Source organism: Synechococcus sp. GFB01, from assembly GCF_001039265.1.
Classification (GTDB): domain Bacteria; phylum Cyanobacteriota; class Cyanobacteriia; order PCC-6307; family Cyanobiaceae; genus NIES-981.
Window position 1 is genome coordinate 1 of sequence record NZ_LFEK01000111.1, and the last position, 96,330, is coordinate 96,330.

Consider the following 96,330-nt stretch of genomic DNA (forward strand, 5'->3'; position numbering starts at 1 on the left):
GCCGGTACCGACCGTGTCCTCGTAGAACCGCCCGGCCTGATCGGGATCGAAGGCGCCGGGGTGCAGGGCAGCCAGATCGGCCGTGCCGGAAGGCAGGCGGCACTCCAGCTCGGCCTCGCTGATCTGCAGGAAGCGGGCCAGCTGGCCGTGAAGGTCGAAGCCGTCACGCAGGAAGCGCTCCACTCCCAGGGTCTCCGCCAACGCGCCCATCCAACCGATCGCCTGTCGACGTTCAACCTACGGGCCGGCCCTCAGTCGACCAACTCGGCACCGTCGCCCGGCACCTCCAGCCAGCGGCGCAGCCAGCCCACCAGGAGGTAGAAGGGCAGGGTGTCGGCCAGAGCGGCCAGAGCCTTGAAGAGGTAGCCACTGGCGATGAAGGCGCCCAGCTGGGGCCAGACGGGCTCGCCGCTGCGCAGGGGCAGCACATGGTTGGCGTAGTGACTGATCAGCACCACCGCTGTGGTGTCCACAAGCTGGCTCACCAGCGTGGAGCCGTTGTTGCGCAGCCACAGGGCCTTGCCGCCGCTGAACCGCTTCCAGAAGTGGAACAGGCGCACGTCGGTGAACTGGGCCGCCAGATAGGCGGCCATCGANGCTCCCACCGCACCGAACGCCAGCCGACGCATCTCGAAGAAGGTGGCCTGCGGGGNCCCCTCCAGACCGGGAAGCACCCCTCCCAGCCAGAGGATCAGCACGATCCAGCCGTTGAGCAGCAGCCCGACCCACACCAGCTGGGAAGCCCTCTGCTCACCCCAGATCTCACTGATCAGGTCGGTGCACAGGAACGTGACCGGGTAGGGCAGGGCGCCCACCGCGACCACGATCGGCCAGGAGCCGATCGAACCCAGCTGCAGAAAGCGGGTGAGGCCGAGGATGTTGAGCATTCCCATCGTGCCCAGGAAGATCCCGGCCAGCACCAGAAACACCAGTTCGCGGCGCTGCTGCAGGGTCATCGGCACCTCCCATGGCACCCTGCAAGCCTGACGGCGATGGTGATGGCTGACCAGCCCTGCGGCTTCCTGGTGCTCGACAAACCGGCCGGCCTGAGCTCCCATGCCTGCGTGGGCCGGGTGCGGCGGGCCTACGGACTGCGTCGGGTGGGCCACGGCGGCACCCTTGATCCTGCCGTGACCGGCGTTCTGCCGATCGCCCTGGGGCCCGCCACCCGCCTGCTCCCCTACCTGAGCGGCACCAAGGCCTACCGCGGCGTGGTGCAGCTGGGGCTGACCACCAGCACCGATGATCTGGAGGGGGAGGTGATCCGACGGGCAGCCCTGCCGGAGGGTCTGACCTGGGCCGACCTGGAGAGGGCGCTCGGGGGCTTCCGGGGCACCATCGAGCAGGTCCCTCCGCAGGTGTCAGCCGTGCACGTGAACGGCCAGCGCGCCTATCAGCGGGTGCGGCGAGGCGAGCAGCCGGCGCTGGAGGCACGCCCGGTGACGATCCACAACCTGGATCTGCTCGACTGGGATCCGCTCAGCGGTCAGCTGGAGCTGGCCCTGCGCTGCTCGGCCGGCACCTATGTGAGGTCTCTGGCCAGGGATCTGGGAACCGTGCTGGGCTGCGGCGGCGCCCTGGCCAGGCTTCGACGCACCGAGGCGCTGGGCTTCGGGCTCGAGCAGGCCATGCCCCTGGAAGCGCTGGAAGCCGGCTCTCCGCCGCCGCTTCTGGATCCCTTGCTGCCGTTGGCCCACCTGCCCCGGCGGCCGCTCAGCCCCGCGGAGCTGAGCGGCTGGCGCTGCGGCCGTGCGCTGAGCAGCGATCTGAACCTGCCGGCAGGCGCGGCCGTGGTGGTGCTTCAGCCGGATGGCAACCTGGCTGGCATGGCGCACTCCGATGGCGAAGGCCACCTGCAGCCCAGGCTGGTACTGCACGCCGCCGCTTGAGGAGGCCCCGCACCGTCTCTCCTGCCGTTCGTTCCGAAACCTGCGATGGCCGGCCACAGCAAGTGGGCCCAGATCAAACGCACCAAGGCGGTGGTCGACGCCAGGCGCGGTGCCGTGTTCACCAGGCTCGGCCGGGAGATCATGGTGGCGGCCCGCGGCGGTGCCGATCCGGCCGGCAACTCTCAGCTGCGCACGGCGATCGAGAAAGCCAAGGCGGCCGGTGTGCCCAACGCCAACATCGAGAGGGCCATCGCCAAGGGGTCGGGCCAGCTCAGCGGTGAAGGCGCCACCTTCGAGGAGGTGCGCTACGAGGGCTATGGCCCCGGCGGCGTGGCCGTGCTGGTGGAGGCGTTCACCGACAACCGCAACCGTACGGCCGCCGACCTGCGCCTGGCCTTCAGCAAGCATGGCGGCAATCTGGGCGAAACCGGCTGCGTGGGCTATCTGTTCGAACAGCGCAGCGTGGTGCGCCTGGTCGGTGCCGATGGCGGTCCGATCGCCGAGGAGGCCCTGCTGGAGACCCTGCTGACCCTGGAGGAGCAGGGCGGCCCCGGCGCCGTGGGCTATGAGCTGCTCGGGGATGGAGCCGAGGTGTTCGGAGCCTTCGCCGACCTGGAAGCGCTTCAGGCGGGACTGCGCAACCAGGGGATGGCCGTGGAGGCCTGGGAGCACCGCTGGATTCCCCAGACCAGCTGTCCGCTCAGTGAGCCCGAGCAGCTGCGTCGCTGCCTGAAACTCCTGGATGCCCTCGAGGAGCTTGACGACGTGCGCAGCGTGACCGCAAACCTCGAGGCCGACGAGGCGCTGCTGCATGCCCTCGCCGAGTGACGGCCAGACCGCTCATGGTCCCGCTGGCTGCATGGCCTAGGAGGCTGCTGAAATAGCGGTCCATCCGAGCCTTCCTGCACCGGATTCAGAGTCCAGAGTCCCTGACGCCTCCAATCGGAAGACGGTCTTGGCGTACTGGGCAGTGATCCCCGACGTCAGCGGCGAGGTCCAGCCGGACGATCGCTGCTGAGACCCTCGCACCTGCCCTTTCATGCCAGGACCTCCCGTGGGCTGAGCAGGTTGGCCAGGCGGATCAGGTTGTAGGCCACCACGTGCAGCCGAAACACCGCTCCCACCCGCGATCGCCCCCTGGTCTTGAGCTGCCGCAGTCCGGCGGCCTGTTTGATCCAGCCAAATACCTGCTCGATCCGTCTCCTGGCGTTGATCGAGCGGGCATAGCCCGCATGGCGAACGGTGCGGCCGTCGATGGCGGAGCGCCGGCGGGTCTGGATGTTCTGGGTGACATGGGGCGTGATGCCGGCGATGCGCAGATCGGCCACGAAATCCCTGGTGTCGTAGCCCTTGTCGGCCCCCAGTGTCTTCTGGTGGGCACCCGGCAGTGAGCGCGCCATCCGCACGGCCGCCGCACGCTCCCCGTAGCCGTCTGCTGGGGTGACCTCGCTGGCCACCACCAGACCGTGCCGGTTCTCCATCAGGCAGTGCCCCAGATAGCTGAGGAACGCCCCAGTGCTGTTCGACTTGCGGAACAGACGCGCCTCCGCGTCGCTGCTGGAGCGATGCGTCTGGTTGGAGAGCAGCAGGCCGCGGAAGTCGCCCTTGGCGCGCTTCTTCTGCTTGCCAGGAGATGATCCAAACCCATTCCCGCCACTGGACGGTGGTGGATCGTCGTCGATCCCATCGATCCGCTCCAGGGAGCCATGAGAGGCCCAGGCCCGCAGCAGGGTGCCATCCACGGAGAAGTGCTCGGAGCTCAGCAGCGGCATGACCTCCGGCGAGGCCAGCAGCAGCTCCAGGAACATCGCCATCAGCTCCTCGTTGAGCAGCCGGTCGCGGTTCTTGGTGAATGTGGTGGGATGCCAGACGGGATCGTCCGGGTTGAGGCCGACAAACCAGCGAAACAGCAGGTTGTAGTCCAGTTGCTCGATCAGCATCCGCTCCGAGCGGATGCCGTAGATCGCCTGCAGCAACAGGGCCAGCAGCAGCTGCTCCGGCGGGATCGAGGGGCGCCCACCCTCGGGGTAGAGCCTGCAGAAGGTGGGGTTGAGGCGATCCAGGGCTTGATCGGCCAGCCGCCGCACCTGCCGCAGGGGATGGCCTTGGGGATCCGCTCTTCTGTGGAGACGTAGGAGAACAGAGGACCGGTGCGTTCCTGCTGGCCGCGCATCCGCTCAGTGCCGTTGGGCCATTCTCCCGCGGCTGGACCAGTTTTTCAGCAGCCTCCTAGTGTCCCGTCCCGGAGATTTGCGAACAAAGTCGCTGGAGCTTCTCCAGGATTGAATCCGCGTTTGCGGTCCAGTTGAACGGCGCTTTGGTCTTGTTGTAGGCGGCCACGAACTGCTCGATCTTGGCGATCAGCTCCTTGACGCTGGAGAAGCTGCCGCGCCGGATCGCCCGCTGGGTGATGATCCCGAACCAGCGCTCCACCTGGTTCAGCCAGGAGGCGTATGTGGGCGTGTAGTGCACGTGGAAGCGGGGCCTCTGCGCCAGCCACGCCCTGACCTTGGCGTGCTTGTGGGTGCAGGTGTTGTCCACCACCAGATGGACGTCCAGATCTTCCGGGACGGACTTCTCGATCTGCCTGAGGAACCCCAGGAACTCCTGGTGCCGGTGGCGGGGTTTGCACTGGGTGATCACTTCTCCTGTGGCCACGTCCAAAGCCGCGAACAGGGTGGTGGTGCCGTGGCGGATGTAGTCGTGAGTGACGCCTTCCACGTAGCCCAGACCCATGGGCAGGAGCGGCTGGGTGCGGTCCAGGGCCTGGATCTGCGTCTTCTCGTCGACGCAGAGCACCATCGCCTTGTCCGGCGGGTTCAGGTACAAGCCAACGATGTCCCGGACCTTCTCAACAAAGAAGGGTCGGTCGAAAGCTTGAAATGCTTCTGGCGGTGGGGCTGCACCGAGAAGGTCTGCAGCCAGCGGTGGACCGTGGTCTTGGAGATCCCAGTCGCTGCAGCCAAGTCCGAGCGCTCCACTGGGTGCTGCCATCGGTTGGCTTGGTCTGCAGGGCCCGGTTGATGACCTCGGCCACCTTGTCGTCCTCGTAGGTGCGGGGCCGGCCAGGACGCAGTTCGTCATGAAGGCCCTCGATGCCCAGATCGAGGTAGCGCTGCCGCCATTTGCCCACCGTTGAGCCGCGGACTCCAAATTGCTTGGCAACAGCGGTGTTGGTGTCACCAGCAGCGCAGGCCAGCACGATCTGCGCCCGCTGAACGATCGAATGCGGCAAGGTCCTTGATCCAGCCAGGCTCTGGAGCTGGCTGGTCTCATCAGCCGACAGCTCCAGAGGAGCCATGGGGCGACCAGTCGGCATGAAACGACTCCCCGAGGAGACACTTCATATTCTACCGGCTATTTGCGGGACGGCACACTAGCTGTTCTGTCTCAGCAGGTTGTTCAGTGACAAGGGTGTGAGGCCGCTACGGGTTGAGGTGCGACCCACCAACCCAGACCTCACGCACCTATGCAGAGCCACCCCAATGCCTGTCTGACGCAGAAGGGGCGCCTCCGCCTGGTGACCCAGCACCTGGACCACGGTCGCAGCCTGTCGGAACTCGCCTCTGAGAACGGGATCAGCGCCTCCGCTGCGCCTACCGCTGGCTGGCCCGTTACAGCTCTGGCGGTCCAGCCTCTCTGGTGGATCGACGCAGCGTTCGCCGCACCAAGCGGCGCATGCTCGATCCACGGCAACTGCAGTACGCTGTGGATCTGCGGCACCAGCGCTTGCACCTCCGGCACATCGCCCAGCTGCTCCGGGCTCCGTTCTCCACCGTCGCCAGAGCCCTCAGCCGACTCGGACTGGGGCGACTGAGGACTCTGAACCCCAAGCCTCCCGTTCAGCGCTACGAGTGGGAGCGACCGGGCGACCTGATCCACATCGACGTCAAATCCCCCGCCCGGTTCCGCAAGGTGGGCCACCGGATCACCGGCGACCGCCAGCGCCACAGCGGTCAGGCCGAGGAAATCTGCCGCCACCGTGCCCGCGTCTACGAGCAGGCCCGTCAGCGTCAACCCCGCCGCTGGAGCCGCTCCACCCGCTGCTGGCATCAGCCGGGTGTGGTCTTGATCAATCCGCCACCACATGAAACCGAGATCAATCCAGCTACGTTGGTGATGGCCGCCTGATCAGCAGCAGGGGCGTCATCTTTCCTGACAGTCACCGCCTCACACCTCTTTGTCAGCCGGAACAACCTGGTGGCGCTACACAGCTAGTGTCCCGTCCCGGAGATTTGCGAACAAAGTCGCTGGAGCTTCTCCAGGATTGAATCCGCGTTTGCGGTCCAGTTGAACGGCGCTTTGGTCTTGTTGTAGGCGGCCACGAACTGCTCGATCTTGGCGATCAGCTCCTTGACGCTGGAGAAGCTGCCGCGCCGGATCGCCCGCTGGGTGATGATCCCGAACCAGCGCTCCACCTGGTTCAGCCAGGAGGCGTATGTGGGCGTGTAGTGCACGTGGAAGCGGGGCCTCTGCGCCAGCCACGCCCTGACCTTGGCGTGCTTGTGGGTGCAGGTGTTGTCCACCACCAGATGGACGTCCAGATCTTCCGGGACGGACTTCTCGATCTGCCTGAGGAACCCCAGGAACTCCTGGTGCCGGTGGCGGGGTTTGCACTGGGTGATCACTTCTCCTGTGGCCACGTCCAAAGCCGCGAACAGGGTGGTGGTGCCGTGGCGGATGTAGTCGTGGGTGACGCCTTCCACGTAGCCCAGGCCCATGGGCAGCAGCGGCTGGGTGCGGTCGAGAGCCTGGATCTGTGTCTTTTCGTCGACGCAGAGCACCATCGCCTTGTCGGGCGGGTTCAGGTACAGGCCAACGATGTCGCGGACCTTCTCCACAAAGAACGGATCGGTGGAGAGCTTGAACGATTTCTGCCGGTGGGGCTGGACCGAGAAGATCTGCAGCCAGCGGTGAACTGTTGTCTTTGAGATCCCAGTCGCCGCTGCCAAAGTCCGAGCGCTCCAGTGGGTGCTGCCATCGGTTGGCTTGGTCTGCAGGGCCCGGTTGATGACCTCGGCCACCTTGTCGTCCTCGTAGGTGCGGGGCCGGCCGGGACGCAGTTCGTCATGAAGGCCCTCGATGCCCAGATCGAGGTAGCGCTGCCGCCATTTGCCCACCGTTGAGCCGCGGACTCCAAATTGCTTGGCGACAGCGGTGTTGGTGTCACCAGCAGCGCAGGCCAGCACGATCTGCGCCCGCTGAACGATCGAATGCGGCAAGGTCCTTGATCCAGCCAGGCTCTGGAGCTGGCTGGTCTCATCAGCCGACAGCTCCAGAGGAGCCATGGGGCGACCAGTCGGCATGAAACGACTCCCCGAGGAGACACTTCATATTCTACCGGCTATTTGCGGGACGGCACACTAGGATTGAAAAGATCCATATGAGCAGGGTAGGCAAGCATGGGATCGTTCACAGGCATTCTGCTCATCCTGCTTATCCTTCTTGGCAGCAAGGGCATCAAACTAGATCGCGAATACCAGCGTGGCGTGATCTTTCGGCTGGGGCGGCTGAAGGGAGTGATGGGGCCGGGCCTGTACTGGATCGTGCCGTTTGTTGATCAGAAGGTGCAGCTGGATGTACGCACCAAAACCGTCAGTATCGAGCCCCAGGAAACGGTCACCGCTGACAGCGTGACCATCAAGGTCAACGCCGTTCTGTATTACTGCATTCTCAATGGCGACATGGCCGTGATCCGCGTCGAGAACTATCAGCTGGCAGTGTATCAAGTTGCCCTGACCACACTGCGCAATGTGGTGGGGCAGAATATGCTGGATGACGTCTTGCAGAACCGCGACAAAATCAATCTGAAGGTTCAGGAGATCGTCGACGAAATCACGGCACCCTGGGGAATCGAGATTGAACGTGTGGAGATCAAGGACGTCGAGATTCCGCTGGGCATGCAACGAGCCATGGCCAAGGAAGCGGAAGCACTGCGCGAGAAGCGCGCCCGTCTGATCAAGGCTGCCGCGGAGCAGGAGGCGTCCATCAAGCTCTCGGAAGCCTCCAAGACCATCCTGCAGAACCCCCTGGCCCTCGAGCTCAGGCGCATGCAGATGCTCACCGAGATCGGAGCCGAGAACAACACCACCACAGTCGTGATGATCCCGTCCGACCTGATCACGCTGGCCAGGCACTGGTCGGCTCCGGCCGACAGGCCACCCAGCAAGGAGGAGGAAAACCTGGAGAACCCGCTGAGCGAATCGAGCCCATTCGATTCCGACCAGGTCTGACGTTTCGATTGCCTCAATCATCTGGAAGGTGATCATCCTCATGAATGCAGCCACCACCGGCAACGCCGAGTCGACCCGCTGCCGTCACGCGATGGTGGAACGGCAGATCGCCCATCGCGGCATCACTTCCCCGGGTGTGCTCGACGCGATGCGCAGTGTGGAGCGCGAAGCCTTCCTGCCGGAAGAGCTGCGTGAATTCGTCTACGACGACACGCCATTGCCGATCGAGGCATGACAGACGATCACGCAGCCCTACATCGTGGCGCTGATGGCGGAGGCGTTGCTGCTCAAGGGCGACGAGACGGTGCTGGAAATCGGCACCGGATCGGGATACGGCGCGGCGGTGCTCTCCAGGCTCGCGAAAGCGGTCTACACCGTGGAGCGCTATGGCCAGCTCGCACGCCAGGCAGCCGAGACGCTGGCCTCGCAGGGGTTCGGCAACGTGCACGTGCAGCAGGGAGACGGCAGCCTGGGCTGGCCCGAGCAGGCACCGTTCGACGCGATTCTCATGGCCGCCGGTGGCCCCGACGTGCCTCGCTCGCTCAGGGAGCAGTTGAAGATCGGCGGCCGGCTCGTGATCCCGGTGGGCTCCGATCGGCGCCTGCAGGAACTGCTGCGCATCACCCGGCGCTCCCAAAGCGAGTACACAACGGAAGAACTGCTCGACGTGCGCTTCGTGCCGCTGGTCGGCGAGCAGGCATGGGAACCGGAGCCCCCGGATGAGCCGCCACGCCCGCCAGTCCGTGCCGATCGGGCGATGGCCGACGACGTCGGCAAGGGTGCCCTGGCCACCGTGCTGGTCTGCGCTGGGCCGATCGGTTGGCTCGGCCTGGCCGGTGTCTCGATCGCCTCCGCCTACGGCAAGGCCAGCCAGCAGCCCGGCAGCAGCAGCCAGGCCGCCTGAGCCAGAGTTTTCCACCCATGTCGTTATCCGAAACCATGAGCAGCGATCGCGACCCCTTCCGCATCCCCCAGGCCGGCATCGAAGTGGCGCCGCTGGCCGGCCTGGCCTCGATTGACCTCAATGCAAACGGCGGCAGCTTCAGCGGCGGTGAGTTCGTCACTGAATCCACCCTCGGCGGAGTGGTGGTCTACGCCATCTACCAGGCCCTGCTCACCGGCCTGCGCACCGAGGCCCTGCGCAAGCGCGGCGCCATCAACCGGGCGGTGCAGATCCAGATGATCGCCTTCACCGTGTGGGAATCGGTGAAGCAGGGGGCCGCCGTGAGCCTCCTGCTGGGGGTGGTGCTGCTGGTCTTCCCCTGGCTCGCCTTCCCTCTGTCCGTCCTGGGGCTGGTGGGCATGGGCAAGGCCTCGTTGGATCTGTTCCACGCCTTCTGGGATGGCCTCGATGAGCTGCAGCGCGCCGAGCTGCTGGCGGCGGCGATGGAGGCTGGTGTCAACCTGCGGCGGTTCCTCGATGGTGACCAGCCTGGGATTCAGGCGGTCTGAGGACTGATCCCTCTTTGGTAGGCGCCGCAGGACTGCAGTCACATGACCGGGGCAACGCTCCGGGCCTTGTTGAGACGCAGGCACCAAAACCGTCAGCCAAGGCCAGCCAACAGGATCAGCCCCCCCCACGAACCCGATAGCCAGGTCAGGCCGCTCAGGTTGGCGTCGCTGAGGGTGGGGATGAGCCGCAGCCGAGCAGGGACAGTAAGGGCGGTTGTCGGTGGTGGAGACGCCGGTATCTGCAGGACCAGCTCCGGGTTTCGTTCCACTTCTTGTCCCGTTTGCGGGGACTGTTGCGTGGTGACCAGGAGCGGATTCGTGCCTACGGTCTAATCGTCAGTCATCCCGAGGCATGCGGATCACGCACACGAGCCACGAGCACCTGGTGGTCCTTTCGGATCAGGAGGCATCTCTTTTGGTCGACGCCTGCGCTCTGGTGGTGCTGGCGTCACAGGCCGTTCCCACGGCGGTTCTCCCGGCTGAGATGGCTGCCGTACTCGCCCAGCTGTTTGAAGAACTGAGGTCGCCTTGTGCTGCTCACAGCGACAGGGAGAAGACTGGCTCAGAGCCATCCAGCGCCACCGATGAAGGTTTCCCGTCTTGGCGATGACCATCTGCTCTGCCTGAGTGCCGAGGAGGTTGATCTGCTCGTGGATCTCTGCCACGCCGGTGCCTTCTCGGATCACATCGCTACCACGGCTGGGCGGCGTCAGCGGCTGGATGCATTGCTGTGGGAGATGCAGCAGTCGCTGTTGCCGGCAGTTCAGAAGCGCTACGGCAGAAAGGCAGTGAGGCGATCGGCGCGCCCGTAGGCCCGGGGGGCGTCGGCAGGTGTCAGATCGCTGGCGATCAGGCCGAATCAGCAAGCCAGCGCACCGCCACATGGTCGGCATCGGCGCCGGCCTGGATCTCAATGCCACCCCAGCGGACCGGTCCAACCGGGCCGGCGTGTGCCAACACCGATCCGAGGCTCTGTGCCGCGGCTTGGGGAGTGATCCCCTGCGGCAGAGCCAGGCCGAAGAACCGATGCAGCTGCTCGAGCGTCGCCGTGGCGTTGAAGCTCAGCAGCAGGTGCGTCTTTGGTGCGAGGGGCTCGGGGTCGGGATCGAACAGCCGATCGATCAGCGGCTCGAGGCTTGTGCGCAGGGCCACGAACACATGATCGCCAGGCTCGAGGGCGGTGCTGCCGCGGGGCATGACCACCTGCCTGCCGCGCAGGATCAGCGTCACGAGCACCCCATCGGGGAGGGTGAGATCGCGCAGGTGCTGGCCGGCCACCAGGGAGCCAGGCTTGACGGTGTAGTCCACGATTTCGCCATCCACCTGCCGCAGCGCATTGATCTCCACCGAGAGGGCCGGTGTGGGATCGGCGGGGCGGCCGATCTGCAGCCAGCGGGCCACCAGCGGCAGCGACCAGCCCTGGGTGAGCGCTGAGATCAGCACCACGAAGAACACGGCATTGAAGATCTGGCCGCTCTTGGGCACCCCGGCCAGAAGCGGGAAGGTGGCCAGGGTGATCGGCACCGCGCCCTTGAGCCCCACCCAGGAGAGGAAGGTCAGATCGCGGCGGCGGAAGCGGAACGGCAGCGCCGAAACGGCGACGGCCAGGGGCCGTGCCACGGCGATCAGCACCAGGGCGATCAGCAGTCCTTCCCAGGCCACCGCCAGCAGCCGGCTGGGAAAGCTGAGCAGGCCGAGCATCACGAAGAGCACGATCTGCCCCAACCAGGCAATGGCGTCGTGAAAGGCGAAGATGCCGCGCCGGAACACGATCGAGCTGCTGCCCAGAACGATGCCGGCGATGTAGATCGCCAAAAAGCCGCTGCCACCCAGCACCGCCGCCAACCCGAAGGCCAGCAGGCCGAAGGAGAGCGCCAGCAGGGGGTAGAGCCCTGGGTAGTCGAGGTTGATGCGATTCACCGCACATGTGGCCATGCGTCCCACCAGCAGGCCAGCGATGCTGCCGACCCCGAACTGGCCGAGGAACAGCCCCAGCAGGGCTGGAGCGGAATCAACGCTGCCGGTGATCACGCCGATCAGGCCGAGGGTGAGAAAGATCGCCATCGGATCGTTGGAGCCGCTCTCCACCTCGAGGGTGGAGGTGAGGCGATCGGGGAGCTTGAGGCCACAGGCGCGCAGCACTGAGAAGACCGCCGCGGCATCGGTGGAGCCGACGATGCTTCCCACCAGCAGGCCCTGCAGGAGTGGGATCTGCAGCACCCAGCTGCCGCCAGGCCGGTGATCAGCGCGGTAAGCAGCACCCCAACGGTGGAAAGCGCCAGGGCCGGCCGCCACACCCGTTGAACGGCGGCGAGGGAAGTGCGCAGCCCGCCGTCAAAGAGGATCAGGGCGAGGGCGATGCTGCCGATGTTGTTGGCTAGGGCGTAGTCCTCGAAGGGGATCCGTCCCAGGCCTTCCGAGCCCGCCAGCATGCCGACCGAGAGGAAGAGAATCAGGACGGGCAGCCCAAGCCGGGCGGAGAACTTGCTGGAGGCGATACCCAGCAGCAGCAGCACGCCGGCCAGCAGCATCGCCGCGTTGATCGACACGCTCACCTGCCCGACAGGCCCCTACGAGATTGCAGCAGAACGGCGGCGACCGCACTCTGCGCCGACCAGCAGGGGAGGATTCAGAGGCCCGGCTCCATCGGCAGAACGGCGGCACCGGCAAGGACCGGCCTGTCGGTAGCTGTCAGGCGAGATGGCGGGAGCCGCTGGCGCCAGCTCGATGCCGCTGGCTCAACACTTCAATCCGCTGTCCAGGGCAAGCCTCACGGTCGATGGCATTCCCGCTGCACCGACACCCAGTAGGTGTACCAGCCATCGCTGTCTTCCAGGGGAGCGATGTCAATTTCAACCCAGAACGTGGAACCATTCTTGCGATAGTTCCGCACGATCTGACGCACCGGCTGCCAGTGGCGCAGAGCCTGATGAAAGGTGCGCAGAGCGGCCGGATCGGTCTGCGGTCCATGGAAGATTCTGGGGCTACGCCCCAGCACCTCCTCCAGCCGATAGCCGGTCTGCCGCAGGCGGCCGGGTTGGCGTAGATGATCACCGGACCTGGTGAATCCACCGGCTCAGCGGTGGTCACAATCACCGCATCTCGAACGTGCTGGAGGATGCGTTGGTGCATCAGCAGCTGTTGACTGAGGGCTCCATCGACGCCGGTGCGATCGGCAAGCAGCACGATGCCGACGCCGGAGTCGGAGCGAAACAGGCGCACCGTGTGCCAGTGGCCTCGGCAGGCCAGCCGGGTATCGAGGGGACCCGTTTCACAGGCGGCGATCGAGTGCTCCTCCAGAACCTCGGCAAGTTCCGGCCAGATCAGGGCCAGCGAATCGCCACAGCGGCAGCCCGTTTGCCGCGGCATCAGCTGGTGCGCCCTGTGGTCGAAGTAGCTGACCAGGCCATCGCCGTTCACGAGGATCAGCCGTCGCCGGGGAGCAGCATGAACTCCTCGCTGGAATCCCAGTGGCAGCGGGGAGCGACGGCGGAGGTCTGGGCAAGGGTCATCCGGTCTGTCTGCTCTTGCCTCGTGATAGCTCCAGGGTGGAACTGGGGGGCGGTGCCCCGACATGAAGACCTGTTTCCCCTGGTGAAGAGCGGTGTCGATCCCGATGGCTGGCTTGCTGCCGAGCCCAGGCGGAGCGATTGTGACGACAACGGGATTCGGAGGCTCCACGCATGGACGACACCCCCCCGCAGCAGCCGTCAGGAGCGCGCTGACGATCCGGCCCCTGCTCCAACACTCTCGACGGATCTCTGACGTTCCAGGCGTGGCTGTTCTGTCTGAGCAGCGCCGTCGCCGTCCATTGCACCGCTCACGGCTCTGCCTCAGGTGCCCAGGACCGAACGGAACGTCCCACTAGTCACCTGGCCCCAGGTGCCAGCGCCGGCAGCTCCGCCCCACAACTGAAGACACCCTGATCTGCCGATCAGGCAATCTCCACGCCAATCAATCGCGCAGCTGCGCCCCGATGTCCTCGAGGGCAGCGCGGCTGAGCAGGCAAACGCCCGGGGCCAACGCTCCGGGCTTTGTTGTGACGAGGGACTGCAGGCAACTTCATGCCGCCGCCAACTGCTCCTCCAGCGCCGTCACGGCCGGGAAGAGATGGTTGTTCTCCTTGTGCACATGCAGGTGGGTATCGGCCTCCAGCTCCGCCAGGCCCGTCCTCAAGGCCCCAGTGGAGGCACAGGTGCCTGCGGGCGCCTGATACCCATGGGTGAGGGCCCGCAGCTGCTCGAGCAACCCGCCCACCACGGCGTGCTCCTGCTCCATCACGGCGGTCGGATTGGCAATCGAGCCGCAGGGAAAGCTGGGCCGACCGTTGGCTGAGGCCAGGCTGCGAATCATCGGGAACAGCACCTCCTCCTCCTTGCGCAGATGCGGTTCCAGGTCGGCGCTGAGCTCGGCATAGACCTTTGCAACGCGGATCAGCTCGGGATGCTTCTCGCCATGCACCCGGCTCACCTTGGCGGCCAGTTCGCTCAGGCGCGGCAGCTCCTGCTTGAGATACCGGTGATGGGTGGCCTCCAGGTGGTCCACCAGCTGGGCGGGCGTGAGGCCGATCCACCCGGTGGGAGGCTCTGGTGCAGTGGGCAGGTTGCCCAGCTCAAGGAGCACGGTCTCGAGATCGAGCCCCTGCTGCTGGCAGGCCTGCTCGAGGCTGCGCTTGCCGCCGCAGCAGTAGTCGAGCCCGAGGCGCTCAAGCTCTCGGGGCCGCGATGGGTGGGTGGAGGCGATCTCCGCCAGGGTGGTGGTGGGGGTGAGTGCCATGCCGTCTCCGGCCTCTGCCTCCACTGTGAGAACGACTCACGCCGGTGATGCGCGCTCGCAGGGATCGACACAATGCGAGGCAGCCAGCGCGGTTGGAGCCACAACTGCAGCGTTGCAACGGGCCAGCGACGATGCCCGGATGCCGCGGCACTGCATTGGTCACCACCACCGGTTTGTTTCTGTTCACGGCCGTGGCGGAGATCCTCGGCTGTTATCTCACCGATCTGGTGGTGAAGCATCAGCGCTCCCCGTGGCTGCTGATCCCTGCCGCCCTCTCCCTGGCCCTGTTCGCCTGGCTGTTGACCCTGCACCCCACGGCATCGGGACGGGTGTATGCGGCCTACGGCGCCGTGTATGTGGCCGTGGCGTTGTTCTGGTTGCGTCTGGTGGACGGAGCACCCCTCAGCGGGCGTGATCTGCTGGGGTCGGTCGTGATTCTCACCGGCATGGGAATCCTGATGGGGAAACCACCGCCATAGAAGAGAAGGATCGGCGCGGTCTCGCTCCTGAGCCAAGTCGTGTCCCGAAGGGCTCATCAGGGCCTTGGCAGTGCTGATGGCGCAAAACCATTGGAATAAGCCTCACGGCTGCAGGGTGGCCGGAAGCAGGGCCAAGGCTGCCAGCAGCAGGAACAGCAGGGCTGTGGCACTCTCGATCGCCGCCACCCGTCCGATCGGTGCTGATCGGTAGTGCTCCAGCCGGTTCAGCAGCCAGGCGCCCTTGAGCAGGGCGACGCCGTAGGCCAGGGCCTCGAGGGGTTGCAGCAGGCCCAGCCACAAGCCGCCAGCGATCAGTGCCGTGGCAAGAGTGCCGCTCACGAGCACCATTGTGATCTCGATGGCGGGCTCGCGCCTGAACTTGAGCAGCACCACGCTGCTGCCGAAATAGAGACTGCACAGCCCCCACAACCCGAGGGCGGCGGGCTCGAGGCTGCCGCTGCCCACTGTCCATGCAAACGGCGCTGCCAGGCAGACGGCCGCAAACACAACCAGCTCATGGCTCAGTCCGCGCTGACGGCGTTGCAGCACGGCCAGGGCATCGAGGGCCAGCACCAGAAGAGCCGGCCCAGCCAGGCTGAGCAGAACAGGTGTTTGCCAGGTCAGCAGGGCACTCAGGCCCACAGCGATGGCGCCATAGAGCGACGCCCAGAGGATCAGGCGCGGCTGGAAGCTGCGGCGCCGACGGATCTGCTGCACCAGTGGATGCTCGGCCTGAAACGCCGCCAGCACCACGACCAGTGCGAGGCTGGTGCTGGCGGTCCAGGTCTGGGACCCGGCGGCGCCCAGCAGAAACGACACCACAAGGGCGACCAGGGGCCCGTGCTGATGGGAGAGGGTGGGCTGCCACCAGGGGCGCACGTGGCTGGCGGCCGGCTGGCTCACTGCCGGACTTTCGGCATGGCGTAGCCGGTGCAGACGGCACGATGCAGCGTGAACACCCCGAAGCGGTAGCCCTCAGCGGCGGCGATCTCCACCACCTCGTAGGGATCGACCCCTTTCAGGCGGGCCTGCAGCTCCGGGCTGCGGGCGGCATGGGCAAGGAACTGCTCGAGCTGCTGCTGTTCCTGCTCCTCCGCTGCGCGCTGCTCCGCTGCGGTTCTTCCGTCTGCCATCCCCGAGACCCTCAGGAGACGTTGATGCTGCTCAATCTGGCGCGAATCAACGGTGTGCTGCTCAGGCCAGCCCACCCAACCGGATCAGTGCTCCCACCACCACGAAGGCGATCGCCAGAGCGGTGATGCCGCGGATGTGCCAGGCCAGGTCACCACCCCCTGGCAATTGGGAGGCAGACCCAGCACCTCTCTGCTGCGGTAGCTCACACTGAGCGGCTCCACCCACTCGCCGCGGTGTTGCTGGGCGGCCAGGTCGGCCGTGGTGGTGGGCACACCGTCCTGACTGATCGTCTGGGCGATCGCCTCCGCCACGGGCCCTTCGTAGAAGCCAGAGCGGCCCTCCCGTGCCACGCGCTCGAGGGTGTTCGCCAGCTGCGGGAAGCGGATCAGCTGGCCGGGTTGCGGTGCGGCGCCATTGGGCAGAAGCAGCTCCCGCGCTTGCGGTGAGCTGCTGCGCTCCAGCAGGGGGGTGCCGACCATCCAGAAGCCGGCACTGGATTCACCCACCGGGTAGCCGTCGCGTGCATAGGTGATGGCCGGGTCCCAGAGCTGCTCAAGCGAGCCGGTGCCGAAGCGCTCCAGCAGCGTGCACCAGCCGTCCACGGCACCGGGAATGGTCACCGAGGCTGCGCCGTGCTCCGGCATCAGGGTGCGCGGCGCGATGTGCTCGGGGCTGGCACCGCTCGGGGCCATGCCGGAGCCATTCAGGCCCAGCGCCTGCTGATCCCCGGCCGACCACACCAGGATCATGGTGTCGCCGCCAAGGCCGCTCATCATCGGCTCGGCCACCGCCAGCATCCCGGCCATGGCCACGGCGGCGTCGGCAGCGTTGCCGCCCTCCTCCAGCACCCGCAAGCCCACCCGCGTCACCAGGGGCGAGCTGGAGCTCGCCATGGCGCGCCGAGCAAACACCGGCGAGCGGCGATCCAGGAATCCCATCGGGCTGGTCATGGCAGCACAGCGGCTTCCACAACCATGCTTCAGCCCTGCTGGCGGATCATGTCGTCAGTCCAGCCCTTGCAGCGGTTGGTGAGGTGCTCGCCCTGGGTGATCAGGCCTTGGTGGGGCCGGCAGGTGAGCAGGGAGATGCAGTGGACCCTGGCGTGGGGGCCAAACCAGCTGCCCCAGGGGTGCCGAACCCCGACCCTGGCGGCCTCACACCTGTGATCATCGGGATCGAGGCCCAGGGCACGATGAATCATCCACTCGGAACGGGTGCCGCGGCCAGGTTCGTGTGAAGCGCTCAGCGCCGAAGCAGGGCGCCGAGCGGCATCGCCAGCAGCGCCACCGCCAGGGCCGCCAGGGCCATCGCCACCGAGGCCGCCGCGCCGGTGAGTTCTCCCTCGCGCAGAGCCTGCGCGGTGCCCTGGCCGCTGGAGATCGTGCCCATGGCCAGCCCCCTGGCTAGGGGGCTGCGGATACCCATCCGGGTGAGGAGGGCCGGGCCCACCACCGTGCCCAGCAGGGCCGAAGCCACCACGATGCCGGCCACCACCGGCGGATCGGCCCCTACACCGCTGGCCAGGGCGATGGCCACCGGTGCCGTGGCGCTCTTGAGTCCGAGAGCCCCCTGCAGCGGAGCCGCGAGTCCCAGTAGCCGGGCCAACCCCACCCCGGTGAGCATCGCCACCAGCGTGCCGCCCAGCACCGCTCCCCCCACCCGGGCGCCGTGGTCGATCAGTACCTGCCGGTGGCGGTGCAGGGGCACCGCCAGCGCCACGGTGGCGGGCCCCAGCCACCAGGTGATCGCTGCGCTGGCATCCCGGTAGCCATCCAGCCCGAGGCCACTCAGGCTGATGGCCAGCATCACCAGGGGCGTGCTCATCAGCACCGGCACCGTGAGCGCAGAGGGATGGCGGCGGCCGATCCATCGGCTGAGGCCGTAGGCCGCCAGCGTCACCCCCACCCCGAACAGCAGGCGGATCACGGCGAGGCCGGCGGTCTGGCCGGCGTGGCCCGCCAGGCAGCGATCCAGCCCGCCGCCGCGATGCCCGCCGCCGTGCTCAGCCCGATCACCAGCAGCAGGGCCAGTCCGTGCTCCCGCAGCAGGGTTCCGTAGGCCAGCAGGCCCACCGCGATCGGCACGAAGAAGAAGGCCAGGTGCCGGTTGAACAGTCCGGCGCCGGTGCCGATCCACCTCTCCCGCACCAGCCCCGTGCTCAGCAACAGGCTCAGCAGCAGCATGCCCACCAGATTCGAGGGAAGGGCCAGCGGCAGGTGCGGCGTCAGCACGCGGGCGAGCTGGTCAAGCCCCACCAGAGCACCGATCTGCAGCGCCGGACGGACGGTTGCCGCCAGGGCCGTGGCCACCCCGCGGTTCACAGCACCATCACCGCCGGCCGCCCGTGGCCCTGCTCCTCGCACAGCTGCCAGTAGGTGTCGAGACGGGCCTTGCCGAACACGATGCTGGCGATGCCGCCCTCCGCGTCAAGGTTGAGGTTGGCGCCGTGGATGTGCCAGCGCACCCGGGTGTCGTTCTCCAGGATCTGCAGGGTGTGCACCGAAGAGGCCGGTTCGAACAGAAACGATCCCGCCCGATTCACGAAATCCGATTCCAGGTACTTCCACGACCCCGAGAAGGTGTGGCCCCAGACGCTGCCGGTGTGCATGTGCATCGGGCTCTCGAAACCGGCCTGAAACACGTTCTCGGTGATCCAGATGTTGTCGGAGGGGAACACCTGCAGCACCCGCAGCAGATTGCCGCCACCGATGTCCACGAAGGGAAGATCCTCAGCCCCGATGTGCACGGCCGTGGGGGCCCGATGCACCCATTCCCGCTTGATCGGGCGTTCGCCATCCGGACTGGTGAGCATGGCCGGAACTGTCCTGTGGGTTGCTTGCAGCCCTCATCCTGCACCGTGCCGGCTGCTCCCATGCCTTCCCTGGCTCCTTGCTGTCCGTCGCGCCGCCTGCTGCATGAAGGCCACTGAGGCCTGAATCACCGGCTGCGCCACCAGGTGATCACGGGTCACGTCACCACATCTCATGAAGCGGCCTGGTTGGCCATGGCTCTGATCGCCACACGATTCACCTTGCCCGTGGCGTTGAGTGGCAGCTGGTCGAGGACCACGATGGACGTCGGTGCCTTGTAGCCGATGCGGTCGCGGGCAAATGTGATCAACTCACTCTCCGTTGGTGCAGGGTCGTTGGGAAGCAGCGTCACGTACGCACGAACGTTTTCGCCATGGACCAGATCATGGATCCCGACCGCCACAGCACCACTGACGTCGGGATGTTCCTGAAGGGCATCCTCCACCTCCTGGGGGCAGATGTTCGAGCCGTCATGCACGATGATCTGCTTGGTCCTGCCAACAAACGTCAGCACCCCATCGCCGTTGGTCGACATCCGGTCACCGGTTGCCAGCCAACCGTCCACGATCACCTCGGCTGTGGCTTCAGGCTGCCCCAATAGCCCTGCATCAGGCAGGGGGTGCGTGCCCAGAGATCCCCTTCTTCACCAGCCGGGAGAGCAGTGCCATCGGCGCTGCGAATCTCCAGTTCCACTCCAGCCGCCGGAGGACCTACCGCGCCAATGCGATCGGTAGGCCCGCCGAAGTTGGCAGCCAGCATCCCGGCCTCTGTCATGGCGTACATCTCGGTGATGTGCTGGCCCGTTAGTTGGTGGTATTCGCGGTGGAGTTCTGGAGGCACATGATCACCGGCCACGCAACACTCCCGCAGGCTGCTGAAGGCCGCTGAAGACACGTGTGGGTCGCGGACGAGGCTGAAAAGGGTCGAAGGCAGCATCTTGACAACGCTGGGGCGGCAGCTGAGCAGCATGTGAGCCAGTTCACCGGCATCCGTGGTTCGGGCTACGATCACTGGGGCGCCCAAGGTGAGACTCGAGAGGCAGCCCAGCAGGCCGCCGATATGGGCCATGGACGAAGCGATCAGATAGTGATCATCTGGGGTGAGATTGAAGTTGTGCCCGTAGGCGTTTACCAACGCCTCCAGGCTGCCTCGGTTGTGGGTGACTCCTTTCGGGACGCCGGTGCTGCCTGATGTGAAAAAGATCAGTGCCGGGGAGTCAGCTGTGAGCTTGTGCTCAGAATCTGAGCACGGGATAGCGACGGAAGTTGGTGCGATCTGACTGTTGACAGCAATCTGATCGACCAGTTGGCCGTCGCATCCGTCGACAACCCTCAGGGCACCGAAGTCTAGGCGCGGCACTTCACGACAATGTTCCACATCGGGCGAGCCGCTCGCCATGGAAGAGCAACAGACGAGCGCTGCTGACTCTCAGGGCTCGATCAATCTCCAGTGCTCGGTAGCGGTAGTTCAGTGGTGTCGCTACCAGACCAGCGTGGATGCAGGCCAGAACGTGCAGCACCGCATCGATCCGGTTCGGCAGGAGAGAGGCCACACGATCTCCCGGCTGGAGTCCCATTGCCCTGTAGCAGCAGGCGAGCAGACGCGAGCGCTGGTCGAGTTCGCGCCAACTGAGCTCGGCTTCAGCGGTGCTCAGCGCTGTTGAATCTGGGGTCTCCTGGAGACCGCGCGACAGCAGATCTTCAAGAGGTGTCAGCTGCGGCAGCAGGGGCCCTACCAGTGACATCGGCGAAGCAGGCGCAACAACCCTGATCCTGCCGCCTCCACGCGCCAGGATTCACCTGTGAAGGGCTTGCTGTAACCGAACACGCCCAGGGATATGCCCATGGGTGTTCATGAACCAGCCACCCTCCGAGGTGATCGTCACCCAACTATCCGCCGTGAGCCGCCAACTCTGGCTGGAGATCGTATCGATGGTGTTCAATGCGGGGCCGCTGGAGGAAAGCGTCACAGCTAACAGCCTTACAGTGAATAGCTCAGGCAAGAGTTCATCAATCTTGGCTACTGAGCAGACGCCCCATTCAGCTTCACTGCGCCAGGACGACTGGCTCCAGGATGGAGCCCTCCCAGAGATGCCAGTCAGGATGGTGATCGCGGATCTGCGCGAGGTGCCGATCGGTGTTGCCGTCCACCTGAACCCTTCCATCGCCGCTTGCGGGAAGGTGCTCACCGACCCCAGCCTCAACATCCCGCTACACCCCATGGCACCACCACCGTGAAGATCAACACCCGCACCAACAACGAGCAGAGGCCTGAGGAGAAGGTGGCGAGCGTGCAGGCCCTTCTCTGATGAGCCAGGTGAGGAGGTTAAAGGCCTCCTAGCGTTTGGGCGATCCCCGCACCCGCCTGTCTCCATGGACTGCCGCCAGAGAGCTGTGCTGCCTCTCCGCCTGCCGCTTTTGCTGCGGTCCATGGCTCTGGGCGGCAGCGCCCTGCTGCTGGCTTCTCCCGCCACTGCAGCCCCAGCCAGCTATGAGATCCAGGCCCGCACCAGCTCTGGCATGGGAGCAGCGGCATCGGGGATGGAGATGATGCGGATGCTGATGGGTGGCGGTAAGCCGACTGCCACCCGCAGCCTCGATCTCACCTTGAGGTCATCGCAGAGCGCCCCGAGCGTTTCGCAGGCAGAACACCTCATCCCAGCAGGGCTTGGTCTAGGCAATTCCCTGCCGCTGCTGAGTCCAGCGCCTGCTGAAGCCTCCCGTGACATCACGTCGGACATACCCAAGGGGCGGCTGGTCATCTTCCGTGGCTGTGCCGGCACAGCAGCAGCGGATCGCCCTGAGGTCATCGATTTCGCCACTCTCCTGCCTGACCAGCGACGGCAGGCAGAGGCCCTGGCCAGCCGCAAGAGCTGGAGCAATCCCAAGGTCTCTGGGGCGTCATCCACCACAACCATGGGCACCTGGCCCAATCGCCAGGACAACAGACCGGTTCCGGCGAACGGCTCGCTGACGGGAGATCACCGGGTCCTGAGCAATTACGCCCCGGAGATCCGNTTTCANGTGAGCAGCATCCTTGATTTCATGGCGCCGGTGCAGCTCACAACCCGCCTGAGTGGTGAAGCGATCGATCTCAGCTGGTCTCCTGTCCCGACCGCCCTTGGCAGCCAGGCCATGGCCTTTGGCGGGGGCTGGGAGCCTGGAGATGTGGTGCTCTGGACGTCGAGTTCAGNCCCCTGGGGCGAGAGTGGCGTGCCCGCCGATCTGGATTCGGCAACGGCCCGCAATCTGATCGGCAAGGGCGTGCTGATGCCACCCGAGCAGACCCGCTGCACGATCGGCGCGGCGGCGATGAAGCAGCTGGGCGAAGGCGTCGTGCACTTCACCGCCTACGGCGACACGCTGCGGGTGGTGGATCCCGCAAGCTCCGCCGGCCGCCCACCCATCTGGACCGTGACGCTGATGCGGGATTCCAACAGCACCCTCCCTCTGATGGAGATGGGTGATGCCCAGGGCCAACCTCCGAAGGAGGAGTCGCCGAAGGAGGAGCAGCCTCAGCGCCGCGGGGGCTGGGGCCTGATTCCCGGGCTCTTCTGAGCGGCGCGTCGCGGTGGCAGGTGCGCCCAGACGCCCGCAGCCTCAGGATTGTTGGGCGTCGCTGATTCAGCCCTGGCAGGGCGAGAGGCTTGAGCTGCACGCCAAGCCCTGCTCAGGCCACCTCCGGCGCCCAGCTCCGTTGGCGCACCAGGTCGTCGGTCCAGTTGGCACAGCACTGGGTGATCTGCTCGCCCTGACCGATCAGCCCCTGCTGGAACTGATGATGCATGCGCAGCAGATGCCAGGACGTTCCCTTCACCTCGCCCGAGAGGCGGCTCCAGATCGCCGGATCACGGCGGGCATCGACGGCCATGTCCGCCACGTTGTGGGCCTTGTCGGCGGCGATCCCCAGGAGCGATCGCTACGGCAGCTCAGGGAGGCTGGGGTTCTCGGCAAGCCCGATGAGGGACTCAACGAATTTTGGAACAGCGGACTCACCAGTTCTTCTCATGAGTATTGAACGATGAAGAGGTGAAAAACGCGCAGTGAAGGAGCCGCACACTCAGGCGGATATGCAGATCAGGGGCTTTACGTTGTGCCTCGCTATAGGCCGACCTGTCCTGAGCGGCTTCACCGGAATACTGGGTGATCACGAAATTATCGGCCAAGGGCTTAGCAGGTTCCTCTCGCCTGTTGTCGGTGGAGGCTTGCGTGTGAATATCAAAGTCTATTCGAGTGATAAACGTACCTTTCCTCCCGGGGTTTGGAGCCTGCCAGTCTTTATAGACCCTGGCAATGGCTCGATAATAATCCTGAATCTTCTGCCAGCACGTATTGGTGGGATCCACAAGGTCGGGGTTCCGAAGGCGTTCAAAATCCTTCCCCAAGGTTTCCTTCGCTAAATCCCATTGTTGCTTTGCCTCCTCGTACTCACGCTTCCATCCGCGCATCCTTGGATCGGCATCCGGCTGCTCGGGAATATCGACCCCAGGTTTCTTGCCTTCCTGTCGATCAAGCTCACGATTGGTATTCTGAGCCTCCCTCAACAACCTTCGCATCCTCTCAACAGGAGTTTCTTCCGCTGGTGATGAAGCTCCATCCGCAAGGACGGTAGCGGGGAAGGAGCCCAAAAGCATGGCCAGCATGAGGGCTGCTGAAAGCACTGGATTGAGCGACATGGCAACCTCCGGTAAGGGCTACGCGTCCTCATCCTTAGCCAGGAATTGACTCCTGCCCACACCATCGTGATGCCGTTGCCGATCCCGGCAAAAGGTCCGCCTCCCCTCCCCCATCGCCATATCGATGCGGGGCCCGGTGGGCTCAGACTGCTCCCAGTGCATCGGCCAGTCCCTCCACCACCGCGCAGAAGAAGGGCAGATCGAGGGTTTCGATCGTGTCACTCATCTGGTGGACGTTGGGATTCCGCAGGAACGAGGTATCGGTCACCATCAGGCGTCGTAGCCTCATCCCAGAAGGGGCTGTGATCGCTTAGGCGCACATCGGGCAGGCTCCGGCCGCCATCGAACACCGGCAGCACCTTGGTGCGCACATGGCGGCCCATCGCCCGTAGATCCGCCGCATGGCGGGGATGGGGTAGGCCTGCTCGGCGCTGGTGTAGGCGAGCATCTCCAGGCTCACCATCAGCCGGAGCGGCTGGCCGGCGGCACGGAGTTCGCGGGCCAGGGCCCGTCTGCCGAGCATGCCCCACTCCTCCTGGTCAAAGGCCACGATCCACACCGGCCGTGTGGGGGGATCGAGCGCCCAGCGCTGCGCCAGCTCCAGCAGGGCCGCGACGCCGGAGGCGTTGTCGTCGGCGCCGATCGAGTTGAACGGCCCGTCGTAGTGGGCTGCCACCAGCAGCGGCGCGCGCTGGGGGTTCTGGCCGGGCAGCCGCAGGATCAGGTTGGTACCGGCTTCGCTGCCCTCCCGGAAGGGATGCTCCTCCACCTCACCCAGCGCGCCGAGCTGCTCGCGGATGGTGCTGCGAACGCTCATCAGGCCGAGACGATCCCACAGGGCATGGCGGGGCCGGGCCAGCTCCCGGAGGTGGGCGAGGAGGCGCTGCTGCAGCTGTGGTGTGGTCATGGCGCTGGAGTGCGTTTCAGAGTGCGGCGGCCCTGGTGAGCACTCTGCGAACGATGCCAGCGATCACCCTGCCGGATGACGCGTTCACGTCGTACCCGGGTGGAGCAGCTCCCCGTGCCGGCCGCCACCTGAGCGCCTGAGCTTCTGGGTCAGTCGTCTAGGGCCCCCAGCGCCCGCATGCTCTCCAGTGCGGCAGGAGCCAGGCCTGTCACACCGGTGATTCGGGTGCCGGCGTAGAGCCCTTCGGCGCGAAGGGTCGCCACCCTGCTGCCGCTGCTCCTCTGCCAGATCCTCACGGTCTCGTCGGCGCTGCCGCTCACCACCCTGGTGCCATCAGGACTGAAGCGCACCGAGAGAACCTGATCGCTGTGGCCGGTGCAGGACCAGAGCAGCTCCCCGCGGCTCAGATCCCACAGGTGGATTGCCCCGTCGCTGCTGCCGGATGCCAGCCACTGCCCGTCGCTGCTCACGGCGATGCTGCGGATCCAGGTGGTGTGCCCGGAAAAGCGGCGTACAGCAGTGCCCAGCCGCAGATCCCACAGGGTGAGGTGGGTGCCGGAGGCCGTGACCAGATGATTGCCATCAGGCGTGAAGGCCACCCCCCACACCCACGCCTCGAAGCGGTCCAGCACCAGCGCGCAGGCGCCACATGCCACGTCCCACAGCCGCACCGTGCGGTCGTGGCTGCCGCTGGCGATACGGCTGCCGCTGGGATCGAAGGCCAGGGAGCGCACCCAGTCGTGATGGCCGCTCAGCACAGCGGCGGCTTCGCCGCGGCCTACATCCCAGAGCCGCAGGCTGTAGTCGCTGCCGCCGCTGGCCAACAGCGGCGCCGTGGGGCTCCATTGCAGGCAGAGCACCTCGCCGCGATGGCCGTGCAGGCTCGCCAGCCGGCGGCCGCTGGCTGCCTCCCAGAGATGGATCGACTCGTCTCCTGCGCTGGCGATGCGGCTGCCGGCGGCGNCGTAGGAGGCCGAGAACACCGCCGAGAGCACCCAGGCGTGATGNCCCCGCAGGGTGCGGTGCAGACGGCCACGGTGCGCATCCCAGATCCGCACCGTGCGATCACCGCCGGCGCTGACGATCCAGCGGCCATCGGGGCTGTATTCCGCCCACCACATCCAGTTGCAGTACCCGACCCACTTGCGCAGCAGCGTTCCCTCCGGCACGGCCCAGTGGCGCATGCTGTAGTCGCTGCCTCCGCAGAGGAGCGACCGCCCGTCGGGGCTGAAGCAAATCCGGTGAAGCCAGCTGGCAGGCCCGCTGAGGGTGGCCAGGGAGCGGCCGCTGGGCATCGCCCAGAGGCGCACCGAATGGTCGGTGCTGCTGCTGGCGAGCAGTGCTCCATCTCCGCTGAAGGCCAGGCTCACCAGTTGGGACTGGTGGCCGGAGAGGGTCTGCAGAAGGCGTCGCTCGCCCATCGACCAGAGCCGGATGAGCCCTTCCCCACCGCCGGTGGCGATCCAGCGCCCGAGGGGGTCTACAGCCAGGCAGCGCAGATCGCTGCGATCGGCCGCGATCCAGCCCGTCGGCTCGCCGCTGGCCGCATCCCAGATCCGCAGGGTGCCATCAGCTCCGCCGCTGCACAGCTGCTCGCCCCGTGGGCAGAAGGCGACTGCCGTCACCGGACCCTCATGGCCCATGAGGGTCAGCAGGGGTTCGCCGTCGGCCACCCGCCAGATCCGCACGGTGCCATCGNCCCCCGCGGCAGCCAGCCGGACCCCGGCCGGATCGAAGCCGACTCCGTACACCTGGTCTGTGTGACCTGCCAGCTCGCGGACCCGCTGGCCGTGCTCGGTGTTCCACAGGGTCACGACCCGATCGCCGCCCGCAGCAGCCAGCAGCGCGCCGTCCGGACTGAAGGCGATCGTCCACAGCCACTGGGGGGCGGCGGGGCGGCTCCAGATCCAGCCATCGTCCCGCAGGTTCCAGAGGCGGAGCCTGCCGGTGATCTCTCCGGTGGCGAACCGTTCTCCGTCGGGGTGGAAGGCCACCGCGAAGACCGCCCCGAAAGTCTTGCTGAGTACCGAGCTGCTCAGGTCGGCCTCAGAGAGATCGGCTCCCGGCAGGGGGACATTGGGCAGATAGGCATGGCGTACCGCCAGACCGGCCAGATTGACGCCGCTGAGGTCGGCATCGAGGTGATGGAGCAGGTTGAGCAGATTGCCGGCGGCGTAGCTGGTCTCGACCGTTCCAGCGGGCTCTCCCCTCGCCTGCACCAGCCCATCGAGCACCAGGCGCAGACGGGCAATCACTGCCTGGCGCGACCCCAGCCGGCCGAGCAGAACCAGCACCACCTCACCCAGCAGGAGCTCCTCCTGGCTGACGCGGATGTGGTCGGTGACGGTGGTCTGGAGAAGCGCNAAGGCATGAANGGGGCCGAGCTCCCGTCCGCCGGCGATGGCTGCCGCGATCTCCTCCACCAGCCGCTCGCTGGCGAACTCCATCACCACCGGCTGCTGGGTGAAGCGATTGCCACGGCGTTCCACCAGGCAGCGCCGCTGCAGGTCCTGCATCGCCCTCAGCACCTGGCTGCGCGGCAGGGCAGGCACCAGATCGCCGAACAACTCCTCCACCGAGCTCCAGTCACGCCGGATGGCCAGCCAGCTCATCAACGTCCGTTCCAGTGGGGAGAGGCGCTCGAACTGCCGCTGCAGCAACTGGCGCAGGCCACCGAGCAGCACCGCCTCCTGGCGGAGGAAGGCTGCTATGTCACCCCCGAACAGGTCCCTCACCGCGGCGGCGACGATCTTCACCGCCANGGGGCTTTGNCCACAGCGCTGCGCCAGGGTTCGCCGTTCCTCGGCGCTGCCCTGCAGATCGCCGGCATCGAGCAGCGCCCGGGCGGCTTCCACGCTGCCGCCCAGCCGCAGGCTGCGCACGGCCTGGCCGTCGTTGTCCCATGGCTCCAGTTCGAGAGGTCTCTCGCGGCTGGTGAGAATCAACAGGCTGCGGTGCGAGGTTTCGGCGACCATCCGCACCAGCTCCCCGTAGTCGCCGTAGTCGGCTCGAAAGGAGCCGGCCACCCCGGCATCGAGCAGGCTTTCGAAGTTGTCGAGCACGAACAGGCAGCGTCGCTCGCGGATCAGTCGCAGGAAGCGATCCAGAACGGATCCCTCTGCCTGCTCCGGTGCCAGCCGTGAGAGCCATTCCCGCAGGACGGTCTCCAGACGGGGTGCGTTACGGACCGAGCGCCAGACGATGGTCTCGAAGCCGGCATCGCCTGCTCTGAAGAGTGAGGCAGCACCGCCCTGCTGCTCGACTTGAGCCTGGAGCAGCCGGGTGACCAGGGTGGTCTTGCCGATGCCCCCCAGCCCGAGCACGCAGATCAGACGGCAGCCGCTGCCCGCCTCCAGCCAGGAGGCGAGGGTGGCCAGCTCCTCCTGGCGGCCATGAAACGCGTCCACCACCGGGGCTTCCCCCCAGTCGATGGCTGGACCGGCAGCCCCAGGCGGTGAAGCGCCAGCCGCTGCGGGATCCTGCGGATGGAGGCAGTCACCCGCATCCAGGCTCAGCCCGAAGACCTCAAACAGTGCCTCCAGCGACTGGCGGTCCACCGGAGCCTGGCCCGCCAGGATCCGGGCGATCGTGCGCACCGAGAGGCCGCTGCGTTCGGCCAGCCATTCCTGGGGCGGCCGCGCGCCATGCCCTTCCTGGCTGGCCTGGATCCGACGCGCGGCGGTCAGCCTGGCGAGGCCTGAGGAGGTGAGGATCANCCCTCGTCGGCGCCTGCTGCGCACCACGGAACGGGGCAATCCAACAGCGGCAAGGAGTCTGCCACGGCTCAGGGGTGCGCTGGATGAGGATGGAGAGGCACTCAGGCGGCGTCAGCCAGATAACGGACCTCTTAACTGTCCGGCTAAGTCACCCAAACACGTCTGGACCGGCCCTGCTGCCTCGGTCAGATTGACGGGGTTCTCGATGGAGGCCCCGATGCTTCATCACATCTCGTTTCCGGCATCCGATCCCTACCGGGTGGCACGGGTTCTGGCGGAGCTGACCAATGGTCAGTACTTCGAGTTTCCCATCACTCCAGGTGCCTACATGGTGAACTTCGGTGATGATCACGGCAGTGCTCTGGAGATCATTCCGGCCGATCGGGTGTGGATCCCGGGGGCCGACGAGGTGGATGTGGGTACAGAGGAAACGGCCCTGCGCTGCAGCGGCTTTCACGTTGCCATCTCGGTATCGGTGAGCCGGGAGCACATCGAGGAGGTGGGGGTACGGGAGGGATGGCTGGTGCGCGCCTGCGATCGCGGCCCCTTCCAGCTGATCGAGCTGTGGGTGGAGAACCGTTTCATGATCGAGATGCTCACCAGGGAGATGACACCCGCCTACCTCAGCTTCATGAAGCCGGAAACCTATGGCGCCTGGCTGCATGAGATGCAAGGCAGCGATGTGGCCTTGCATGCCCATGGCTGAGCCCGCCCCAGCCGCCGCCAGAGCCAACCCTTGTGCGGAAGCAACCATGATGCGCCAGTGCGCCGGGATTGGTGGCGGTGGACGCGACAGGGCTGAGCGGGTCGATCGTGCTTGCCGCCGAGGATCCGGCCGCTCTGGCCGCCTTCTACGGCGCCCTGTTGGAGGTGAAGCCGGAGCCGGGTCTGCGTGGCAGCCACTGGCGCGTGCCGTGGCGGGCCGGTGGCTGGCTGGAGATCTACGCCCCATCGCGGAGCCGCCCCCAACACCGCCAGCAGGGACGGCTGGCCCTGTGCCTGCAACGACCGGCGGATGGGAGGGGCGCCGTTGCCGTGCTCAACGACTGGATCACCGCATCCCTGGAACTGGGCGCGTCGCTGCTGGAGCCGCCGCGACCGGAATCCTTTGGAGCGGAAGCCTGGCTGGTCGATCCTGAGGGCAACCGCCTGCTGCTGCTGGTGTTGCCCTGATGCTGGGGCCAGGCTGAGCTGAATCCGCCCCCTGGAGCGCATGCGCCGGCCACTGACCCTCATGGCGGTGGGGCTGCTCGCCCTGCCCACCGCAGCAGCCGCAACGCCGGCGTGGAAGGCACGTTCGTGCTGCTGGATGAACGCCGAGGTGAACTGCGTGGCCATAACCGCTCCCGGGCCGAACAGCGGTTCTCACCGGCCTCCACCTTCAAGATCGCCAATGCCCTGATCGGCCTCTCGCTCGGTGTCGTTGGGAGCGTGGATGAACTGATCTCCTACACCGGCGATGCCAACCCGTTCATGCGCGAGTGGCTCGAGCCGATGGGACTGCGTGGGGCCATGCGGCTGTCGAACGTGCCGCTGTATCAGGAGCTGGCCCGCCGCATCGGCCTGGCGCGCCTGCGCGAGGCGATTCAGCGCCTGCACTACGGCAACGAGCAGATCGGCCGCAACGTGACCAGCTTCTGGATGCGGGGGCCTCTGGCGATCAGCGCCGTGGAGCAGACCCGCTTCCTCTCCGGCCTGTCTCACCAGAGACTGCCGTTTCCCCGCAGCGCCCAGCAGCAGGTGGCCGAGATCACCCGGGTCGACTCGGGCCCCGGTTGGAGCCTCCATGCCAAGACCGGCTGGCAGAACGCCCCAGGGGCGGGTGTGGGCTGGTGGGCGGGCTGGGTGCAGCGTGGCGATCAGGTCACGNCCTTTGCCCTCAACCTCGTCATGGCCGGTGCGGCTGATGCCCCCAAGCGGGAGCAACTGGAGCGCGCCAGCCTGCGGAAGCTGGGGATCGTGCCTGAGCCGCCGGTACCCGTCCCGACGCCGTGAAGCCCCTTCATGAAGCCTCGTTGCCCCTGGTGAAGAGCGGTGTCGAATGTGCTGCAGCCCTTGCTGAAACCTGTGGTCGGTCCCATCGTGGTTGCAACGGGATTCGGAGGCTCCACGGATGGAAGACAGNCCCCCTGAGCACCAGAGAGGAGCGCGCTGACGATCCGGCCCCTGCTCCAACACTCTCGACGGATCTCTGACGTTCCAGGCGTGGCTGTTCTGTCTGAGCAGCGCCGTCCCCGTCCATTGCACTGCTCACGGCTCAGCCTCAGGTGCCCCGGACTCAACGGAACGTCCCACTAGTCACCTGGCCCCAGGTGCCAGCGCCGGCAGCTCCGCCCACAACTGAAAATCACCGGATCTGAAACGATCAACCGACCGCGCAGCTGCGCCCGACCCCCTTGGGAAGGCACCACGGCTGAGCAGGCAAATGCCCGGGGCCCACGCTCCGGGCTTTGTTGCGTTCAGGCCCCGCTCAGCTCCATCCACCCAACCGGATCAGAGCCCCCACCACCACGAAGGCGATCGCCAGCATCCCGATCGGGTTGGCCGGGTGGAAGAGCCCTCGGAAGCCCGGTCGATAGAGCCATGCCATCCACAGGCCGCTGATCACCTGGATGGCGAGGGCGGTGAGGCCCAGCGGCTCGACCATCTCCTCGGAACTGCGGATCGCTGCTCCCCCGATGGGAGCAATCCGGCGGGGTGGACCGTGAAGGTGATCGTGGATCTGTGCGTGGTGCCGATCGGCGTGGGCGTGCATCTGGCGGCCACCATCGCCGCCATCGAGGCCTGCCACCAGGCGGTGCATGCGATGGGCTGNCCCCGCGTGTACACCACCGTGAAGATCAACACCCGCACCGACAAGGACCAGCGCCTTGAGGAGAAGGTGGCCAGCGTGCAGGCGCTGCTCTGAGGCCGAAGACTGTGTTGTCGGGCGCCCCAATCCAGCTGCCGCAGCGTCGTTCTGGCCGAGCGCGACACGGTCCGCTGGCGACNGCGCGGATCGCGGCGAGGCGCTTCCATGACCGGATGGGTCCCGCCCTGGCCAGCGAGCCAGCGCCGTCAGGAATCGGAGGACCGGCCTCGCCCCCGGGCGGGCGTGGACAATGACCTGGTGGGCTGGAGAAGCACCATCAGTCCCGAGCCGATCACCACCAGCGTGAGCAGCCCCAGCACCACGGAGTAGTAGGGCTGCAGATTGATCGGCCCGAAGCGGCCGGTGTGGATCTTCAGCAGCCAGAAGGCGTCGATGCCCTGCTCCAGCAGCAAGGAGTAGATCGAACCGCTGGCGGCCGTGAGCAGCAGAGGCGCGGCAGCGATCGGCACCACCCAGCGATGCAGACGGCGTGGTTTCATTCCTGCCGCAGCTCCTGATGCAGGTGCGCTTCATCGCTGCAGGGCATCCAGAGGCCGTTGTTCTGATGAGTGCCCTTGCAACCCAGCTCGCGGGCTCGTTGCTCGGCCTCGGCTTGGGTCTTGAAGAGCCCCTTGCTGTGCGCCTCCACGGCGGCAGGAGCAACCGTCAGGGAAATCAGCGCGCTCGCTGCGGTGAGCAGCAGGATCTGTGACGAGGTCATGAGGCGCCTCAGAAGCGGAACAGGGGATCGAACCGGTGGTACTCANGCTTGTTCAATCCTTCGCGGCCCAGCATGGTGCGCAGTTCGATGATCTCGCGGCGCTGGGCCACGATGATCTGCCGCGCCAGCCGCCGGATGGTCGGGTTGGTCGATTTCTCGAGGGCGTCGTGGGCCATCTCGAGCGCACCGCCGTGGTGCTGGATCATGCTCTCGAGGAACCAGACAACCCGGTTGGCCCTGGTGGGCGTGGCGCCCATCATCTGCATCGCCTCGATCTGGGCCGCGCTCATGCGCACCAGCTCGGCCATGGCGTCGGGGTTGCCGCCCGGTTTCAACGTCACGGGGTAGACCGGCGCCTCGGGATACCAGGCCTTGCGCCACTGGCCCATCGCCTTGATCTCCTGGGCCTGATCGCGCCAGATCCCCTTGGCCAGGGCCCCCACCCCGGCTGAGCCGATGTCGAACACGAACTCGCTCATCCGCAGCGCTCCGGTGTGGTGCTGCACCATCGCGTCGAGGAAGCGCAGGTCGTAGGTCGCGCCGGCCGGGCCGATGTCATGGCCATGGGCGTTGTGGCTGGCCTGGCCTGCAGGGGCGGGAGCGAGCGGCTGGNCATGGTGCTCATGGTCCATGCCTGGCAGGGGGGAAGGCTGCTGAGCCATGGTCTGGCCAGGGGCCAGCAGGGCGATCGCGGCAGCGAGTGGGAGCAGCCGATGCATGGGCGCGGCAGAACGCATGCTCCTAGGATGAAGTCTCCTCCTGGTGGAGAGTCAAGCGGTGGTCATCGCGCGGGCGTCGGGCCAGCAGATCGGCGTGGTGGCGGAGCGCTCAGGCGTGCCGGTGAAGACCATCCGCTTCTACTGCGACGAGGGACTGCTCCAGCCGGTCTCCCGAACCGAAGGCCGTTATCGCCTCTTTGATGAGTCTGTCTACGAGGAGCTTTCCCTGATCCGCACGCTGCGGGCCATGGAATCCCGCTGGACACGATCCGCTCCGTGCTGGAGGCGCGGCGCAGCGGCATCTGCTCCTGCGAGAACCTGCAGGGCACCATCCGCAGCAAGGCCGGAGAGATTCAGCAGCGAATCGAGGATCTGCTGGCCCTGCAGGCTGAACTCACCGCCATGCTGAACAGCTGGGAGGCCTGCGGCGGCGAGAAGGCGTCAACCGCCTGAGGTCTCGTACCACTGGCGGTACCACTGGGCCATCTGCTCGATCTCCTGGCTCTGAACGCGCACCATCGCCTCCTCCAGTTTGCGCAGCTCCGGGTGCTGGGTGTTCCATTCGGCGTGGGACGCCATCATCACGCCCATGCGGTGATGCGGAATCATCTGCTCGATGAAGGCGCGATCGAAATCCGGAGCGCTCTTGAGCACATCCAGCTGGTGGCCATCCCCGGCATGCCCCAACCCCAGCCTGCTCCCATGCCCATCCCGGGTCCCATTCCCCTGCCGTAGCCCGCTCCGACGCTCCAGGCCGGTACATCCGTGCCATACCACTTGCGGTACCACTGCCGCATCTGGGCGATCTCGCGGCTCTGGCTGGTGATGATCCGCTGGGCCAGGGCCTTGATCTCCGGACGGCGGGCCCGCTTGAGGGCCAGTTCCGCCATGGCGATCGCCCCCTGGTGATGCGGAATCATCATCACGATGAAACGGGCATCGGCGGAGCGCTGACCCAGCGCACCTCCTCCCCAGCCCATCCCAGGGCCAGGCGTGCTGCCGGGCGTGCTCACGGGATTGGGGGCGCCCTGGACGGCTGGGTTGAGCGTCAGCAGCAGCGCCGCTGCGGTGGCGAGTCCGGCCCAGGCCTCACGGCCCCTGACAACGCGAGTGATGGGCAACACCATCGGGGAGCTCCGGAAGCGGCTGACTCCATCCTGGCCACGGCTGCCGCAGGGTGATCAGACCGGGCCGGCGCGGCAGCACGCGGCGCCCGGCGGCGTCGCGGTCGGTTCAGCCAACCACGAGCATCACAGCCCCCATCAGGGCCATGATCAGGTTTTCAGCGAAGCTCACCACCCCGAGCGGTGCCTTGGCGTTGCCCCCCACACAGGCGCAGTTCAGGGCCAGCTTGTCGATGAACACGGCCTTGCCCACCGACACCATGCCCATGGCGCCGAGGAGCACCGCCGTGGCGCCGATCAGCCGCGACGCCATGGCGACATCCGGCCGGATCAGGATGCCGAGACCCACCAGAAGCTCCACGCCGGGGTAGAGGCGCCCCCAGGCGGGCCACCGCTGGGTCAGCAGGTCGTACTTGCGGAAGCTGGCGGCGAAGGCCGCCACATCCATCAGCTTGAGCATCGCCAGCAGACAGATCGAGATCCCCATGAAGCCGCTGAGGCCACCAGCCAGCGCCAGATCCATCAGGGCGGCGGTGGCGAAGACGGCGATCACCGGCGTGTAGGAGAACTCGCTGGCTTCGGGCCGTGTCCCCAGGCGTGCCGCCAGGTCGGTGTATCCGCCGATGCGCTCCTGCCCCGCGAACACCTGGGGGGTGGTGGCCACCGCGTGGGCTGCCTTGAAGGCGGCCACCTCCTCCTCGCTGCGGAGCGGATGGTCCTGGAAGGGGATGTGGCGCTCCTCGAGAAGCCGCACCGCCTTGAGTCCCCAGGGGCAGGCGTGATCGGGCAGATCCATCCGGTAGAGGCGCACGTGATCGAGAGAGGAAGGGGTCATGGAGCCATGGGCGAAGCAGAACCACCCCAACTCTGAGATCTCCAGTTACTGGAGAGTCAAGGCGCCCGGTGGGGCGCGGAGGCTGTCGGCTCTGGGCGGCCCTATCCCCCGGGCCGGCATGGTCATGTCTGCCTGGCACACACCACCTGCGGCGTTCAGCCCCGCCGGCGGCGCAGCGGCAGAGGCGAAGACCCATGACCCTCAGACCATCCGCAATCCTCTACTGAGAGGACATGGGCAGGTGCAGCGCCGCCGCTGCTCCCCTCTCATGCCCTCCTGTCGGGGTCCGGAGCCTCGGGCTCAGGGCGCTTGGCCTGGATGGAGAAATGGACCGGAGGAGCCGCAGAACTGTGGACTTTCCCGCTGCTGCGCCTGGCTGTGAAGGGTGGACACCGGCAGAATGGCTCTCCTGCAGCCGGTGCCATGGCACGCCTGGAAGCCCTGATCGCTCACGTTGTCGATGAGGAGCACTGCGGGGTGCGATCGCCGCGCTGGCCAGGGATCTGGGCGGTACGGTCCAGTGGCTGGATCGCCGCAACGCCTCGATTGCCCTGCTGGCCGGCAGCCCGGCCCTGGCGGTGCAGGTGCTGCTGGAGCTGCGCTCGTCTTCCGAACTGGTGCTGCTGGTGCGCAGCCGTGAGGGAATGGGCAGCGGCGCGCCGCTGAGCACCGCGGTGCTGGAGCAGGTGCTCAAGCTGCTGCAGAGCGCGTTAGCTGGTGCGTCGGTGCAGTTCCGCTCCGACCGCGATGGCCCGATCCGCAAGGCCGCAGCGGCTTGAGAGGAGGGGGTTGATGGCGATGGTTCGGCCAAGGGCCGGGATTGATCAGCACGGCTATAAGAGGCTGCTGAAATAGCCGCCAATTCGAGGCCTAACGCCTCCTGCTGCGCTGTGGGAATGATTCGCAGCTCGATCCCCGAGCTTTCTCGGCTTCCACTGCCCTGCTAACAGGCATGCGAGCCACGTCGGAGACTCTGGATCGCCGCCGCCGCCACGCGTTGTCCCTTTCATGCCAGCACCTCCCGTGGGCTGAGCAGGTTGGCCAGGCGGATCAGGTTGTAGGCCACCACATGCAGCCGGAACACCGCTCCCACCCGCGATCGACCTCGGGCCTTGAGCTGCCGCAGTCCGGCGGCCTGTTTGATCCATCCAACCACCTGCTCGATGCGCTCCCTGGCGTTGATCGAGCGGGCATAGCCCGCATGGCGAACGGTGCGGCCGTCGATGGCGGAGCGCCGGCGCGGCTGGATGTTCTGGGCGACATGGGGCGTGATGCCCGCGATGCGCAGATCGGCCACGAAATCCCTGGTGTCGTAGCCCTTGTCGGCCCCCAGTGTCTTCTGGTGGGCACCCGGCAGTGAGCGCGCCATCCGCACGGCCGCCGCACGCTCCCCGTAGCCGTCTGCCGGAGTCACCTCACTGGCCACCACCAGGCCGTGCCGGTTCTCCATCAGGCAGTGCCCCAGATAACTGAGGAATGCTCCGGTGCCACCGGACTTGCGGAACAGACGCGCCTCCCCGTCGCTGCTGGAGCGATGCGTCTGGTTGGAGAGCAGCAGGCCGCGGAAGTCGCCCCTGGCGCGCTTCTTCTGCTTGCCAGGAGCCGATCCAAACCCGTTCCCGCCACTGGGCGGTGGCGGATCGTCATCGCCTCCGTCGATCCGCTCCAGGGAGCCATGAGAGGCCCAGGCCCGCAGCAGGGTGGCATCCACGGAGAAGTGCTCGGAGCTCAGCAGCGGCATGACCTCCGGCGAGGCCAGCAGCAGCTCCAGGAACATCGCCATCAGCTCCTCGTTGAGCAGCCGGTCTCGGTTCTTGGTGAATGTGGTGGGATGCCAGACGGGATCGTCCGTGTTGAGGCCGACAAACCAGCGGAACAGCAGGTTGTAGTCCAGCTGCTCGTACTGCTTCGCAGAAGCCTTTGGCTACAGCATCCGCTCCGAGCGGATGCTGTAGAACGCCTGCAGCAACAGGGTCAGCAGCAACTGCTCCGGCGGGATCGAGGGGCGACCTCCCTCGGGATAGAGCCTGCAGAAGGTGGGGTTCAGCCGATCCAGCGCCTGATCGGCCAGCCGCCGGACCTGCCGCAGGGGATGGGCCTTGGGGATCCGATCCTCAGTGGAGACGTAGGAGAACAGGGGGCCATTCTCCCGCGGCTGGGCTGCTTTTTCACCCAATTTCACCCAACCATTCAGCGCCCAGCAGCCGCTGGAGTCGTCCCGGTGGTGGGCAAGGGGGATGGCATCTCCACAAGGTCCGTGAAAGTTAGCGCAGGTTGCTCCACAGCACCTTGCCAGCTGAACAGCTGGACAACCTGTGCACTCGCCTGCAGAAGGAGTTGGTCTGAATTAGGCAGACTCAGCTCATCGATAAATCACCATAAATGTGTGATCAATAATTAGCGACTTACTCTGGTAGCACGAAGGAATCGGCTTAAAGTACCCTGCCATCTCGTTCACCCTGTTAACAGCTGACTCATCCTGGCTTGGGAGGCCTGATGATTGGACAATTTGAATATTTGAGATGCCTCCTGTTCGCATAAGCTCATACTTTAGCTTTGTCACAAACTCTCCCTTGCGCGGCGGCTTGGGCGCTTTCCAGCCAGTGTCTACGCGACCCCGCATTTCATCTCGATACGCATTGATCTCTTCGCTACAATTACTGTCAATATCGGCAGAGGTAGTGGGCCTTGCCTTCGCTTCCTGCGCTGGCTGTCTTGGAAGTCCCACTGAATCATGGACTGGAAAACTATGTCGAATAACTTTAGTTGCTGATTTTGCGCCTTCTTTGACCTCCCACTCATGAGCGCCAAATGTCAGCCCAGGTGGAGGAACGACAACCACACCCCGGGGAGACTTGGCAACAATACTGGCAGGTATTTTGTCTACCATTACTGTTGTCATCCCAACTGGCTTGTCAAATGGACCTGTAATCCGAACAGGCGTCTTGTCTGCCGTCTCCTGGGGGAATTCAAAGGTACTTGACTCCGAATAGTGGCCTTCAGGCTTTACCGGAACAGATCCACTTGTCACGATGTTTCCCTTAGGATCTTTGACGGTCACGATCACCGTTGGTCCTTCAGGCCTTCGCTGATCTATGGCGCTAGTGGGCTCTCGCTTTACCGATGTAACAGTCTTGCCTGCAACACGAGGGATGACGCTTGTGAAAAGGCCTGGGACTTTTGCCGGTTCTCCTTGAGTTCCTGCTTGGGACGTCTCTTTGCTTTCTTCATCGCTGAATGTGGCTGTGCTGGATATTTCAACTTTATAGTCTTCGGCAACCGGAGATTCGTCTTTGAAAACAGAATAACTGATAACATCTCCCTCTTCAATATCTGAAGGCAATGAAACCCGTATGCCAGTAGCAGAGTTCGTGAGAGTTGTCAGTCCGTTCGTGCTTTTGCTAACCATTCCCATCGCGCCTCCTTCCTGATCCCGGCCGTGCGGGGTCGCTCCATTCGGGACTGACGTTTGTCATGGGGTTGTTCGTCGGAGCGTTCCTCCTCCGGTGTGGAGCGCGGCAGCACTTGCTGTTGGAGTTGTCCTGTATCCTTTGCTTTCGGGATGTTAATATAGATCGTTGTGGCCTGCCCGCCGCAACAAGTCCCTGTGCTGGATACATCCCCACGCTTGTCGCCATCAAGGATAATTGTCTTGTCCGGCATTCCATCTTTGTTTCCCTGTCCATCCGGCAGATCCAGCCCGATACGGGTCTCGTTCTTTTCGGGGTCGTAATTCACGGTGATGTCCCTGCCGCTCAGGTTAACGCCATCAATGATGATCTGTTCACCCGACTCGTAGTCGCGAATGCGATCGCCATCCTCAAGCGTATTTGTGGGATCGCCCTGGCCGTGCCCAGCCCGGAACCAGAAAGTGTCGCGTCCCTTGCCGCCGGATATGTCGTCGAGCCCGGACTTTCCCAACAAGTTGTTCGCGCGGTCATCGCCGTTCTGGACGTGAGGCGCGTCCGGATCGTTCATGACCGATGGTGCGAGGCCGCGACCTGAGGCGGGAGTTTCACCAATCTCGAAGATCCTCGGAGGCAGCGTAGTGCCATCTCCGACTATGGCCTTGCGGTCGCCTCGGGAGTTAACGGCAAGCGGGCTTCCGTTTTCGCCGCTGCCGTGTATGCCGTGGTCTTCATCAAGGGTCCCAGGTTCAGCCGAATCCGGGATGCCGATCTGATACCGAGCCAGAGTAAGGCTTTCATTGACAGAGGTCAGCTTTTGATCTTCTGTGTCAATGGCACCCGTCGTGAGACTCCCACTGTCATGGTTCTGACGATCTAAGCTGGTAACGGCCACTGCGATGCGCGATCCACGAGGCATGGCGGTATCTCTGTCAAGCTGACCGGAAAGGATTTTGTTCAGGTTAATCCTATTGGTTTCTGCGGGACGCATAACAATGACGCCATTCTTGCTTGGGCGGGCCAACTGTTCGCGTGTAGTCGCCAGCAAAGTTTTGTCAATCGGTAGTCGCTCTCGGAGATGTCGAGGCTGTCATCAGCCAAGGCCGAAGGTGCCGGGAGGGTGATCAGAGCGGCTAGCAGCGTTGCAAGTTCAGGTCTCAGCGACCGATCAGGGTAACATTCTCTCATGATCAGAATAGGGTAAAATGCTCAGACGGAGAGAGTGATGCTTGATATGTTTAAGCCTAAGGTTCGGCAAGACAATCGTCTTCGGCGTAACAGATTGTCTTCTTCTGCAGAGTGTCTTATTCTCAGGATGGCTGCGCAGAGACGGCCTTCGTCTCACCTTCACGATGGACAGCGTCCTGGCTGAAGCACAGGCAAGGTCGCCTAACCTCGCAGGGCCGGTTGCTTCCGTGCCTGCGATGGTCGTCCGCTTCCGCACTCACCTGCCTCGCCATCTGCTGCTGCTTGCCTTGCTGGGGCTCCATCCGGTGGCGGGCTGGGCCCAGGCGGCGTTGCCGCGCACGCCGTACGCATCCCAGCAGAAGCCCACCGTTTCGGTGCCCGATTTCAAGAACACCGTGACTCAGCCCGCCTGGTGGTGGCAGGGTCCTGTGGCCACGGATCTCGCCGCAGCCCTGGCCAATGAGCTTCAGGGCAGTGGCGACCTGCAGGTGGTGGAGCGCAGCAACCTCAAGGAGGTGCTCTCCGAGCAGGAACTGGCCGAGCTGGGCATCGTCCGCCAGGGACCGACCGCCGCCCGACGGGGGCAGATGACCGGAGCCCGCTACCTCGTGCTCGGCACGATCACCTCCTACGAAAGCAACGTGGAGAGCCGGGGAACGGGCAACAGCTTCGGCGTGCTCGGCTTCGGCACCAGCAATCAGCAGCTGGAGACCCGCGACTACGTGGCCATTGACATCCGGGTGGTGGACAGCACCACTGGCGAGGTGGTGGGTACCCGCACCGTGGAGGGCAGGGCCAGCAGCGTGGCCGGGGCTCGCGAGACCGGCGGCAGCCTGCTGCCCCTGGCCGGGGTCGCCCTGTGGGCAGCGCCCAACATGGGGCGTGGAGCCCAGGCTGCGGTGGGTGCGGCAGGCACCCTCAACTTCAGCAACAGCAGCTCCGAGTCCCAGCGCACACCGGCCGCCAAGGCGATCCGGGCCGCCCTGATCGATGCCTCCGACTACGTGAGCTGTCTGCTCGTGCCGAAGGGCGACTGCATGGCTCGCTTCGATGCCCAGGACAGACAGCGGCGGGATCGGACCCGTGGCGTGCTCCAACTGGACTGAACGCGTCAGAGCGCCCTTGCCCCGCCAACCCTGGTTGGCTTCCGCCTGATGGCCGTATGGCCTGATGCTCGTTGAGGCATCCGTGCCAGCGCCTGACAGCGACGTGAGCGTAAGCGCACCTACGGGCCTGTAGGTGACGCGCCCATCGAGCCCGCCGCCACACCTCGGTCAGTTGGCTTCACGAGGAGTTCGGCCCCTGCCGCTCAGGTGATCGGGCCATCACGCTGATCGTGCATCGGCGGGGGTGGTGGCGGCTGGAGCAACAGCACGATGCTGCTGATGCCGATCATCAGGAACGACACAGCTCCCAGCAGGGCCAGCAGGCGCAACCCCAGGCCGCGGCCGGGATCCACCAACGGCTCGTCATCGTCCTTGCTGGTGGGGTGTCGGTGGTGGGGCGGCAGGCGAGGGTGTTGCATCAGCTGGTCTCACCCATCTCGCCGACATCCGTGAGCTGATCGATCAACAGCTCGGCAAAGCCGGTGGCTGGATCGGTCTTCCGAGCGAACCGCCACTCAGGCAGCATCGCCACCACCAGCTCGGCCGTGGTGCGCACCATGGAGCCGCTGCAGAGATGTCCGCCGATCACCGCTCCTGTGCTGTCAGCCACGGCGCTGTGCAGGTGGCCTCCATCCGGTGTGAGGCTGCCAGCCAGGCTGATGATTTCGAGATCCCCTCGGAGCGTAGTGGGCTCCTCCAGGCCAGCCAGCCGCAGCCGAGCCACCGACAGGCTGCCGATGCCACTGATAACACAGCCGGCCTGCTCGCTCCGCTGAGCCATCCAGGTCTCCAGGGTTCGGCGTAAGTCCTCTCCAGGCATCAGCCGCAGTGGCACCACCTTCATCGGCCAGAGCCCTCCACCAGACTTTGAACCATCACCAAGGCGTCGCCGTAGGCCGGCTGCAAGGGGCGAACCGCCCCGGGCAGGGCTGATGGGGACGACGTTGGCCTGCCAATCGCTGACTCCGGCATTGCTCGCCCGACCACCAGGCTGAACGGGATGGCTCGGTAGCCCTCGCCGGCGACATTCAGCCAACACGAAGTCAGCATGGGTGACGTGGGCTTCGAGGCACAGGTCGTTGGCCCTGAGGGAGAAGTTGCCTCCCACGACCTCGGTATGATCCAGAGTCACCATCACGCCCTTGCTCTTCTCCAGCCACCACAACCAGGCCTCGGCTTTCGAGATCGCCGGGTCATCTTGGGAATCTGCAGCAGCAGTGCCGGTGGAACCAGGGAACGCGATCAAGGGGATGCTGATTCTCGTGCCCCATCTGTAGAGGCATCCCCGGTTCCGGCTCAGTGCATCAGCAGCCCGATCGGCCCCATGGCCGTCACGCCACCGCCGATGGCCCCGGCCAGGGCCCAGAGCAGCAGCTGGGAGGAGATGCAGGAGGCAGCGGCCCCGACGCCGACTAACAACAGCAGGTGGTCGACGCCGCTGATCGGATGCGGAAAGCCGGTGGCCACACCGCCCTGGGCGATGCCATGGGCCTGGGCTGCTTGATCGAGCAGAAGTGCCAGAACGGTTGCTGCGCCGAACAGAGTCAGACCCCCCCCAGCAACCAGGCCAGCGGCAGCAGCAGGCCGCTCACGAGTAGTAGATCCGTGGGCTCCAGGAACAGCCGGGCCCTCCCATCTCCCCAGGGTCCCAGGCCAGTGGGCGCCAGATGGGCCAGCGGCAGTCTCATGCGAGTGCCCGCTCCAGAAACCACAGCCCCACCAGCGCCACGCAGCCACCGGCCCCTTGCACCAAGCTCCGCCCGCCGGGCCAGCGGCGCGTTTCGACCAGCAGGATCCCCACCAGGTGCAGCAGGCCTGTCGCGATCACAAAGGCCAGGCTGTAGAGGAGGGCGTGCTGCCGGCGGGCAGGTCAGCGCCGTGGGCGTGCCCGTGGAACACCGCAAAGGCGGTCACGATCAGCGGCGCCAACCAGTGGGGTGGCCTCAGCTCGAACAGCACCATCAGGCCCATCACCAGGCCCGAGACGGCGATGCCGATGTCCACCCCCGGGATCGGAACGCCGAGGAGGCCAAGCAGCCCCCTAAAGCCATCACCATCGGGAATGCCACCGGCAGCACCCACAGGGCCGGCGGGCCGAGTAGCGCACCCCAGAGGCCCACGGCCACCATCGCCACCACGTGATCGAGGCCGCTGATCGGGTGCAGAACTCCCGCCACGAAGCCGCCGCCGCCGCCGGGATGGGCATCGTTATGGGCCCAGCCGGGGCAGGCGTCAGGGCCAGACCTGCAGCGGCCAGCAACGGCCAGCGGAGACGGCGCATCGGCATCAGGCGGCTGAGGTGAAGCCTGATGCCCTCCGCCCCGGCTTCTGCGTCTTTGCGTCTGCTCACAGCAGAACAGACACCAAAAGGTTGCTGTTGGTGAACACCACCACAACAGCGCGAGGGACGCAAGCGATCGCCCGGCTCCGTCGCGCTCTACCCAGGTCCAACAGGAAGGCGCCCCAGGTGTGGGCGCCTTAGCACCGGTTGCGGATCATCGCCCTGGCATCTCGGTAGCGATCCGATCGGGTGTCTGTGGTTCACGCATCACCTGTCTTGGGCCTGGCAGGCAAGGGAGGGGATCACGTTCCCGGGAAGCGATGCTCAGGGCTTGACCTTCTCGGCTGTGATCCGGCCCGGGTTATGCAGCCCGGGATTGCAACACGCGGGAATCAGATCTGGCGTATGGCTTGCTGCGGCTACGGGATGGCGTTCGCGCCGCGCCATCGAGTTCACGGTTGGTTTGACGCATGTTGGGCGCACCTCCGCTGTGCGCACCGGCTCGGGTAATCCCTGGCCGGACTCTTTTGGAGGGTGAGGGTCGGGTTGGCTCCCGGGCCTCCCCTCAACTTCAAGGTAAACCAACCGGGAGGAGGCGGGGGCTGTGGGGCGTTCCTGTTCCCGTACCACCCTTGCGGCCTGCTCGGCACAGCGACGGCCGGGCCCGTGCAGGCAGCGGGTTTCGCTGCCGGGGGATGCCACGGAAGCCGGGGCTGTGGATGATCGAGGCCGTGATGGCCCCGCCCCCTGTCTCAAGCAGCTGCCGCAGGATCAGCAGCGTCCCAACGCCCCCGGATCAGCGGCAGTGCCAGCTCAGCCCCCTGCGCTGGGCTGATGGTGACCCTCAACTCTCCTGCGCTGTTCCCTGAGTGACATGCCGGTAACCATCCCACTTTGAAGTGCGTTCTTGCGCTGGCGGCGGCATTCAGCACACCATCAGCAGACCCCTCACCAGCCGATCGAGGCGACCATGCCCAAGCACAAGCCCCCCAATCCCTCAGCCGTGGGTCTGCCCTCCGGCACCGGTTCCCGCTGCATCTGCGGTGCCACCGGTAACAGCCCCTGCCGCGATCGAGGCCAGTCCAAGCTCGGTGGCCTCCCCGCATCCGCTCCAGCCATCCAGGTCCAGCGTCCCTGTGCGCGGTTCGGCTCATGAGCACCAGTCCAGCCATCGATCTGCTGGTGATCGCCGCCAGCTCCAGTGAAAACCTCGCTCTCGCCAAGCGCTTTGCCGCCGCCGCTCAGCAGCAGGGCCAGGTGGCCGAGGTGCTCGACCTCACCACCGTTGACCTGCCTCTGTTCACCCCCCGGGCCCAGTCAGCCGGGACCCCGCCGGAGCTGGAGAAGCTCCGAGCCCGGCTGCTCGCGGCCCCCCGCTGGGTGATCTGCACGCCGGAATACAACGGCTCAATCCCGCCGGTGCTCACCAGTGCCATCGCCTGGCTTTCGGTGCAGGGCGACGACTTCCGTGCGTTGTTCAACGGCCGCCCCGTGGCGATCGCCACCCGTTCCGGTGGTGGCGGTCATGGTGTGCTCACGGCCCTGCGCCTGCAGCTGGCTCACCTCGGCGCCCATGTGGTGGGCCGTCAGCTGGTGAGCAACAGCAGCCATCCCGCCAAAGACGAATCGATCGCGACCTGATCACGCGCCTGCAGCACCTGCGCATGCCCCGGGCATGACCATCTCCGTGCCCGATGACCCCCAACGCAGCCGCGGTGTTGCCGAGCACGATGTTCCGCCAGGGGGACATGGCTCCAGGAGCCGATCAGAGCGAGAGCTCCGATGGCCAGCAGGCCGCCCGCCCAGGAGAGCAGAACGTCATGACGTCAGCGCTCCCACGACCACGAAATCGGGTTGGCGGGGAGGAAGAGGCCTCGGAGATCTGGTCCCGCAGGGCCTGGGCAACACCCCCAGATCCAGCACCAGATGGCCTCCTGCCCACACCGTGGCGGCCAGGGCAAGTGGCTCGCCCCGATCGCACTGCCTGATCTGAGCGTTGTCCTACGCAGCTGGGCGTGTTGCGATCACCGCGAAGAACGGATCGCCTTTGGCACCGATCCAGCCCAGAGGCCCCGGGGCGCGGGTGTCCTCAGCGATCAGCTCCGGCCTGGGCCAGCCCTGGGCCATCAGCACGCGCGCCACGGTGGTCAGGTGGTCGCGGTCGCTTCCGTCGGTCCAGACCTGCGGGGCCTTCACAAAGAACATGCGGTTGCTGAAGGCAACGATCACCTGCCCTCTTGGCCGCACAACCCGCAGCAGCTCTTCTGCCACCGCCTCGGGGTACTGCAGATACTGCCAGCCGGCCACCATCAACACCGCGTCGACGCTGGCGTCCTCCAGGGGCAGGCGCTGGTCGGTGTTGAGGTTCTGCAGCCAGTGGCGATCGAGGCGGGGATTGGCCTGCAGCTCCTGCTCGTTGAGGCCGTGGCCGATCACGTCCTGGTAGTGCACGTCCTCGGGCAGGTGGCTCACCCAGCTGCTCATCAGATCCAGCACCACCGCGCAGGGTGGGATGCGCTCGCGGTAGAGCGCCGTGAGCCTGGAGCGGAAGGCCGCATCGAGGTGCTGCACGAAGCGGGGCTCGGCGTAGAAGAGCGCGTCGTCACCGTCATCGAGCTTGCGGCGCTCGGCATCGCTGAGAACGGCTACCGCCATGAAGCACAGGAACTGGGCTCATCATGCTGGCGAGAGCTCGGGCAAGGCGGGCAGGCGAGGCGCGCCTCCCGGGCTTTGCTGCGGCGCACCGGCTGCCGAGAGGCACAGGAGGCGGCCAGGGTCAACCTGCGGCGGTTTCTGGATGGAACACAGCCGGGGATTCAGGCTGTCTGAGCACTGATCCCTCCTGGATTGGCACCGCAACTCCGCGACGGACGCCCGCAGCCCTGGCTTGGGTCGTTGTTGTGTGTTCAAGCCGCCGCCGGTCGGCGCTGTTGAGCGTCGTGGAGCGCTGCTCACACGGCCAGCAGGCTGAGGCCGCCGCTCACGGAAATGAAGCGCAGCGTCTACAGCAGCAACAGGAAGAGGCCGAGCGCCGAGGAAGCTGATGCCGAACCCGGGGCCGTTCTCCCCGATCCGGAAAGTCTCGCTGCCGCTCACGCCCACACGCAGGGGGGGCAGGGGGGCATGAGCAGATGTGAACCCGCGCCGATGCGCCTGAGCGGCATGCCTACGATCCGAAAGGTTCTCAGTGGCCCCTGGATTCAGCCTTTGCGTCCCCCTCGCATCCATGTATCCAACAGTGCCCCCCGCGAACAGGCTCGCCTGGAGGCACTGAATGGCTATCGCATCCTCGATACAGATGCGGAGCAGTCCTACGACGACATCACCTTGCTGGCCGCCCAGATCTGCGACGTGCCGATCGCACTGATCAGCCTCGTGGATGCGGATCGTCAGTGGTTCAAATCCAGGCTGGGCGTCGACGTGAGGGAGACGAGCCGCGATGTGTCGTTCTGCGCCCACGCGATTCTTGGCGAGGAGACCTTCGTGGTGCGGGATGCCCGCGACGACGAACGCTTCCGGGACAACCCGCTGGTCTGCCATTCGCCCCACATCGTGTTCTATGCGGGGGTTCCGCTGACCACACCGGAAGGGGCCCGGATCGGCACTCTCTGCGTGATCGATCACCAGCCCGTGAGCTCAGCGAGGTGCAGCTCCGCTCCCTCGAAGCGCTGGCCCGGCAGGTGGTGCTCCAACTCGAACTGAAACGGGTCTCCGATCAGCTCGCCGGAGCCCTCGAGCGCATTGATGTGATGGAGGAGTTGATTCCGATCTGCTCCTACTGCAAGGGCATCCGCAACGACGAGGGCTACTGGGGGACCGTGGAAGCATTCATCAAGAGCCACGACAACGTGGAGTTCTCCCACGGGGTTTGCGAGGCCTGCATGGCGAAGTACTTTCCGGAGGTGCCGCCACTGAGTTGAGCCTCGGCGCCACAAGCCTGGCTCTGCTGCTCCAGCCACCCCTCGCTCAGGGTTGTTGGCATGGGCAGGGTTGATTGCTCGACCGACGCTGAGAGAGCCGGCTGCCGAAATGGCAGGCTTGGAACATCTGAGGTGCAGAGCTCATGAATCACCCTGTCGCGTTGGAAACCATGCGCCTTGGTCTGGCTGGGATATCGATTGAGGTGCCGAAGGAGCCCCCATCTCCGCAAGATTGCCCTGTCCAGAGCCGGATCGAATGTGCCGACGCACTTTGGGCTATCGATGTCTGGAAAGATGGGAAGTGTGCGGCTAGCTATGGGCCTGAGACATTCACATCTGCTCTTTATCGTGCTTTGATGAATGACCACCTCGGTGATGTGCAGCCCGATGAGATCGTGCTGCGCTGGATGATCTGAACGGCTCCCGCCGCAGGGCCTGCTCCGGTGTCCTGCCAGGGTCGAGGTGCTCACCGAAGAGTCCCCAACACACCTCCGCCACCTTGCCATGGCGATCGAGCAGACCCTGGCATCGCTTCTCTCCCCGGAATGCAGGGGACTTCGATACAGGTCAGGTCAGCATTGTCGCGACCAAGACATCAGCCCTGGCACGCCGATGCGCTGACACGCAGCCCCAGATCACCAACCAAGCAGGGAACCAACAGCACGCACATCGGGCAGCAGAGGTGCCTGCTGCTGCAGCCGTGCTTCATCACCAGGCCGATACTTGCCCTTTTGCACCAGGGCCGCCTCCAGACCGGATTCGATGGCCCCTCTCACATCGGCTTCCACGTCATCCCCCACCATCAGGCATTGATCAGCTGGCAGATGCAGTGACTGCACCACCTCCGCGAAGAACGCCGCTGAGGGTTTGCCCATCACGATCGCCTCGCAGTCGGCCCCATATTCGAGGGCCTTCAGAAAGGCACCGGCATCCAGCATCCAGTGCCCTCCTCCCGGAAACGGCGATTGCGGCCGATGCCGATCAGCGGGGCACCCTCCAGCAACAGCTCCAGGGCCTTGTTGAGGTTGGCGAAGTTGAGCTGCTCGCGGGCATCGCCCAGCAGCACACAGTCGGGGGGGCCGCTGCCCAGATCGTCAAACAGCGGCGCGATCGCTGGATGCACCAGTGGCATCGGCCGGCATTGATGGCGCTCCAACCAGTTCAGTGCCGCCAAGGGGGCAGTGAAGAGTTCCTCTGCATCCAGAGGAAGCCCAACTGGCGCAGATCCTCCAGCAGCTGCTCATGGTGGCGGGTGGCGGTGTTCGTCACCAGGCGAATCGCCACCCCGCGGCGCCGCAGCTCCTGCACGGTCTCCACTGCGCCGTCCAGGGCCGAGCCATCCTCCACCAGCACGCCCTGGATATCCAGCAGCAGGGCCTTTGGTCGGGCTTGCATCGATCAGATCTCTGCCGTCACCAACGCAACCCCGCTGCTCAGCTGATCGCCGCCGCCACGCGCCTCTGATCGGGCCGGCAGCTGTTGGTGGAGAGCATGGCCACAATCCGTTGGTCATCCGCAGAGACGATCCGATAGGTACGGCCATCAGAGCAGCAGCGCACCTGTGCTTCCTGATAGGCCCAGTATTCAAGCTGGGCTGTGCTTGATCGATCCAGCCCTCAGGATGGAGCGCTTGAATCACATACATGCTGACCCTCCGATTGGTGGACGTATTGCTTCACTAAGCAAGCCACCACGCACTCTGGCACGCAAAATCAACGCAGTGTCTTCGGGATCAGTGCCGCATCGAGGCTGATTGTTCATTCTGAACAGGAATGACTGTCAGGATCACATCATAATCGGGGCCATGAACTGCCGCTTTGGCTGGAGGAATCGCCCAACACAGGGTTCGCTGATCTCAAGGGAACGCCCTCGATCGGCTTCCCTGGCTGTCAGGCGCAGCCCCGCGGCGTTCCGGCCGAAGTCCCACGGCCGGCTGATGCCGCCTGGCACCTGCCAGATGCCATAGCGGCGCCGGCTGGCGCGGACCTCCGCATCCAGATACTCCTGGGCATCACAGCCGTCGAGGTGGCGGCGGTAGACAAAGGCCTGGCCGTCTTCCACCATCGCCAGGCCGATGTTGCTATCGCTGAACACTTCCGCCACCGTGCGGCCGTAGCGATCGGTGGTCTTGATGTCGAGCGTCACCTGGCGGCCCACGGCCAGGCGCTGCTGGAGATAGCGGCGGGCCTGCTGACCCCACGGGCTCTGGGCGGTTTCGGGAGCATCGATGCAGGCCAGCCTCACGGTGACGGCCCGGCCGGCCTGGCGGACGCGGAGGGTGTCGCCGTCGCCGATCGAGAGCACCACGGCCCGCAGGCTCTGGGCCGCTGCCGCAGCCGGGACCAACGCCACCAGGCCCAGAAACAGCGGGTGAAGGAGCCTGGCCATAACCTCACTCTGGCCGGCCAGGATCCGGATGCACCCTGCGCATGGATTGGCCGCGATCGAGCATGGACTCCAACCTGGGATCTGGTGATTTGTGGCGATGGCGATGCAACGGCTGGGAATCCTTATTGCCCAGCAGCCGGTGCGATCGATCCCTTGAGTGGGGAACTGCCCGCAGTTGTTGCCAGCAAGGGCAATGACTGACTCCACTGATCGCCATGAGCTTCCGCTTCCGCCGCTCCGCACGCCTGGGCCCACTGCGGTTCAGTTGCGCCAGGGGCGGCCTCAGCTCGATCTCGCTGGGCGGTACGGGGGCATCGTTCAACATCCCGGTGGCCCGCAGCGGTGGACCCCGCACCACCGTCGGGCTGCCCAACACTCGCCGCCTGCGCCCCGGCCAGCTGGATGCCCTCAAGCAGTCGCTCCTGGCTGCGCCGGCTGGCAGCTGTGGGAGCACGCCCAGGTGAGCCGTCTGCTAGCCGATGGCTCCCTGGTGGAGCGAATGGCCGGTCTGCTGGCGGTCCACGAAACGCCTGAGGCGCCGGACGGCGACCTGCAGCGGGCCCAGAGCCAGGACGATGCTGGCTTGGCTGACAGAACAAACCCCCGAGGAAGGCCCCGGGGGTGGTGGCGTTGTCACAGCAATCGTGACGTCGTGGTCGAAGCTGCTGGCATGGGCGCCTGGGGCCAAGCGATCCAGGTGTGGGGCAGATCTGGTTCCGGGGGCGCCTGTGGCGGTGCAGATGGATTGTCGTTCGACAGAACGACCCGCCCACGGTTGGGTGAAGACTGTTGGAGCAGGGGTCGGCAGTCAGCAAGCTTCTGGCTGCTAGCGAGGTGGCGTGTCGTCCATCGGGACGCCTCCTTGGTGGTTGAGCCCAGAGTCGCGCCGCCGGCGTGGCCGCACAATCGGCCTTTCCACGCATTGCCTCAGCCACCGGCTGGAAGCAACGTGAATCGTTTGCCCTCTGGCAGCTGCACACCTCTGCCCCGCAGCGCATGCGGTGCGTTCGCGCCTTGATGCCCCGATCCATGGCCGTGATGGCGTCCATTCCGCAGCCTTTGATCAGGATTCGCTGATCAGCACGAGGCTCTCTATGGCAAAAGGTCACAGCCCTTCGCGCCGCGCTGCTGATTTCGCAGGGTGGAAGCGATGCCGGCTCCGCTGTCGATGTTTGAGCTGCTGCCCCCGCTCAACGATCGCAACCTGCCGTGGATGGACACCATCCATCCGATCGTGGTGCACTTCGTGATCGCGATGGCGCTGATCAGCGTGATGTTCGACCTGATCGGCCGCTTCGCTCGTCGCCCGGCTCTCTATGAGGTGAGCTTCTGGAACCTGCTGGTGGCCACCATGGCCATCTTCGTGGCGATCATCTTCGGCCAGGTGGAGGCAGGCCTGGCCAATCCCTACGGACGGGCCAGCACGATCCTCAACCTGCACAGCACTCTCGGCTGGTCGCTGGCCGGGGTGCTGGCCCTGCTCTCCGGCTGGCGCTACGTGATCCGCAGCCGTGACCCCCTGCGCCTGCCGTCGGCCTTCCTCGCGCCGGCGCTCTGCTCAGCGTGCTGGTGGTGGTGCAGGTGCTGCTGGGCAACCAGCTGGTGTGGGTGTACGGGCTGCATACGGTGCCCGTGGTGGAAGCGGTGCGCGCGGGGCTGGTGTGACGCCTGTTGTTGCTGCGCTCAGAGCGTTCACGCCGGTGAGCGATCAGCTGGGGCCCAACCAGCTGCCCTACTCGATGCCCCTGCACCCCAACCTGGTGCATTTCACGATCGGGCTCTTCGTGATCGCGATCGTGTTCGACATCGCCGGAGCCTGTTCCCCTTGGAGAAGCGGCTGTTCCGCTTCCTGGCCCTGCCGGTCACCCGCGCCGGCTTTCATGACGTGGGCTGGTACAACCTGCTGGCCTGCGCTGTGGTGAGTTTCCTCACGGTGGCCGCCGGCTTCTACGAGATGCTGCTGGCGGTGCCGATTGCGGAAGCGCGCAGCGACTTCGGCCTCGGCAGCCTGGCCACCATGCTGTGGCACGGGGTGGGCGGTGTGCTGCTGCTGCTGCTGATCGTGGCGATGGCTGTGTGGCGGGGGCTGCAGCGTTTCCGCTGGCGCCGCGACCTGGGCCGCCAGGTGCAGTGGAGCTACCTGCTCGCCGGCCTGGGGCTGTTCGTGCTGATCGGCGTGCACGGCACCCTGGGCGCCCAGCTGGCGGGCGAGTTCGGCGTGCACGTCACCGCCGTGCAGCTGCTGACCGGCGGCGTGGATCTGCGCGAGGCCCTGCCATGACCACCTCCACCCCATCGGGCTCCCCCCGGCTCTGGGCGGTGGCGCTGCTGCTGGCCGCGGTGCTGGCCGATCTGGCCGCCAGCGTCTGGATGGCGCAGCAGTCGCACGCCTGGCTGCCGCTGCCCGCCTCGGCGGCTGCCGGCCCGGTGGACAACCTGTTCGCCCTGGAGGTGGGCATCGGCAGCTTCATCTTCTTCGGCTGCAGCGGCGTGATGCTCTGGACCCTCCTGTTCAACCGCGCCCCCAAGTACGACCTCGACAACGGCGATCCGATCGAGGGCAACCTGAAGCTGGAGATCGCGTGGACGCTGATCCCGCTGGTGATCGTGATGCTGATCGCCTGGAAGGCGATCGCCGTGAGCGACACCCTCTCCACCCTGGGCGGCAAGGTGCGCGTCAGTGGCGGCCACGCCGGCATGCACGGCGCCGAGGCCCGCATCGCCAAGGTGGTGGCGACGGACGATCCGGCGGCGGCGCATCCGATCGAGGTGATCGGCCGCCAGTGGAGCTGGGAGTTCATCTATCCCAACGGCGTGCACAGCAGCGAGCTGCACCTGCCCGAGGGCCGTCGCAGCTACCTGCGCCTGAGCGCCACCGATGTGATCCACGGCTTCTACGTGCCGGCCTTCCGGCTCAAGCAGGATCTGATCCCCGGCAGCTTGATCGACTACAGCCTCATCCCCACCCGAGCCGGCCGCTACCGGCTGCGCGATTCGATGTTCAGCGGCGGCTACTTCTCCTCCAACCAGACCGATGTGGTGGTGGAGCCGCCGGATGTGCATGAGGCCTGGCTGGAGCAGGCCCTGCGCCAGCCGCTGCGCCCGGCCGCCAATGCCGCCACCGATCTCTATGCCCAGCGCCTGGCCCGGGGTGACCGGGGCTGGGCCACGGTGCCGCCGGCGCCGCCGCCGCTGGTGCACGTGAGCGCCGATCCCACCGCCCGCCACGACGCCTGACCATGACCAGCACCACTCCCGCACCCTCCTTCGATCCGCGCGTGCTGCGGGCGCCCCATCCCGTGCCCGGGGCGCCGAACAACTGGCGGCGCTTTCTGAGCTTCAACACCGACGCCAAGGTGATCGGCCTGCAGTACATGATCACGGCGCTGTTCTTCCTGCTGGTGGGCGGCCTGCTGTCGATGATCATGCGCGGCGAGCTGATCACGCCGGCGGCGGATCTGGTGGATCCCAGCGTGTACAACGGCCTCTACACGATGCACGGCACGGTGATGCTGTTCCTGTTTCTGTTCCCGATCCTCAACGGCTTCAACAACCTGCTGATCCCGCCGATGATCGGCGCGCCGGATATGGCCTTCCCGCGCCTCAATGCGGCCGCCTTTTGGATGGTGCCGGTGTTTGGCGTGATCCTGATGGCCAGCTTCCTGGTGCCGGGCGGACCCTCCGGTGCCGGCTGGTGGGCCTATCCGCCCCAGAGCATCCAGAACCCGCTGGGGCACTTCGTCAATGGCCAGTTCCTGTGGATCCTGGCGGTGGCGCTCTCGGGCATCTCCTCGATCATGGGAGCGGTGAACTTCGTCACCACNGTGATCCGCATGCGGGCACCGGGCATGGGCTGGTTCCGGATGCCGATCTTCTGCTGGACGGCCGTAGCCGCCCAGGCGATCCAGCTGATCGGCCTGCCGGTGCTCACCGCCGGGGCAGTGCTGCTGCTGTTCGACCTCAGCTTCGGCACCAGCTTCTACCGGCCGGAGGGCGGCGGCGATCCGATGCTCTATCAGCACTTCTTCTGGTTCTATTCGCATCCGGCGGTGTACGTGATGGTGCTGCCGGTGTTCGGCATCTTCTCGGAGCTGTTTCCGGTGTATGCCCGCAAGCCGCTGTTCGGCTATCACGTGGTGGCGATCGCCTCGTTTGCGATCACCTTCCTGAGCCTGATCGTGTGGGTGCACCACATGTTCTACAGCGGCACGCCGCAGTGGATGCGCAACCTGTTCATGGTCACCACGATGCTGATCGCGGTGCCCACCGGCATCAAGGTGTTCGCCTGGATCGCCACCCTCTGGCGCGGCAAGCTGCGGCTCACCACGGCGATGCTGTTCTGCCTGGGCGGGGTGTTCAACTTCATCTTCGCCGGCATCACCGGCATCATGCTGGCCACCGTGCCGGTGGACATCCACGTGGGCAACACCTACTTCGTGGTGGGCCATTTCCATACGGTGATCTTCTCCACCATCACCTACGGGGTGTTCGCCGGCATCTACCACTGGTTCCCGAAGTTCACGGGCCGGATGATGTACGAGGGCCTGGGCAAGCTGCACTTCCTGCTCACCTTCATCGGCAGCCAGCTCACCTTCCTGCCGATGCATTCGGCGGGTCTGCTGGGCATGCCTCGGCGGGTGGCCTCCTACGACCCGGAATTCGCCTTCGCCAACGTGCTCGCCAGCCTCGGCGCCTTTCTGCTGGGGGTGGCCACGATCCCGTTCCTGCTCAACCTGGTGAGCTCCTGGGTGCGGGGCGAGAAGGCGCCAGCCAACCCCTGGCATGCCATCGGCCTCGAGTGGCTGCTGCCCTCGCCGCCGCCGGCGGAGAACTTCGAGCACGACGTGCCCACCGTGATCAGCGGGCCCTACGGCTACGGCCTCGACCGGCCCCTGGTGCTGGATGAGCAGCGCTACGCGGCCAAAGCGGCCCAGGGAGGTTGACGCGATGACCACCACCACACCCCAGGAGCATGCCCACGGCGATCACACCCTCACGGGATTCGTGATCTTCCTGCTCTCCGAGAGCGTGATCTTTCTGGCGCTGTTCGCCGGCTATGCGATCTACAAGACCTCCTCACCCCTGTGGCTGCCGCCGGGAGTGGAGAGTCTGGAGGTGGCAGGGCCCCTGCGCTTCACCGTGGTGCTGGTGAGCAGCAGCGGCGTGATCTGGCTTGCCGAGCGGGCCCTGCACCGGGGCCGGCTGGGGGAGTTCCGCGCCTGGTGGCTGCTCACCATGGCCATGGGCACGGTGTTCCTGGTGGGGCAGGGGCTGGAGTGGGCGGGGCTGCCCTTCGGGCTGGGGGATGGCGTGTATGGCGCCAGCTTCTACCTGCTCACCGGCTTCCACGGCCTGCACGTGCTCACCGGCGTGCTGCTGATGGGCCTGATGCTGGCCCGCTCCTTCCGGCCGGGCAACTACGACGGCGGCTCGGTGGGAGTGACGGCCGTGTCGCTGTTCTGGCACTTCGTGGATGTGATCTGGGTGGTGCTGTTCGTGCTGATCTACGTGTGGCAGCGCTGAGGAGGCCCCCGCGATGATCATCGACGACACGCTCTACGACGTGGTGGTGATCGGCAGCGGTGCGGCCGGCGGCACCCTGGTGGCGGAGCTGGCCGAGGCGGGCCGCACGGTGCTGCTGCTGGAGCGGGGCGAGCGGCTGCCGCTGGTGGATCAGAACGTGGTGGATGTGGACCTGTTCCGCAAGCAGCGCTACCACCCGGAGCAGCCCTGGTTCGGCAGCGACGGCGATCCCTTCAAGCCGCAGATGGTGTATGCGCTGGGGGGCAACACCAAGATCTGGGCGGCGGTGCTGGAGCGGCTGCGGGAGGCGGAGTTCGAGGGGGTGGCGATGCAGGACGGCCGCTCGCCGGTGTGGGGCCTGCACTACTGCGATCTGGAGCCCTGGTACGACCGGGCCGAGGCGCTCTACCGGGTGCACGGCCAGGCCGGCGAAGACCCCACGGCGCCACCGCGCGCGGGTGTGTATCCCTATGCACCGCGGCCGATGGAGCCGGTGCTGGAGCAGCTGCACGCCGACCTGTCGCGCCAGGGGCTGCGGCCGTATCACCTGCCGCTGAGCTGGAGCGAGAACGCGGCGGATCCCACCGGCGATGCGGAGCAGTTCGGCGTGGAGCGGGCCGTGGCGGCGGCCACGCCGGCGACGGTTCGCAGCGGCGCGGAGGTGGAGGCGCTGCATGTGGACCCCTCCGGCCGCCAGGTGAAGGGGGTGGAGGCACGGATCGCGGGCGACCGCTGGCTGTTCCAGGGGCAGCAGGTGGTGCTCGCGGCGGGGGCGGTGAACACGGCGGCGATTTTGCTGCGCTCGGCCGGGGAGCGGCATCCGCGCGGGCTGGCTAACGGCTCGGATCAGGTGGGGCGCAACCTGATGAAGCCCCAGCTCACGGCGATCCTGCAGCGGGCCAGCAGCCCCAATTCGGGGCGCTATTCACCGGCCCTGGGCCTCACCGAGTACTACTGGGGCGACAAGAACGTGAGCTATGCGCTGGGCTCGATCCGCAACGGCGGCGGGGTGCTGCAGGATCCGCTGTTCGCCGAGTCGCCGCCGCTGCTGTCGCTGGTGAGCCGGCTGCTGCCGGATCCGGCGCTGGAGTGGCTGGCCGACCGCTCGATCACCTGGTGGGCGATGACGGCGGTGCTGCCCGACCCGGAGAACCGGGTGACGGTGCGGGGCGAGCGCATCGATGTGGCTTACATCGCCAACAACCGCGAAGCCCACGACCGGCTGGTGTACCGCTGGCTGGACACGATCCAGAAAGCCGAGGCCGATCCGGCCACCACGGTGGTGCAGCGAGCCCCGATCTACCCCCGCGGCGAGGCCCCGCTGAGCGTGATGGGCCTGGCCTGCGGCACCTGCCGGATGGGTAGTGATCCGGCCACGTCGGTGGTGAACCTCCAGGGCCGCTGCCATGAACTGGAGAACCTCTGGATCGCGGATGCCAGCGTGTTTCCGAGTTGTCCGGCGGTGGGTCCTNGGCTCACGGTGATCGCCAATGCTTTGCGTGTGGCGGGGGAGGTGCGGGGGGTGTTGGGGTGAGGTCTGAACCCGTGGTTCTCGGGTCCGATAACCACGTCTANCCTTTGGGTGGTGGAGGCCAGAAGCCATGCCCCATGGTGACTTTGCGGCTGACGGATTCATGGCTCCGGTGTGGTTATCGGACAGTGGGGAAGCCCTTCCCTTGGTTCACGGAACCGTCCAATGACTAGTTAGGCCAATCTGCTTTCATTTTATGTTAGTTATAGATTTATTGCCAAGGGCGCCTAGAGCCGAGGCCGTCGTTAGGCTGCCTACACCATACCAAGCGCATTAGATGAGTCATGGCGAGCTTAAAACTTAAGTTTCCGAATGGCGGAGAAGAGCTATTTATTAACTCCAAATGTCCAATCGCATGGCAGTGGGACGGCCTTCCTTCATCTACTCTAATCGCGATCCAGATCTACGACAAACTGACCAACAAGCTCTACACCATCAAAGAATCGACCCCGCTATTCTCTGAGTTCACATTTGGATGGTCTGTCGGGAAAAACTCCGATGGCGAGTTTGCCATTCCACCCGGGGAGCATTATGTCATCCGGATAATGACAATTGGCACAACCTCGCTCGCTGACGAGAGTGATGCTACTTTTAAGATACGGTCCGCTAAGCAACTATATATCACCAGCCCAACAGGCTTCAATGTTTGGGATTTGGGGAGTCATAGGACAATTCAGTGGGCAAATCCTGGTCAGCTGGGTGGGACGGTTAGCCTGTATCTGCGCAAAGCATTTTCTTCTGGCTTAATTGTAGCCCTTCACCCAATATCGCCGCCAGTCCCGACTAGCCAAAAATACTATTCCTGGGAAGTTGCCAAAACTCTGGATAATAAGAATATCGAGCCAGGGAAGTATATTGTCGTAATGCGTCATTCCTCAGGTGACTGCGAGGATCACTCGCCGCCATTCTCCGTTACTGCGGCCAATACAGGCACCTTTACATCCTTGTTGCTGGACAACTATTGGAAAAGAAGCTATGAGTGGAGCCGGCACTGGTATTGTGGGGGAGGGCTTGACACTAAGGGTATCGGGGTGAGTCCAGTGCAGGATAACCTCCTGAGAGTGGGCTATGAGAATAACTATAGCCACGGCTTCTGCGAGGAGCGAAAGCTCTGTTTTTACTATCGGGGGTTCTTTATCTTTGACCTCGATGGAATCACTAAGAAGGTCCNAAAAAGCGACACTCAGGCTTAAGATATCCTCAACGCAGAAATGGCAGGGATCGGTAGCTAGCAATTCTGGCTGCTGTGCTGGCAGCTTGAATGTCCTAGACTCCCCCTATAATGGACAGGCAACAACTTGGCACCAAGTCGCCACTCTCTCTTCTGTTGGTGACAGTTGTGATCTTGACCTGACTGAGCTCATCATGGAATGGCTTGTAGGATCAATACCTAATCACGGGCTAATGCTTCGAGGCTCGAATGAGTGGCTTAGCAAGAATAACGACCGATGCATTACATTGTTTGAAATGCCGACCCTCTTCATCGAGTATGAGCCGTTTTTGTGATGGCCACTGATTGTCTAGGTTTGACGTCTCAGCAGATTGGTGCTCCTATGCATCGTCAACCCCTCTTGGTTGCTGGTCAGCAGACGAGCTTTAGCGCCAGCTCCCCTCAGCAAGATGGCTGACCGTCCTGGGAANGCGTTCGGCCATCTTGGTAGGAGCCTGATCTGCTTGACCTCGGCCTCAGACTCCCCTGGCTGCCGGGCGTGAGCACCCAGCCTGCAGCAGGCGGTAGACCTCGCGGGCAATGATCGTTTGAGCAGCGCAGGATCTCTGACTTGCTCTTCCCCTCCGGTGTAGCAGCCTGGCTAACACAGCCATTCACCTGAGCCGCCTCCACGCGGCGCCTGATGCCCTGAAGGAGTATTCAGCATCAACTCTGTGCGGCCAGGTGATGACAAGCGTTATGCTCTTTGGGGTATTGCCTATAATGAGAAGGACATCCCCAGGCCCTGCGAAGCGAAATGGCAAGCGAAGAAATAGCGATTACATCCGCGATTGCCGTTGGGGGGCTATATTGGTACTAAGTTGTTTGGATCAGCTCTGGCAACAATGGGCGACGATATAAACCGGCTTTATGTTCGGGGCAGGGACAAGATTGTTGAAGTTGCATCCCGCAAAGTAGAAGATCATAATGATGGAAAACAAGTAAATATCAGAGCGGCCAGAGAAGTGATGTGGAATGGAGCTATCACGGAAGACGATGTATGTGCTGAGTATTTTGGTGGGATGCTTGCGTCAGCTCGGAGTGCTGACGGAAAGGACGATTCAGTTGTGCACTATGTTGATACGGTAAAGGCAATGTCTGCAAGGCAACTCGAACTTCATTATCTCATCTATAAAGCCTGGCAGAGTATTCTTGTTGACAAGCGTCAAGAGATAAATGTAGCGCAAAGCTCTGACGTTCAGACGGCTAATCTGTTTTTTTGCGGGCCTTGAGCTTGGCGCAAGATCGATTAAATACGACAGAGATCTCACGGTCCTTCATAGGCTTGGCCTTTTGTTCCAGTTTAAGTACGATAACTATGTGGGCGAAGGCAAGACATTGCCATATGTTCAGGTTTCGCCCACAACATTTGGCGTGATGCTATTTGCTATCGCGCACAACAAGCTCGACGCTTGGAGAAGTTATCCTCAGGAATCCTATGAGTCGGCTGCTGATATCAAGCCTCTGTCCTGCTCTGCTGAGACTTTAGAGTCTCTATGTACATTCGCAGGTATTCAGTATGTCGCGGAATAGCGAGATCTGTCTCAAATAAACGAGTGTCTTCAGTAGCATGTTGCTGTTCGGCATAACAGGCCCCTCGAGTGGATAGGCCACCTTCAACTCCCTGCTGCGTCACCCCAAGCTCCTTGCCTGCAACTCAGGGGCAGCGTTAGCCTTGGAGCCCGGCGTGCGCGGGGAGCCAAGGCCGAAGTGCCTGCATCCGCGAAGCCACCCGGCATTTTATGCCCCCTAACGGTGACGTCGTGGAGGTGTCAGCAAGTCTTTGCTTCAGCCAGGTGTTCTCCTGCTCCAGCTCCGACTTCTTCGGTGACGCCTTCGGCTCGAGGCGCATGGCGTCTGGGGGCTATGGCCTCCGGCCGACTGCGTCTACATGCCGTCGTTGAGCTGCTCCGGACGTGCCTGGCCCGTGGTCATCGCGGGCCCGAACCGCTCAGAATGGGTATACAGACGCTGCCACGCAGGCTGGATGTCGATCCCAACAGGAGGACTGCCGACATGAATCACGAACCAGCCATGGAGGGTCGTGAGGCCACGCCAGCTCCATTCCGATCCCGCACGGAGCGCATCCAGGCCNGCAAGTCGTTGCGCGATCCAGTGCCGCGCAGCAGCCATGCCGTTTGGCGACCGCCGACCACCCGTCGCGATCCGATTGAGATCCTCGAAGCCTCCAACCAGGATCGACTTCCGGAGCTCATCCCCATCCGGTATNGGCGGATGCTGCGCAGCCCGTTCACCTTTCTGCGGGGTTCTGCTGCGTTGATGGCTGACGATCTGTCCAGCACCCCGAACACCGGCATTCAGGTGCAGGCCTGTGGCGACTGCCACCTCCTGAACTTCGGCCTGTTTGCCACTCCTGAGCGCAATCTGATCTTCGGGCTGAACGATTTCGACGAAACCCATCCCGCACCCTGGGAATGGGATCTGAAGCGCCTCGTGGCCAGCATGGTGGTGGCTGCGCGGGATAACGGGATCAGCGATGATGACGGTGAAGCGGCCGCCGTTGAATGCGCACGTTCCTATCGAGAACACCTGCGCGAGTACAGCCAGATGAGTCCGCTGGACGTGTGGTACAGCCGGCTCGATGCCGACACCATCATTGCCATGGCACCCGATGCCAAGGCGAAGAAACTTCGCGAGCGCATGGCGGACAAAGCACGCCGGCGCATTATCGAGCATCTCTTCCCCAAGATCGTCAGCCAGGTGGGCGGCAGGCATCGCTTTGTCGATCAGCCGCCGGTGATCTTTCATGTCACGGAAGAAGGCTTCGAGGAACGCGCTCAGGAGGCCCTGAAGGCCTACCGCCAGAGCCTCTCGGATGAACGCCGCGTGCTGTTGGATCGCTATCGACTGGANGACTACGCCACGAAAGTCGTGGGCATCGGCAGCGTCGGCACACGCTGCTTCATTGCCCTCTTCTTCTCCGAGGAAGACCACCCGTTGATCCTGCAGGTCAAGGAGGCTCGCCGCTCCGTTCTCGAGCCCTACACCCAACCCTGCCGATACGCGAATCAGGGGCAGAGGGTGGTCACCGGACAGCGGTTGCTGCAGTCGTCCAGCGACATCTTTCTGGGCTGGGCACGCGGCCAACNGGGCTACGACTTCTACGTACGCCAGCTACGGGACATGAAGATGTCTGTGCCGATCGAGGGCCTGTCTGGGGTGCAGCTGTTTCGCTATGCCGAGCTCTGCGGCTGGACCTTGGCCCGTGCTCACGCCAAATCCGGCGATGGCGCAACGATCAGCGGCTATCTCGGCAAGGGCGATCAGTTCGACCTGGCCATGGGCCAGTTCGCTCTGGCGTATGCCGATCAGACCGTCCAGGATCACCAGGCCCTGCTGGAAGCCGTCGGGACAGGACGCGTGGAGGCGCTGGTGGAGGAGGATCTGTAGCGGCGAGAGCCGCTGCGGATGCGCTCGGGCAGATCGGGATTGGACAGGAAGGCCGTGCCGAAGGCCACCGTCTCCAGCACCTCCAGCAGCAGCCGGGCCCGGTGCGCGATCGGCCCGCCGTACGGGCCGCTGCGGTGGTTGCTGCTGTAGCGCAGGAACGCATCGAGCAGGTAGCCGTTGGCGCCATGCACCTCCACGCCGTCGAAGCCGGCGGCCATGGCGTTGCGCGCCGCCAGGCGGAAGCCCTCCACGATGGCCGGGATCTCGTCGTCGCCCAGTTCGCGCGGCACCACGTAGGGCTGCTTGCCCTCGGGCCTGCGCAACTCCTCCCAGCTGATGGTGGTCAGGCTGTTCACCGCGGGGATCCAGGCGGCGGGTGAGCTGGTGGGGCAGCAGGGCCTGATTCAGGGCTTTGAGTTCACCCATGAACTGGCCTGGATGTCGATCGCACCCTGATCGGTCCCGGAGTCACCTCCAGCACCCTGGCCCGCATCGATGCCGATCTCGATGATCTGCTCCTCCCCTGGCTGATCGACCTGTCCTGTTTCGCCTCCATCTCCCACCCAGCCCTGCTGGCTCACATCCAGCGTGCCGGCAGGGTGCTGCTGCCGAAGATGACGATCGGCGAGGACGGCCCCATCGGCCTGATCGGCCTGTAGTTCCAGAGGCGCTAAGGACTGTGTCCCCCGCCGGTTGGCCCCGATCGCTCTGCTTACGGTCCAGGAAGTGCGATCAGGCAACCGAGCCCCATGACCGAACTCGGCAAGTGCCCCTTCAGCGGCCATGGTGCGGCCACGCTGCCCGTCGCGGGCCGAGGTCCCTCGCCGCGCGACTGGTGGCCCGATCAGCTCAATCTGGGGATCCTGCATCAGCATGGCCCGGCCTCCAACCCGCTCGGGCCGCAGTTCGACTACGCCGAGGCTTTCCGGCAACTCGATTACCACGGCCTCAAGCGCGACCTGATCGCGTTGATGACCGATTCTCAGGACTGGTGGCCCGCCGACTGGGGCCACTACGGGGGCCTGTTCATCCGCATGGCCTGGCACAGCGCCGGCACCTACCGCACCGCCGACGGCCGCGGTGGCGGTGGCACCGGCAACCAGCGCTTTGCGCCGATCAACAGCTGGCCCGACAACGGCAACCTCGACAAGGCCCGCCGGCTTCTCTGGCCTATCAAGCAGAAGTACGGCAACCGCATCTCCTGGGCCGATCTGATGATCCTGGCCGGCAACTGTGCGCTCGAATCGATGGGGCTGCGCAGCTTCGGTTTCGGTGGCGGCCGCGCCGACATCTGGCAGCCGGAGGAGGACATCTACTGGGGCAGGGAGTCCACCTGGCTCGGCGAGGAGCGCTACAGCGGCGATCGCCAGCTCGAAAGCCCCCTGGCGGCCGTGCAGATGGGTCTGATCTACGTGAACCCGGANNGCCCCGGCGGCGTACCAGACCCGGTGGCCTCCGGACGCGATGTGCGCGAGACCTTCGCGAGGATGGCGATGAACGACGAGGAAACCGTGGCCCTCACCGCCGGTGGCCACACCTTCGGCAAGGCCCATGGCGCCGGCAGTGCCGAGCTGGTGGGTCCCCCGCCCGAGGGTGCTCCGCTCGAGGAGCAGGGGCTGGGCTGGCGCAACCGCCACGGCAGCGGCAAGGGTGCCGATGCCACCACCAGTGGCATCGAGGGTGCCTGGAAACCCCATCCCACCCGCTGGGACATGGGCTACTTCGACACGCTGTTCGGCTATGAGTGGGAGCTGATCAAGAGTCCCGCCGGCGCCTGGCAGTGGCAGGCCAAGGACGTGCCCGAGGAGCACCTGATCCCCGACGCGCACATCCCCGGGCTCAAGCACCCGCCGATGATGACCACGGCGGATCTGTCGCTGCGCTTCGATCCGATCTACGAGCCGATCTCGCGCCACTTCCATCAGCACCCCGAGGCCTTCGCCGACGCCTTCGCCAGGGCCTGGTTCAAGCTCACCCACCGCGACATGGGGCCCAAGGTGCTCTACCTCGGCCCTGAGGTGCCGCAGGAAGACCTCCTCTGGCAGGACCCGATTCCGGCGCTCGATCACCCGCTGGTGGATGAGGCGGCCATCGCGGCTCTCAAGGAGCGGGTGCGGGCCTCCGGCCTCAGCACCGCCGAGCTGGTGTCCACCGCCTGGGCGTCCGCCTCCACCTTCCGCGGCTCCGACAAGCGCGGCGGTGCCAACGCGCCCGCGTGCGTCTCGCGCCCCAGCGGGACTGGGCCGTGAACCAGCCCGAGCAGCTGCAGCGGGTGCTGGGCGTGCTCGAGGGCATCCAGCAGGGCTTCAACGCCTCCCGCGGTGATGGGGTGCGGCTGTCGCTGGCGGATCTGATCGTGCTCGCCGGCGGCGTGGGGGTGGAGCTGGCGGCGGCCGCGGCCGGTCACGCGGTGGCCGTGCCGTTCAGTCCGGGCCGGATGGATGCCGGCCAGGAGCAGACGGATGCTCACTCCTTCGCGGTGATGGAGCCCCAGGCCGATGGCTTCCGCAACTGGCAGAGGGGCTCGATGAGCGTGGCCGCCGAGCATCTGCTGGTCGACCGCGCCCAGTTGCTGGGCCTGAGCGCCCCGGAGATGACCGTGCTGGTGGGCGGTCTGCGGGTGCTGGGCGCCAACACCGGCGGAGTGCGCCACGGGGTCTTCACGGAGCGGCCGGGAGTGCTGAGCAACGACTTCTTCGTGAACCTGCTCGACATGGCCACCACCTGGGCCCCTGTGGATGAGTCCGGCGAGCTGTTCGAGGGCCGCGACCGGCGCAGCGGCGAGCTGCGCTGGACCGGCACCCGGGTGGATCTGGTGTTCGGCTCCAACTCCCAGCTGCGGGCCATCGCCGAGGTGTATGCCCAGAGCGATGGGGCTGCCAGGTTGGTGAGCGACTTCGTGGCCGCCTGGGTGAAGGTGATGAACGCCGATCGCTTCGATTTCAAGCGCTGAGCAGCAGCGGTGAGGAACCGGCCTCTCTGCTGACCCCAGGCTCACGCTTCTGAACCGTCGGGCCCCAGGGTGCTCGGCAGGTGGCCGGTCTTCACCCAGATCGTGCAGCCGGCCTCGCTCCAGGGTCGGTGAGCACTGCCCGGCGGATTGCGCAGCCAGCTGCCGGCCGGATAGCTGCCGTGCTCGTCCTGGAACACGCCGTCGAGCACCAGGATCTCCTCGCCGCCGGGATGGCCGTGGGGCTGAAACACCGTGCCAGGCGCCCAGCGCACCAGGGCCACGTGTTCGGAGCCGAAGGTGTGCAGCGGCATCACCTCCAACCCCGGCACCAGCCCGGGCAGCCAGGCTTCTCGGGTGGTGTCGAGCCGCACGTGCTGCCGATCGGCAGGGTGCATCTGATGCAGCTTCACCAGGATCGTGCAGCCCGCATCGCTGAAGGGGGCGTGGCTGGAGCCCACCGGATTGCGCAGGTAGGTGCCGGCCGGATAGCTGCCCTGCTCATCGGAGAAGACACCGTCCAGCACCAGGATTTCCTCGCCACCGCCATGGCTGTGGCGATCGAAGCGGCTGCCGGCGGCATAGCGCACGATCGAGGTGGCACNGGCCACTTCACCGCCGCGGCGATCGAGCATCCGCCGCTCCACCCCCGCCATCGGCGAAGGGGCCCAGGCCAGGGAGCCGGTGTCGAGCATCACGGGCTGGCGGAGGTCGGCGTAAAGGTCCATGGGATCGATTGTGCTCAACCCGGTGCTCTCCACTGCGGTGGGCAGGCCTTCCAGCCCTGCTGTCGCTTCTGTCGCCACAACCGGATGGCGTCCTCGCGCCTGAGTTCCATCCGGCGCTTGAGCAGTGGCACGGGCTCGCCGGGAATCAGCTCGCCCGCGGTGATCTCCAGGGCCTGGTTCCAGCGGGCGTCATGCACCGGGCGGAAGTGGAGCACCTGCCGGCCATCGCTGAGCCAGCCTTCGCGGGGCGAGAACGCTGGGCGGCTGCTGCCGTCATCGATCGGCATGCCCTGCTCAGGCCACCTCCGCGCCCAGCCCCGTTGGCGCACCAGGTCGTCGGTCCAGTTGGCACAGCACTGGATGATCTGCTCGCCCTGGCCGATCAGCCCCTGGTGCAGATGGCAGGCGAGCAGGGGAATGCCATCGGCTCCGGGGTGATGGCGGAAGAAATGACAGGTGAGGCAGACCGAACGGCTGCGGCTCGGTCGCAGAACGCGCTGATCCAGCTGCGGCCACGCCTCGGGGGGCTCGTTGCGGGAGGGCTGGACGAACGCAAGGGGGACGGGGACCATGACCGCATCAGCAGGGGTACACCTGTACTAGCGCAGGATGGGAGTGGTGTCACCATCCAGCCCGCTCCGGGTCTGGCCCTGCTCCAGGGGTCATGCCGATGCTGGCGCGTCTGCATGGTCTTGCCTTGCCGGCGCTGCTCTCCCTGGGGCCATTGGTGCCTCTTGCTTCACCGGCAATGGGCGAGGTGGTGAGTGAAGCGATCGTCTTCACGCCGTTTCGTGCTGATCCCGCGGCTGGCGACTGGTTCAGGTGGTGCCGGGCCGTGTCAGCGTTCGGCTGCATGGTGTGCTGTTGCCTGAGCAGGTGATCGAAGCTGGAGACAGAGAGTTGGTCGCCCAGAGAGAACCCGATCTGCGCCTTTGGGGGGAGGTGCGGATCAACAATCACCAGTACGAGTCTGTGTTGCGACCAGCAGGCAACACTCTCGTGCTGCGCTTCGCTGCAAACCCCGGCGAAGCGGTCTATCGCAGTTACCTTCGGCTGCAGAACGATCGCCGATGTCGTGCGCACGGATGAAACGGCTGATGGTCGAATGGTCTCGAACTGCTTCGCCGCTCCGTATGTCAGGAGTGGTCGCTAGGAGGCCCTCTCACCCTGGTCCGCCGCCGTCCATGGCGCTTCCCCATCCCACACCTGAACTGATCGGCTGGAGTGTGACGCTGCTGATCCCACTTCTGGTGGCCTTTCTGGTTCCGGTCTCGGCGCCATCGCGTCGCAGTCGGCGCTGGCTATCGGTGCTTCAGGTGACTGGGATGGCACTCACGTTGATCGGCCTGATCATGCCTCTGGTGATGTTCCCTGTCGTTCTGCTGGTGATGTTCTGCGCGATCTTCAGCGGGCTCGTGCAGATCCTCACCCAGTTCACCAGTGGATTCCGCTGTCCTGAGCTTCCCTGGGCCTCCGATGGCCTTCTGGTGACCCAGCTTGGGGTGGCTCTGCTGCTGTTCGCCACCGTGCGGCGATGGCGGCTGGCCAGGTAGATGGGCTCGCCCTCGAACGCCCTGCTCCGCGATCCCTGTTGTCACACAGGCTGACGCTGCCCCGAACTGGGCTGCCGGATCGCCCACGTCATGGCACGCTCGCCTGTTCTGGACTGGACTGGAGATTACGGACTTGTGGACAGGAGCGCCGTCGGGTCTACCGTCTAACAGGTAGACACCCTCGACGCATGCGGATCACGCACACGCGCCACGAGCACCTGGTCGTCCTCTCGGATCGGGAGGCGTCGCTTGTGGTCGACGCCTGCGCCCTGGTGGTGCTGGCCTCCCAGTCGGTTCCCAACACCACGCTGCCGGCTGAGATGGCCACCGTGCTCGCCCAGCTGTTCGACGGGCTCAGGGCGCCTTGCGCCGTTCAGGGCGACAGGGAGCAGAATTGCTGAAGGTCAACAGGCACCACCGATGAGGGTTCCCCGCCGATGAAGGTTTCCCGTCTTGGCGATGACCATCTGCTTTGCCTCAGCGCCGAGGAGGTTGATCTGCTCGTGGATCTGTGCCACGCCGGTGCCTTCTCCGATCACATCGATACGTCCGACGAGCGGCGCCAGCGCCTCGATGCCTTCCTCTGGCAGATTCAGCAGTCGCTGCTGCCCGGCGTTCAGAAGCGCTTCAGCAGGCGGGTCGTGAAACGCCCCGGAAGGGCCTGAAGCCCTTCAGCGGGCTCTGCCCTCCACCTCGGTGTCGGAGCCGTTCTGGTGCCCATTCATGTGCTTCTCACAGGCCCGGCTGCTGCCGGTCAGCCCCAGCAGCACGGTGCCTGCGGTGAGGGCAAGGACCAGCAGACGTCTCATGGGTGTTCGGTGAATGCCCTGAGGGTATGGGCCAGCTGCGGGTCGGGCACGCTTTGTGTGGGAGCGGTCACCGGCTGAGGGCCCACCGCAGGGCACCGAGACCGATGGAGAGGCCCACCATCGTGTTCCAGGCGATGGCGCGGCGGGTGCTCAGGCGCTGCAGAAGCGGCGGCAGGGGCAGTGAACTCCGCAGCAGCAGCGTGGTGGTGACCAGCAGGTAGACCGCGGGAATGCCCAGTGCCAGCAGGAGCTCCTTGGTCACGGCCGTGGTCCCGCTGGGGTGGTGTTGTGATCCGAGGGTCACTCTCGAAGGGCGCCTCCAACCAGAACGCGGCGGGCCTGGTGGCGGCTGACTCAGAACCGGAAGCTGGTCTTGAGCAGGGCGCCGAACTGAGCCTGACCGCCCTCGTTGCCGCCGGGGTTGTTGAGATAGAAGATCGCCGGCGTCACCGAGATGGCATCGCTGACCTGCCACTGGTACCACCACTCCCAGGCCCACACACCCGTCTCGGTGTCGACCCCGCTGCGGGTGGCGGTGGCAAACGCCGGCTGGCCCACGCCCATGCCGAAGCTGTTGCCTTTGGCGAGCACATCCGCCCACTGCAGACCCACCATCCACGACTGGCTGGCGCGCAGGCCGCCGCCGGAACTGCGATTCAGCCCATAACCGCCGCTGATCGAGGGGATCCAGCCGCTGTCCGCGGGTTGCCAGAAACCACTGAAGCCGTAGGCATCGCTGGTGGCGCCGGTGGCTTCGATGGCGGTGGTGATGAAGGGGGTGGCACCCGGCACGCCCACGCCAGCATCGAGATGGGAATAGATCGCGGCGATGCCCCAGCGCTCCTGGCCGTAGCCCAGCTGCAGGGTCCCGGTGCCAGCGGAATCGCTGCTGAACAGGCCCTGACTGGAATCGGCACCATTGGCCGCCACAACGTTGGCGCTCACACTCCAGCCGTTGTGCTGCCACCACAGGCCCAGGCCGGGGCCGAGGTTCTTGTTGTAGGCCAGCGGTGCCCCGTTGAGGGTGAGCACGTTGAGGATGGTGTCGCTGGGATAGGCGCTGGGCCAGAGGGCGAGCATGTCCTCCTGACCCACCCGGNGCNCGAGGGTGGCCGTGAACTGCCTACCGATCGGGAACTGGTAGAAGAGCTTGTCGATCCCCACCACATCAGGTCCGCCCTCTTGCTGGAAGGCGATCTCGAGGGTGGACAGGCCGCCGCCGAAGGCATTGCCATCGCCGTCGAAGTTGCCGGCCCGCAGCACCGTGCGCAGCAGATCCCTGCCGCTGAAGCTGGTGTCGAGATTCAGCTGCAGGTCATAGCTGAAGGTGACCTGCTCGCCGGCGGGATTGTTGCTCACCCCTCCCACCACGAAGGTGGCCAGGCCCGAGAGGTTGGTGGTGGTGGAGAACTGGCTGGCCTCCAGTTCGCCCGCCTTGGCCTCGAGGCCATCCACCCGGCCCTGGAGCACGGCCAGCTCGGGCTCGAACGCGCTGATCAGACCCTTGAGCTCATCGCTCACCTCGGTGACCCGATCCAGGCAGGCGTGGAGCAGGGCGGCCGCCTCGAAGCGGGTCAGGGCACGACCGCCGCGATAGCTGCCATCGGGGTAGCCGGCCACGCAGCCGTAGCGTTCCACCAGGTTGCTCAGGGCCTGGTAAGCCCAGTCGCCGGGGCGAACATCGGTGAACCGGCTGATGCTGGTGAGCTGCTCGGCCCCCGTGGCTGGGCCTGTGTAGCGGGCAACGTCTGGGAGGTTCAGTTCGCCTGCACCGACGCTCCAGGGTGTCATCACCCCCAGCAGGGCCGGGGCCAGCAGCAGCGGGCCCAGCCTGCTGCCCATGGTGGTGGCGGTGGCGAGCACTGCACTCACAGCTGTTGTTGCAGGTGCTGCAGCTGGGCCACGCTCAACACGGCCTTCTGAGGCGGCATCACGGTGGGGAAGGCCTGCAGCATCGCGCCAATCGTGGCTTGTCTGGCTTTCAGCGCGGCGGCGTCGGCAGGCTGGCTGGCGATCGCCCCGCTGAGGAGCCGCTGCGCCTCGAGCAGAAAACCACGGGCGTCCTGATATTCGATCACTTCCACCACCTGATCGCCGGCAAGGGCCGCGTCGTATTCGGCCGCGGCGGTTTCGCCCAGCTGGCGCACCACCGCGAGCACCATCGGATCCGGCGCTCTGGTGTCTCCTTTCACCGACTGGGTCACCGCTGCAAGGGCCTGCTGAGCCTTCGCCAGGCTGACGGCGGTTTCANGGGNGCCCGGGTTGAGGCGAACCTGCTGGCGCAATGCTTCCAGCGCGGGCAGGAAGGGCGGAATGCCCCGGCTCTGCAGGGCTGGCTGCAGCACGCCGTAGAGCTCATCCACCGGATGGCCCACGTGGGGCTCGGCGGCGTTGTATTGCCGTTGATCCAGCAGCTCCTGCGCCACCAGCAGGTGCCCCTGCATCTGGGCCAGCACCAGCAGCACATCGAGATCGCTCTGGACGGCACTGGCAGGACCGGCTTCTCCGCCTTCCCCTCCTTCACCGCCCTCGGCACTCCGTTCAATGGCGTGATGCTGCTGGGCAAGCGCGTGGGGAGCACGGATCGCTGAGGCCAGCAGGCCCGCTGTCGCCCCCACGCTGAGGAAGATCTCAAGGGCACGGCGAGGACGGGGCATGGGGCGACAGGGAGCCGTTGTCATCCTTTCTCCTTGCCAGCTCCCGCAGCTGACCCATTGCCAAGGCGCCAGGTGACCAATGGCACAGCCGCCTGTGCCCAGTCGGCTGTGCTGGCTGGATCAGGCCGTCACCACCTCAAAGAAGCCCATGCAGCCCCGCTCGGCGATCTGATCCTGGTGGGGGTGCACCATGTAGCGCCCGGGGAAGGGGAAGGAGAACTCGAGGATCTGGCGTTCGGCCACCCCCAGCGTCACCACGTCGGTGGTTTCAATCCAGCCAGGACGGATCACCTTGAATTCATTGGCATGGAGATGGAAGGTGAGCGGACCCTCCAGTTCCGTCATGTTGAGCAGGTAGAGCCGCACCGGGGCGTTCCGACGGATCCGGATCGGATCGTGCATGTANGCGTCGGGGATGCCGTTGAAGGCATAGAGCTCGTTGCGGCCATCGTTGTTGAGGTCGTAGCCGCCCATCACCAGCACCAGTTCATCCGCCGCTGTCCGAGGCGCCACCGGATCCACCACCAGCAGGCCGAACAGGCCCTTGCCCACATGCCTGGAGACCGGCGCCACGTGGCAGTGATAGGGGTAGAGACCCGCCCGCTCCAGGTCGAATTCATAGATGGCGGTGCGCCCCTTGAGTACCGGCTCGATGCCGTCCACTTCGGCGGGATGCACCCCATGGAAGTGAAGGCTGTGGGAGGTGCTGTCTCCGTTGCGGAACACCACGCGGATCCGCTCGCCCTCGCGGGCCCGCAGCGTGGGCCCGGGGATCCGGCCGTTGAGCGTCCACGCCTTGAACAGCACCTCACCACCCAGCGGCAGGGTGATGCTGCGGGCTTCCACCTCGAACACGCGTACGCGGCGCCCGCCCTCCTCCAGCAGCCGTCCCCGTTCGAAGCTGCGCAGGCACTCCTGCGGATTGAAGGGCAGCGGGCGGGCGGATTCGCTCATGGCCGCCGCTGAGCGCTGCAGGTCCAGGCCCAGCAGGGAGCCGCCGGCCAGCAGCAGGCCGCTGGCGGTGAGGAGCTGACGGCGGCTGATGGGCTGCACGGGTGCCTGCGGAGCGCTGGCCTCAGCCTTCGCCGCCCTCGCCACCTTCGCCGCCGTTCTGGTTGGCGGGAGCGGGTTGCGTCTGGTGCTGCTGCTGTTGCTGCTCCTGATCGCCTCCCTGTTCACCGGCTTCGGGAGCCTTGCCGCAGGCGAGCGTTCCGCCGGCCAGGGCCACGGTCGTCAGGAACAGGGCCATGCTCTGGCGTTTCATGGGGATGGGAGGCGCATGGGGTTGCCTCGATCCTGCAGGAGCGCTCTCCCCTCTGGCGACCGAACCTGACCGGTCGCTGTTTCATCCGTCACAGTCGATGCGCTTTCTGATCCAGCCCCTGCTTTCCCCTCAGCAGACCGAGGCCATGGTCGAGCAGTTGGAGGCGGCCGCCGAGGCCTGGCGACCCGGGGCGGAAACGGCCGGCTGGCACGCCCGCGACGTGAAGAGCAACCGCCAGCTCGATCGCCGCAGCACGCTTCACCAGCATCTCGCCGCTGAGCTGCGGGATCAGCTGCTCCGCCATCCCCTGATCCAGGCGGGGGCATTCCCCGGCCGCATCCACGGCATCCTGTTCAGCCGCAGCGGCGTGGGGCAGGGCTACGGGCGGCACGTGGACAACGCCTGGATGGCCGGGGGCCGCTCCGATCTCTCCTTCACGGTGTTCCTCAGCGACTGCGCCGCCTACGCAGGCGGGGAGCTGGTGCTGGAGTCGCCCGGCGGCGAGGAGTGTTTCCGGCTGCCGGCGGGGCAGGCGCTGGTGTACCCCAGCACCCTGCTGCATCGGGTGGAGCCGGTCACGGCCGGGGAGCGTCTGGTGGCGGTGGGCTGGATCGAGAGCCGCATCCGCCATGCCGATCAGCGCGAGCTGCTGTTCGAACTCGACACCGCCCGCCGTGCCCTGTTCGAGCGCAGCGGCAAGGACGAGATCTTCGATCTGATCAGCCGCTGCTACAGCAACCTGCTGCGCCGCTGGGATGGTTGAGGCTGCCGCCTAGGCCAGAGCGGCCGCTGCCGGTCACAAGAAAGCCGCCCGTACGGGCGGCTGTGGGAGTGGACGATGCCTGAGCCTGGTCGGCTCGCGGGCAGCAGCGGGCCGGAGTTACCAGCGCTGACCACCACCGCCGCCATTGCCGCCACCGCCACGCGGTTCGGCCTTGTTGACGCGGATGTTGCGGCCCATCCACTCCACGTCCTGAAGATCGTCGATGGCCTTGGTTTCCTCGGTGGTGCTCGCCATGTCGACGAAGGCGAAACCACGCTTGCGACCGGTTTCGCGGTCGAGCGGAAGGGTGCACTTCTTCACTGAGCCGTACTCAGCGAAGAGATGCTGGAGGTCCTCCACTTCGGCGTCGAAGGAGAGGTTCCCTACGTAGATGGTCATGCAATGAACAGATGGTATGAAGCCGATTCGTCGAAAGNCCTGAAGAAAGTTGCCGGCCTTGAGGTGAAATCCTGTGGAACTCGCCGCTCGGGGAAGAAACCCGCTGAAGAGTGATCGTTGAATCGTTTCAACCCTACACCATGTCTGTGGACGGTCCGGCGNCTGGCCAGCAGACTGCTGGAGGGACGCCCGATGCTGGTCGGCGGGCCGTGCCGCTGCCGCCGTATGCCCTGGCCCTGAGGTCGCCAACGCGTGGTCTTCGACTCACCCCGTTCGTACACCCTGCTCTCGGTGGCAGCTGCGGTGGCCACCATCGTGCTCAAGGCCGCGGCCTGGCGGCTCACCGGTTCGGTGGGCCTGCTCTCCGATGCACTCGAGTCCGCCGTCAATCTGGTGGCGGCCCTGGCGGCCTTCTGGGCCCTGACCCTGGCGGCCAAACCGCCGGACCGGAGCCACCACTACGGGCATTTCAAGGCCGAGTACTTCTCCAGTGGTCTGGAGAGCGGTCTGATCGTGCTGGCCGCCCTTGTGATCATCCAGGCCGCCCTCGGGCGCCTGCAGAACCCTCAGCCGCTCGAGCAGATCGGCCTGGGCCTGGCCCTCTCGCTCGTGGCCACGGCCCTCAACGGGCTGGTGGCGGCGGTGCTGCTGCGCGCCGCCCGCCGCTTCCACTCGATCACCCTCAGGGCCGATGCCCATCACCTGCTCACGGATGTGTGGACCTCGATCGGCGTGGTGGCGGGTGTGGGGCTGGTCCGTCTCACCGGCTGGAACGTGCTGGACCCGTTGATCGCCATCGCTGTGGGGCTCAACATCGTGTTCACGGGCTGGTCTCTGCTGCGCGAGACGGCGACCGGTCTGCTGGACCGCTCCCTGCCGGAGCAGGAGCAGGGACAGCTGGAAGCGCTTCTGTCCGCGAGGGCCGGTGATGGCATCGCCTTCCACGCTCTGCGCACTCGCGTGGCGGGATCCCGTCGCTTCGTGAGCCTGCATGTGCTGGTGCCCGGCTGCTGGAGCGTGCAGCGAGGCCACGATCTCTGCGAGCAACTGGAACGGGACATCGCCGCGCTGCTGCCCCGCAGCCATGTGTTCACCCATCTGGAGCCGATCGAGGACCCCGTCGCCTGGGAGGATGANGGCTTCCGCTGGGAGCAGGGCTGAGCGGGCCGCGGCCCGAACCCCCTTCGCGCCGCCGCGGGAATCGTTGCCTGGCCGGATCATCGGCTCCAGGATGGGGCACCGGGCTCCGGCCCCATGACCCGATCCGGAACGCTCCCCGCCCCGTTCTGGGCCGTCGAGCCGGAGGAGTTGCTGGCCGCTCTCGACAGCGGCGAGGGCGGGCTGTCGGAGCCGGAGGCCAGCCGGAGACTGGCCCTGGCGCCGCCTGATCGACGGCATGGCCGGGATCGGCTCCAGGCGTTGGCGCTGCTGGTGCGGCAGTACACCAGCCCGATCGTGCTTCTGCTGATCGTGGCCTCCACGCTTTCGTTTCTGCTGCACGACCCCATCGACGGCGGGATCATCCTGTTGATCGTGTTCGTGAGCGGACTGCTCGGCTTCTGGCAGGAGCGGGGTGCCGCCATCGCGGTGCAGGCGCTTCTCCAGAAGGTGGAAGCCCGATGCCGGGTGCGTCGCGGGGGGGAGGAGATCATGGTTCCCGCCGCCGAACTGGTGCCCGGCGACATCGTGTTGCTGGTGGCCGGCAGCAGCATCCCCGCCGACTGCCGCGTGCTCGAGGCCGAGTCCCTGGCGGTGGATCAGGCGGCGATCACCGGCGAGAGCACACCGGTGGAGAAGCGGGAGGCGCTGCTGCCCGGCGCCACGCCGATGGCCAGCCGCGCCAACGTGCTCTATCTCGGCACCCACGTGGTGAGCGGCAGGGCCACCGCCGTGGTGGTGCACACGGGAAAGGCCACCGAGATGGGGGCCATCGCCGAGCATCTGCAGCAGCGCAGCGGGCCCTCGGAATTCGAGCAGGGGGTGCGCCGCTTCGGCGATCTGCTGCTGGAGCTCACGATGTTGCTGGTGCTGTTCATCTTTGCCTTCAACATCTATCTCCAACGGCCGTTCTTCGATTCCTTCATGTTTGCCCTGGCACTGGCGGTGGGCCTCACCCCCCAGCTGCTGCCGGCGGTGATCGCGGTGAATCTCGCCCGGGGAGCGCGCCGGATGGCCGAACGCCAGGTGATCGTGAAACGGCTGTCCTCGATCGAGGACTTCGGCAGCATGACCGTGCTCTGTTCCGACAAGACGGGCACCCTCACCGAAGGGGTGGTGAAGGTGGTGGCGGCGATCGATCCGCAGGGTCGGCCGAGCCGCGACGTGGCCTTCCATGCCTGGCTGAATGCCTCCCTGCAGGCCGGTTTTCCCAATCCCATCGACGCGGCGATCCGCCAGGCCTGGAGTTTCGATCCGGGCCGCTGGCGCAAGGGCGGCGAGATCCCCTACGACTTCCGGCGCAAGCGCCTCTCGATCCTGGCCGAGGGCGACAGCGGCGCGCTGCTCGTCACCAAGGGTGCCCTCAGATCCGTGCTCGACTGCTGCGACGAGGCGCTGCTCCCGGAGGGGCCGGTGCCGATCGCCGCGGTGCGGGAGGCGATCGAGCGGCTCTACGCGGACCACAGCGCCCGGGGTCTGCGCACCCTCGGGGTGGCCTGCCGGCCGCTGGATCCCGGCCTGTCCATCGGAGCGGATCTCGAGCGAGGGCTTCGCTTCCTCGGGCTGCTCGTGCTGGCTGATCCGCTCNAAGCCCGACATCGGCCGCACCCTTNNNGNNCCNNGNCNNCCTGGCCGACCTGGGGGTGAAGCTGAAGATGATCACGGGCGACAACGCCCTGGTCGCCGCCCGCTTCGGCGGGGAGGTCGGCCTCGATGGCTCCGCGCTGCTCACCGGTGCGGAGGTCGACGCCTGCGCAGAGGACGCCCTGACCGTGCGGGCCCGTTCCACCGACATCTTCGNCGAGGTGGAACCGAATCAGAAGGAGCGGATCATCCGGGCCCTGCGACGCGGCGGCGACGTGGTGGGCTACCTCGGCGACGGCATCAATGATGGCCCTGCCCTGCACGCGGCCGATGTGGGCCTCTCGGTGCAGGGAGCCGCCGACGTGGCGCGCGAGGCCGCCGACCTGGTGCTGCTGGCTCGGGATCTGGAGGTGCTGGTGGATGGCATCCGCGAAGGGCGGCGCACCTTCGCCAACACGCTGAAGTACGTGTTCATCGCCACCAGCGCCAACTTCGGCAACATGTTCAGCATGGCGGGGGCCTCGCTGTTCCTCCCCTTCCTGCCGCTGCTGCCCAAGCAGATCCTGCTCACCAATCTGCTCACCGACCTGCCGGAGATGACGATCGCCACCGACCGGGTGGACCGCGACTGGGTGGAGCGGCCCCGCCGCTGGGACATCCGATTCATTCGCAACTTCATGCTCACCTTCAGATTCGTGAGCTCCCTGTTCGATGCTGCGACCTTCGTTTTGCTGCTGCTCGGCCTCCATGCGGGCCCTGCCGAGTTCCGCAGCGGCTGGTTCCTGGAATCGGTGATCTCCGCCAGCCTCATCGTGCTGGTGGTGCGCACCCGCGGGCCGCTGCTCGCCGGTCGACCCTCCCGCCCGCTCGTGCTCGCCACCATCGGCACGATCCTGGCGACGCTGCTGCTGCCCTTCACCGCCCTGGGCCGTCTGTTCGGCTTCGCGCCTCTGCCCGGCTGGTTCCTGCTGCCGCTGGGTTTGATCCTGCTCGCCTATGTGCTCACCGCCGAGGCGGCCAAGCGCCTCTTCTACGGCCGCCTGCGGCAGGGCTGATCCGTCCTTGCCAGGCCTCCGGGGGCCTCAGGCCAGCAGGACGGCGACGATGCCGGTCACGAAGATCCCGTCGAAGGTGCCAGCTCCGCCGATCGAAGCCACTGGAGCTCCGATGCCGCGCAGCCGGCCCAGGTTCATCAGGTCNGCACCGATGAGGGTTCCCATGGTGCCGCCCACATACGCCGCCGCCGCCCGCACGTCCGGAGCCAGAAGCAGGGCTGCCGCCACCGCGACCAGCGGGGGAATCCCGATGGGCACCACGATGCCCACACCTGGCACGGGCCGTGAGAACAGATGGGTGACGACAGCCACCAGGCCGGTCACGGCAAGGAGCCGCAGCCCATGCCCCACCACCAGGACCAGGTAGGCCGAGAGGAGTGTGGGGATCACGGCANCCCCGAGGTTCACGGCGAGGATCGTTGCTGCCCTTGGCTTGACCACGGGGATCACGTAGGGCACGCCGTGCACCACCACGATGCGGTCGGAGAGGAGACGGCCCGCCGGGAGGCGGGCGATCGGAAGGTTCACCGCACTGCCGGCGAGCGAGGCCAGCAGCAGTGCCAGTGCCGTGCGGTGATCCAGCCCGAGCCGCTCATAGGCGAAGGCCACCACGTGCAGCTCGACCAGCAGCAGCGGGATCAGGAGCAGGACCGCCAGGAGTCCGGCGAAGACCAGGCTCCAGGGGAGGTAGTGGGGCGCCGACGGTCGCACGTTGAGCCTCTCTTCAGGCACGCTGCGTGGCGATGGCCTTGCGCGCTGCATCCGCCAGGATGAGCACCAGAGGGGCCAGTGCCATCCACGCCAGGGCGGTCACGGGGAATGGCGCCATCGCAACGATGCTCCCCAGTGACGGAACCAGCACCAGACTCGCAGTCAGGAGGAGTTCGATGACCACACCCAGCCAGAGCAGACCGTTGGGCTGGCGGAGCATCACCCAGGCCGGGCGCTGTTCGCTGCGGCACGCCAGCAGCACACCCACCTGGCCGAGCACGATCACCGTGAAGGCCACGCTCGAGGCCCTGACCTGGAGGGTCTGAACAGCAGCGGGAGCCTCGTGGTGGAGGAGCTGTGGGGCCAGGGACTGCAGCTCCGGCAGGCTGACTCCCGCCGTGCGCCACACGAGCAGATAGGCGAGCATCGCCAGAGAAGCCTCGATCAGCCCGAGGAACAGGTAAGCCCTGCGCAGCAGCGGGCCGTCCATGAGCGGAATCTGGGGAGAACGCGGCGGGTGGTGCATCAGTCCCGCCTCAGGCAGTTCCGCGCCGAGTCCCAGGGCTGGCAGCACGTCGGTGCCGAGGTCGATGGCGAGGATCTGCATCACCGTGAGGGCGGCGGGGATGCGGAGGGCCACCATCGCCAGGAACGGCATGGCCTCCGAGAGGTTGGCGACCAGGATGTAGGTGATGAACTTGCGGATGTTGGCCACAACGCCGCGGCCATAACGGATCGCCTCGACGATCGAGGCGAAGTTGTCATCCAGCAGGACGATGTCGGCGGCCTCGCGCGNCACATCGGTGCCGATTCTGCCCATCGCCACCCCCACGTCCGCCGCCCGCAGGGCCGGGGCGTCGTTCACCCCGTCGCCGGTGACGACCACCACCTCGCCCAGCTGGCGGTAGGCCTGCACCAGGCGCAGCTTCTGCTCCGGTGCCATGCGAGCGAACACCAGCCGGGTGCGGTACTTGAGCAGCCTCCGCAGGTGCACGTCGCTGATCTGGGCCAGGGTGGAACCTTCGATCACCCGCACCGGATCGGCACTGGAGTGGCTGTTCCCGGCCGGAAGATCGAGCAGGCCGATCTGTCTGGCGATGGCCTGGGCGGTCAGCCCGTAGTCCCCGGTCACCATCGTGACCTTGATGCCGGCCTGGCGGCATTGACGAATCGCCTCGGAAACCTCGGGGCGTGGAGGGTCGTACAGGCCGATCAGACCGAGCAGCAGCAGGTCGGCCTCCAGCTGTTCCGGCTGTGCCGTGAGCAGACCGGCGCCACCGGGGCGCACCGCCACGGCGATCACCCGGTAACCCTGTGCCGCGAGGGCGTCGTTGGCGGCCAGCGCAGCCTGCCGGGCCTGAGGGGTCAGGGCCTCGGGGCCCGAGGGACCCACCTGTCCGGTGCAGAGGTGCATCACCTCGATGGGTGCCCCCTTGGTGATGACCAACTTCCCTCCCGCCGGCAGGGCGACGGCCTCCATCGCCTCGCTGGCCTCGATCACCACCGTCATCCGCCGACGGTGCGAATCGAAGGGGATCTCGCGGCAGCGCGGCAGCCACTGCTGTTCCTCCCCATGGATGACCCCGGCGGCGGCGGCGGCCAGCAGGATCGCCGTCTCGGTTGGATCACCGCTGGCCCGCCAGGGTTCGGCGTCGCTGGGGCCATGGTTGAGCCGGGCGTTGGAGCAGAGACTGGCTCCCAGCAGGATCAGCCTCTCGAGCGCCGGGGAAGGATGGGCCAGCCAGGTGCTTTCCACCGCCATGCGGTTGCAGGTGATCGTGCCGGTCTTGTCGCTGCAGATCACGCTGACCGAACCGAGCGCCTCCACAGCCGAGAGGCGTCGCACCAGGGCATTGCGCCGGGCCATCCGCTGCACGTTGAGCGCCAGGGTGAGGGTCACCTGGGGCAGCAGTCCCTCTGGCACGAACCCCACCAGGATCCCCACCGCATAGACCATGCTCTCCTGAACGCTCATTCCCTCGAACAGGACGCTGACCGCGAAGGTGAGCAGGCCGGTGGAGAGGGCGATCGCCGTGATTGTGCGCACGATGCGCTGGATCTGGATCTCGAGGCTGCTCGCGCCACGCTCGGTCGTGGCGGTCAGATGCGCCACCTGGCCAAACTCGGTTTCGCTGCCGGTGGCGTAGACCAGGCCTTCGCCTCGGCCGGAGGCCACCGTGGCACCCGCAAGCAGAAGGTTGGCGCGCTCACGGGTGGGGATGTCCGGTTGGGGCTGAGGCTCGCTGGAGCGTGCTACCGGCAGGGATTCGCCAGTGAGTACGGAGAGATCCAGGTACAGCAGGTTGGACTCGATCACCCGGCAGTCGGCCNGCACCCGGTCACCTTCCTCAAGCATCACGCGATCGCCGCTCACCAGCTGATCGGCGGTGAGGTCCACGGGCTGGCCGTCTCGCCAGACCTTCACGCGCGGCGGAAGGCTGCCCGCGAGGGCCTGCAGGGTGCGTTCCGCCTTGAATTCCTGCCAGAAGGAGAACAGGGCGTTGATCAGGATCACCGCCCAGATCGCCCACCCCAGGGGGGCGGAGTGGGCGATGAATGCCAGTGCCCCCGCGACCCACAGCAGCAAGGCGAGGAAGTGGAAGAGCTGGTCGGTGAAGCGAAGCAGCAGTGACCGGCGACGCAGGGGCGGCAGGCTGTTGGGACCCCAGCGCTCCAGCCTGCGGAGGGCCTCGGAGGTGTTCAGGCCCTCTGGACTGCTCTGCAGGGCTGCATAGGCCTCTTCGATGCTGATCGACCAGATCGGCCTGGCGGCAGAAAGCTGCATCGTCCTCCGACAGGCGTCGGCTCCATGCTGGCTGGAATCCCGGTGCCGGTCGCATCCGGGGCCCTCTCAGGGGTGGGTGGCGGGCCGATTCGATCATGATCTCGGCCTGCCGCCCGCAGCGGCCCTCCGGTCGCCTGGCTGACGGACCAGCACGCCTAAGGGGAGAGTGGATCAGCCCGCCGGCCTCGGTTGAACTCGAAGCTGATCAGCAGTCCCACGCCGACCAGCAGTGGCGCCAGGTAGTAGATGAGCCGGTAGACGAGCAGAGCCCCGACCAACCTCTCGGGACTGGTGACGGACCCCAGCAGGAGCAGCAGCACGCTTTCGAACACCCCCAGTCCGCCTGGCACGTTGCTGAGAATCCCGGCCATCTGTGCCAGGAGATAGGAGCCCAGAAACACCGGGAAGGGCAGCTGAGCTGCCGGCAGCAGCAGGCAGTAGAGAACCCCCGCCGCCAGCGTCCAGTCACAGGACGTGATGCCGATCTGGGCCAGCGAGAGAGACAGCGGCAGGCGCGGCAACTCCCACCTGCCCAGACGGAGCGATCCCCGCTGGAGGGCTGTTCCCACGAGGTACAGACCCACAAGCAGGAGAAAGAGCAAGCCGATCGGATGGGCCGTGCGCACCGGAAGCCGCAGCAGCGGAGGCACGGCAAGGGGCTCGAGACTGAACACGATCCCGCCCACCGCCAGCAGTCCGACCCAGAAGCTGAGATTGCAGAAGGCGATGATCCGGGCGATCGTGCCTGCTCCCAGACCCCAGAGGGAATAGAAGCGCAGCCGGATCGAACCGCCGCTGAGCAGGGCCATGCCGATGCTGTTGCTGATCGCGTAACTGATCACGGCCACCAATGCAGCTCGTCGGTAGGGAACAGCGACTCCGACATAGCGCACTGCCAGAGCATCGTATGCCGTCAGGAAGAGATAATTCACGGCTGTGAGAATCACCGCAGCCACCAGGCCCCAGATGGGGATGCGTCCAACGCTGGCGATGACATCGTTGAGGCTGATCCCACGCAGCTGACTGTTCAGCGCCCAGGCGGCCAGAACGAACAGGGCAAGGCTTAGCAGAAGCGGCGCCAGCCGCTGCAGGCGGTGCAGAAGCCGTTGGAGTGCCGTGCTGAGGAAGCGGGCACCGACGAGATCGACGAGGTGATCGTTGGTGTCGGCTCGCACCAGGGCAAGCACGATTTCCGGCAGATCAGCCAACCGACGGTAGACAAGATACCGGCTCTGCCAATGAGGCTGAAATTTCTCCTTGTAAGCCCGCAGGCCCTGAAAGTGATAGATTCTGTTGAGATGGTGATAGAGGTAATCGATCACCTCCTCGATGCTGCTCCCCTTGCTGTCATCGCCAACCCCGGAGAGAGCGGCGAGGCCGAGATTGAAGCTTTCATAGCCACGAGTGCGGCACTCCTCCAGCAGGGAGACAAACAGGAAATCCATGGTTCCATGCTCCACTCCGGTGCGCTGTCGCATCAGGTCGATGGTGATCTCGTTCTTCCGGTATTCAGGCACGAGGTTGGCAAAGGCAACGGCAGTATGGTTTCTGTCTTCCAGCACGGCAATCTCACATTCGCGCAGATAGCTTTCATCGAACCAGCCCACCGAGAACCGCTTCTCCGTGGCCTGAAGATGACGCAACCATTCATCACTGATGCCACGCAGTTGGTTCAATAATTCAGCTCGAATGGGTGGGGACTCGAGCACCACCCGATATCCCAGGCTGGTGAGCTTGTTGACCGACGGTCGCAGATCCCGGCCGGCCTTCCCCTTCAGCGTGAAGCCGCTCAGGGAGACCACGCCCTCCTCCCCGATCTTGAGAGCATGCCAGCCCAGGCTTTCATACTGGCTCAGAGACTCCGGCAGCACCTGATAGAACGCAGGAACCCAGTCATTGCGCTCGCAGAACGCGAGGAATCCCTGCAGTGCGTCACGCAGATCGGACCGGGGCCCGATCGGATCACCCAGCGCCACCGCCCCCCTGCCGCGGACGGTGTAGGCGATCACGCTCTCACCTGAAGGGCTGAACCAGAACCATTTGTCCGGCAACAGGGCGATCCTCGCCAGGGACGAGCGGCCGTGTCGCTCCACCAGGGTGCGAGCGTGACGGCGATCCTGATCGCTGGCCTCATCGCGGAAGATCACCGGCCGGAAGAGCATCACCGCGGCATACACCAGGGTGATGGCACCGACGATGTCGATCGAGTCGGCGAAGAAGCGGCCGTAGCCCGTGACCGGCTCCAGCCCGCCCTCGTTCAGCGTGAGAAACATGGAGAGGGTCTGCAGCGCAGCCCCGGGCAGGCTGAAGCTCACCGCGTAGTGCCGATCGAGCAGAAAGAAGCCCAGAGTTCCATACACCAGGATGAAGAGCAGGGCCGCCAGGGCAACACGGCATCCCTGAAGCAGCGANGGCCTGTCCGAGCGAGCGGTGAAGCTGGATCGCATGGCGAGCAGCAGGCCGATCAGGCCGCAAGCCAGCAGCGTGTTCCCCCCAACCCTTCCACTCAGCAGCTGATTCAGCAGTGACAGAGCCAGCAGGATCAGCGTGACCAACCAGGCCAGCCATTTGCGCCGCAGCAGGTTCGCCGCCAGCTGGAAGAAGAAGAAGGCGCTCACGGCCGTGAACAGGCGGCTGCCGTGACGCCATCCGACCGGCAGCAGCACTGCCGGCCACTGCAACCGCTCCGGCAGCACCGGCGCCACCACCGACCCGAGCTCCAGCAGCCCCAGCCATGCGGTCAGGAGCGCGATGGCCCCCACCCCGATGCGCGCAGCTCGTCCCGGCACTGTGTCCTCCACGCCTGTCGCGGTGAGTCTGGTTGCAGTGGGCTGCCCCGAGGGGGAAGCCGTCCCGATCCCGATGCTGCCCCAGCCGTGAATCAGGGCCAGCCCGGCGCCACCGCCAGGGGCAGGTCCACCAGGAAGCGGCTGCCGCAGCCCGGTGCACTTGAAACCCTGATGGCGCCGCCGTGGGCGCGGCAGATGCGGGCGGCGATGGCGAGGCCCAAGCCACTGCCGCCGTCAGCGCGGTCGGGGCTGGCCCGCCAGAAGCGGTCGAACACCCGCGGCAGCTGCTCACGGGGAATCCCAGCTCCCTGATCCCGCACCTCGAGGCGAGCCAGCCGTGCGCTCCGGCTGACGCTCACCCGGATCACCGCTCCCTCGGGGCTGTAGCGGTGCGCATTGTCGAGAAGATTCCGCACCAGCTGGCGCAGCAGATTCGGCTGGCCCTGCACGATCACCCCCGCCTCCATGGCCGGTTCCAGTCGCTGGCGGCTCAGGGCCAGGGCATCCCCGTAGAGGGCCAGCTGGTGCTCGACCAGCTGGCCGAGGTCAAGAGGCTGGCGAGGCTCCCGAGCCGCATCCTCCTGTCTGGCCAGCATCAACAGATCCTCCACCAGACGCTGCATTTCATCGGTGGCGCTGGCGATCGCCTCGAAGCGTTTCCGCTGGGCATGATCGTCGGGGCGGCACTCCAGCAATCCCATCTCGGCGTTGGCCGCCATCGCCGCCAGCGGACCACGCAGCTCGTGGGAGGCATCCAGCTCGAATTCCCGCAGTCGGCGCAGGCTGCGCTCGAGCGGTTTCACCACCCGCCTGGCCAGCAGGCTCGCTGAGATGCCGCTCAGTCCAAGCGCCAGGGTGATCGCCACACCCATCGCCAGATCCAGCTGGCGCATGCGGTTCTCCAGGGGTTCCAGTCCCTGGCTGATGCGCTGCCACATGCGCGGGTGCCCCTGCTCGTCAAGCCCGGCAGCATCGGCCGGACGCACGAGGGCGATGCTGCCGGGTTCGTTCTGCCAGATATCGCGCTCGCCGCTCTTCATGGGGGGCAGCGGCCCGAGCGTGAGCACTTCCCCCAGCCNGGCCGCTGCGTGGCGGTCATCGCCCCTGAACCACTCCACCTGCTGGTGGGCCGTGGCGAAGTCCTTGTGGCTGGCCTGCAGCTCGTGCTCGCTGCCGGGCTGGGGCAGGGGCAGGGAGGAGAGGTCCTCGCCGATCAGCGTGAGCTGGCTGCGCAGATCATCGAGGGCGATCCTTCTGAAGCCCTCGCGCACCACCACCGTGAAGACCAGCAGCACGCCGGCCAGCGCTGTCATATAGAGGCCCAGCAGTTCGAACCGCTGGCGACGCACCGTAGGGGCAGGCCCTGCCATGGGCACCACCGATGACCGACTCCAACGGCCGATCATGGCGATGGCAGCAGCCGATAGCCCTGCCCGTGCACGGTTTCGATCGGATCGGGGCAGCCGGCGGCCCGCAGCTTCCGGCGGAGATTGTTGAGGTGGGTCTTCACGGTCTCCTCCCCGGCGTCGGCATCGATCGACCAGAGCTGATCCAGCAGATAGGGGCGCTGAGCGAGGCGGCCTGGATGGCGCAGGAACCACTCCAGCAGCTGCCGCTCCTTGCTGGTGAGCGGCAACAGTTCCTCTTCCACCAGGGTCTGACCGCTCTCCACCTCCAGGCGGAGCGGACCCCACACCAGCACCTGGCGTTCATAGGGGCGGTCGGCGCGGCGCTCGAGGGAGCGGATCCGCGCTGAGAGTTCCCCCATTCTGAAGGGCTTCACGAGATAGTCGTCGGCGCCGGCTCCGAGGCCGGCGACCACGTCGTCGAGGCTGTCGCGCGCCGTGAGCATCAGCACCAGCGTGTGCCGCTGGCGCCGCCGCAGCTCCGCAACGATGGCCAGACCATCCTTCCCGGGCAGCATCCAGTCGAGCAGCGCCAGGTCGTAGTGCCCTTTGAGCAGTTCCGCCAGGGCCATGACCCCATCACCCACCCAGGTCACGGCGTGCTGTTCGCGGCTGAGGAAATCCCGCAGCGGCGTGGCCAGTCGGGCATCGTCCTCAGCCAGCAGGATGCGCATGGGCAGGGGTGGGGATGGTGAGGCTGGGTGCGGGCCGACCTCCATCCTGCAGTCACCGCTGACAAGGGATCGGCAAGAGCCGCATGTCAGGGGTCAGCAGGCGGTGCCGCGGCCTTGCCGACTTCTTCTCCACGGCGGAGCAGAACTGATCTCGACGTCACTGCCACGGGGTATGCGCATCAGTCAGTTTCAAAAACAGCGTCTGCTTGTTCTGGATGCGGATGAGGCCCATTGCCTGGCTGATATCTGCGCCCTGCTTGTGTTCGTCAATCATGAATCCGGCAGCGTGCTGTCGCCGAAAGCCTGCGGTGTGCTCGCCCAGCTGTTCACCGCACTGGCGGAGGAATGCCAGGATGTATAGCAATCCCAAGGCCAATCCGGCTGTTGCGTAACACCACGAAGCCGCCTCGAGACTGACACCTCATCGCAGCACAAAGGGGAAGGCATGATTGCCCTCCCCGAGCAGTCTGGCTTGATTGCGCCGACTCATAACACTGGCATTGTGGCCTGCCCGATCGACGATGGCTCGCAATCGAACCGCCGCTTCTTGACTAGCTGGGCTTCTTCGCTCCTGTGCTCACGCAGAGTTCCTTCTTGACCTTCTTGTTCATCAGCGTGTCAAAGCACTGATAGCTCACCTTGCCCAGAAGGCCATGCTCTTTGTGATAGACGTANTCGGGGCGATGGATGGGTCTGGGTTGCAGGCTTTGTGGTGGTGNCCCCAGAGTTTGTGGTGGTGGATCCTGCAAAGGCGGCTCCGCCTGCCAATACCGAGATCAGAGCGGCTCCGGCGAGAAGTGATTTCATGGCTTGCATGGTTGTGTACGCCCGGTTGGCGCGTTTTGACGATCCCGCCGCTGTGACAAGAAATCGAGAGGATTTCGAGATGAAACCGGGCAATTCCGGGTGAGAGGTGGGCAAGGCCCTGCCTCCGTCGTACAGGCGATCCGTTCGATGGAGCCACGCTGATCGGATCAGCGCCCCGCCGCGGGCCTCCAGAAGAAGCCCTCGCCTCTGTTGATCCAGGGGTCGAGCACGTACAGAACCCGGCCGAGGATGAGATCGAGCGGTGTTGCCCGCGCCGGCCGGCCGTAGGGCCGGTAGCCGGGGGGCATCAACGCCGCCACCTCCCGTGGGTTCACCGCCGCCAGCGCCAGGTTCTGCGCCAGGGCGAGCGAGGAGGCGATCGCCAGGCCCTGCCCCACGGAGATGTTCAGTTCGATGATGCGTCCGGNCCCCACACCCAGTCCTTCGAAGCCGCCTGCAGGTCCCAGCACGGCGAGGTTGTCGATCTCGCGGGGAAGAGTGTGCCGGTAGCCGAAGTTGAACGTCGGCTTGATCGGGGGGATCGTCTCGGCCAGTCCGCCGCGGATGTCGAGGAAGTAGGTGAAGGTCCCGAGCGCATCCTGCCGGGACACACCGCCCGCCGCCATGCGCCGTGCACTGAGCGCCTCCACCGGGTGGGCGATCTGATCGGCGTTCCGCACGTACAGCTCCGGCATCCAGCGCACCGCCGTGGCACCGTTGCGGCGGAAGAACCGCTCCACCTCCCTGGCGGTGGGTTGCATCCAGGCCAGCGGACGATTGCCGCCGGCCAGCACAGTCCGGTTCTGCTCCGCATCGTTGCGCAGCAGCAGGGCATTGAAGCTGAGTCGGCCGGGCAACACGGCGACGTTGGCGGCATCGAGGCGGGCCGACCCGCGCCGCAGGCCGGGGGCCTGATGCTCCTGCCCATGAAAGGCGATGGCGAGCGCCGGACTCCGCTGGTCGCAGCTGTCGGGGGTGGAGGACAGGCAGACCCGTGCCCGGCCGGAGGGATCCAGCAGGTCGTTGCGCAGGCGACGGCGATCGAGCCGGTACTCCGGCCACAGACGCAGCCAGCGGCGAGCTTCGGTGTCATGGGGATCGAGCAGTCGGTGGGTGAGGCTGATCTCCAGCTGCTGCAGGTCCACCACCGTGAGCCCCTGCACCTCGAAGATCCAGCCCAGGGCGAGGCTTTCCCGCGACAGGTTGGCGGGGGGAGCGAGCCCCGGCCGGAACGGCACCCCGGCGGCATGGGCCAGCACGGCGCCGAGGCTGGCGTCCACGAACAGATCGGCTCCCAGCAGACCGTGCGCACCGCTCTCCACCGTGCAGAGGCGGCGTCCCTCCAGGCGCGCCGCCCGGATCGCCGCCCGCGGCAGGACCGGGATGCCCGCATGCTTCAGGGCCTCCCCAAAGGCGCGGGAGGCGACCACCGGGTCCACCGCGATCCACTTCACACCCGTGAGCCGCAGAAAGCGCCTGTACAGCTCCGAGGAGGGAGCCAGCGGAGGCAGCAGGCCCCAGAGGTCGGGGGGCACCTGGTTGCGATCGAGATAGGCCAGCCCGCCGCGGGCGATGGTGCCGCCCAGGGCGCGGCTGGTGTCGGCCTCGGTGAGCAGAGCCACGCGGGGATGGCGGCGGCCGGCCAGGGGCGGCAACCGGCGCCGCAGCTCCAGCGCGGTCATCACACCGGCAGGCTCATCTCCCACCACGATCACGTCGAAGTGCCGTTCGCCCCGCTCGCGGCAGGGCCCTAACCGTGCCGTGCCCGGGGCGGCCAGGGCTGGCGTTGGTGCCGGCAGCGCCATCACCAGGGCCAGCCCCAAGCTGAGCGGCTGCAGCGCGGCTCTCCTCCGCATCAGCGCGCCGTGGCTGTCCGGGTGGGCGAAGCTGGCATCCGGCGCGGTGGGTAGAGCATCAGTCGATGGGCAAGCCCGCAGGCGTGAGGTGGGGAGCGACGCCGGTCTTCGGGGGCGTGGAGCCGGGGATTCTCCGCCCGCCACAGCATCGCCGCCGATGGCGGTGGCTGGCATCCCTCCTGGCGGCAACGGGTGTGGGCCTTGGATTCACCACGCCCGCGATTGCCCGGATCCCGCCGGATCACCTCGGTGTCTGGTTCACCACCGTGGACAGCGCCGTGCTGACCGATCCGGCGGAGGCCGAGCGAGCCCTGCGCTTTCTCAGCAGCAATGGCATCGGCCGCGTCGCGGTGCCACTGCTCACAGGCGGCTCCACCACCTGGCCGGTGGAGCCGTGGCGGAACCCCATGGCCGTTCCCCTCGATCCGCGTATCGCCGGGGGGTCCGTCGCGCCCCTGCTGACGCAGCTTCGCAGCCGGGGACTGCGGACCATCGGCTGGTTCGAGTTCGGGCTGATGGCCCCGGCGGGAGTGACCTGGCTTCAGGGCCGGGAGCACCTGCTGCTGGCCCGCCGCGACGGCGGCACCACCTGGACCGAGAGCCCGGGCCTCGAGCGCGTCTGGCTCAATCCGGCGCTGGCTGAGGTGCAGGATCTCCTGACCGCTCTGGTGGTGGATGCCTGTCGGCGGCTGCCGCTGGATGCGATCCAGTTCGACGATCACCTCGGTTATCCCTCCGACTTCGGCTATGACGCGGCCACGCTGCGCCGCTGGCGTGCGACTGACGCGGGAGCCGCCGATCCGACCCCCGATCCCCAGGCACCGGCCTGGCTGGCCTGGCGATCGCGCAGCGTGACCGATCTGCTGGAGAGGATCCGCACGGCCATGGCCCGTGAATGTCCCGGCGTGAAGCTCTCGGTCGCGCCCAACCCCCAGGCATTCTCCTATCGGAGCTATCTGGCCGACTGGTCGGACTGGGTCGCCAGGGATCTGGTGGACGAGGTGGTGGTGCAGATCTACCGCTGGGACCGCCGCGGTGTGGCGGCTGAGCTGGCTGATCCGAGCCTGGAGGCGGCGCGGGCCAGGGTGCCGCTGCGCATCGGCCTGCTGGCGGGGCTCAGGAACCAGCCCAAGGATCCCGCTTCCCTGCAGCAGGAACTGGACCTGGCCCACAGTTTCGGCTTCACCGGCATCGATCTCTTCTTCTACGAAACAGCCCGTCCACACTTCCCGGCCACCCCTTGAAGCGGCTCAGGCAACGATCGGCTCCAGCGCCCAGCCACCGCGGCCATCGAGACGAAGCTCCCGGCGGTGGAACGCCAGCAGGCTTGGCCGATGTCCCACGCTGATCAGGGTGAAACCCTGCTCCAGCATCAATCCATACAGGCGGCTCTCGCTGGCGAGATCGGTGGCGCTGGTGGCCTCATCGAGCATCACCAGCCGGGGCCGATGCAGGAGCAGCCGCGCGATCGACAGGCGCTGCTGCTCCCCGCCGGAGAGCACCCGGGCCCAGTCGTCCTCGCTATCGAAGCTGGGATAGCGTTCCGCCAGGTGCTCCAGCCCCACCCCGGCCAGCACCTCACGCAGGCGCGGATCGCTCACCCCCGCCGTGTGCCGGGGGAAGGTGAGCTGCTGGCGCAGGCTCCCCAGGGGCAGGTAGGGCTGTTGCGGCAGCAGCATCCAGTCCCGGGGCCGCGGCAGACTCACGCTCCCTGCCGCGGGATCCACCAGGCCGGCCACGACTCGCAGCAGGGTGGTCTTGCCGCAGCCGCTCGGTCCGCTGATCAGCAGCCGCTCGCCGGCAGGGATCGACAGGGAGAGCCGTTCGATCAGCAGGCCGCGGCCCTGGGGATGCCCCACGCTCAGCGCATCGATCACGGCGAGGGTCGGGGCCATGGGCAGGGCAGGCGACGGCGCCATCGATCCATCCGCCGGGCAGGAGCGCTGCAACTCGCTCACACGGTGAAGGCTGGCGAACAGGCCGGAGAAGGCATCGGCGCGGTCGATCAGGAACGACAGAGCGATCTGCACCTGCCCGAAGGCAATGCTGCCCACGGTGAGCTGGCCCAGTCCCAGATGACCGCTGAAGTAGGCCGAGGACAGGATCAGATAGGGCACGAACTGCATCACGAAGGCGTAGAGCCCGCTGCTCTGCGTCACCAGCTCGCGCCAGCGGATCACCCGCTCGAGATTGCGCAGCAGCCGCCCGAGGCGCAGCAGCAGACCCAGGGCCACGGCCCGCTCGCCCCGCAGCATCGCCACCCCCTCGGCATGGCTGCGCAGATGCATCAGCGCAAAGCGGTAGTCGGCCTCCAGACCCTGCTGGCGCACGCTCAGACCGCTGAGCTGGCGCACCAGGCCGGCGATCGACACGTTGCCGATCAGGGTGGCGATGGCGAGCGCCAACACCAGCCAGGCGCTGATGCCAACCAGCACCAGCACGTAGGCGGCCAGTGACAGCAGGGTGGCGCAGAAGCCGAACAGCAGGTCGGTGGAGCTGAACACCATCCGGTTCACGTCATCGGCGATCCGCTGGTCGGGGTTGTCGATCGGACCTCCCTGCCTTCCCGAGGCCTGTCGCTCCAGCCGGTCATAGGCGTGGCGGCGCAGATAGCGGCGCTGCAGGGCGGTGGTGGCCGAAGCGCGCCACACCAGCGCCAGGCACTGCTGGCCGTAGCCGTTCAGGTATTGCAGCGGCAGGGTGAGCAGATAGATGGCGCCCAGCCCCATGGCCGATGCCCAGAAGCGCGGTGCGCTGCGGGCATTGAGGGCCTCCATCACGGCTCCATTGCCCTCGGTGAAGGCCACGTCCACGGCGGTGCCCACCACGAGCAGGGTGAACAGGGCCAGAAGCGCCCACCAGCGCCGACGCTGGGCCAGCGGCAGGTGGGCCGGCAGCAGCGCCACCCCTGCACCCCCACCCAGGCCGATCAGGCCGAGGGCGAGCCAGGGTTGACCGGGCAGATGCCAGAGCGCCAGTGCTCCATCCAGGTAGGGGAAGGCCATCGCCAGGCGGGCTTTCCCGAGCAGCGCCAGCAGCAGGTGCGCCGCTCCGCCGATCACCAGCCCGGAGCTGGCCAGGGCCGCCAGGACCGTGCAGCCCAGCAGTGCGCCGCTCCGCCATCGGGACAGATCGCCGAGCAGGAAAGCGCCGATCAGCTTCTGCCATTCGCCGAGAAAGGTGCCGAANGCTGGTGGCTCTTGCCGAACGCTTGCTGCTCGCCGGACAGATTGCATATCCCGCATCGATCCAGGACCGCTGCCGTCAGGCTGGACCGTACCGGGCCGATCCCCAGGTTTCCCCATGGCATGGCGTTATCGGACTGGAGCTCGACGCGCGGCAGGCGCCTCTTCGTCAGGGGCGGCGTTCCCCAGCGGCGGAGCTGGCTGACCAAGGTCGACAAGGTGCTCTGGGGTGTGCCCCTCGCCATCACGGCGGTGGCCGGGATCCTGATCGCCAGCACCCAGCGCCAGGCGCACTATGCCGACTGGTACGACCACTGGATCACGGCCGCGCTGGGGCTGGGGCTGGCTCTGCTGCTGGCCCGCATTCCTCTGGATCAGCTGCGGCCCTGGCTCCTGCCGCTGTATGGCCTCACCGTGATCAGCCTGATGGCCGTGCGCGTCGTGGGCACATCGGCACTTGGTGCCCAGCGTTGGATCAACATCGCCGGCTTCCATGTGCAGCCATCGGAGTTCGCCAAGCTGGCCGCGATCCTGCTGCTGGCCGGGATCCTGGCCCGTTTCCCGGTGGAGAGGCCGGTCAATCTGCTGCGGCCCACGGCCCTGATCGGCCTGCCCTGGGTGCTGGTGTTCATCCAGCCCGACCTGGGCACCTCGCTCGTGTTCGGGGCCATCTGGCTGGTGATGTTGTACTGGGCCGGGATGCCGGGCGCCTGGGTGACGCTGCTGCTCTCACCCCTGCTCACCGCGATCCTGGCCGGCGCGCTGCCGTGGGCTCTGGTGGCCTGGCTGCCACTGGTCGCCTGGCTGGGCTGGCGCTCCTTGCCCTGGAAGCGGTTCGCCAGCGCTGGGGTTCTTGCGCTGCAGGCGCTGTTCGCCCTGATCACCCCCTATCTGTGGATGCATGGCCTCAAGGACTATCAGCGCCAGCGGCTGGTGCTGTTCCTGGACCCATCCCAGGATCCGCTCGGTGGCGGTTACCACCTGATCCAGAGTCAGATCGGCATCGGCTCAGGCGGCCTTCTGGGCACCGGGCTGATGCAGGGACACCTCACCATGCTGCACTTCATTCCTGAGCAGCACACCGATTTCATCTTCAGTGCCCTGGGCGAGGAAACCGGCTTCCTGGGCTCCGTTCTGCTGATCGTGGGCTACGTGCTGCTGCTCCATCGGTTGCTGCAGATCGCGGGACGCGCCCGCAGCGATTTCGAATCGCTGGTGGTGATCGGCATCGCTGCGATGTTGATGTTCCAGGTGATCGTCAACATCTGCATGACCACGGGTCTGGGGCCCGTCACAGGGATTCCCCTGCCCTGGATGAGCTATGGCCGCTCAGCGATGCTCGTGAACTGCGCCGCTCTGGGCCTGTGCGCCTCGGTGGCCCGCCGCGGCCGGCTCCGCCAGGCGCGCTGAGATCAGTGTCGGAGGTTTCCTATGGTATGGCATCGGAATCGAACGCGCTGTTCGTCAATTCGTGCGGCCGACCCTTTTCGACACAATTCCGGCAAGTCAGTCTGGAGGCGAATCTCCCGGTAGACTGCATCGTGAACCAATCACCGGGAAGGGCCTCCTTGATGTCAGTTGGTGATAACCATGCCGGCGTGCTGGCGGTTCTGTTCCAGACGATCGAAACCCTCGTCTCCCATGGTGGATATGGCGGCATCATGCTGGCGATGCTTGTCGAGAACTTCCTGCAGTTCATTCCATCGGAAGCCATCATGCCGCTGGCAGGCTATCTGGTCTTCAAGGGTCAGTTGCAGCTCATCCCCACGATTCTGGCAGGCACGATCGGCACCATCCTGGGCACCTTGNCCTGGTATGCGATCGGCAGGTTGGTGAATGAAGAACATCTCGAACATCTGCTCAACACCCACGGCGCCTGGTTGGGCATCACCTCAGCAAAGCTGAAGAAGTCGCGCCGCTGGTTCAATCGCTATGGCGCGCTGGTGGTGTTCTGGGGACGATTGGTGCCGATTCTTCGAACCCTGATCTCGATTCCGGCCGGGATCGAGATGATGCCCTGGCGCCCGTTTCTGCTCTGGACCTCGCTTGGAAGTCTGATCTGGAACAGCGCCCTCACGGTGGCGGGTCTGATGCTGGGTGAGCACTGGGGTCGTGTGCACGAACTGCTGAGTCCGCTCAGCGCTTTCATCGGATGTGCCCTGGTGCTGCTGCTGCTGGTGTTGTTCTGGACCAGTCGCCGGGCAGGCAACGCCTCCTCGCATTCCTAGCGTTCCGCAGCCTGCGCAGCGGAGAGTGGCATGAAGCTTCTGCCCCAGCCCGAAGCTCTCCGGCGCGGCGGCTTCGGTCTGCCGGATCTGCTGGTGATCCTGGCGGTGCTGGCCGCGCTCGGCCTGATCGCCCACCTGGGATCCGAGGCGATGGTGCGCTTCCAGCCGCCGCAGATCACCCCGACGGTGTCCCTGGATCCGCGCAACCTGCCGGAGTACGCAGCACGCTCCACCCTGCGCATGTTCATCGCGCTGGGATGCTCCACCCTGTTCACGCTCGTCTACGGCTCGCTGGCGGCCCACAACCGCCGCGCCGAGCGGGTGATGATCCCCCTGCTCGACATCCTGCAGTCGGTGCCGGTGCTCGGCTTCCTCTCGATCACCGTGACCGGCTTCATCGCTCTGTTTCCCGGCAGCCTGCTGGGCCTGGAGGCGGCGTCGATCTTCGCGATCTTCACCAGCCAGGTCTGGAACATGACGTTCTGCTTCTACCAGTCGCTGCGCACGGTTCCGAAGGAGCTGGCCGAGGCCGCCAGCCTCTATCGCCTGTCGCGCTGGCAGCGCTTCACGCGCCTCGAACTGCCCTCCGCGGCGATCCCGCTGCTGTGGAACGCCATGATGAGTTTCGGTGGCGGCTGGTTCTTCCTGGCGGCCAGCGAATCGATCAGCGTGCTCAACCAGACCTACACGCTGCCGGGCATCGGGTCCTACGTGGCCGCCGCTGTGGCGGCACGCGAACCGCGGGCACTGGCCTGGGCGGTCGTAACCATGGCCGTTGTGATCGTGCTGGTGGATCAGCTGTTCTGGCGGCCGCTGGTGGCCTGGTCCCACCGCTTCCGAATCGAGCAGAGCGGCGCTGGGGATGTGTCGGGCTCCTGGGTCGGTGGCGTGCTGCGCAGCGCCCGCATCCCCGCGCTCCTGGCCGAGATACTGGCGCCGGCGAGCGATTGGTTCGACCGCCTGCTTTCGGTGCTGCTGGGCCGTGTCAGCGGGAGCCCGGTCGAGCCTGAGGCCCCCGGGCCCGACCGGCTCTTCGATGTTGCCCTGCTGGCGGCGGTGGGGCTGCTTCTGATGGTTCTCCTGCACTTCATCCTGGTCGCCGTGGTGCCCGGCGAGCTTGTGAGCGCCTTGCGGATGGCTCTGCACACCCTCGGCCGTGTGGTGCTCCTGCTCGTGGCTGCCACGCTGATCTGGACGCCGATCGGTGTGGCCATCGGTTTCCAACCGCGCCTGGCCCGGCTGCTCCAACCGCTGGTGCAGTTTCTGGCTTCCTTCCCTGCGAACTTCGTGTTCCCCTTCGCCACCCTGCTCTTCCTGCGCGCTCACGTTCCGATCGGCTGGGGTTCGATCCTGCTGATGGCTCTCGGGGCGCAGTGGTACATCCTTTTCAACACGATCGCCGGGGCCCAGACGATCCCCTCCGACCTCCGGGAGATGGCCGATTCGGTGGGTCTGCGCGGCCTGGAGCGCTGGCGCAGGCTGATCCTTCCCGGGATCTTCTCGGCCTGGGTGACCGGTGGGGTCACGGCCAGCGGCGGTGCCTGGAACGCCAGCATCCTGGCGGAGGTGGTGAGCTGGGGCGACACCACCCTCCGTGCCGACGGGATCGGGGCCTACATCGCCCAGGCCACGCACGAGGGCGACTGGCCGCGCATCGTGCTCGGCATCGGTCTGATGAGCCTGTTCGTGGTCGGGTTCAACCGCCTCGTCTGGCGCCGCCTCTACGCCCTTGCCGAGCGTCGCTACCACCTCTGAAGCCGCCGGCATGTCACTGATCAGCGTCGAGAGTGTCTCCAAGGGGTTCCCCTTGCCTGACGGCAAGGGAGAGTTCACCGTGCTGAGCGATGTGAGCCTCTCGGTGGTCGCCGGCGAAGTGGTGGCGCTGCTGGGCCGCAGCGGCAGCGGCAAGAGCACGCTGCTGCGGATCATGGCTGGCCTGATCCGGCCCAGCCAGGGGCGGGTGCTCAGCCATGGCCAGCCCCTGCGCGGCAGCACCGGCAGCGTGGCGATGGTGTTCCAGAGCTTCGCCCTGCTGCCTTGGCTCACCGTCCAACAGAATGTCGAACTGGGCCTGGCAGCCCGCCATCTGCCCAGGTCCGAGCGCCGCGAGCGGGCACTCCGGGCCATCGACATCGTGGGGCTCGACGGCTTCGAGAACGCCTATCCCCGAGAACTCTCGGGCGGCATGAAGCAGCGGGTGGGCTTCGCCCGGGCCTTCGTGCTCGAACCGGAGGTGCTCTTCATGGATGAGCCCTTCAGCGCCCTGGATGTGCTCACCGCCGAGAACCTCAGGGGAGAGATCGACGACCTCTGGAATGTCGGGTCGTTCCCCTCCCGCAGCATCCTGATCGTGACCCACAACATCGAGGAGGCGGTGTTCCTCGCCGACCGGGTGGTGATCCTCGGCGCCAATCCGGGCCGCATCCGCGGTGAGCTCTCGATCAACCTGCGGCGCCCGCACGACCGCCACCACCCGCGTTTCAAGGCAGTGGTGGACCACATCTACCGCGTGATGACCCATCCGGACATCCCGGTGACGGGTGCGCTGGAGTTCCCACCGGAGGCCTCCGAGATCCACCCCCCAGCCGCAGCCCCGTCGGTCCGCACCAGCGTCTCCCCCTTCTCGCGACCATTGCCCCACGTGCGGGTGGGCGGCATCAGTGGCCTGCTGGAACTGATGCAGGACCAGGGTGACGGATTGCGCGACATCCCTCTGCTGGCGGAGCGGCTGCAGCTGGAGGTGGACGACCTGCTGCCGCTGCTGGATGCAGCCGTGCTGCTGGGGTTCGCCGCGGTGGCTGACGGCGAGGTGCGGCTCACCCCGATCGGCCGGGATTTCGCCACGACCACGATCCTGCGCAGCAGGAGCTGTTCCGCCGGCAGGCCCTCGCCTGCATCCCGGTGATGAGCAGCATCGTGCACACCCTGCAGGAGAAGGCCGACGGCAGCATGCGATCCGATTTCTTCCTCGGCATCTGGGACGACTACTTCCCGACCGAAGAGGCCGAACGTCAGCTGGCCACGGCGGTGGACTGGGGCCGCTACGCCGAGCTGTTCGAGTACGACGCTGCCCAGGGACTCCTGACCCTGCCGGACCTGGAGGCGTGAAGCGACCTGGAGGTGTCCTCGCTGATGCGGCGCCGATGTCATGGCGTGGCTGGTGACCCGCGCGCCGCTTCCGGGCTCCGAAGGTTGCTCAGAACGCCTGGCCCTCAGGCTGACCCTTCGGGCTCAGCTTCGCCTGTCCCCGAGCCTCGGGGCCGAACAGGGGCCCGAGATCCTCGAGCGCGGAGTGCTGCCGCAGCTTCTGTTCCATCGCCCGCAGGGTCAGGCGCAGCTTCTGGCGGTTCGCCGGCCCGGCCGGACCCGGGGTGCCCTGCTGGGTGCCCGTGCCGGCCGCTGGATCCATGCCTCGCTCCTCCATCGAACCGCCTCGTTCAGCACCTCTCTCCATCCTGGCCACGCCGGTTGGTCCTGACGCATCACGGCAGACCCATCAAGCGGCCTGCAGGCCGCTGTCCGGCCCCAGGCCCAGCTGGGCGGCGCTCAGCTCCCAGAGCTCCCGNCGCCAGGCTCTCGGAGCGGGCCTCGGCACTGGGCTGCGTGACCTCGAAGCGCAGCGTCCCGGCCCCAGCACCCGGTTGCTCCAGTACTGGAACCCCGTGCCCTGCGGGATCGGATCGCTGGCCAGGCCGGCCAGCAGGGCGCCGGCCTGCCGGGGGGTCTCGCTGAGGCGCAGCAGATCGCGGGCCACCAGGCCGAACACCGCCTGGCCGAGCGGGTTGTGGCGGCGGCTGTCACGGAAGAAGCCGCCGCTGCCGCGGGGGATCACCAGCCCGGGGCTCCAGGCCAGCACCGGCAGGAGGCGGCCCCGCTGGCGCAGGCGCCGCTCCACCTCCCGGGCCATCAGCAGGTTGCAGAGCTTGCTGTCCTTGTAGGCCTTCTCGGCGTTGAAGGGGCTGCGGCCATCCAGCATCGGGGCGCCGGGCCCCTGGCGCAGGCCGGCCAGGTCCCCCAGGCCGGCGGCTGCCCCACGCGCCCGCCCGGCGTGCCGGGGTCGTGCACCTCCGAGGCCGTGACCACCAGCCGCGCTGCCGCCGAGCTGAGCAGCAGCGGCAGCAGCCGCTGCAGCAGGGCCTGGTGGGCCAGGTGGTTCACCGCCAGCGTGAGCTCGAACCCCTGCGCCGACCAGCGGGGTTCGCTGGCACCGCTGTACTGCAGGCCGGCATTGAGCACCAGGGTGTCGATCGGCTCTGCGGCAGCCAGCAGGGCCGCGGCGCAGTGCTCCACGCTGGCCAGATCGGCCAGATCACAGATGCGGGTGTGCAGCCTGCCACTCAGGCGCCGGCGCAGGGCCGCCGCCGTGGCGGCATCCCGGCAGGGCACGGTGAGCCGGTGACCGGCCTGCAGCAGCAGCGCCGCGGCCTCGAAGCCGATGCCCGAACTGCCGCCGGTGAGAAGGATGTGCCGCACGGCTCAGATCCGGCTCCGGCTTCGCTCGAGGCTCATTCTGCTGAGCTTTCCGGCAGCTGGGATCGCCGCCCGCCATGGCTAGCCTTCAGCCAGCGGCAGGGGGCGGGATGGCGATCGGACCCCGTTTCGGCCGCCGTTCCTTCCTCGCCCTGGTGGCCGGCGGTGCCGGTGCGGCCGGCGGGGCCGCTCTGCTGGCCCGCTCGGCCCTCA

At 66.2% G+C, this 96,330-nt stretch carries 93 protein-coding genes and 14 pseudogenes; 46 read left to right on the forward strand and 61 right to left on the reverse strand.

Going from position 1 to position 96,330, the window contains the following annotated elements:
* Nucleotides 1-210 (reverse strand): annotated as a pseudogene (locus tag SYNGFB01_RS10580) (SAM-dependent methyltransferase); the annotation flags it as partial.
* Between the two features lie 41 nt (nt 211-251).
* The gene (locus SYNGFB01_RS10585; protein WP_048018051.1) at nt 252-956 is read right to left on the reverse strand and encodes a queuosine precursor transporter; all 705 of its coding nucleotides are present in this window, start codon (nt 954-956) and stop codon (nt 252-254) included.
* A gap of 42 nt (nt 957-998) precedes the next feature.
* On the opposite strand from SYNGFB01_RS10585, the gene truB reads away from it, so the two are divergent.
* Together truB and SYNGFB01_RS10595 are read left to right on the forward strand one after the other, a co-directional pair.
* Nucleotides 999-1,889, forward strand: coding sequence for a tRNA pseudouridine(55) synthase TruB (gene truB / locus SYNGFB01_RS10590; RefSeq protein WP_072061618.1), 891 nt, complete (start codon nt 999-1,001; stop codon nt 1,887-1,889).
* Between the two features lie 45 nt (nt 1,890-1,934).
* Complete coding sequence (locus SYNGFB01_RS10595; RefSeq protein WP_048017999.1) at nt 1,935-2,717, forward strand: YebC/PmpR family DNA-binding transcriptional regulator; 783 nt, start codon at nt 1,935-1,937, stop codon at nt 2,715-2,717.
* Between the two features lie 209 nt (nt 2,718-2,926).
* On the opposite strand, the pseudogene SYNGFB01_RS10600 reads toward SYNGFB01_RS10595, so the two are convergent.
* Both SYNGFB01_RS10600 and SYNGFB01_RS10605 read right to left on the reverse strand, forming a co-directional pair.
* A pseudogene (locus SYNGFB01_RS10600) lies at nt 2,927-4,062 on the reverse strand (IS5 family transposase).
* A gap of 56 nt (nt 4,063-4,118) precedes the next feature.
* Nucleotides 4,119-5,208, reverse strand: a pseudogene (locus tag SYNGFB01_RS10605) (IS630 family transposase).
* Between the two features lie 323 nt (nt 5,209-5,531).
* Between SYNGFB01_RS10605 and SYNGFB01_RS15630 the strand changes: the two are divergent.
* A complete protein-coding gene (locus SYNGFB01_RS15630) occupies nt 5,532-6,020 on the forward strand; it encodes a hypothetical protein (RefSeq protein ID WP_235300115.1) in 489 nt (162 codons plus the stop codon).
* 83 nt (nt 6,021-6,103) lie between these two features.
* Here SYNGFB01_RS15630 and SYNGFB01_RS10615 read toward each other — a convergent pair whose 3' ends face one another.
* The gene (locus SYNGFB01_RS10615; RefSeq protein ID WP_048017406.1) at nt 6,104-7,195 is read right to left on the reverse strand and encodes an IS630 family transposase; all 1,092 of its coding nucleotides are present in this window, start codon (nt 7,193-7,195) and stop codon (nt 6,104-6,106) included.
* 96 nt (nt 7,196-7,291) lie between these two features.
* Between SYNGFB01_RS10615 and SYNGFB01_RS10620 the strand changes: the two genes are divergently transcribed.
* The 4 genes and pseudogenes from SYNGFB01_RS10620 to SYNGFB01_RS10635 all read left to right on the forward strand — a co-directional run bounded on the left by SYNGFB01_RS10620 (nt 7,292) and on the right by SYNGFB01_RS10635 (nt 10,386).
* Nucleotides 7,292-8,122 carry a slipin family protein gene (locus SYNGFB01_RS10620; protein WP_048018000.1) on the forward strand — a complete coding sequence of 277 codons (831 nt, stop codon included), beginning with the start codon at nt 7,292-7,294 and terminating at the stop codon, nt 8,120-8,122.
* A 91-nt stretch (nt 8,123-8,213) separates the two neighbouring features.
* Nucleotides 8,214-9,026 (forward strand): annotated as a pseudogene (locus SYNGFB01_RS10625) (protein-L-isoaspartate(D-aspartate) O-methyltransferase).
* A 17-nt stretch (nt 9,027-9,043) separates the two neighbouring features.
* A complete protein-coding gene (locus SYNGFB01_RS10630; RefSeq protein WP_235300116.1) occupies nt 9,044-9,574 on the forward strand; it encodes a hypothetical protein in 531 nt (176 codons plus the stop codon).
* Between the two features lie 584 nt (nt 9,575-10,158).
* The gene (locus SYNGFB01_RS10635; RefSeq protein ID WP_048018002.1) at nt 10,159-10,386 is read left to right on the forward strand and encodes a hypothetical protein; all 228 of its coding nucleotides are present in this window, start codon (nt 10,159-10,161) and stop codon (nt 10,384-10,386) included.
* Between the two features lie 37 nt (nt 10,387-10,423).
* Here the strand turns inward: SYNGFB01_RS10635 and SYNGFB01_RS10640 are convergent.
* The 3 genes and pseudogenes from SYNGFB01_RS10640 to ric all read right to left on the reverse strand — a co-directional run bounded on the left by SYNGFB01_RS10640 (nt 10,424) and on the right by ric (nt 14,350).
* A pseudogene (locus SYNGFB01_RS10640) lies at nt 10,424-12,105 on the reverse strand (potassium/proton antiporter).
* 239 nt (nt 12,106-12,344) lie between these two features.
* Nucleotides 12,345-12,602 carry a PAS domain-containing protein gene (locus tag SYNGFB01_RS10645; RefSeq protein WP_082325991.1) on the reverse strand — a complete coding sequence of 86 codons (258 nt, stop codon included), beginning with the start codon at nt 12,600-12,602 and terminating at the stop codon, nt 12,345-12,347.
* 1,034 nt (nt 12,603-13,636) lie between these two features.
* Entirely contained in the window at nt 13,637-14,350 is a 714-nt protein-coding gene (gene ric / locus SYNGFB01_RS10655; protein ID WP_048018052.1) for an iron-sulfur cluster repair di-iron protein, read from the reverse strand.
* Between the two features lie 131 nt (nt 14,351-14,481).
* Here ric and SYNGFB01_RS10660 point away from each other — a divergent pair, with 131 nt between their 5' ends.
* Nucleotides 14,482-14,829: a YnfA family protein gene (locus SYNGFB01_RS10660; protein ID WP_048018005.1), complete on the forward strand. Its 348-nt coding sequence runs from the start codon at nt 14,482-14,484 to the stop codon at nt 14,827-14,829.
* 102 nt (nt 14,830-14,931) lie between these two features.
* Here SYNGFB01_RS10660 and SYNGFB01_RS10665 read toward each other — a convergent pair whose 3' ends face one another.
* From SYNGFB01_RS10665 to SYNGFB01_RS10705, 10 genes are all read right to left on the reverse strand, one after another.
* Nucleotides 14,932-15,732: a YwiC-like family protein gene (locus tag SYNGFB01_RS10665; RefSeq protein WP_048018006.1), complete on the reverse strand. Its 801-nt coding sequence runs from the start codon at nt 15,730-15,732 to the stop codon at nt 14,932-14,934.
* Entirely contained in the window at nt 15,729-15,962 is a 234-nt protein-coding gene (locus SYNGFB01_RS10670; protein WP_048018007.1) for a Nif11-like leader peptide family natural product precursor, read from the reverse strand. Before SYNGFB01_RS10670 ends, SYNGFB01_RS10665 begins: the two co-directional genes overlap by 4 nt.
* Nucleotides 15,963-16,046: 84 nt before the next feature.
* Nucleotides 16,047-16,913, reverse strand: coding sequence for a gamma-glutamyltransferase (locus SYNGFB01_RS10675; protein WP_053068449.1), 867 nt, complete (start codon nt 16,911-16,913; stop codon nt 16,047-16,049).
* Between the two features lie 29 nt (nt 16,914-16,942).
* Nucleotides 16,943-17,164, reverse strand: a complete 222-nt coding sequence (locus SYNGFB01_RS12635; protein WP_053068450.1) for a hypothetical protein — start codon at nt 17,162-17,164, stop codon at nt 16,943-16,945.
* A 41-nt stretch (nt 17,165-17,205) separates the two neighbouring features.
* Nucleotides 17,206-17,889 (reverse strand): LrgB family protein, encoded by a 684-nt coding sequence (locus SYNGFB01_RS10685; RefSeq protein WP_048018008.1) that lies wholly within the window; start codon nt 17,887-17,889, stop codon nt 17,206-17,208.
* Nucleotides 17,886-18,272, reverse strand: coding sequence for a CidA/LrgA family protein (locus tag SYNGFB01_RS10690; RefSeq protein WP_161795885.1), 387 nt, complete (start codon nt 18,270-18,272; stop codon nt 17,886-17,888). Before SYNGFB01_RS10690 ends, SYNGFB01_RS10685 begins: the two co-directional genes overlap by 4 nt.
* 8 nt (nt 18,273-18,280) lie before the next feature.
* Nucleotides 18,281-18,775 (reverse strand): 2,4'-dihydroxyacetophenone dioxygenase family protein, encoded by a 495-nt coding sequence (locus SYNGFB01_RS10695; RefSeq protein WP_048018009.1) that lies wholly within the window; start codon nt 18,773-18,775, stop codon nt 18,281-18,283.
* A 170-nt stretch (nt 18,776-18,945) separates the two neighbouring features.
* Complete coding sequence (locus tag SYNGFB01_RS10700; protein ID WP_152669623.1) at nt 18,946-19,344, reverse strand: hypothetical protein; 399 nt, start codon at nt 19,342-19,344, stop codon at nt 18,946-18,948.
* Entirely contained in the window at nt 19,341-20,171 is an 831-nt protein-coding gene (locus tag SYNGFB01_RS12640; protein ID WP_082325993.1) for a class I adenylate-forming enzyme family protein, read from the reverse strand. Before SYNGFB01_RS12640 ends, SYNGFB01_RS10700 begins: the two co-directional genes overlap by 4 nt.
* A complete protein-coding gene (locus tag SYNGFB01_RS10705; RefSeq protein ID WP_048018010.1) occupies nt 20,134-20,517 on the reverse strand; it encodes a class I adenylate-forming enzyme family protein in 384 nt (127 codons plus the stop codon). The genes SYNGFB01_RS12640 and SYNGFB01_RS10705 overlap by 38 nt, the downstream gene beginning before the upstream one ends.
* Nucleotides 20,518-20,626: 109 nt before the next feature.
* Here SYNGFB01_RS10705 and SYNGFB01_RS14990 point away from each other — a divergent pair, with 109 nt between their 5' ends.
* Nucleotides 20,627-21,010 carry a hypothetical protein gene (locus tag SYNGFB01_RS14990; protein ID WP_200900102.1) on the forward strand — a complete coding sequence of 128 codons (384 nt, stop codon included), beginning with the start codon at nt 20,627-20,629 and terminating at the stop codon, nt 21,008-21,010.
* A 1,432-nt stretch (nt 21,011-22,442) separates the two neighbouring features.
* Here the strand turns inward: SYNGFB01_RS14990 and SYNGFB01_RS10715 are convergent.
* The 5 genes from SYNGFB01_RS10715 to SYNGFB01_RS10725 form a co-directional block, all read right to left on the reverse strand.
* Entirely contained in the window at nt 22,443-22,652 is a 210-nt protein-coding gene (locus SYNGFB01_RS10715) for a hypothetical protein (protein WP_152669625.1), read from the reverse strand.
* 112 nt (nt 22,653-22,764) lie between these two features.
* Nucleotides 22,765-23,448, reverse strand: a complete 684-nt coding sequence (locus SYNGFB01_RS14380; RefSeq protein WP_152669626.1) for a hypothetical protein — start codon at nt 23,446-23,448, stop codon at nt 22,765-22,767.
* 142 nt (nt 23,449-23,590) lie between these two features.
* A complete protein-coding gene (locus tag SYNGFB01_RS15955; protein WP_255347552.1) occupies nt 23,591-23,719 on the reverse strand; it encodes a hypothetical protein in 129 nt (42 codons plus the stop codon).
* 39 nt (nt 23,720-23,758) lie between these two features.
* Entirely contained in the window at nt 23,759-24,355 is a 597-nt protein-coding gene (locus SYNGFB01_RS10720; RefSeq protein WP_053068455.1) for a M28 family peptidase, read from the reverse strand.
* Between the two features lie 149 nt (nt 24,356-24,504).
* The gene (locus tag SYNGFB01_RS10725; protein WP_152669627.1) at nt 24,505-28,110 is read right to left on the reverse strand and encodes an AAA family ATPase; all 3,606 of its coding nucleotides are present in this window, start codon (nt 28,108-28,110) and stop codon (nt 24,505-24,507) included.
* Nucleotides 28,111-28,276: 166 nt separating this feature from the next.
* Here SYNGFB01_RS10725 and SYNGFB01_RS10730 point away from each other — a divergent pair, with 166 nt between their 5' ends.
* The 3 genes from SYNGFB01_RS10730 (at nt 28,277) to SYNGFB01_RS10740 (ending at nt 30,066) form a co-directional block, all read left to right on the forward strand.
* The gene (locus tag SYNGFB01_RS10730; RefSeq protein ID WP_053068456.1) at nt 28,277-28,777 is read left to right on the forward strand and encodes a hypothetical protein; all 501 of its coding nucleotides are present in this window, start codon (nt 28,277-28,279) and stop codon (nt 28,775-28,777) included.
* A 71-nt stretch (nt 28,778-28,848) separates the two neighbouring features.
* Nucleotides 28,849-29,244, forward strand: coding sequence for a VOC family protein (locus SYNGFB01_RS10735; RefSeq protein WP_235300117.1), 396 nt, complete (start codon nt 28,849-28,851; stop codon nt 29,242-29,244).
* Between the two features lie 111 nt (nt 29,245-29,355).
* Nucleotides 29,356-30,066: a penicillin-binding transpeptidase domain-containing protein gene (locus SYNGFB01_RS10740; RefSeq protein ID WP_048018013.1), complete on the forward strand. Its 711-nt coding sequence runs from the start codon at nt 29,356-29,358 to the stop codon at nt 30,064-30,066.
* Nucleotides 30,067-30,541: 475 nt separating this feature from the next.
* Here SYNGFB01_RS10740 and SYNGFB01_RS14695 read toward each other — a convergent pair whose 3' ends face one another.
* Nucleotides 30,542-30,718, reverse strand: a complete 177-nt coding sequence (locus SYNGFB01_RS14695; RefSeq protein ID WP_161795886.1) for a hypothetical protein — start codon at nt 30,716-30,718, stop codon at nt 30,542-30,544.
* Nucleotides 30,719-30,775: 57 nt separating this feature from the next.
* Here SYNGFB01_RS14695 and SYNGFB01_RS10745 point away from each other — a divergent pair, with 57 nt between their 5' ends.
* Complete coding sequence (locus SYNGFB01_RS10745; RefSeq protein ID WP_048018014.1) at nt 30,776-30,979, forward strand: thiamine-binding protein; 204 nt, start codon at nt 30,776-30,778, stop codon at nt 30,977-30,979.
* 149 nt (nt 30,980-31,128) lie between these two features.
* On the opposite strand, the gene SYNGFB01_RS10750 is transcribed toward SYNGFB01_RS10745, so the two are convergent.
* The 3 genes from SYNGFB01_RS10750 to SYNGFB01_RS10760 are packed head-to-tail and all read right to left on the reverse strand — an operon-like array spanning nt 31,129 to nt 32,362.
* Nucleotides 31,129-31,422, reverse strand: coding sequence for a fumarate reductase (locus SYNGFB01_RS10750; RefSeq protein ID WP_048018015.1), 294 nt, complete (start codon nt 31,420-31,422; stop codon nt 31,129-31,131).
* Complete coding sequence (locus tag SYNGFB01_RS10755) at nt 31,419-31,643, reverse strand: DUF3721 domain-containing protein (protein ID WP_048018016.1); 225 nt, start codon at nt 31,641-31,643, stop codon at nt 31,419-31,421. Before SYNGFB01_RS10755 ends, SYNGFB01_RS10750 begins: the two co-directional genes overlap by 4 nt.
* An 8-nt stretch (nt 31,644-31,651) precedes the next feature.
* Complete coding sequence (locus SYNGFB01_RS10760; RefSeq protein WP_048018017.1) at nt 31,652-32,362, reverse strand: DUF305 domain-containing protein; 711 nt, start codon at nt 32,360-32,362, stop codon at nt 31,652-31,654.
* 121 nt (nt 32,363-32,483) lie between these two features.
* Between SYNGFB01_RS10760 and SYNGFB01_RS15635 the strand changes: the two are divergent.
* Together SYNGFB01_RS15635 and SYNGFB01_RS15640 are read left to right on the forward strand one after the other, a co-directional pair.
* Nucleotides 32,484-32,549, forward strand: a pseudogene (locus SYNGFB01_RS15635) (transcriptional regulator); the annotation flags it as partial.
* Nucleotides 32,550-32,638: 89 nt separating this feature from the next.
* The gene (locus tag SYNGFB01_RS15640) at nt 32,639-32,815 is read left to right on the forward strand and encodes a hypothetical protein (RefSeq protein ID WP_235300118.1); all 177 of its coding nucleotides are present in this window, start codon (nt 32,639-32,641) and stop codon (nt 32,813-32,815) included.
* Here SYNGFB01_RS15640 and SYNGFB01_RS10770 read toward each other — a convergent pair.
* Together SYNGFB01_RS10770 and SYNGFB01_RS10775 are read right to left on the reverse strand one after the other, a co-directional pair.
* Nucleotides 32,804-33,489 (reverse strand): annotated as a pseudogene (locus SYNGFB01_RS10770) (DUF305 domain-containing protein). The gene SYNGFB01_RS15640 and the pseudogene SYNGFB01_RS10770 overlap by 12 nt on opposite strands.
* Nucleotides 33,490-33,595: 106 nt before the next feature.
* Complete coding sequence (locus SYNGFB01_RS10775; protein WP_048018018.1) at nt 33,596-34,321, reverse strand: MauE/DoxX family redox-associated membrane protein; 726 nt, start codon at nt 34,319-34,321, stop codon at nt 33,596-33,598.
* Between the two features lie 578 nt (nt 34,322-34,899).
* Here SYNGFB01_RS10775 and SYNGFB01_RS15650 point away from each other — a divergent pair.
* Nucleotides 34,900-35,100 carry a hypothetical protein gene (locus tag SYNGFB01_RS15650; RefSeq protein WP_048018019.1) on the forward strand — a complete coding sequence of 67 codons (201 nt, stop codon included), beginning with the start codon at nt 34,900-34,902 and terminating at the stop codon, nt 35,098-35,100.
* Between the two features lie 227 nt (nt 35,101-35,327).
* Here SYNGFB01_RS15650 and SYNGFB01_RS10785 read toward each other — a convergent pair.
* The 3 genes and pseudogenes from SYNGFB01_RS10785 to SYNGFB01_RS14390 all read right to left on the reverse strand — a co-directional run bounded on the left by SYNGFB01_RS10785 (nt 35,328) and on the right by SYNGFB01_RS14390 (nt 38,752).
* Nucleotides 35,328-36,497: pseudogene (locus SYNGFB01_RS10785) on the reverse strand (IS5 family transposase).
* A gap of 186 nt (nt 36,498-36,683) precedes the next feature.
* Nucleotides 36,684-37,730 carry a hypothetical protein gene (locus SYNGFB01_RS14385; protein WP_152669628.1) on the reverse strand — a complete coding sequence of 349 codons (1,047 nt, stop codon included), beginning with the start codon at nt 37,728-37,730 and terminating at the stop codon, nt 36,684-36,686.
* Nucleotides 37,703-38,752: a hypothetical protein gene (locus tag SYNGFB01_RS14390; RefSeq protein ID WP_152669629.1), complete on the reverse strand. Its 1,050-nt coding sequence runs from the start codon at nt 38,750-38,752 to the stop codon at nt 37,703-37,705. Before SYNGFB01_RS14390 ends, SYNGFB01_RS14385 begins: the two co-directional genes overlap by 28 nt.
* A 400-nt stretch (nt 38,753-39,152) precedes the next feature.
* On the opposite strand from SYNGFB01_RS14390, the gene SYNGFB01_RS10795 reads away from it, so the two are divergent.
* Nucleotides 39,153-40,022, forward strand: a complete 870-nt coding sequence (locus tag SYNGFB01_RS10795) for a CsgG/HfaB family protein (protein ID WP_152669630.1) — start codon at nt 39,153-39,155, stop codon at nt 40,020-40,022.
* Between the two features lie 203 nt (nt 40,023-40,225).
* On the opposite strand, the gene SYNGFB01_RS10800 is transcribed toward SYNGFB01_RS10795, so the two are convergent.
* The 5 genes and pseudogenes from SYNGFB01_RS10800 to SYNGFB01_RS16510 all read right to left on the reverse strand — a co-directional run bounded on the left by SYNGFB01_RS10800 (nt 40,226) and on the right by SYNGFB01_RS16510 (nt 42,199).
* The gene (locus tag SYNGFB01_RS10800) at nt 40,226-40,441 is read right to left on the reverse strand and encodes a hypothetical protein (protein WP_048018021.1); all 216 of its coding nucleotides are present in this window, start codon (nt 40,439-40,441) and stop codon (nt 40,226-40,228) included.
* On the reverse strand, nt 40,441-40,866 hold the full coding sequence (locus SYNGFB01_RS10805; RefSeq protein ID WP_048018022.1) for a PPC domain-containing DNA-binding protein: 426 nt from the start codon (nt 40,864-40,866) through the stop codon (nt 40,441-40,443). Before SYNGFB01_RS10805 ends, SYNGFB01_RS10800 begins: the two co-directional genes overlap by 1 nt.
* Before the next feature lie 452 nt (nt 40,867-41,318).
* Nucleotides 41,319-41,588 carry a HupE/UreJ family protein gene (locus SYNGFB01_RS15960; RefSeq protein ID WP_082326002.1) on the reverse strand — a complete coding sequence of 90 codons (270 nt, stop codon included), beginning with the start codon at nt 41,586-41,588 and terminating at the stop codon, nt 41,319-41,321.
* Nucleotides 41,567-41,710 carry a hypothetical protein gene (locus SYNGFB01_RS14995; RefSeq protein ID WP_200900109.1) on the reverse strand — a complete coding sequence of 48 codons (144 nt, stop codon included), beginning with the start codon at nt 41,708-41,710 and terminating at the stop codon, nt 41,567-41,569. The genes SYNGFB01_RS15960 and SYNGFB01_RS14995 overlap by 22 nt, the downstream gene beginning before the upstream one ends.
* Nucleotides 41,707-42,199: pseudogene (locus SYNGFB01_RS16510) on the reverse strand (HupE/UreJ family protein). The gene SYNGFB01_RS14995 and the pseudogene SYNGFB01_RS16510 overlap by 4 nt, the downstream one beginning before the upstream one ends.
* Nucleotides 42,200-43,455: 1,256 nt before the next feature.
* On the opposite strand from SYNGFB01_RS16510, the gene SYNGFB01_RS10825 reads away from it, so the two are divergent.
* Nucleotides 43,456-43,944, forward strand: a complete 489-nt coding sequence (locus tag SYNGFB01_RS10825; protein ID WP_048018024.1) for an NADPH-dependent FMN reductase — start codon at nt 43,456-43,458, stop codon at nt 43,942-43,944.
* 360 nt (nt 43,945-44,304) lie between these two features.
* Here SYNGFB01_RS10825 and SYNGFB01_RS10830 read toward each other — a convergent pair whose 3' ends face one another.
* Complete coding sequence (locus SYNGFB01_RS10830) at nt 44,305-44,958, reverse strand: methyltransferase domain-containing protein (RefSeq protein WP_048018025.1); 654 nt, start codon at nt 44,956-44,958, stop codon at nt 44,305-44,307.
* Between the two features lie 552 nt (nt 44,959-45,510).
* On the opposite strand from SYNGFB01_RS10830, the gene SYNGFB01_RS10835 reads away from it, so the two are divergent.
* The 3 genes from SYNGFB01_RS10835 (at nt 45,511) to SYNGFB01_RS14700 (ending at nt 46,639) form a co-directional block, all read left to right on the forward strand.
* Entirely contained in the window at nt 45,511-46,005 is a 495-nt protein-coding gene (locus SYNGFB01_RS10835) for a GAF domain-containing protein (protein ID WP_369795551.1), read from the forward strand.
* Nucleotides 45,984-46,223, forward strand: coding sequence for a hypothetical protein (locus SYNGFB01_RS16515; protein ID WP_369795552.1), 240 nt, complete (start codon nt 45,984-45,986; stop codon nt 46,221-46,223). The genes SYNGFB01_RS10835 and SYNGFB01_RS16515 overlap by 22 nt, the downstream gene beginning before the upstream one ends.
* Nucleotides 46,224-46,366: 143 nt before the next feature.
* The gene (locus SYNGFB01_RS14700; RefSeq protein WP_161795887.1) at nt 46,367-46,639 is read left to right on the forward strand and encodes a hypothetical protein; all 273 of its coding nucleotides are present in this window, start codon (nt 46,367-46,369) and stop codon (nt 46,637-46,639) included.
* Nucleotides 46,640-46,858: 219 nt separating this feature from the next.
* Here SYNGFB01_RS14700 and SYNGFB01_RS15000 read toward each other — a convergent pair whose 3' ends face one another.
* The 4 genes from SYNGFB01_RS15000 to SYNGFB01_RS10845 form a co-directional block, all read right to left on the reverse strand.
* Nucleotides 46,859-47,161: an HAD hydrolase-like protein gene (locus SYNGFB01_RS15000; protein ID WP_053068459.1), complete on the reverse strand. Its 303-nt coding sequence runs from the start codon at nt 47,159-47,161 to the stop codon at nt 46,859-46,861.
* On the reverse strand, nt 47,137-47,346 hold the full coding sequence (locus SYNGFB01_RS15005) for a hypothetical protein (RefSeq protein WP_200900103.1): 210 nt from the start codon (nt 47,344-47,346) through the stop codon (nt 47,137-47,139). Before SYNGFB01_RS15005 ends, SYNGFB01_RS15000 begins: the two co-directional genes overlap by 25 nt.
* Nucleotides 47,347-47,384: 38 nt before the next feature.
* A complete protein-coding gene (locus SYNGFB01_RS15010; protein ID WP_053068461.1) occupies nt 47,385-47,618 on the reverse strand; it encodes a hypothetical protein in 234 nt (77 codons plus the stop codon).
* Between the two features lie 390 nt (nt 47,619-48,008).
* Entirely contained in the window at nt 48,009-48,611 is a 603-nt protein-coding gene (locus SYNGFB01_RS10845) for a thermonuclease family protein (protein WP_072061615.1), read from the reverse strand.
* A gap of 215 nt (nt 48,612-48,826) precedes the next feature.
* Here SYNGFB01_RS10845 and SYNGFB01_RS15675 point away from each other — a divergent pair, with 215 nt between their 5' ends.
* The 10 genes and pseudogenes from SYNGFB01_RS15675 to SYNGFB01_RS10880 all read left to right on the forward strand — a co-directional run bounded on the left by SYNGFB01_RS15675 (nt 48,827) and on the right by SYNGFB01_RS10880 (nt 60,286).
* The gene (locus tag SYNGFB01_RS15675; RefSeq protein WP_053068462.1) at nt 48,827-49,075 is read left to right on the forward strand and encodes a DUF4236 domain-containing protein; all 249 of its coding nucleotides are present in this window, start codon (nt 48,827-48,829) and stop codon (nt 49,073-49,075) included.
* 704 nt (nt 49,076-49,779) lie between these two features.
* Nucleotides 49,780-50,276 (forward strand): annotated as a pseudogene (locus tag SYNGFB01_RS16025) (DUF2231 domain-containing protein).
* A gap of 74 nt (nt 50,277-50,350) precedes the next feature.
* Nucleotides 50,351-50,892, forward strand: a pseudogene (locus SYNGFB01_RS10855) (DUF2231 domain-containing protein).
* Nucleotides 50,889-51,848, forward strand: coding sequence for a cytochrome c oxidase subunit II (locus SYNGFB01_RS10860; protein ID WP_048018026.1), 960 nt, complete (start codon nt 50,889-50,891; stop codon nt 51,846-51,848). The pseudogene SYNGFB01_RS10855 and the gene SYNGFB01_RS10860 overlap by 4 nt, the downstream one beginning before the upstream one ends.
* Nucleotides 51,849-51,850: 2 nt before the next feature.
* Nucleotides 51,851-53,554 carry a cbb3-type cytochrome c oxidase subunit I gene (locus tag SYNGFB01_RS10865; RefSeq protein ID WP_048018027.1) on the forward strand — a complete coding sequence of 568 codons (1,704 nt, stop codon included), beginning with the start codon at nt 51,851-51,853 and terminating at the stop codon, nt 53,552-53,554.
* A 4-nt stretch (nt 53,555-53,558) separates the two neighbouring features.
* Nucleotides 53,559-54,134, forward strand: coding sequence for a cytochrome c oxidase subunit 3 (locus SYNGFB01_RS10870; RefSeq protein ID WP_048018028.1), 576 nt, complete (start codon nt 53,559-53,561; stop codon nt 54,132-54,134).
* A gap of 13 nt (nt 54,135-54,147) precedes the next feature.
* Nucleotides 54,148-55,668, forward strand: coding sequence for a GMC oxidoreductase (locus SYNGFB01_RS10875; protein WP_048018029.1), 1,521 nt, complete (start codon nt 54,148-54,150; stop codon nt 55,666-55,668).
* 281 nt (nt 55,669-55,949) lie between these two features.
* On the forward strand, nt 55,950-56,858 hold the full coding sequence (locus SYNGFB01_RS16520; RefSeq protein WP_152669631.1) for a Ser-Thr-rich GPI-anchored membrane family protein: 909 nt from the start codon (nt 55,950-55,952) through the stop codon (nt 56,856-56,858).
* Between the two features lie 862 nt (nt 56,859-57,720).
* Nucleotides 57,721-58,107: a hypothetical protein gene (locus SYNGFB01_RS14400; RefSeq protein WP_152669632.1), complete on the forward strand. Its 387-nt coding sequence runs from the start codon at nt 57,721-57,723 to the stop codon at nt 58,105-58,107.
* An 883-nt stretch (nt 58,108-58,990) separates the two neighbouring features.
* Complete coding sequence (locus SYNGFB01_RS10880) at nt 58,991-60,286, forward strand: DUF2252 domain-containing protein (protein ID WP_235300122.1); 1,296 nt, start codon at nt 58,991-58,993, stop codon at nt 60,284-60,286.
* On the opposite strand, the gene SYNGFB01_RS14405 is transcribed toward SYNGFB01_RS10880, so the two are convergent.
* The gene (locus SYNGFB01_RS14405; protein WP_048018031.1) at nt 60,220-60,642 is read right to left on the reverse strand and encodes a hypothetical protein; all 423 of its coding nucleotides are present in this window, start codon (nt 60,640-60,642) and stop codon (nt 60,220-60,222) included. The two genes, SYNGFB01_RS10880 and SYNGFB01_RS14405, sit on opposite strands and share 67 nt — an antisense overlap.
* A gap of 48 nt (nt 60,643-60,690) precedes the next feature.
* Nucleotides 60,691-60,867 (reverse strand): hypothetical protein, encoded by a 177-nt coding sequence (locus tag SYNGFB01_RS14705; RefSeq protein ID WP_161795888.1) that lies wholly within the window; start codon nt 60,865-60,867, stop codon nt 60,691-60,693.
* A gap of 168 nt (nt 60,868-61,035) precedes the next feature.
* Between SYNGFB01_RS14705 and katG the strand changes: the two are divergent.
* Nucleotides 61,036-63,239: pseudogene (katG, locus tag SYNGFB01_RS10890) on the forward strand (catalase/peroxidase HPI).
* Between the two features lie 41 nt (nt 63,240-63,280).
* Here the strand turns inward: katG and SYNGFB01_RS10895 are convergent.
* Together SYNGFB01_RS10895 and SYNGFB01_RS15685 are read right to left on the reverse strand one after the other, a co-directional pair.
* Complete coding sequence (locus SYNGFB01_RS10895) at nt 63,281-63,964, reverse strand: cupin domain-containing protein (RefSeq protein ID WP_048018062.1); 684 nt, start codon at nt 63,962-63,964, stop codon at nt 63,281-63,283.
* Between the two features lie 14 nt (nt 63,965-63,978).
* Nucleotides 63,979-64,536: a DUF1651 domain-containing protein gene (locus SYNGFB01_RS15685; protein WP_235300123.1), complete on the reverse strand. Its 558-nt coding sequence runs from the start codon at nt 64,534-64,536 to the stop codon at nt 63,979-63,981.
* Between the two features lie 250 nt (nt 64,537-64,786).
* Between SYNGFB01_RS15685 and SYNGFB01_RS14410 the strand changes: the two genes are divergently transcribed.
* The 4 genes from SYNGFB01_RS14410 (at nt 64,787) to SYNGFB01_RS10920 (ending at nt 66,182) form a co-directional block, all read left to right on the forward strand.
* Nucleotides 64,787-65,053 (forward strand): hypothetical protein, encoded by a 267-nt coding sequence (locus SYNGFB01_RS14410; RefSeq protein ID WP_235300124.1) that lies wholly within the window; start codon nt 64,787-64,789, stop codon nt 65,051-65,053.
* 95 nt (nt 65,054-65,148) lie between these two features.
* Nucleotides 65,149-65,517: a hypothetical protein gene (locus SYNGFB01_RS10910; RefSeq protein ID WP_048018032.1), complete on the forward strand. Its 369-nt coding sequence runs from the start codon at nt 65,149-65,151 to the stop codon at nt 65,515-65,517.
* Nucleotides 65,518-65,705: 188 nt separating this feature from the next.
* Nucleotides 65,706-65,918 carry a hypothetical protein gene (locus tag SYNGFB01_RS10915; protein WP_048018033.1) on the forward strand — a complete coding sequence of 71 codons (213 nt, stop codon included), beginning with the start codon at nt 65,706-65,708 and terminating at the stop codon, nt 65,916-65,918.
* 36 nt (nt 65,919-65,954) lie between these two features.
* Complete coding sequence (locus SYNGFB01_RS10920) at nt 65,955-66,182, forward strand: hypothetical protein (RefSeq protein WP_048018034.1); 228 nt, start codon at nt 65,955-65,957, stop codon at nt 66,180-66,182.
* Between the two features lie 6 nt (nt 66,183-66,188).
* Here the strand turns inward: SYNGFB01_RS10920 and SYNGFB01_RS14710 are convergent, their stop codons facing one another.
* The 5 genes from SYNGFB01_RS14710 to SYNGFB01_RS10945 all read right to left on the reverse strand — a co-directional run bounded on the left by SYNGFB01_RS14710 (nt 66,189) and on the right by SYNGFB01_RS10945 (nt 70,247).
* Nucleotides 66,189-66,326 (reverse strand): hypothetical protein, encoded by a 138-nt coding sequence (locus SYNGFB01_RS14710; protein ID WP_161795890.1) that lies wholly within the window; start codon nt 66,324-66,326, stop codon nt 66,189-66,191.
* Nucleotides 66,327-66,393: 67 nt separating this feature from the next.
* A complete protein-coding gene (locus SYNGFB01_RS10925; RefSeq protein WP_048018035.1) occupies nt 66,394-66,588 on the reverse strand; it encodes a hypothetical protein in 195 nt (64 codons plus the stop codon).
* A gap of 92 nt (nt 66,589-66,680) precedes the next feature.
* A complete protein-coding gene (locus SYNGFB01_RS10930) occupies nt 66,681-68,198 on the reverse strand; it encodes an iron uptake porin (RefSeq protein ID WP_369795553.1) in 1,518 nt (505 codons plus the stop codon).
* A 905-nt stretch (nt 68,199-69,103) separates the two neighbouring features.
* Nucleotides 69,104-70,036 (reverse strand): multicopper oxidase domain-containing protein, encoded by a 933-nt coding sequence (locus SYNGFB01_RS10940; RefSeq protein ID WP_048018037.1) that lies wholly within the window; start codon nt 70,034-70,036, stop codon nt 69,104-69,106.
* A 22-nt stretch (nt 70,037-70,058) separates the two neighbouring features.
* On the reverse strand, nt 70,059-70,247 hold the full coding sequence (locus tag SYNGFB01_RS10945; RefSeq protein WP_048018038.1) for a hypothetical protein: 189 nt from the start codon (nt 70,245-70,247) through the stop codon (nt 70,059-70,061).
* A gap of 97 nt (nt 70,248-70,344) precedes the next feature.
* Between SYNGFB01_RS10945 and SYNGFB01_RS10950 the strand changes: the two genes are divergently transcribed.
* On the forward strand, nt 70,345-71,010 hold the full coding sequence (locus SYNGFB01_RS10950; protein WP_048018039.1) for a Fe2+-dependent dioxygenase: 666 nt from the start codon (nt 70,345-70,347) through the stop codon (nt 71,008-71,010).
* A 117-nt stretch (nt 71,011-71,127) separates the two neighbouring features.
* Here the strand turns inward: SYNGFB01_RS10950 and SYNGFB01_RS10955 are convergent, their stop codons facing one another.
* Nucleotides 71,128-71,409 carry an RNA-binding protein gene (locus tag SYNGFB01_RS10955; protein ID WP_048018040.1) on the reverse strand — a complete coding sequence of 94 codons (282 nt, stop codon included), beginning with the start codon at nt 71,407-71,409 and terminating at the stop codon, nt 71,128-71,130.
* A gap of 252 nt (nt 71,410-71,661) precedes the next feature.
* On the opposite strand from SYNGFB01_RS10955, the gene SYNGFB01_RS10960 reads away from it, so the two are divergent.
* The 3 genes and pseudogenes from SYNGFB01_RS10960 (at nt 71,662) to SYNGFB01_RS16030 (ending at nt 75,206) form a co-directional block, all read left to right on the forward strand.
* The gene (locus tag SYNGFB01_RS10960; protein WP_048018041.1) at nt 71,662-72,570 is read left to right on the forward strand and encodes a cation diffusion facilitator family transporter; all 909 of its coding nucleotides are present in this window, start codon (nt 71,662-71,664) and stop codon (nt 72,568-72,570) included.
* A gap of 93 nt (nt 72,571-72,663) precedes the next feature.
* Nucleotides 72,664-74,214, forward strand: a pseudogene (locus tag SYNGFB01_RS14415) (cation-translocating P-type ATPase).
* The gene (locus SYNGFB01_RS16030) at nt 74,211-75,206 is read left to right on the forward strand and encodes an HAD-IC family P-type ATPase (RefSeq protein ID WP_200900104.1); all 996 of its coding nucleotides are present in this window, start codon (nt 74,211-74,213) and stop codon (nt 75,204-75,206) included. The pseudogene SYNGFB01_RS14415 and the gene SYNGFB01_RS16030 overlap by 4 nt, the downstream one beginning before the upstream one ends.
* Nucleotides 75,207-75,233: 27 nt before the next feature.
* Here SYNGFB01_RS16030 and SYNGFB01_RS10970 read toward each other — a convergent pair whose 3' ends face one another.
* From SYNGFB01_RS10970 to SYNGFB01_RS10990, 5 genes are all read right to left on the reverse strand, one after another.
* Nucleotides 75,234-75,938 (reverse strand): DUF1614 domain-containing protein, encoded by a 705-nt coding sequence (locus SYNGFB01_RS10970; RefSeq protein ID WP_200900105.1) that lies wholly within the window; start codon nt 75,936-75,938, stop codon nt 75,234-75,236.
* Nucleotides 75,931-78,702 (reverse strand): cation-transporting P-type ATPase, encoded by a 2,772-nt coding sequence (locus tag SYNGFB01_RS10975; RefSeq protein WP_048018042.1) that lies wholly within the window; start codon nt 78,700-78,702, stop codon nt 75,931-75,933. Before SYNGFB01_RS10975 ends, SYNGFB01_RS10970 begins: the two co-directional genes overlap by 8 nt.
* Nucleotides 78,703-78,857: 155 nt before the next feature.
* Nucleotides 78,858-81,503, reverse strand: coding sequence for a phosphatidylglycerol lysyltransferase domain-containing protein (locus SYNGFB01_RS13415; RefSeq protein ID WP_200900106.1), 2,646 nt, complete (start codon nt 81,501-81,503; stop codon nt 78,858-78,860).
* Between the two features lie 80 nt (nt 81,504-81,583).
* Nucleotides 81,584-82,861, reverse strand: coding sequence for a cell wall metabolism sensor histidine kinase WalK (locus SYNGFB01_RS10985; protein ID WP_161795891.1), 1,278 nt, complete (start codon nt 82,859-82,861; stop codon nt 81,584-81,586).
* A gap of 32 nt (nt 82,862-82,893) precedes the next feature.
* Nucleotides 82,894-83,571 (reverse strand): response regulator transcription factor, encoded by a 678-nt coding sequence (locus SYNGFB01_RS10990; protein WP_048018044.1) that lies wholly within the window; start codon nt 83,569-83,571, stop codon nt 82,894-82,896.
* Between the two features lie 172 nt (nt 83,572-83,743).
* Here SYNGFB01_RS10990 and SYNGFB01_RS10995 point away from each other — a divergent pair, with 172 nt between their 5' ends.
* Nucleotides 83,744-83,932, forward strand: coding sequence for a hypothetical protein (locus tag SYNGFB01_RS10995; RefSeq protein ID WP_048018045.1), 189 nt, complete (start codon nt 83,744-83,746; stop codon nt 83,930-83,932).
* 613 nt (nt 83,933-84,545) lie between these two features.
* Here SYNGFB01_RS10995 and SYNGFB01_RS11000 read toward each other — a convergent pair.
* Nucleotides 84,546-86,234, reverse strand: a complete 1,689-nt coding sequence (locus SYNGFB01_RS11000) for an FAD-dependent oxidoreductase (RefSeq protein ID WP_053068463.1) — start codon at nt 86,232-86,234, stop codon at nt 84,546-84,548.
* A gap of 65 nt (nt 86,235-86,299) precedes the next feature.
* Here SYNGFB01_RS11000 and SYNGFB01_RS11005 point away from each other — a divergent pair, with 65 nt between their 5' ends.
* Complete coding sequence (locus SYNGFB01_RS11005) at nt 86,300-87,478, forward strand: family 10 glycosylhydrolase (protein ID WP_082326005.1); 1,179 nt, start codon at nt 86,300-86,302, stop codon at nt 87,476-87,478.
* Nucleotides 87,479-87,484: 6 nt separating this feature from the next.
* On the opposite strand, the gene SYNGFB01_RS11010 is transcribed toward SYNGFB01_RS11005, so the two are convergent.
* A complete protein-coding gene (locus SYNGFB01_RS11010; RefSeq protein ID WP_048018046.1) occupies nt 87,485-89,470 on the reverse strand; it encodes an ABC transporter ATP-binding protein/permease in 1,986 nt (661 codons plus the stop codon).
* 72 nt (nt 89,471-89,542) lie between these two features.
* Here SYNGFB01_RS11010 and rodA point away from each other — a divergent pair, with 72 nt between their 5' ends.
* The 4 genes and pseudogenes from rodA (at nt 89,543) to SYNGFB01_RS11030 (ending at nt 94,755) form a co-directional block, all read left to right on the forward strand.
* Nucleotides 89,543-90,829 (forward strand): rod shape-determining protein RodA, encoded by a 1,287-nt coding sequence (gene rodA, locus SYNGFB01_RS11015; RefSeq protein WP_048018047.1) that lies wholly within the window; start codon nt 89,543-89,545, stop codon nt 90,827-90,829.
* 5 nt (nt 90,830-90,834) lie between these two features.
* Nucleotides 90,835-91,647, forward strand: a complete 813-nt coding sequence (locus tag SYNGFB01_RS11020; RefSeq protein WP_235300125.1) for a DedA family protein — start codon at nt 90,835-90,837, stop codon at nt 91,645-91,647.
* A gap of 30 nt (nt 91,648-91,677) precedes the next feature.
* Nucleotides 91,678-93,402 carry an ABC transporter permease subunit gene (locus SYNGFB01_RS11025; protein ID WP_048018049.1) on the forward strand — a complete coding sequence of 575 codons (1,725 nt, stop codon included), beginning with the start codon at nt 91,678-91,680 and terminating at the stop codon, nt 93,400-93,402.
* Between the two features lie 10 nt (nt 93,403-93,412).
* Nucleotides 93,413-94,755: pseudogene (locus SYNGFB01_RS11030) on the forward strand (nitrate/sulfonate/bicarbonate ABC transporter ATP-binding protein).
* 88 nt (nt 94,756-94,843) lie between these two features.
* On the opposite strand, the gene SYNGFB01_RS15015 reads toward SYNGFB01_RS11030, so the two are convergent.
* Complete coding sequence (locus SYNGFB01_RS15015; RefSeq protein WP_048018050.1) at nt 94,844-95,071, reverse strand: hypothetical protein; 228 nt, start codon at nt 95,069-95,071, stop codon at nt 94,844-94,846.
* A gap of 482 nt (nt 95,072-95,553) precedes the next feature.
* Nucleotides 95,554-96,120 (reverse strand): SDR family NAD(P)-dependent oxidoreductase, encoded by a 567-nt coding sequence (locus tag SYNGFB01_RS15700; protein WP_235300126.1) that lies wholly within the window; start codon nt 96,118-96,120, stop codon nt 95,554-95,556.
* Between the last annotated feature and the right edge of the window lie 210 nt (nt 96,121-96,330).

Coding starts and splice junctions, on each gene's coding strand:
- SYNGFB01_RS12635 (WP_053068450.1), bottom strand. CDS start 17,164: ATGATTCATCGTGCCCTGGGCCTCGATCCCGATGATCACAGGTGTGAG.
- SYNGFB01_RS10920 (WP_048018034.1), top strand. CDS start 65,955: ATGAAGGTTTCCCGTCTTGGCGATGACCATCTGCTTTGCCTCAGCGCC.
- SYNGFB01_RS10670 (WP_048018007.1), bottom strand. CDS start 15,962: ATGGCAGACGGAAGAACCGCAGCGGAGCAGCGCGCAGCGGAGGAGCAG.
- SYNGFB01_RS15000 (WP_053068459.1), bottom strand. CDS start 47,161: ATGCTGGATGCCGGTGCCTTTCTGAAGGCCCTCGAATATGGGGCCGAC.
- SYNGFB01_RS10620 (WP_048018000.1), top strand. CDS start 7,292: ATGGGATCGTTCACAGGCATTCTGCTCATCCTGCTTATCCTTCTTGGC.
- truB (WP_072061618.1), top strand. CDS start 999: ATGGCTGACCAGCCCTGCGGCTTCCTGGTGCTCGACAAACCGGCCGGC.
- SYNGFB01_RS10630 (WP_235300116.1), top strand. CDS start 9,044: ATGTCGTTATCCGAAACCATGAGCAGCGATCGCGACCCCTTCCGCATC.
- SYNGFB01_RS10910 (WP_048018032.1), top strand. CDS start 65,149: ATGGCGCTTCCCCATCCCACACCTGAACTGATCGGCTGGAGTGTGACG.
- SYNGFB01_RS10995 (WP_048018045.1), top strand. CDS start 83,744: ATGCGCATCAGTCAGTTTCAAAAACAGCGTCTGCTTGTTCTGGATGCG.
- SYNGFB01_RS10595 (WP_048017999.1), top strand. CDS start 1,935: ATGGCCGGCCACAGCAAGTGGGCCCAGATCAAACGCACCAAGGCGGTG.
- SYNGFB01_RS10795 (WP_152669630.1), top strand. CDS start 39,153: ATGGTCGTCCGCTTCCGCACTCACCTGCCTCGCCATCTGCTGCTGCTT.
- SYNGFB01_RS10870 (WP_048018028.1), top strand. CDS start 53,559: ATGACCACCACCACACCCCAGGAGCATGCCCACGGCGATCACACCCTC.
- SYNGFB01_RS10615 (WP_048017406.1), bottom strand. CDS start 7,195: ATGCCGACTGGTCGCCCCATGGCTCCTCTGGAGCTGTCGGCTGATGAG.
- SYNGFB01_RS14380 (WP_152669626.1), bottom strand. CDS start 23,448: ATGTCGCTCAATCCAGTGCTTTCAGCAGCCCTCATGCTGGCCATGCTT.
- SYNGFB01_RS14385 (WP_152669628.1), bottom strand. CDS start 37,730: ATGGTTAGCAAAAGCACGAACGGACTGACAACTCTCACGAACTCTGCT.
- SYNGFB01_RS10695 (WP_048018009.1), bottom strand. CDS start 18,775: ATGCTCACCAGTCCGGATGGCGAACGCCCGATCAAGCGGGAATGGGTG.
- SYNGFB01_RS10825 (WP_048018024.1), top strand. CDS start 43,456: ATGAGCACCAGTCCAGCCATCGATCTGCTGGTGATCGCCGCCAGCTCC.
- ric (WP_048018052.1), bottom strand. CDS start 14,350: ATGGCACTCACCCCCACCACCACCCTGGCGGAGATCGCCTCCACCCAC.
- SYNGFB01_RS15010 (WP_053068461.1), bottom strand. CDS start 47,618: ATGCAAGCCCGACCAAAGGCCCTGCTGCTGGATATCCAGGGCGTGCTG.
- SYNGFB01_RS15955 (WP_255347552.1), bottom strand. CDS start 23,719: ATGGTGACCGATACCTCGTTCCTGCGGAATCCCAACGTCCACCAGATG.
- SYNGFB01_RS10730 (WP_053068456.1), top strand. CDS start 28,277: ATGGAGGCCCCGATGCTTCATCACATCTCGTTTCCGGCATCCGATCCC.
- SYNGFB01_RS14400 (WP_152669632.1), top strand. CDS start 57,721: ATGGGCGACGATATAAACCGGCTTTATGTTCGGGGCAGGGACAAGATT.
- SYNGFB01_RS10830 (WP_048018025.1), bottom strand. CDS start 44,958: ATGGCGGTAGCCGTTCTCAGCGATGCCGAGCGCCGCAAGCTCGATGAC.
- SYNGFB01_RS10955 (WP_048018040.1), bottom strand. CDS start 71,409: ATGACCATCTACGTAGGGAACCTCTCCTTCGACGCCGAAGTGGAGGAC.
- SYNGFB01_RS10950 (WP_048018039.1), top strand. CDS start 70,345: ATGCGCTTTCTGATCCAGCCCCTGCTTTCCCCTCAGCAGACCGAGGCC.
- SYNGFB01_RS10705 (WP_048018010.1), bottom strand. CDS start 20,517: ATGTCACTGGTAGGGCCCCTGCTGCCGCAGCTGACACCTCTTGAAGAT.
- SYNGFB01_RS10845 (WP_072061615.1), bottom strand. CDS start 48,611: ATGGCCAGGCTCCTTCACCCGCTGTTTCTGGGCCTGGTGGCGTTGGTC.
- SYNGFB01_RS11005 (WP_082326005.1), top strand. CDS start 86,300: ATGGGCAAGCCCGCAGGCGTGAGGTGGGGAGCGACGCCGGTCTTCGGG.
- SYNGFB01_RS10720 (WP_053068455.1), bottom strand. CDS start 24,355: ATGACCACACCACAGCTGCAGCAGCGCCTCCTCGCCCACCTCCGGGAG.
- SYNGFB01_RS10915 (WP_048018033.1), top strand. CDS start 65,706: ATGCGGATCACGCACACGCGCCACGAGCACCTGGTCGTCCTCTCGGAT.
- SYNGFB01_RS14695 (WP_161795886.1), bottom strand. CDS start 30,718: ATGGTCGAGCCGCTGGGCCTCACCGCCCTCGCCATCCAGGTGATCAGC.
- SYNGFB01_RS10750 (WP_048018015.1), bottom strand. CDS start 31,422: ATGAAACCACGCCGTCTGCATCGCTGGGTGGTGCCGATCGCTGCCGCG.
- SYNGFB01_RS10635 (WP_048018002.1), top strand. CDS start 10,159: ATGAAGGTTTCCCGTCTTGGCGATGACCATCTGCTCTGCCTGAGTGCC.
- SYNGFB01_RS14700 (WP_161795887.1), top strand. CDS start 46,367: ATGAATCACCCTGTCGCGTTGGAAACCATGCGCCTTGGTCTGGCTGGG.
- SYNGFB01_RS10990 (WP_048018044.1), bottom strand. CDS start 83,571: ATGCGCATCCTGCTGGCTGAGGACGATGCCCGACTGGCCACGCCGCTG.
- SYNGFB01_RS14710 (WP_161795890.1), bottom strand. CDS start 66,326: ATGAGACGTCTGCTGGTCCTTGCCCTCACCGCAGGCACCGTGCTGCTG.
- SYNGFB01_RS10805 (WP_048018022.1), bottom strand. CDS start 40,866: ATGAAGGTGGTGCCACTGCGGCTGATGCCTGGAGAGGACTTACGCCGA.
- SYNGFB01_RS10860 (WP_048018026.1), top strand. CDS start 50,889: ATGACCACCTCCACCCCATCGGGCTCCCCCCGGCTCTGGGCGGTGGCG.
- SYNGFB01_RS14990 (WP_200900102.1), top strand. CDS start 20,627: ATGAACCAGCCACCCTCCGAGGTGATCGTCACCCAACTATCCGCCGTG.
- rodA (WP_048018047.1), top strand. CDS start 89,543: ATGGCGTTATCGGACTGGAGCTCGACGCGCGGCAGGCGCCTCTTCGTC.
- SYNGFB01_RS10775 (WP_048018018.1), bottom strand. CDS start 34,321: ATGACCCCTTCCTCTCTCGATCACGTGCGCCTCTACCGGATGGATCTG.
- SYNGFB01_RS11025 (WP_048018049.1), top strand. CDS start 91,678: ATGAAGCTTCTGCCCCAGCCCGAAGCTCTCCGGCGCGGCGGCTTCGGT.
- SYNGFB01_RS15015 (WP_048018050.1), bottom strand. CDS start 95,071: ATGGAGGAGCGAGGCATGGATCCAGCGGCCGGCACGGGCACCCAGCAG.
- SYNGFB01_RS10800 (WP_048018021.1), bottom strand. CDS start 40,441: ATGCAACACCCTCGCCTGCCGCCCCACCACCGACACCCCACCAGCAAG.
- SYNGFB01_RS15675 (WP_053068462.1), top strand. CDS start 48,827: ATGAGCTTCCGCTTCCGCCGCTCCGCACGCCTGGGCCCACTGCGGTTC.
- SYNGFB01_RS10675 (WP_053068449.1), bottom strand. CDS start 16,913: ATGACCAGCCCGATGGGATTCCTGGATCGCCGCTCGCCGGTGTTTGCT.
- SYNGFB01_RS10660 (WP_048018005.1), top strand. CDS start 14,482: ATGCCCGGATGCCGCGGCACTGCATTGGTCACCACCACCGGTTTGTTT.
- SYNGFB01_RS14995 (WP_200900109.1), bottom strand. CDS start 41,710: ATGAGACTGCCGCTGGCCCATCTGGCGCCCACTGGCCTGGGACCCTGG.
- SYNGFB01_RS12640 (WP_082325993.1), bottom strand. CDS start 20,171: ATGGCGAGCGGCTCGCCCGATGTGGAACATTGTCGTGAAGTGCCGCGC.
- SYNGFB01_RS10945 (WP_048018038.1), bottom strand. CDS start 70,247: ATGAAACGCCAGAGCATGGCCCTGTTCCTGACGACCGTGGCCCTGGCC.
- SYNGFB01_RS10755 (WP_048018016.1), bottom strand. CDS start 31,643: ATGACCTCGTCACAGATCCTGCTGCTCACCGCAGCGAGCGCGCTGATT.
- SYNGFB01_RS15685 (WP_235300123.1), bottom strand. CDS start 64,536: ATGGTCCCCGTCCCCCTTGCGTTCGTCCAGCCCTCCCGCAACGAGCCC.